The sequence below is a fragment of the Salipiger sp. PrR002 genome (assembly GCF_010500775.1).
GTDB lineage: Bacteria > Pseudomonadota > Alphaproteobacteria > Rhodobacterales > Rhodobacteraceae > Salipiger.
This window is the reverse complement of record NZ_JAAGOU010000008.1, coordinates 1-111,874: the sequence shown is the minus strand read 5'-3', so window position 1 is coordinate 111,874 and position 111,874 is coordinate 1. Positions and strand designations below refer to the sequence as shown.

Genomic DNA, 111,874 nt, shown 5'->3' with positions numbered 1-111,874 from the left:
GATCACCTGTGCGGCGATCTGGTTGAACGCCCCTTGGAAGCGCTCCGCCCCCGCCCCCGTCGGCACGAAGATCCCCGCGGGCCGCGCCAGCGGGCTGATGAAATCCCCGACCTGCAGCGCCAGTTGCTCGATCCGCCCGTCGACCCCGGCAGAGATCAGCGTTTTGTCAAACTCAGCCTTGGCCAGCGCCAGTTGCGCCCGCGCGCTTTCGAGCTTGGCGGGCAGCACCTCGTCGATCTGCTGCTGCGCGCTTTCCTTCTGCAGTTCGGCCGCCCGCAGCTGCGCCTCGCGCTGATCGACGATATTCTCGTAGCGCTCGATCTCGACCAGCCGCACCGCGCTGGAGCCCTGATCGCGCAACTGCTCATTGCGCGCCAATTCTTCCTGCGCCTGAACCAAGGCCGCGCGCGCCTGCGCGATGCCCGCGTCGGCCTGCGCCAGATCGGTCTGCGCCAGCTTCGCCGAAGCCTCGGTCTCGGCCAGCAGCGCCTGCGCCGCATCCACCTGCGCCTGCTGCGACAGCCCGTCGAGCCGCACCAGCGGATCGCCCGCCGACACCCTTTGATTGTTCTCGACGTAAATCTCCGACACCCGCCCGCTCACCTGCGGCAGGATCGTCACCGTGCGGAAGTAGGACGACACCGAGATGCTGGCGGGGTGATAGTAGAACAGCACGGTGATCAGCGAGACGGTGAGGAAAATCCACAGCGTCAGACCCCAGCGCAGCTCGTACCAGACCGAAAACAGCGTCAGTTCGTGCCCAAAGCGTTTGCCCTGCGCGTATCGGCGATAGAGGTAGTCCGGGACGAGCGAGACCAGCGAGCAAAGGATGGCTTCAAGCATGCTCAGCCCTCCCCGTCATGGTGGCGGAAGGCCGGCTGGGGGGCGTCGCCCTCTGGGACATTCTCGTCGATGGGGCGCCCGGCCAGCTTTGCCAAGGAGCGGGCGATGGACTGCAGCGGCGAGAGCATGTCCGGAAACTGAAAGCCCGCCACCAGAACCGCCGCGACCCAGAACAGGTTGTTGTGGGTGAACAGCGCCAGCAGGGCGAGAATACCGACGATCTGCAACTGCGGATGGCTCGACTTATGCGCCATGCGCTCGGGGATCGAATGGAGCGTCAGATAAAGAACACCAAGGCCGATGATCAGCACGATCCCGAAGATCGCCATCGCCGTGAACAATACATCACTGCCATCCGCGCCGGCCACATATCCTGGAATGTGCTCCGGAGCCAATGGGTGGATCGCTTGTGACTCCACCGCCAACTCCATGAAAATTAATCAATTGCCTCACGATAGGCAGATTCGCGCGCCTGTCGTTAGCTTTTTCGGACCGGCGTGGAGAATGCCGAGAGTGAAGGCTCTGGCAGAGCAAGCGGCGCGCTGGCACGACCCCAGAGAAGGGGAACTCTCGGGCGGATCGTGGCGCAAAGGTCCAGACGCACCCTGGCGAGCAAACTAGGCGCTGCCGCGCTGATATAAGGTCAAAGGTCCGGATGTGCGCGCCAAAATGCGCAACGCCTCGGCTGCCTATGGACAAAAGCCGATGCAAAACAATGCTTTGGGAGTGATCAGTGGTACCCGCGGCCGGACTCGAACCGGCACGCCATAAAGGCTAGGGATTTTAAGTCCCCTGTGTCTACCATTCCACCACGCGGGCCCGCGCCCTCTGTGCCGGATTTCGGCACGCTTGGCCAGAGGGCGCGACGCAGCAGATCAGCGCGTCGCGGTCGCTCTCGTGACGTCATCGGCAATCAGCTGAAGCTCTCCTTCCGGGCCGAAGCGCAGGTCGGACAGCGCGCCCATGAACGCCAGAAACGCATCTTCCTGCGCCATCACGCCGGGCTCGCAGGCCTTCCGCGTGGTGGCAAGTGGGCCGATCTCCAGCATGCCTTCTTCCGTCGCCCAAGTGCCGGTGAACGTGTTGCACCCGGCACTGCCGCTCAGGGTGCCATCCTCGCCAAAGCTGATTTCGGGCGCCGGATCGGTGACCGGCGCGCCATCAAGCGTGGCCAAGGTCCAAGGGGTGCCGGTCACCTCCGATGTCGCGGCGACCGTGCAATTGCTCATGTCCTGCCCGACGATGCGCATCATCGCGTCCTCGCCCTTGGTCCAGACGAAGGTTTCCGGGTCGTCGATCGACTCCAACTTCACGCCAGAGGCCGCCTGCACCCGCGCCATGGGCATTTCCGCGCCACTAAAGTGCAGCGTGCCGCTTTCGCCCTGCAGGGTCAGCGACGCCGCCCCTTCGTCGCAGGACAGGTCCACATGCACCGGAAGCTCCTGCGCCGCCAGCGGCCCCGCCACAAGGCACAGCGCCATGATCGTCAAACCTCGCATCGGACGTCCTCCTTTGCCGCTATGGGCCGCCGCTCAGCCAGAGATTTCGGCCAGCCCGTCTTCTTTGACCGCTTGCATCGCAACATAGGTCGATGTGGTCGAGACATGCGGCAGGGTCGAAAGCTTTTCGGCCAGAACCCGCCGGTAGCTGCGCATATCCGAGGTGCGGACCTTGAGAAGATAGTCAAAATTTCCTGCAATCAGATGGACCTGCTCGATCTCGGGAATCGCCGCCACCGCCGCGTTGAATGCGTCGAGGGAGCTTTCGCGCGTGTCGGACATGCGCACTTCGACGAAGGCCACATGATCAAGCCCAAGTTGGATCGGGTCGAGAATAGCGCGATACCCACGGATCACGCCAAGGTCCTCAAGCCGCCGGAGACGCGCCTGCGTCGGGCTTTTCGACAGTCCGATGCGCCGCGCCAGTTCGGTGATCGACAGCCGCCCCTCCTCGGCCAGCGTGGTGAGAATCGCCCGGTCGAACCTATCGAATTCGTCCGTGACGTTTTGCATCGTGACTTCCATCATTTTCGGATCACTCGCCCCCTAGAAATACCCTTTTAAGGAAATTCGCCTGCCAGACCTGCTGTATCTTAGAGCAAACGCCCGGAGAGAACCATGCCCTACGACACCCTGCACGACCTGCGCGCCGAAATGGATGCCGCCGCCTATGCCGATGAGGCTCTGACCATTGCCCGCCTGCGCGAGCTTGCCGCGCTGAGCGAAGCCGACCGCGCCAAGATCGGCGCCCGCGGCGCTGACCTCGTGCGCGCCATCCGTGGCAGCGCCAAGCCGGGGCTGATGGAGGTCTTCCTCGCCGAATACGGGCTTTCGACCGACGAAGGCATCGCGCTGATGTGCCTTGCCGAAGCGCTGCTGCGCGTGCCCGATGCCGAGACCATCGACGCGCTGATCGAGGACAAGATCGCCCCTTCGGACTGGGGCAAGCACATGGGCCGCTCGACCTCTCCGCTGGTCAATGCCTCGACCTGGGCACTGCTGCTCACCGGCAAGGTGCTCGATCCGAACCAGCGCCCCGGCCCCGTCGGCCACCTGCGCTCGGCCGTGCGCCGTCTGGGCGAGCCGGTGATCCGCAAGGCCGTGGGCCGCGCGATGAAGGAAATGGGCGCGCAATTCGTGCTGGGCGAAACCATTCAGGGCGCGATGAAGCGCGGCGCGCAGCAGGAGGCCAAGGGCTATACCTACAGCTACGACATGCTGGGCGAAGCCGCGCGCACCGAGCCCGACGCGCTGCGCTATTTCACCGCCTACGCCGACGCGATCCGCGCCATCGGCAAAGCCGCCAAGAAGGACGATCTGCGCGACAACCCCGGCATCTCGGTCAAGCTCTCGGCGCTCTACCCGCGCTATGAAGAGGCCAAGCATGACGACGTGATGCGCGTGCTGGTGCCGCGTCTGGTGGAACTGTGCGAAATGGCCGCCCAGTCGAAGATCGGCCTCAACATCGACGCCGAAGAGGCCGACCGCCTCGCCATCTCGCTCGACGTGATCGAGGCGGCGCTGGCCTCCCATAGCCTCGACGGCTGGGACGGTTTCGGCGTGGTGGTGCAGGCCTACGGCAAGCGCGCCAGCCAGACCCTCGACTGGCTCTATGCCACCGCCCAGCGGCTTGACCGCAAGATCATGGTCCGCCTCGTGAAAGGCGCCTATTGGGACATGGAGATCAAGCGCGCGCAGGTCATGGGCCTGACCGATTTCCCGGTGTTCACCGCCAAGCACAACACCGACATTTCCTACATCGCCAACGCCCGCAAGCTGCTGCGCATGACCGACCGCATTTACCCGCAGTTCGCCGGACACAACGCCCACACGGTGGCGGCGATCCTGCACATGGCTGGCGATGACCGCGACAGCTTTGAATTCCAGCGCCTGCACGGCATGGGCGAGCGGCTGCACGAGATCGTCCACGACAAGGAAAAGACCCGCTGCCGCATCTACGCGCCCGTCGGCGCGCACCGCGACCTGCTGGCCTACCTCGTCCGCCGCCTGCTGGAGAATGGCGCCAACAGTTCCTTCGTGAACCAGATCGTCGACGAGAGCGTCGCGCCCGAGACCGTGGCCGCCGATCCTTTCGCCGCCAAGGACGATCGCACCCTCGCCCGCGGTCCCGAGCTGTTCCAGCCCGAGCGCGCCAACTCCGAAGGCTTCGATCTCACCGACCGCCCGACCATCGCCCGTATCGAGGCGGCGCGCGCGCCCTTCGCAGGCCATTTCTGGCAGGCCGGCCCGCTGCTCGCCTGTGATGCGCCCGTGGGCGCCACCGAAGACGTGCTGAACCCCGCCACCCTGCAAAAGACCGGCGAGATCACATGGGCCACCCCCGAGACCGTCGCCGCCGCTGCGACCGCCGCGCAGCCGTGGAGCGCCTCGCCCATCGAGCGCGCCGCGGTGCTGAACAAGGCCGCCGATCTCTATGAAGCCAACTTCGGCGAGTTCTTCGCCGTGCTCGCCCGCGAGGCAGGCAAGACCCAGCTTGATGCAGTCGCCGAACTGCGCGAGGCGGTGGACTTCCTGCGCTACTACGCGGCCCGCACCGAAGGCGCCGCGCCGCAAGGCGTCTTTGCCTGCATCAGCCCGTGGAACTTCCCGCTGGCGATCTTCACCGGCCAGCTCAGCGCCGCGCTTGCGGCGGGCAACGCCGTGCTTGCCAAACCCGCCGAGCAGACGCCGCTCATCGCCTATCGCGCCATCCAGCTTCTGCACGAGGCCGGGGTGCCGAAAAGCGCGCTGCAACTGCTGCCCGGTGCCGGTGACGTGGGCGCGGCGCTCACCTCGAACCCGGCGGTGAACGGCGTCGCCTTCACCGGCTCCACCGAGACCGCGCAGATCATCCACAAATCCATCGCCAAGCATCTCGCCCCCGGCACGCCCTTCATCGCCGAGACCGGCGGGCTCAATGCGATGATCGTCGACAGCACCGCCCTGCCCGAGCAGGCCGTGCAGGCGATCGTCGAGTCGGCCTTCCAGTCGGCGGGCCAACGCTGCTCGGCGCTGCGCTGCCTCTATGTGCAGGAAGACATCGCGCCGCATTTCATCGAGATGCTGAAGGGCGCCATGGACGCGCTCAACCCGGCGGACCCGTGGCACCTCTCGACCGACCTCGGCCCGGTGATCGACGCCGAGGCGCAGGACGGCATCGACGCTCATGTGCAGGCCGCCCGGGCAGATGGTCGCCTGATCAAACAGATCAGCGTGCCCGGAACCGGGTATTTCGTGCCGCCGACGCTCATCAAGGTAAAGGGCATCGACGATCTGGAGCGTGAGATCTTCGGCCCGGTGCTGCATGTCGCCACGTTCCGTTCCGAAGAGCTCGACAAGGTGATCGACGCGATCAACGCGCGTGGCTACGGCCTCACCTTCGGGCTGCAGACGCGGATCGACGACCGGGTGCAGCATGTCACCGAGCGCGTGCACGCGGGCAATATCTACGTCAACCGCAACCAGATCGGCGCCATCGTCGGCAGCCAGCCCTTCGGCGGCGAGGGGCTCTCGGGCACCGGGCCAAAGGCGGGCGGGCCGCTCTATGTCGACCGCTTCCGCGCCCATCCCGCGCCCATGGCGGGCGGCACTTGGAGCACTGATGAGGTTGCCGCCCGGCTGGAGGAGGCGCTGAACACCGCCGGCTGCGCCCCCCAGCCCGAGCGCCGCGACCTGCCCGGCCCCACCGGTGAGGCGAACCAGTACATGACGCTGGCGCGCGAGCCGGTGCTCTGCATGGGCCCCGGTCAGGAGGCCGCCGAGGCGCAGGCCGAAGCGATCCGCGCGCTTGGCGGTGTGGCGATCACCGCGCACGGCAAGGTCGCGCCCGAGACGCTGGCCTCGCTGAGCGGCATCTCTGCGGCGCTCTGGTGGGGCGATGCCGGTGCGGCCAGCGCCTACCGGCAGGCGCTTGCCGGACGCGAAGGGCCGATCCTGACGCTGATCACCGGCGCCCCCGACAAGGGCCACGCCCGCGCCGAGCGTCACGTCTGCATCGACACCACCGCCTCGGGAGGCAATGCCGCGCTGCTCGGCGGCAATATGTAAAAGCAACGGGCCGGCCTTCGGGGCGGCCCTTTTCCCACGCACTCCGGTGCCAGCGACGATCCGCCCTTGAGATCCGCCCTTGACGCCGCCCGCCGCCGCGTCACTCTTTGCGCGATGTTTCCGATCCGCGATCACAACCCCTCGGGCCGCACGCCCTATGTCACCTACGGGCTGATCCTCGCCAATGTGGCGATCTTTCTCAGCTATTGGGGGCTCTTCGGCGATCCACGCGCGCTCAACGCCTTCTTCGACCGCTGGGCGCTGTTCCCGGCGCATATTGCCGAAGGCTACGGCTACAGCGGCATCCTCACGTCGATGTTCCTGCATGGCGGGGTGATGCACCTGCTGGGCAACATGCTGTTCCTTTTCATCTTCGGCGACAATATCGAGGACGCGCTGGGGCATGTGCGCTATCTGCTGTTCTATCTCGCGGCGGGCGTGGCGGCGGCGCTGCTGCAATTCGTCGCCGATCCGACCTCGACCGTGCCCACCGTCGGCGCCTCGGGCGCCATCGCCGGGGTGATGGGCGCCTATCTGCTGATGTTCCCCAAGGCGCGGGTCGATATCCTCATCATCCTGATCATCATCTTCAAGGTGCTGCCCGTGCCCGCGTGGCTGCTGCTGGCGGTGTGGTTCGGCATGCAGATCTTCAGCGGCATCGGCAGCGCCGGGGCCGAGGGCGGCGTCGCCTATTGGGCGCATGTGGGCGGTTTCCTCGCGGGTATCGCGATGATCGCGCCGGTCTGGCTGGCGCGCGGCGGCCCGGCCTTCTGGAGCCGCACCCACGGCACCCCTCCCCACCCCGAGGCACGCTATGTTATGAGCCGGACGCATGTCCCGCGCGCCGGGCGCCGGAACAATGGAAGCGGAAGGAAGGGCCCATGGTCACGTCACTGAACGATCCCGCATTCAAAGGCGGCCCCGTGAAGCTCACCTGCCACTGCGGCGCCTGCGAGCTGTCGGTGACGCTGGTCGATGGGCTGAGCACCGCCCGCCGCTGCGACTGCTCCTTCTGCCGCCGCCGCGGCGCGCCCGCGGTCTCGGCCCCGCTGGATGGCGTCGAGGTGGTGAAAGGCGCGGACAGGCTGACGCTCTACCAATTCGGCACCAACACCGCGCAACACTATTTCTGCTCGGTCTGCGGCATCTACATGTATCACCGCCGCCGCTCGAACCCCAATGAGTATGGGGTCAATATGGGCGCAATCGACGGCGTGAACCCATCGCAATACGAGATCCCCTGGACCGATGGGGTCAACCATCCGTCCGACCGCTGAGCGGGCGGCCGACGCCGGACCGCCTCCGGCGGGCGTATTTGGAAAGAGAAGAAGCGCAAAGAAAAAGGGAAGCCGCGCGGCTCCCCTTTCATTGTTCCGATAAATACGCGGCGCGGCGTCAGATCTCGCGGATCACCTTGGCAAAGGGATCGAAGATGTTGTTGCTGGCGCAGAGGATCGAGCCGGTTTCCAGCGGGTCCTGATCTTCGCGCACGCCCTCGACCATCGCCCCGGCTTCAAGCGCGATGAGCGAGCCCGCGGCGATGTCCCAGATGTTCAGCTCGCGCTCCCAGTAGCCGTCGTAGCGGCCCGCGGCCACATAGGCCAGATCGAGCGCCGCCGAGCCCCAACGCCGTACACCGGCGCATTCGGGCATCAGGCGGGCAAAGTCCTTCAGCGTGGCGGGCAGGGTCTTCTTGGCGGCGAAGGGCACGCCGGTGGCGAAGATCGCCTCGATCATCCGGTGACGGCCCGAGACCCGCAGGCGGCGCGAGTCGTTGAGCCATGCGCCAGCGCCTTTCTCGGCGTAGAACATCTCGTCCTTAGCCGGGTCAAAGACCACACCCGCGACGATCTTGCCCTTGTGCTCGAGCGCGATGGAGATCGCCCAATGCGGCAGCCCGTGCAGGAAGTTGGTGGTGCCATCCAGCGGATCGACGATCCAGCGCCGGGTCGGATCCTCGCCGTCCTGACCGCCGCCCTCTTCACCCAGCCAGCCGTAGGTCGGGCGCGCGCCCAGAAGCTCTTCCTTGAGAATCTTCTCGGCGGCGATGTCGGCGCGGGACACGAAATCGCCCGCCCCTTTCATCGAGACCTGAAGGTTTTCGACCTCGCGAAAGTCCTTGACCAGCGAGCGGCCCGCCTTGCGCGCGGCCTTGATCATGATGTTGAGGTTGGCACTGCCCTGCATGGCGATGGTTCCCGGAATTGGTTCAAGCCGCGCGTATACGCGGCTCGCCGGAAAAAGCCAAGTCACTAAGGGCCTCTCCAGGGGTCCTATCTGTGGCTCTATCTGCGGCCCTCCCAGGTGCCGCCTCTTATTGGTAGGCGACGCCCTTCTCGCCGACCGGTGCATAGGCGCGCGGCAGGGGCACCGCAGCGGCGCGCGGCGCCACATAATTGGCCGGGTTGTAATAGGTGCCACCGGTGGGCACGTCGCACCAGATCTGCCCGCCCGCGATCACCGGCTGCTTGCCTTGGGTGCACATATTGGGGCCGGGATAGGCTTGGAGGAGCGGCTGGTCGCTGCCGCCGACGGCAAAGCCCGCCTGACCGGGAAGGTACATATCGCCCGGATAGCCCTGGCTGCCGGCCATAACCGCGCCCGCCGAAATCGTCACTGCCGCCAGTGCGGCACAAAGCTTGAGAACTCGCATCTTCTTCCTCACACACGGAAAATCCGGACTGCCTTAGGGTCAGGCTAGCATCGGCGGAGGGCAAGTCAAACTTTCGCCGCATTTTACCGAACAGCCCGCGCAGAGAGAAACAATCCGGTCAAAGTACGCTCGTTAGCCCCATTTTGCGGACATTCAGACAAAGCCAACGCGCGCAAAAGGAAACCGGCCGGCGCATCGCTGCACCGGCCGGCTCCCCATCGTGCCGCTCTGGATCACTCCGCGGGCGGCAGTTCAACAGTGACCGAAGGCACCCCGTGGCGGGCGCGCAGCCCGTCGCGGTAGATCGCCTTGAAGAGGCCAAAACACATCAGCAGCATCACCACCGAGAAGGGCAGCGCGCCGATGACCATGGCGGTCTGGATCGCGGTCAGCCCGCCGACCAGCAGCAGCGCCCCGACAACGACCCCCAGCGTGACGCCCCAGAAGATGATGTGGGGCCGCGCCTTCGGACCTTCGTCGCCCGCTGCGTTGATCGTGTTGACGATCAGCACCGCCGAGTCCGCCGAGGTGACGAGATAGGTCATCAGCAGGATCACGATGATCACCGCCATGCCCCAGCCCAGCACATCGCCCAGCATGATGCCGGTCATGGTGAAGATCTTGCCGCCATCGGTGGAGGCGAAGATCGCGCCATCCGCGAGGCCCGAAAGCTCCATGTCGATCGCCGTGCCGCCCGCGAAGGAGAACCAGACGAAGCACATGATCGACGGCACGATCATCGCACCCAGCACGAACTCGCGGATGGTGCGGCCGCGCGAGATGCGGGCGAGGAACAGACCCACGAAAGGCGCGAAGGCCACCCACCATGCCCAGTAGAACACCGTCCAGGCGCCCTGCCAGCCCGAGAGCGCGTCACCGGTCTCGGTGCCATCGGGGCGGTAGACGGTGAACAGCATCTTCGGCAGCGCGATGAGGTAATCGACCATGCCCATGAACAGCGCCTGCAGGCCGAACCACGTGGAGCCGAAGATCATCAGGAAGGCGAGCAGGAAGATCGACAGCGCCATGTTGAGGTTCGACAGCCATTTGATGCCCTTGCCCACGCCCGACAGCGCCGAGAGCGTCGAGGCCCCCATGATCACCACCAGTGCCACGACGATGCCCGCCGGAGAGGCGTTGCCCTCTTCGGTCACCAGCCAGTCACCAATGCCGATCTTGCTCATCCCCGCGACGAACTGCTCGACGCCAAAGCCAAGCGTCTGCGCCACGCCGAGGATGGTGGCGATCACCGCCACGATGTCGACGAGGTGGCCGAGCGGGCCGGAGAGCGCCTTGCCGAAGAGCGGCGTCAGCGACGAGCGGATGGTCAGCGGCAGCCCGCGGCGATAGGTGAAATACCCCAGCGCCAGCCCGGCGATGGCATAGGAGGACCACGCCGAGAAACCCCAGTGCAGATAGCTGTACTTATAGGCGTTCATGAAGTTGTTCATGCTCTCGCCCTCGGCCAGCCCTTGGATCACCTCGGGGTTGTTGCGGAAGTGGTAGATCGGCTCGGCCACCGCCCATGTCAGCATGCCGACGCCGATGCCCGCGCCGAACATCATCGAGAACCACGAGAAGTTGTCGAACTCCGGTGTCTCGTCGTCATGGCCCAGCTTCAGCTTGCCCGCCGCCGGCCATGCCGCCAGCGCGAGGCAGACGATCACGAAGAAGGCCATCACATAGATGTACCACGTGGCGAAGTTGGCGAGGATGAAGGTGTTGAGCCCGCCAAGCACGTTTCCGGCCTGATCGGGGAAGGCGACGGCCCAGAGCACCAGCCCGCCCACGGCGAGCTTGGAAGTCACGGTCACATCGAGCGAGAAGCCGTTGTAAAAGCCTTTGTCGGCGGTCTTGATCGGCAGGTCAGAAAGGGGAGGTTCAATCTTTGCCATCGGCATGTGTCCCTGTTGTGCGGGCTTTGATGTCTCCCGGTCGTGGCGCCCTTTGAACGTCCGGGTTGGGCGCGCGGGAGGGCCGCGCGCCGGTTTGTTCGCCGCGGCTTATTCGCCGCGCGGGAAACGCGCGTTTTCCTCCACCACGTTGAGGTCCATGTGGTTGCGCATGTAGCGCTCCGACGCCTTCTGCAGCGGCTGGAAATCCCAAGGGAAATAAGACCCGTTGCGCAGCGCCTCGTAGACGATCCAGCGTTGCGCCTGACTTTTGCGCACCTCTGCGTCGAAACAGTCGAGATCCCAGCGCGCATCGGCCATGGCGCTGAAATGCGCCAGCGTCTCGGCGTGCGCGGGATCGCCCGCGAGATTGGTCAGCTCATTCGGGTCGGCCTCGAGGTCGAACAGCTGATCGGGGTCGAGCGCGCAGCGGGTGTATTTCCAGCGCCCTTCGCGCAGGCAGACCAGTGGCGCGTAAGAGGCCTCGGCGGCATATTCCATCGCCACCGGCGTCTCGCGCGCCCGTCCCTGCCCCAGCGGCACAAGGCTTTCACCATCGGTCCACGGGGCGATCTCGTCCATCGGCACCCCGGCCAGATCGCAGAGCGTCGGGCAAACGTCGATATTGCTGACCGGCGTGTCGACCCGCCCCGGCATCATCTGCGGCGCGGCGATCATCATCGGCACCCGCGCCGAGCCCTCGAAGAACGACATCTTGAACCACAGTCCACGGTTGCCCAGCATGTCGCCGTGGTCCGAGACCAGCAGGATGATCGTGTTGTCTTCCTGCCGGGTGCCGCGCAGCGCCTCCATGACCTCGCCGATCTTGTCGTCGAGATAGGAGATATTGGCGAAATACGCCCGGCGCGAGCGACGCACATCCTCTTCGGTGATGTTAAAGCTGCGCCAGTCGTTGGCGTCGAAGATGCGCTTGGAATGCGGGTCGTGATCCTCATAGGCGATCGGCCCGACCTCGGGCATGAGGTGCTCGCAGTCCTCGTAGAGATCCCAATATTTGCGCCGCGCCACATAGGGATCATGCGGGTGGGTGAAGCTCACCGTCAGACACCACGGGCGGTCATCCTTGCCGCGGCCAAGGTCGTAAACCTTGCGCGTGGCGTTATAGGCGACCTCGTCGTCATACTCCATCTGGTTGGAGATCTCGGCGACGCCCGAGCCGGTGACCGAGCCCATGTTGTGATACCACCAGTCGATGCGCTCGCCCGGCTTGCGGTAGTCCGGCGTCCAGCCGAAATCGGGCGGGTAAATGTCGGTGGTCAGCCGCTCTTCGAAACCGTGCAACTGGTCGGGCCCCACAAAGTGCATCTTGCCTGACAGGCAGGTCTGATAGCCCGCGCGGCGCAGATGGTGCGCGTAGGTGGGGATCGACGAGGCGAACTCGGCGGCATTGTCATAGACCCCGGTGCGCGAGGGCAACTGGCCGGACATATAGCTCGCCCGTCCCGGCGCGCAGAGCGGCGAGGCGGTATAGGCATTGCGAAACCGGGTCGAGCGCGCGGCCAGCGCCTTGAGGTTCGGGGCGTGCAGCCAATCGGCGGGACCGTCGGGAAAGAAGGTGCCGTTCAGCTGGTCGACCATGAAGATCAGGATATTGGGGCGGCCTTGAGTGCTCATTCGGGGCGCAGTCCTTTCCGTGTCACGCGGCGACACCCGGCAAGAGATCAGACCGGCGGGTCCGTCATCGCCACAGATCGCCCCCGGTCCCGCATGGGCCAGGGTCGTGACGCGATTGCCTTTGGTGTCGTGATATAAGTTTCCGTGACAGTAGTTGACTTTTGGCCCGATGAACCGCGAAATCTGCTTATGTCAGATATTGGTAATCCTTATAGCACATTCAGCCGCTACAGCGCCGACCTCTGCCTCTTCCTTCTGGTTGCGCAAACTGGGCAGCTGTCGCGCGCAGCAGAGCTTGCCGGGCTGTCGCAGCCGCGGCTCAGCCAGCGCATGAAGGCGCTTGAGGAGTCCTTGGGCCAACCGCTGCTGCACCGCGAGCGGCGCGGCGTCAGCCTGACCCGCGCCGGGCAGGACATGCATGACGCCATCGCGCCGCATCTTGGCGAGGCGGCCGCCGCCTTTGCTCGGCTGCAACGCCCGGCGCGCCGCCGCACCGTGGTGATCGAGACCGATCTGGCCTTCGCAGGGCTGCGCTTTCTGCCGGTGTTCCCTTCGCTCTGCGCCGCCTTTCCCGATCTCGGGATCTCGCTGCTGACCCGGCAGCTGCCCGACAGCGCCCCCGGCCCCGAGGTCGATCTGATGGTGCGGATGGAGACCCGGCAGCAAGACACCGAGGCCCTGCGCTGCCTCTTTCCCGAGCGGGTGCAGGCGGTCTGCAGCCCCGCCTTTCTGGAGCAGCACCCCGATCTCGCGCGCCCCGACCAGCTGCGGGCGCTGCCGCTGATCGAGCTGACCGCCGCAGCCAACGCGCCGTGGTTTACGTGGAGCAGTTGGCTCTCGCAGCTTGACCCCGGCGGCGCGCAGACACGCGGCGAACGCATCAGCTTCAACAGCTACGATCACGTCATCCAATCGGCTGAACGCGGCCTCGGCATCGCGCTGGGATGGCGCGGCCTCACCGACAGCCGGATCGAGGCCGGCACGCTGGTCCCGGCCCTGCCGGTCGAGTTGCAGAGCCCGCGCGGCTATATGGTGAGGATGCTGTCGCGCGCGCCCTCCGGCGAGGTGCGCGAGGTGTTCGACTGGATTTGCGCGCAGTTCGGCGAGTAGCCAAGCCGCGGCACCGGCTCAGTCCTTCTGGGCCGCGCCTTTGAGGATCCGGTCCGCCCGCCGCCGCACCAGCACGCTGCGCAGGTCGTGCATCGCCAGCAGCAGCGCATCGGTCACCTCGTCGAGGTCATCATCGCTGGCCTTCGACTGCGCCCATTGCGCGGTGACGTTGAGCCCATCCACTGTGCGGTGAATGTCGTCGAGCGCCCGCCGCGCCAGAAGCGCCTGCCGCGCCTCCATCCACGCGGTGATCTCGGCGGTTTCCTCATCCGAGAGCACATGCTCGCCATGCGGCTTGATCTCGCCCTTGTTGAGATTGACCACGGCGATCTGGTCCATCTCGATGCGGCGCTGCCGGTTCTCGCCGTCCACGCGGAACACCATGGCCCCGTTGTCGCGAACCCGGTAGTAGAAGTCCGGCAGCGCCCCGTTCATCAGCTCAGCCCTTCGCAGAAGGCCGCGATGCGCTTGCACGCCTCGGTCAGCGCCTCATCCGAGGTGGCGTAAGAGATGCGGAACGCCGGCGACAGACCGAAGGCCGCGCCAAACACCACCGCGACGCCCTGCTCTTCGAGCAGCGCCTTGGCAAACGCCTCGTCGTTCTCGATCTTGGTGCCACCCGCCGAGGTCTTGCCCAGCAGACCGTCGATCGTCGGATAGACGTAGAACGCGCCTTCGGGGGTCGGGCATTCGATACCGTCCACCGCGTTGAGCGCGTTCACCACCAGATCGCGGCGGCGCTTGAAGACCTCGACCCATTCGCCAAGGAACTCCTGCGGCCCGTTCAGCGCCTCGACCGCCGCCCATTGGCTGATCGAGCAGGGGTTGGTGGTGCTCTGCGACTGGATCTTGCGCATCGCGGCAATCAGATGCTCCGGGCCGCCAGCATAGCCGATACGCCAGCCGGTCATCGCGTAGGCTTTCGACACACCGTTGACCGTCAGCGTGCGCTCGTAAAGCGCCGGCTCTACTTCTGCGGGGGTGCAGAACTCGAAGTCGTCATAGGCGAGGTGCTCATACATGTCGTCGGACAGCACCCAGACGTGCGGGTGCTTCATCAGCACGTCGGTCAGCGCCTTCAACTCGGCGCGCGCATAACCCGCGCCCGAGGGGTTGGACGGCGAGTTGAACAGGAACCACTTGGTCTTCGGCGTGATCGCCGCGTCAAGCTGCTCGGGGGTGATCTTGTAGCCGCGATCGGGCGCGCCGTCGATGAACACCGGCTCGCCCTGCCCCAGCTTGACCATATCCGGGTAGCTCACCCAATAGGGTGCCGGGATGATCACCTCATCGCCCGGGTTCAGCGTCGCCAGCAGCGCGTTGAACAGAACCTGCTTGCCGCCGGTGCTGACCGAGATCTGCGACGGCGTGTAGGTCAGACCGTTGTCGCGCTTGAACTTGGCACAGATCGCCTGCTTCAGCTCGATGATGCCATCGGGCGCGGTGTATTTCGTCTTGCCGGCGTCAAGCGCGGCGATGGCGGCGGCCTTGATGTGATCGGGCGTGTCGAAATCCGGCTCGCCCGAGCCAAGACCGATAACGTCCTTGCCCGCGGCCTTCAGCTCATTGGCAAGCTGGGTCACCGCCACGGTCGGCGAAGGTTTCACGCGAGAGAGAGTGTCGGAAAGAAAGGACATTATGCCACCGTTTGTATTGCTGCGCCTCATGTCATAGGCTGCGGCCCGACACCGTTCAAGCGACTTCCCCTAGGTCGCGACAGGAGATGTCATGGAAGACGAGAACGACTGGTACGGCCCTGAGGCCGCAACCTTTGGCGACCGCCTCGCCGCCGCCCGCGAAGCCGCCGGGATGGAGCAGGAGACGCTGGCCAAACGCCTCGGCGTGCGGCTCAAGACGTTGCAAGGATGGGAAAATGATCTCTCCGAGCCGCGCGCCAACCGGCTGCAGATGCTGGCCGGGCTGCTCAACGTGCCGATGGTCTGGCTGATCACCGGCGAAGGCGACGGGGTTTCGGCCCCGGGAGAGGAAGAGCCGCAGATTTCACCCGACCTTGATGAAACGCTGCTTGAACTCCGCACGCTGCGCGGCGAAATGCGCGCAGCGGGCGAACGTCTCGGCCGCCTCGAGAAGAAACTGCGCAAGCTCTTGAAGGAAGGGGCGTGAGATGACGGCTCAGACAACCGGGGAAACCCATGAGCATCGGCTCAAGCGGCTGCGGATGCGCTCGATGCGCCGCGGCACCAAGGAAATGGATATCCTGCTGGTGCGCTACTGCGACGCCAAGCTCGACGAGATGAACGCCGCAGAGCTCGACGCCTTCGAGGCGCTGCTGGAAGAATACGACCCCGATCTCTATCAGTGGATTTCCGGCCAGCGCCCCGCGCCCGAAGAGCTGCGCCCGCTGATCGCCGACATCGCGCGCGTCGCCTCGGCTGGCTGATCTGCAAGCGGATCGTGCCGGGCCGGAAAGCGCGACATTCGCGCTTTTCGGCACATCTGACTAGATTTAACGCATTCTTGGTCTTTTCCCGCCAGAACCATTGCTCATTCGGTACTGGCGGAGACGGTCATGAGCATTCACGCTTCCTTGGGCAACCGGCCGGTCACGGGCTTTGTGGCGGGCTATCTGGAAACCCTATCGCTGCTCGAGCGGCTGCACCGATTGCTGCTCGACGTGATCAAAGACGAGTTCGAGCGCGTCGGCATCCTAGAGATCAACGCAGTGCAGGCGCTGCTGCTGTTCAACATCGGCGACAATGAGGTCACTGCGGGCGAGCTGAAATCGCGCGGCTACTATCAGGGCTCGAACGTCAGCTACAATCTCAAGAAACTCGTCGAGATGGGCTATATGCACCACCAGCGGTGCGAGATTGACCGCCGCTCGGTGCGCGTGCGGCTCACAGATCAGGGCCGTCACATCCGCGATCTGGTGGACGAATTGTTCCGCCGCCACTCCGAAGGGCTGGAGGCGCGGCAGATCGTCGATCTCGAAGGGCTGGAGGATGTGAACACGGGCCTGCGCCGGCTCGAGCGGTTCTGGACCGACCAGATCCGCTACATCTACTAGGCGCGGTTATTAGGCTTGATGTACGGGGCCGGGCGTTCGGTCAGCTTGCGATCAGCTCCTGATCAACTCCCGATCAACTCCAGGGCCCCTCGTCGCGGCCGCGCCGTTTGCGCGGCACCGGGCGCGGACGCCCTGCAACGCTCGGGCGGCTCGGCTCCTCACCGTCGAACTCGTCACCCGCGCCGGACCAATCGGCCGATCCTGCCCCACGCGCGGCGCTGCTCTGCGGATGTGCGCTCTGACGAGATCCGCCCTGACCAAAACCACCCTGCGCCGCAAGGTCCTTCAGCGCAGCGATCCGGTTCTCGGTCGCCGGGTGCGTCGCAAAGAGGTTGTCGCGCTTGTGCATATGCAACGGGTTGATGATGAACATATGCGCCGTGGCCGGGTTCGCCTCGGCCCGCAGATTGTCGATCCGCGCCGCGCCGCGTTGGATTTGCCCCAGCGCCGAGGCCAGCCACAGCGGATTGCCGCAGATCTCGGCGCCCGCCTTGTCGGCGGCATATTCCCGCGTCCGGCTGATCGCCATCTGAACCAGCCCCGCCGCCATCGGCGCAAGGAACATCATCGCCAGCGTGCCGACCAGCCCCATGCGGTTCTCGTCGCGCGAGCCGCCAAAGAAAAAGGCGAAGTTGGCCAGCATCGAGATCGCCCCGGCAAAGGTCGCCGTCACCGTCATGATCGCCGTGTCGCGGTTGCGGATATGCGCCAGCTCATGCGCCACCACCCCGGCCAGTTCTTCGCGCGAGAGGCTGCGCATCAGCCCGGTGGTCACCGCCACCGCCGCATTCTGCGGGTTGCGCCCGGTGGCAAAGGCGTTGGGCTGCGGGTTGTCCATCAGATAAACCTTGGGCACCGGCAGCCCCGCATTGCGCGACAGCTGCGCCACCATCTCATGCAGGCCAAAGCGGTCGCCCGGTGCCAGCGGCTGCGCACCATGCATGCGCAGCACCATCTTGTCCGAGTTCCACCAAGAAAAGGCGTTCATCCCGCCAGCAAAGATCAGCGCGATCACCATGCCGGTGCTGCCGCCGATCAGATAGCCCAACCCCATGAACAGGGCGGTCATCGCGGCCATCAGCAGGGCCGTCTTTGCATATCCCATGGATCACACTCCGCGCAGATGCTCTTGCGCCCGATATAGGGTCGCGGCCCCTGCGCGCCAAGCGCGGCCTAGCGCAGTTCCGTCTCGACGGGACCCGGCAGCGCAGGCATGGGCACCAATTCGCCCACCATCATATCATTGAGCTCGCGAAACAGCTTGCGCGTCATCGCGCGAAGAAAATCCTCGTAGCCCGCGGCGATCTCGACAAAGGCACCCGGCCCGTGCCGGACTTCGCCTTCGAAATATTCCACCACGCGCGGGTCCGAGCCCATCACCGCCAGCCCGTTCACCGTCACCCCCTCAAAGGGGAAATGCGTGTAGGCCTGCTGCGGACGAAAGCCGTCATTGGTGATGCCATCGCCCGACACGTCGATCACCCGCCGCTCGCAAACCGGCGCGGTTTCCAGAATGCCAGCGCCGAAACCCAGCGCATAGCCCATCGCCGTGGGGTAGCGGTTGTAGCTGCGCGGTGCGCTCAGCAGCCGGACGACCGCGGCGTCGATCGACGCCTCATCGCTCAGCATCACCCAGTCCATCACAAGCTGCGACTGGTTGCGCCCGCTCCATTCATAGGCCGAGAGGGCGACGGTCCCGCCGCCCTCGAGGATCGCGCGCCGCACGTCGGGATCGCGCAGCGCGCCGGCCAATCCCTCTTTCTGCAGCCGGTACTCGCTGTCATCCACCGAAGAAGAGACATCGAGCGCCAAAAGCAGCGCCAGTCGGCAATGCGTCTGCTGCGCCAGAGCGCCGGTGCCAAAAAAGCCCAACCCGAGACTCAGCCCGAGGCTCAGCCCGACACTCAGAACGGCAGAGAGACGCACCCCCACCGGCTCGGCTCACCAGTGGCCGGTGTTGGGCATGCTCGCCCAAGGTTCGGCGGGGTCCTTCGCATCGCCCTGCTGCAGCAGCTCGATCGACACATTGTCGGGCGAGCGCACAAAGGCCATGTGGCCGTCGCGCGGCGGGCGGTTGATCGTCACGCCTGCGTCCATCAGCGTCTGGCAGGCGGCGTAGATATCGGGCACCGAATAGGCCAGGTGGCCGAAGTGGCGCGAATCCGACGGCAGCCCATCGTCGCCATCCCAATTGTAGGTCAGTTCGACATCGGCGGTGCCATCGTCCTGCTCGGGCGGGCAGAGGAAGACCAGCGTGAAGCGGCCCATCTCGTTCTCGATCCGGCGGCGCTCTTTCAGGCCGAGCAGTTCGTAGAAGGCGATGGATTTGTCGAGATCCTTCACGCGAACCATGGTGTGCAGATAGCGGATCGGCATTTCTTGCCCTTTCGTCTTAGTCGTATTGTCTTCGAGATCGTGTGGTCTTCAAGTCCGGCCATTGATCGTGGCCGCTGGCCTCTCAATGCGGCTGGCCCATCGCGGGACCAGCAAGGCGCATCCAGCACCCCGGCAGCCCGGCCCCCCGGCACAGCGCGCCGCGCCGCGGACCACCGGCCCGGACCCGAGCCCGGACCAATAGGCTAGCAGGCCCGGCCCGCTTGTCGAGACTTCACATTCAGAAGCGCGACTTGAAGCCGAGGCTGAAAGACAGGGTTTCCGTTTCGAACCGGCTCACATTGCTGTCCGAGCGCGCGCCGCTGATATTGAGCACCGGCATGAAGCCAGCATAATCGAGCTTGGTAAACGCGACGTCGACATCGGCGCGGAATGTCTTGTCTTCGCGCCCGCCCGGTACCGGCAGCAGAACACTGTAATCGGGATAGTGGCTTTTGTAGGCGGACAGCGACAGATCAAGCTCGACCGGCCCCAAAGCTTCGGCAGGGGCATAGGCCAGCTGCGCGCCGCGCGTGGTGCGGGCGATCTGGCCATTGTCCGACTCGGCCTCGCCGCCCATCAGCATCAGCGTCACCTTGCCAGGCGCGCCAAAATCATGGCTCAGGCCCAGCTGTGCGCCGCGGGTCTGAACGTCGTTGAACTCGGTGTCCGCGTCGCTCTGCCCCTGCCAAGACACCCCGGCGATCAGCGCGCTGCGCGTGCCCACGGGCTGGATCAGGCTGAACGCCGCACGGCGATAATCATAAGCGCGCTCGCCGCCCTGCCATGCGCGGCCAAGCGTGGCGCTCGCGCCCAGCACCGGACCCTTGTCGCCGAGCCTTCGCCGGTGCTGCACGCCGAACTCCAGCGCCGAGGACCCGAAATCACCATTGTCCACATCCGGCGCCTTGTCCTGCGCCTCGGGGGTGAGCCAGACCCGCCGGGCCGAGCTGAAGCCGCGCAGCCAGGTTTCGGACCGCGCATCGCGCTGGATCGCGTAGCTCAGCGCCAGTTCGCCCTGCGCCTCGGTGCCCGCAAGCGCCTGCGCCGAGGGCGAGAGGATGCCGACCACCGGCAGCCCGTCCACCGTGCTGATCTCTTCCGAAGCGCCGCCATTGACGTTCGACGAAGGCGCGATGCCCAGATTGGCCGACAGCCGCAGCCGGGACGCGCCGCGCAGCGCCTGAAACTCGCGCCCTGCCCGCGCCTCAAGCGCCTCGCTCGGTGCCACCATCAGCGCCCGACGCATCCAGACTTGCGATAGGAAATACCGCTCGTCGCGCGCGTAGGCTGCCGCAATGACCCGCGCCGCCTCGTGTTTTTGCACATCTGTCTCGGCATAGCGCAGCGCCTGCCGCGCGGCGCGGCGGGCCTGCTTGGTATCCCCGCCCCGCAGTTCCGCCTGCGCGATGACGAAATGGCCATAGGCGTCCTCGGGATCGACCCGCAGCAGCAGCGCGCCAAGCTCTGCCGCCAGCGCGAAACGGCCCTGTTGCACGGCACGCAGCGCGGCAATCCGCAATTGCGCCGCCGACAATGTCATGACGGTGCCCTCGGACGGGGCGGCGGCCGAAGCGGCCTCGGGCGCGGCGGTCAACGGAACGGCCGGCGCGAGAAACGCACCGGCCAGACAGACGGCCGCAAGGACTTGGCGCGGCAGAGACATCGGCTGACCTTACGGATTGACCAGCGCGCAGATATCCTCGCGCGCACCGCTCTTGCCGCATTGGGTCAGAACGAACATGCCAACTTCTTCCATATCGTAAGTCTCGTCGCCGTCACCGAAGGGCGCGGTGAGAGACCATGTCAGATCGGTGGTGCCAGCCACATAGGCCGCGTCCTCGCCGCCGAAGATGCCGGCAAAACTGCCCATGCCACCCTCGTCCGGATCCTCTGCCGTGCCGCTGAACACGCCGTCGGCGTCAATCGTGCCCTCGGTCAGGATAACGTCGGTGATCCCGCTTTTCCCGGCCTCTGTCGCGCCACCATAGCCGCGGATGTCGATCAGCGAGCGGTTCATGATCTGCCCGTTCAACGCCGCATCGGCGAAGTTCACGTTCAGGAAAATCACCCCGGTGATCGGCAAGGGCTGGCCCGGAACGTCAAGATCCTCATACCCCTCGGGCAATGTGCCCACCGGCTGCAGGTCGACCCCAGCCTTGGTGATGAGGTTGGTGACGGCGGCATAATCGCCCGCATAGCTCACCTGCCCCTGTTCGGGGTTGGTCGCATCGTCGAAATCCGGCGGATCGAAATCGCCGTCGCGGCTGTAGTAGCCGTCTTGGAACACCTTGTTGAACTGGCCGCCATCGCCGACCGCCGCCGCCGAGACGCTGCCATCCGCGCTCATCCCGCCAAGCGCGAGAAAGAAACGGTCCAGCGGGTCTTCTTGGATCGAGAAGGCCACATAGTCGTCCATGTCGAGCACATCGGTGATGCGGTCATTGCGCTCATAGACGGCCTCCAGCGGCGTCGTGTCGAGCCCGTTGATCCGCACCGTGACGCTGCTCATGTCTTCGGCGAAGCTGAAGCTGGCCACCGTCGCATCGACATCATCCGGCGTCTCGGTGCTGTCGTCGTCGGTGGTCTCACACTCCTGCAGAGGGTTGTCGCGGATACAATCGTCATCCTCGCTGTCGCTGGTCGCTCCGCACCCAGCCAGTAACGCGGCAATTGCCGCAAGTGCCCAAATTCGCTCCATGAAACCCTCCCGCACGCCAATTACCTGCTCGATTGCAATCACACTGAGGTGAACTGCGCCGCGTTTTCAACGGCGCGATTTCCGCCCGGCGCGGGTTCTTAACAAAGTGAGGCAATTCTGCCGCCACAGCATCTCGGCCCGCAGACGCCCCTCACCCCCACATCTGGGGGATTTTTCGCCGCAACCGCCCTAAACCTGCTTTGCCTCCGCGCCGTGATCCGCTATCTCCGAAGGGCACCACGACCAGCCCGGAGGCCCCATGCGCCAGTATCTCGACGCCCTGCGCACCGTGCGCGATCTCGGCACCCGCTCGACCGACCGCACCGGCACCGGCACGATCTCGTATTTCGGGATGCAGTGCCGCTATCCGCTGTCCGAGGGCTTCCCGCTGGTCACCACCAAGAAGCTGCACCTGCGCTCGATCATCCACGAGCTGCTGTGGTTCCTCGCCGGCGACACCAACATCAAGTATCTCAAGGACAATGGCGTCTCGATCTGGGACGAATGGGCCGATGAGAACGGCGATCTCGGCCCGGTCTACGGCCACCAGTGGCGCCACTTCCCCACCATCCGCGAAGAGATGGGCGACGATGGCGCAAGCCGCGTGCTGCTGGGCGAGGTCGACCAGATCGCGCAGCTGGTCGAGATGATCAAGACCACGCCCGACAGCCGCCGCCTCATCGTCTCGGCGTGGAACCCCGGCGAGATCGGCGAGATGGCCCTGCCCCCCTGCCACACGCTCTGGCAGGTGCGGGTGATCGGCGGCAAGCTGCATCTGCAGCTTTATCAGCGCTCGGCGGATATGTTCCTTGGGGTGCCGTTCAACATCGCCTCTTATGCGCTGCTCACGGTGATGCTGGCGCATGTCACCGGCTATGAGCCCGGCGATTTCATCCATTCGATCGGCGACGCGCATATCTACCTCAACCACCTCGATCAGGTAGAGACGCAGCTCGCCCGCGATCCGCGCCCGCTGCCGACGCTGAAGCTCGCGCGCGACGTGCCCTCGCTCTTCGACTTCAAATTCGAGGATTTCATCTTCGAGAACTACGATCCCGCCCCGGCCATCAAGGCCCCGGTGGCTGTGTGAGGCCCGCCCATGCTGACCCTGATCGTCGCCCGCGCCCTCAATGGCGCCATTGGCCGTGACAATGACATCCCGTGGTTCAAGCCCGAGGATCTCAAGATGTTCCAGCGCGAGACCTCCGGCGGCGCGCTCATCATGGGCCGCCGCACATGGGAGAGCCTGCCGGTCAAGCCGCTGAAGAACCGTCTGAATATCGTCGTCTCACGCGACACATCGCTGACCGAGCACGTCGTCGCCTCGCTCGATGAGGCGCTGGATTTGGCAAAATCCGAAGGCTATTTCCGCGTCTACGGCATGGGCGGCACCTCGGTGTACGAGGGGCTGCTGCCCAAGGCCGACCGCCTGCTGGTCACCGAGGTCGATCTGGAGGTCGAGGGGGCCGATGCGTTCTTCCCGGCCTTCGACGAGGCAGCGTGGCGCGAGTTGGGGCGGAAGGAACTCGGCGGAGACGGACCGCAGTGTGTGGTGCGGGAATTGGTGCGCTCACCCTAAGCCAAGATCACAACCTGCGCCTGGAACTATTTCGCCTTCATGCTCGCGCCGCGAATTCAGAGCTGAACTCGAGCCACACCTCCGCTCGCAACGCTTTTTCGAAAAATCCCTAGCATGTCTCCATCACGAACCGTCGAAAATTTGACGCCATCATCGGTCATCCTAATTCGGATGAGAAGCAAATTATAGAAAACTGGCGCTCTACCTTCTACCGCCTGAATATCTATGGAAGCCGCGTCAGATATTGAAAACTTCAAGTTCCCCCAAAACTTCTTTATCGCCGATTCGAATTTTCCGCCCGCAGCTGCTTTCTGATCTACCTGTATACGCAACCGGCTCGCTAGCGTCTGCTCGTAGACCATCGCAACATACAATGGAGCGCCATCCTCCGGCCAACCACGATCGGAGATACCGAGCTCATTTAGCCAAAGATCCGGCCTCTTCCGCCAATCATTTATAAGCAAGGTAATCAAGCCATCGTCGGCGAGGCTCTGCGTAATAGCGTCTTCAAGACTTGCGGATGTGCGGGCCGAAACCTCGGCAACGAGATTCGCTTTCTCGGCTTCAGAGAGTTGCGCACCACCCGCGAACTCCACACCCGATTCCAAGCTCATTTTCAGGTTAGCAGGGGCGTTGTGAATTTTATTCACGCCACTGACCGAGGCCAAAGCAAGTAGTTCACCTCCTTGCGGAAGCCAATGGAAAACTTGACCCAAGGAGGGATCATTCTTAGCGACAAAGCCCCGCTCAGTTAATGCGTTGCCCACCCTCATTTTAGCCGTACACCCGCAGACCAAAACTGATGCGGCCATCAATAGCACCAAAATCCTCATCGTATACTCCGCTTTTTGACGCAGTACATTTGGCGAATTGTTTCTTAAATTATTATTAATGAGAGCCAATTGAAATCGAGGGGCTATCATCCAGCCCCCTCACCCCTTAAAATGCCGCGTCGGGTCCGGAGCCACCTCGGTTCGCACGATATCATTCTGCGTGTCGCCCCAGCGGGTCCGCTCTTTGCGGGCCTGCTCCTCGACCAGTTCCGGGCGCATGATGAAGTCCGATGTATCCGGCCCGTCGAGCACTTTGGCCAGCCGGTAGTGCATGAAGGCGCGCAGCACCCGGTTGATGCGGCTCTGATAGCCCGGGCCCAGCGCCTTGAAGAATTTCACCACATCCGCATCCAGCGCGATGGTGCAGCGCGTGCGCCGCAGATCCCGCCGGTCGGTCTCGCGGCAGATCGCGTGCCAATCGGGCGGACAGCCGCGGCGATCCCACATTCGGTCGAGCAGATCGCGCTCGACCATCTCCATCGCGTCCACCGCGTACTGAAAGTGCATCCGCTCGGTCTTGGTCATCTCGGTCAGCTTGCGTCGCATGGGGGGCTCCTGCGTGGATGTCTGCCTTCGACTGTTGCGCTGGATGGTTAACGCCAGCCCATCGCGCCGTGCGCATGGAATGTGCATGCGCTGTGCATCACTTGTGCCCCCCTCACACGCGGCCCTCTGAATCTGTCCGGCTGAGTCTTTCCGGCGCGGATTTCCCACGCGTCACCCACTCACCAAAGGGTTCCGAAATCTTTCAAACGTAAGCCAAAAATTGCCATCCCCCGCTCACGCGGCGGCTGCATTTGGCCGAGACCCCATCCCGCTGGCGATTTTCGTGGTGGTTCCGCCACAGCACGTTCATGTGACCAACATGTGTGGATCAATCCGACCGAAAGTTTGGTTGTACCCTCAGTCACACGCTCCAGAGCGAGCTTGGACAACACATGATGAACCATAAAGAATATATGGAGCAGACCCGATGAAATTCGCAAAAATCGCCCTCCCGGCAGTCCTCGCCAGCGCAGTCGCAGTCCCCGCGTTCGCCGGCAGCCTCGAGCCGACCGTCGTCGAGCCCGTCGTGACCCCGGCCCCCGTGCCCGTCGCACCGGCACGTGACTGGACCGGCTTCTCCGGCGGTATCCAGCTGGGCTACGGCTCGTTCGACACCGATGGCACGCCCGACGACTACGAAGAGGCGATGACCTACGGCCTGAAGTCCTACTATGACTACGATTTCGGCACCTGGGTGCTGGGTGGTGGCGTCCAGTACGACTGGAGCGACGCTGACCTCGGCGCGGCTGGCGATCTCGACGGCATCCTGCGCGTTGGCGCACGTGCCGGCTACGACATGGGCAACACCATGGTCTACGGCACCGGCGGTTACGCCCGCGCTTACACCAGCGGCGGCGAGATCGACGGCGGCGACTCCGACGGTTACTTCGCAGGGATCGGCACCGAGACCTTCCTGACCGACAACTGGACCGTCGGCACCGAGCTCACCTACAACGAGTTCACCGACTTCGACGCAGACGACATGGAACTGAAGAACACCCAGTTCAACGTCTCGCTGAACTACCGCTTCTGATCGCGGACGTCCGAAGCTGCCAAGCTTTGGACGCGCGCCCGGCCTCTTTCCGAGGCCGGGCGTTTTCTTTTGCGCGCGGCCTCCGCGCCGTTAGGGAATTTGTCATGAAGGCGTTACACTCTTTTGTATGTGGCGCATGTTCTCGATTCCCCGCCGGGACGCCTGCATCCCGGCAGCTTTAGGCCTCGCACTCTGCGGCCTCATGCTGTGCGGGTTTTGCCTGAGCGGCCAGCCTGCAGCGGCCGCCTCGCCCATCGCCGACGCGCTGTGCGAGCCCTCGGCGCATATGACCAAGCGCTTGAAACGCCAGCAGGGTGCGTCCCTCGCCTCCACCGGCCTGCGCAGCCCCGACGAGGTTGTCGAGCTCTGGCTCGATGCGCGCGACAACTGGACCATGGTCATCAGCTACGCCTCTGGCACGTCGTGCATCGTCGCCATGGGCGCCCATTGGTCCAGCATCAAACCACAAGATCCGGCCTGATTCACAGCGTCATCCCCATGATGATGGGGTGCGGGGCTTTTCCCGCCCACTTCGCTCTGCCATACTCGGGTCCAATCAGAATCCGGGAACGAGCAGCAACCACATGGCAGACGATCTTCTCGCCGCGACCGAAGCCACCTCTTACGACGCCTCCTCGATCGAGGTTCTCGAAGGGCTTGAACCGGTGCGCAAGCGCCCCGGCATGTATATCGGCGGCACCGATGAGCGCGCGCTGCACCACATGGTGGCGGAGATCCTCGACAACTCCATGGACGAGGCGGTGGCCGGTCACGCCAACCGCATCGAGGTGGAGTTGCTGGCGGATTATTCGATCACCATCCGCGACAACGGTCGCGGCATCCCGATCGACCCGCACCCCAAGTTTCCCGGCAAATCCGCGCTCGAGGTCATCCTCTGCACGCTGCACGCGGGCGGCAAGTTCTCGGGCGACGCCTATGAGACCTCGGGCGGCCTGCACGGCGTGGGCGCCTCGGTGGTGAACGCGCTGTCGGATTCGATGGTCGTGCAGGTGGCGCGCAACAAGGAGCTGTTCGAGCAACGCTTCTCGCGCGGCATCCCGCAGGGCCCGGCTGAAAAGATCGGCGCCGCCCCCAACCGCCGCGGCACCACCGTCACCTTCCATGCCGACGAAGAAATCTTCGGCCACCACCGCTTCAAGCCTTCGCGCCTGCTCAAGATGGTGCGCTCCAAGGCCTATCTCTTCTCGGGCGTCGAGATCCGCTGGAAGTCCGCCATCGAGGATGGCGACACGCCGATGGAGGCGACCTTCCACTTCCCCGGCGGTCTGGCCGATTACCTGACCGAGACGCTGGGCACGGCGAGCACCTACGCCGACAAACCCTTCTCGGGCACCGTCGACTTCCGCGAGAAGTTCAACGCGCCGGGCAAGGTGGAATGGGCGATCAACTGGACCCCGTCGCGCGACGGTTTCATCCAGTCCTACTGTAACACCGTCCCCACCCCCGAGGGCGGCACCCATGAGGCGGGCTTCTGGTCGGCGATCCTCAAGGGCATCCGCGCCTATGGCGAGCTGGTGAACAACAAGAAGGCGGGCCAGATCACCCGCGATGACCTGATGACCGGCGGCTGCGCGCTGGTGTCCTGCTTCATCCGCGAGCCGGAATTCGTTGGCCAGACCAAGGACCGCCTCGCCACCACCGAAGCGCAGCGCCTCGTCGAAGGCGCGGTGCGCGACCACTTCGACAACTGGCTGGCCTCCGACACCAAATCGGCGGGCGCGATCCTCGATTTCCTCGTGCTGCGCGCCGAAGAGCGTCTGCGCCGCCGTCAGGAAAAAGAGACCGCGCGCAAATCGGCCACCAAGAAGCTGCGCCTGCCGGGCAAGCTGACCGATTGTACCGCCAAGAGCCGCGAGGGCACCGAGCTGTTCATCGTCGAGGGCGACTCGGCGGGTGGGTCGGCCAAGGGCGCGCGCTTCCGCGAGACGCAGGCGCTGCTGCCGCTGAAGGGTAAGATTCTCAACGTGCTGGGCGCGGCCTCCAACAAGCTCAGCTCGAACGCCGAGATTCGCGATCTTTGCGAAGCGCTTGGCGTCGGCCTCGGCACCAAGTTCAACATCGACGATCTGCGTTACGAGAAGATCATCATCATGACCGACGCCGACGTCGACGGCGCGCATATCGCATCGCTGCTGATGACCTTCTTCTTCACGCAGATGCGCCCGCTGATCGACGGCGGTCACCTCTATCTCGCCTGTCCGCCGCTCTACCGGCTGACGCAGGGCGCGCGCCGCATCTATGTGGCCGACGACGCCGAGAAAGAGGTGATGATGGCCAAGGGTCTGGGCGGCAAGGGCAAGATCGACGTGCAGCGCTTCAAGGGTCTGGGCGAAATGGACGCCAAGGACTTGAAAGAGACGACGATGGATCCGGCAACCCGCAAGCTGATCCGCGTCACCATCGACGAGGACGAGCCCGGCGAAACCGGCGATCTGGTCGAGCGTCTGATGGGCAAAAAGCCCGAACTGCGCTTCCAGTACATCCAAGAGAATGCCCGTTTCGTCGAAGAACTGGACGTGTAAGCGGGGAATGTGCCTCGCCGCGTCCGCGACGCTGCGAAATGTGAGTGTAAATCTGTTGTTTTCCGAAGACGGATGTCTCACCCTATGGGTGTAGACCTCAGACACGACCGGCGAGCCATGACCAAAACGATGCTTCTGCGCTTACAGATCACCAGCTTTGTGCTGGTGCATATCCCGCTGATTGCCGTTGCACTCTACGCCCTGAAAGACGGGGTGAGCGGCCGGCTGGACCTGCTGCTCGTGGCGCTTCTGGCGACCGTGGTCGCGGCGATTGCGATCTGGATGACCCTTGGCCGTGCCCTCGGCGACACGTCCCAGCCCGCTCAGAAGAGCGCGTAAACCAGCAGGGCGATCACGCCCAGCTTCACCGCGACGGCAAGGATCAGCCAGCCGCGGTTCTCCGGAGCGAGCATTTCCTGCCAGAAGCTGCGCGGTTCTTCCTCGGCGAAAAGCCGGTTTTGAATGGCGTTGAACACCCGCGGCGGCGGGGCGACCTCATCGACGGGTCCAGCAAAGCCGATCAGACGGCTCTCCCAGAAATCCATCTCGGCGCTGAGTTCGGGGTCACCGGCAGCAGCACGCATCCCCTCGTCCTGCTCCTGCGGCGGCAGGAGCCCGAGGGCAAGTTCAGCAGCAAGTAACGACTTCTCCGAGATAGCCACGAAGTGACCCCCCTAGTGCTGCGGCAGCGTACGCATCCCCTCTGACGTGCCATCGACTGTCCGTCGACTCTGACGCATCCTGAGCCGCAGCGCAATCATAGCGTTACCGCCCGTAGGCCACGTCAGGCTAGGCAGAGCGGATGCAAGATGGCACCCTGTCACGATCCCTGCCTCTACATGGAGATGCCTGTGCGTTCTCTTGTGTTGATCGTAGCTTTCGTGACCTGCCTTTCCATCCCGGCGCATGCGCAGGACACGGACCTTGAACTTGTGCTCTTGGCGGATGCCTCCGGGTCCATCTCTGCGGAGGAACTGCAGTTCCAGCGCGAAGGCTACGCTGCCGCGATCACCGATCCCGAGGTTTTGACGGTCATCGCCGGAACAGCTTACGGCCACATCGCGGTGACCTATGTGGAATGGGCCGCCAATCAGGCGCGGGTGGTGGATTGGACGCTGATCGACAGCCCCGAGGCCGCCCAAGGATTTGCCGCCGCCCTGCTGGACGAGCCGCGTCTGGCCTTCGGGCGCAACGCCATCGGTGCGGCGCTGCTGGAAGGGCTGCGGCAGATGGAGGAGAATGACATCGAGGGTTGGCGGCGGGTCATAGATTTCTCCGGCGACAGCGCCAACAACTGGGCAGGCCCCCCGATCGCCGAGGCCCGCGCCAAAGTGCTCGAGGCTGGCGTCACCATCAACGCCCTGCCGATCCTCAGCCCTGATGACCCCGGCCGCGCGCATGGCGGGCTCGAGGCACTTTATGAAGAGCAGATCATCGGCGGCATTGGTGCCTTTGTGGTCACCGCCGAGACGCGGGGCAGTTTCGCCGAGGCGGTGAAGAAGAAACTCATCCTCGAGATCTCGGGCCTGCCTCCGGGCAATTTCGCCATTGCGCGCCAAACCCCTTGAACACTTGCCGAAAAGCGGCTCAGTCTTTGGTCATGCGCCGCCTCACACAGTCCCTTCTCTGCCTCATCCTGCTGCTGGGTCTCGCCGCCTGCGGCCGCCCCCTGACACCCAATGAGGTGGCCTTCCTGCAGGCCATGCAGGGCCCGCAGATCAATACGGGCAAGGTTCGCTTTCATGACGGTCTCGCCTCGAAAGCGGTCACCTTCGAGCGGCCCGTGCGTCCGCGCCTGACCTGTATGGAGCGCATCTGGCCGCCGTCGAAAGGTGGAACCGTCACCGTCTCTCCGGCGGCGCTGACGCTGTTCAATCACATCTTCTACCGCGAGGATGTCTACCTCGACGACTATATGGCCAGCTACCCCGAGCGCCTGAACCTCTACGGCGCGATGCTGTTTGCCCATGAGATGACCCACGTCTGGCAATGGCAGAACCGCGCCCGTACCGGCTACACGCCGCTGAAGGCGGCCACCGAGCATCAGGTCTCAGCCGATCCGTATCTCTTCGATCCCGAGGGCAACGCGAGCTTCCTCAGCCACGGCTACGAGCAGCAGGGCGCCATCGTCGAGGAATATGTCTGCTGCCAAGTGCTTGACCCCAGCGCCCCGCGCACCTCGCGACTGCGCGCGATGATCTCTAAGGAGATGCCAATCGGCGGGCTCGACGAGATACTCGACAAGGCCGATGTGATCATCCCGTGGAAAGGCGCCGAGACGCGCAACATCTGCCACTGAGCGCCCCCCAAAAACCTCCTGCCCGCGCAGCAAAAAGCGGGACCGAATGGGCCCCGCCGATCGTCGTTTACGCTGCGGTCAGAGGTTGTTCTGCCACTCCGAGACCTGCTTTTCGGCCTCTTCTTTGGCGATCCCGTATTTCTTCTGGATCAGCCCGGCAAGCTGCTCACGGTTGCCTTTGGCCTGCTGCACCTCGTCATCGGTCAGCTCGCCCCATTGCGCGCGTGCCTTGCCTTTGAATTCCGTCCAATTGCCTTCGATCTGGTCCCAGTTCATAACCGGTCCTCCTGAGGTTGCTTATGGGAAAGAAACCCGCGGGAAGAGTGTGCGGTTCCTGCATCCGCTGACGAAGTTTTCGTGACGGCAGGTGAGCGCCTATTCCGCGCGCTGCAGGCTGGTGAGATAGGCCACGAGGTCGGCAACCGGCTGCGTCGTCGCCAGATCATCCTCCAGCTTCACCTCATCCGTGCGATAGCTGAAGAACTCTCCATAGACCGGCATTGGGGACCCGTGGCTGACCAGAGGGTCGCGCCCGTCGATGCGTTTCACCACGCGCTCGAGCGGAAAGCTTCCGCCATTGGCGGCGCTCAATTCGCTCAGGTTCACCGGCTTGATCATCAGCACCCCCGCCATCGGCCCATCGCCGCGCCCTTCGAGGCCGTGGCAGGTGGCGCAATGCTTGGCGTAAAGCGCCTGCCCCGCGTCTGCGTCCTGCGGTCCGGCGGCAACCGCACCCGCCATCAACAGCAGGGCGGCGGCGATCAGCGGCAGCGTCATGGCAAAGGGATGGATCGGCGAACGGCTGCGCGCAACCGCGCGGCTCGCTGCTCTGGGTCTGGCGATGAACATGGCGACCTCCTGTGACTGAGGTCAGACTGCCCCGCCCAGAAGGTCGCCACCTTGATCGGCATCAAGCCGGGCTCAGATCACCGCCAGATGCGCATCGGGACGATCCGCCACCAACGGGAAGCGCGCCGGGCGCCCGTCACGGCGCAACGCCACCTCCGGCGCACCCAAGCGGCCGATGTGGCTTTCGATCCGCAGCGGCTTGCCGTCGAAGTTGGTCAGATCCATCGAGGCCCGTTGCGGCAGTTGCGCCAGCCAGCCGCGCAGCACCTGCAGGGCCAGCGCCTCGCCGATGCGCAGGTTCTGATGGCTCTCGGCCTGAAACTGCGCTCCGCTCGCGGCGGCAGACAGCGCGACATCGGCAGCCAGTTGATCCGCTTCCACTGCCAGATCGAACCCGGGCGCGGGATCGGTCGCCATACGCAGGTGCGGCGCCGGGCGGGTGTTGAAGAGCGCCTTGAACAGCGTCGAGAGCGCCCCGGCCACCACCACCTGCAGCGCGGCGTCGGAGGGATGCCGCCGCAGGCCGCCCACCTCAAGCTCGGACAGCATGTAGGGCGCATTGGCCCGGCGCGTGCGTCCACGCGCGGCGTTCCAGCGGCTCACCCAGTGCAGCAGGTTCGGCGCATAGGTCTGCAGATCTTCTGCCGCGCCGCGCAACTCGGGCGCGGTGCCTGCCGGAATCTCGTCGCGGCCAAGGATCGCCGCCAGCCGCGCCGCCGTCGTAGCGGGCGGGCTGCTGCGATCATCGCGGCCCCGGAGCCGCATCGCCGCCTCGAACGCCCGTTCGGCTCCCTCCGCCATGAGCGACAGAAGCCGCTGGGCGCTCACCGGGTCCTCGCTCCCCTGTGGCTCGAGCCCCGGATCGAACTCGCTGCCCCGGGCAAGAAGCATCAGCGCGGCATTGTAATAGACGCGGCAAGGATGGCTGTCCTGCATGCGGAACGCCAGATCGCGCGGCGTCACCAGCGGCGACATCGCCGAAGGCTCGGCAGTTGCCAGAGCAAGCGCCGCCCCTGATTGCGCGCCGATCCAGTCGACCCACGCCGACATCGGAGCCTCTGCATCCGGCGCGGCGCAGGGCTCTGCCAGAAGGTCCGGCGCACAGCGATCGATCCAGTGGAACAGCGACAGCGGCTGCCCGCCGGGAGCCGCCGGCGCGAGCGTTCCGCGATACATGCTGGCAAGCGTCAGCTGGCCTTCCCGGTTCAGCCGAAGCTGACGCCGCCGCACGCCCGGCTCACCGGGAGTGGCCGTGCGCCGCTCATGATCGTACCAGCTGAGGCTGCGCATCTCGCACAGAAGCTCATGCAGGGTGAACCGGGTGCGGCCATCGATCCAGATCGCGTGATGCGGGTCGGTCATCGCCGAGAAGGGCGTGTCCCGCAGCAGCATCATGGCGTAAAGCTCGGCCATCTCCGCCGCCAGTTCCGCCGAACCCATCTGCGGCGGCGGTGGCAGTTGCACGCAGGGTGGCACCGCGCCCTTGGGGCCGCGACCGCCCTCAATGACCTTGAACCGCTCTTTGTCGGTGTCGATTCGCCCAATCATCGCAAATCCCCCTTCTTCGGTGCTCCGCCGTGCAGGCGTCCGCGCTTTACGATACGTAAACTAAACTTGCCGACACAGCGTGAAGCAGGCGTGATTGGCACAAGATTTCGCAGTGAAGCTGTCGTGAAATATTAATTTTTGTTTCATCTCCCTAGGTGTCAGGGCGTGAAAACAGCACAAATTCCAGAAAGCCTATGAGTTCAGGGCGGGTTGGCCCGCCCCTGTCGGTCCCTCTTTCCACGGGCGCAGTTATCCTGCGGCCACGGCCATCAGGAGTCCGAGTGCGTTGAAACGGTAGAGGACAGCCACCCGGATCTGGGCCGCCGCCACTTGGCGGTCGAGAGCACGGGACTGCAGCTGCTGGCCGAGGAGCTTCGCGCAGTTTGGTTTTGTCTCGACCCTGCTGCGCCGGTGGTACCCGCTCCAGGCACTACGGCCACGCCGCCCGGCATCTAATGGACTGTGGCGCTGCGGATGCCGAAATCCGCGATTCCGGCATCCATCTGTCGCACGCGGATTACCTTCAGAAACCACGCACGACAATCGGCCGTTTAGGAGTGCCTCTAGGACGTGCAAGTCCCCGCGCCTCGGCTCAACCGGCGGCAACAGTGATTGGGCGAGCGCGGCCCTCGCTCAGCCTTCGATGAAGGCTTGGTAGAGATCAGTCATCTTGGCCGTTTTCGGTCCGGGCTTGCCCGCGCCAATGGGACGACCGTCGATGCTTGCAACTGGCGTGATGCCGCCAAGGGTGCCGGTCACGAAAGCCTCATCCGCTGAGTAGACCTCGGAGAGCGTGAAAGGAGCCTCGCGCACGGTGAAGCCCGCATCCTTCCAGACCTTGATCGCCTTTTTGCGTGTGATGCCGTTGAAACAGGTCAGACCATCCGAGGTCCAGAGTTCGTCTCCCCGGAAGATAAAGAAGTTCGTCGAATTGCAGGAGGCCACAAAACCGCGATCATCGAGCATAAGCGCCTCATCGGCCCCCATGTTGATCGCCTGGATCAGCGCCTGGATGAAATTGAGGCGGCTGTGCGAGTTGAGGCGAAGATCAAAGACGTCGGGCGTCGAGCACCGGATGGTCGATGTCATTAGTTTGAGACCTGTAGCCTTCAGTTCGGGGTTCGGCTGCTTCCATTCGGCGACGATCACGATGGTGGCGCCGCCGACGATGAAGCGCGGGTCTTGGTTCGGCGTGGACTTGAGCCCGCGCGAGATCATCATGCGGATGTGGACGCCGTCTTCCATTTTGTTGTGGCGCAGGCACTTCCAGATTTCCGCGACCAGCCCTTCCTTGTCGAAGCCGATATCAAGCTGAATGGAACGCGCGCCTTCGAAGAGCCGGTCGATGTGCTCGTCGATAGCGAGAAGCTTGCCCTTGATCAGGCGGATGCCTTCCCAGACGCCGTCGCCCAACACAAAGCCCGCGTCGAAGATCGAGACCTTGGCCTCCTCGCGCGGGAAGAACGCGCCATTCACATAGATTTCCACGCCGTCGTTGCGCGGGTCTTTGACGTAGCTCTGGGAAGAGGAACTGCTGAGAGGGGTCATGGTGTTACCTTCATTTCGGGGTGTTCAGGACGCGGCTTTGCCGACGTGCCGGATGAGGCTTTACGCCTGTGACGGACGGGCGGAGGGAGTGGCGTTCATTGCTTTGCGCTCTCGGAACCGGGGGTCGCGGCCTCCAGCGACGCGACAAAGGCCATGGTCTTGTCGAGGCCCCGGCGCATGTGGGCGCGGATCTCTTCTGTCATCCGCGCGCAGCTGTCCCCCAGAGCAAGGCGCACGTAATCGTCGTGGCTTTCCCGTTTGGGGCCAGTGATGCCATGGGCGCGATGGTGCTCCGCCCAATAGAGCTGCAATCGCGCACGGATGCCGCTCCAGCTGCTCAGCAAGATGCCGTTGCCGCAGGTTTCATACGCAAGCCCGTGCAGATCAAGCTCGGCGTCGATCGAGCGGATGTCATCTCCCGCATCGATGGCCGCGAGCAGCGTCGCGTGCCGCGCCCTGAGCGCGTCGCGGAAGCTATCATCCCGCCGGTCCCAGATCTGTTCGAAGGCAAAGACCTCCAGACAGATGCGCATGGAATAGATGTCGTCGATATCGCCCGAGGTAAGCCGCAGCACCCGTGTGCCGGTATAGGGGACGGTGACCAGCAGGCCCTCATCCATCAGGTGCCGCATCGCTTCGCGCATCGGCCCGCGGCTCACACCGAACCTTAAGGAGAGCGCGGTTTCTGTCACCGCCTCGCCAGGCTCGAACTCGCCCGAGAGGATCGCAGCCCGCAGCAGACTGCTCAGCTGGGCACCCATTGTTTCGCGCTTGATCATGCCGGTCATCAGACAGTCTCTGGAATCAATCACTAATGTAGATTGTCTACAATCTTAGCGCCCCCAAGCGGAAGCGGCTTTTGGTCGAGCGTTGTCTGCAATCCGGGGCCAAGCCTAACTTCGCTGATCTTTGGCCAATTTTGATGCGGTGCCGCCTGCGCGTGCACCCTGCCCCACCACACCACAAAAAAAAGGGCGGCCCCGCCGGAGCCGCCCTGTCGCATAAGGTCTCGAAGATCAGCGAGCGTCGCCGTTCTCCGCCTCCTCGATCATCCGCGCATCCTCGCGCAGTTCCAGCCACATCGCGTTCAGCACCGCAAAGAGCGCCGCCAGCGGCAGGCCGAGCATCCAGGCAAAATACCACATGGTCTTGTCTCCTTTCTCAGTAAGCGCTGTGCGAGCTGGTCACGTCGTCTTCGGTGACCTTGCCCCAGAGCACTTTGTAGACCCATGCCGTGTAGGCGAGGATCAGCGGCAGGAAGATCACCGTCGCCACCAGCATCACAAAGAGCGTCAGATGCGAGGACGAGCTGTCCCAGACCGTCAGCGAGCTGCGCGGGTCCACCGTCGACGGCAGGATGAAGGGGAACATGGTCAGCCCGACGCTGGCGATCACGCCGAAGATACCGAGCTTCGACCACAGCAGGGTCGAGACCTCCATCCCGTCGCGCAGCCCGCGCACCGCCATGAGAATGCCCGCGAAGCCGAGCAGCGGCGCGACGATGATCCACGGGCGCTCTACATAGGCCATCAGCCAAGAGCCCTCGTGCAGCACATCCTTGAAGAGCGGGTTGGACGGGCCGTCGGTCACGATCTGAGACGTGATGTGGAACCCGTCGATGCCAACGGCCAGCCAGAGCCCTGCCAGCGCGTAGCCTGCCGCGGCGATCAGCCCCGCGACGGTACCGATGCGCTGCGCGCGAAAGGCGATCATGCCTTGGGTCTTCACCGACAGCCACGCCGCGCCATGCATGATCAGCATGGACAGCGAGACCACCCCGCAGAGCAGCGCGAAGGGACGCAAAAGCCCGAGGAACTTGCCGTAGAAGGTGCCGTCATACATCGGCATCAGGTCTTCGGTCAGGTGGAAGGGCACGCCCAGAAGCACATTGCCCACCGCCACACCAAAGAGCAGCGCCGGAGCCGCACCGCCGACAAAGAGCGCCCAGTCCCAGCTGCTCCGCCATTTGGCGCTGTCGCGCTTGGAGCGGTACTTGAAGCCCACGGGGCGCAGGATCAGCGCCGCGAGGATCGCGAACATCGCAAGGTAGAACCCCGAGAAGCTGACCGCATAGAGCGGCGGCCATGCGGCGAAGATCGCGCCGCCGCCGAGGATGAACCAAACTTGGTTGCCCTCCCAGACCGGGCCGATGGTGTTGATCACCACGCGGCGCTCGGTGTCGGTCTGCCCGACGAAGGGCAGCAGCGCCCCGACGCCCATGTCGAACCCGTCGGTGAGGGCAAACCCGATCAGCAGCACGCCCAGAAGCGCCCACCAGATCAGCCGGAGGATTTCGAAGCTGATAAGCTCATGCAAAATCATGACAATTACTCCGCGGGCATTTCGGCAAAGGGACCCTTGCCGTCATGGGTGCGCAGACGGTGCTCGTGACGCGCCATCCATTTCTCGGTTTCTTCGACGTCTTCCTGCGGCCCCTTGCGGATGTATTTCAGCATCAAGCCCATCTCGACGATGAAGAGCACGGTGTAGAAGAGCGCAAAGCCCGCCAGCGTGAACAGCAGATCGCCGACGCTCAGGTGGGAGGCCGAGAGCGCGGTGGGCAGGATGCCGTCCACGGTCCACGGCTGACGGCCAAACTCGGCGACGATCCAGCCCATCTCTGCGGCGATCCACGGCATCGGGATCCACGCCACCGCGATCATCAGCGCCCAACGCGGGTAGGCGCCGCGCCGGAAGTTGCTGAGCACGAAGAAGAGGCCGGTCAGCGCGATGAAGGAGAAGCCGAGCGCGACCATGATACGGAACGACCAGAACAGCGGGAAGACGCCGGGCACCGTGTCATCTGCCGCCATCTTGATCTGCGCCTCGGTGGCCTCGCGCGGGTCATCCACATAGCGCTTGAGCAGCATCGCATAGCCAAGATCGGCGGAATGCGCCTCGAAGCTCGCACGCACATCCGCCGGGGTGGCGTCGCGCTGCTCGCGGATGGTCATCAGCTCGTCATAGGCGGTGATGCCCGAGCGGATGCGCACCTCGGATTCAGCCACCAACTCGTTGATACCGGGGATTTCCTGCGTCAGAGAGCGCGTGCCGATCAGCCCCATGACCCACGGGATATGCACCGCGTAATGGGTCTCGCGCGCTTCCTGATCCGGGAAGCCGATCAGGGTGAAGGGCGCGGGCGCGGGTTCGGTCTCCCACATGGCCTCGATCGCGGCGAGCTTCATCTTCTGGGTGTGGCTGGCCGAGTAGCCGGACTCGTCACCCAGCACGACTACCGACAGCGAGGCGGCAAGGCCAAAGGAGGCGGCGACCGAGATCGACCGGCGCGCCAATTCCACATGGCGGCCCTTCAGCATGTACCAGGCCGAAACACCCAGCACGAAGATCGACGCGGTGATGTAGCCTGCCGAGACGGTGTGCACGAATTTCGCCTGCGCCACTTCGTTGAAGACCACCTCGAAGAAATTGGTCATCTCCATGCGCATGGTCTCGGGGTTGAACTCCGCGCCCACCGGATTGACCATCCAGCCGTTGGCGATGAGGATCCACAGCGCCGAGAAGTTCGAGCCGATCGCCACCAGCCATGCCACAACACAGTGCGCGACGCGCGACAGCCGGTCCCAGCCGAAGAAGAAGAGGCCGACGAAAGTGGCCTCAAGGAAGAAGGCCATCAGCCCCTCGACCGCCAGCGGCGCGCCAAAGATGTCGCCCACGTAGTGGCTGTAATAGCTCCAGTTCATGCCGAACTGGAATTCCATGGTGATCCCCGTGGCCACGCCGAGAACAAAGTTGATCCCGAACAGCGTGCCCCAGAATTTCGTCATCTGCCGCCAGATCGGACGCCCTGTCATCACATAGACCGTCTCCATGATCGCCACGAGGATCGACAGACCCAGCGTCAGCGGCACGAAGAGGAAGTGATAGAGCGCCGTCATTGCAAATTGCAGGCGCGACAGCTCGACAACATCGAGCTCCATGTCAGTACTCCTCAGGTTTTGCGGCCGGGCGGCGTGTGATCACGCGTGTGGTCCCCTGCCTCTCGGCCTGCACATTAAAAATCGAGGTGGGCGGATACTCTTGACCAAGCGACACCTTTCCGGTGCCCTGCTACACCCGGCGATCGGGCCAGCGTTTTGATCTGCATCAAGTTCATCATATTTCTGGGATATATCTTTTCAGATCGATGACTTGATCAGCAGCTTCAAGCTCGGCAACGCGATGCGAAGCCGTGATGATCGCCGCATCCGGCAAAAATTCCCTTATGCCTGCAATGACTTGCCGCGCCACCTGCCCATCGAGCCCCTCGGTCGGTTCGTCCAGCAGCAGCAGCTTTGGGCGGCGCAGGAGTGCGCGCGCCAGCACCAGCCGCCGCGCCTGTCCACCCGACAAACCGGCCCCGCCCTCACCCAAAGGTGAACGCAAACCGCCCCGCGCGTCGATAGTTTCAGCAAGCTGCACAGCGCCGAGCGCGGCCATCGCCTCTGGCTCGGTCAGACCGGGACGCGCCAGCGCGAGGTTCTCCAGAACCGTGCCCGACACCAGCGCCGCGCGTTGCGGCACGAGGGTCATCACCTCGCGCAATTCCGGCTCCGCCCATGTCGCCAGCGGGCGCCCCAGCAGCAGCACATCCCCGGCGGTGACCGGCTCCAGTCCGGCGATCACGTCGAGCAAGGTGGATTTGCCCAATCCCGAGGCCCCGCGCAGCGCCAGCATCTCGCTGGGACGCAGCGCGAAGGAAAGATCATGCAGCAGCAGGCGGCTCCAGCCCGGCCGTGCGAGCGACAGATGCCGCAGGTCGAGCACCACATCCGCGGGCCCTTCTGCGGCGGCGGCACGGGCCGGGGCCGCGCGCTCGGGCGGCTCGGCCAGCACCCGCTCGGCGGCGTCGCGCATCCGGCCGATCTCGGCCATGCCGCGGCGCAGCGGCACGAGCGTCTCGCCAAGCGCCAGCGCCACGAAGACGCCGATCGCCGCCAGCGCCGGATCGAGATCGCTGGCGCTCACCAGCCAGCCGCCCAGCACGAAGGCCAGCGCCACCACCAGCGTCACGAGCGCCGACAGAACCATGCCGGCCCCGGTGTCGATGGCATCGAGCCGGTCCATCGCGGCCCGTGCCTCGGTCTCCGCCGCATTTAGCCCCGCCCGCCAGCGCGGCAGCGCGCCCTGCAGGATCGCCTCGCGCCGTCCCCGGAACAGGCCGATGGCGCGGCGGCGCAGGTCCTGCGAGGCGGTCTCGGCCCGCGCCGACAGACCCAGCGTCGCGCGCCCAACCCGCCAGAGCACCACGCCGCCGCCCAGCAGATAGCCCGCCGCCACCGAGATCGCGACCGCATGCGAGGTAAGCGCCCAGAGGCCGAGAAACACCGCCGCATGGGTGACCAGCGCCGCCGCCACAGGCAACGCCAACCGCAGCACCACGCCGTCGAGCGCGTCCACGTCTGCGGTGATCCGGGTCAGCGCGGAAGCCCCGCGCAGCCGCCGCAGGTCGGCCACCGGGAACCGTTCGAGCCGCTGCAGCAGCGTCACCCGCAGCGAGGCCAGCGCGCGCAGCGTGGCATCATGGGTCAGCAGCCGCTCGCCATAGCGCGCCGCCGCCCGGCCCAATGCGAGCCCGCGCACCCCGGCGCTCGGGCGGAAGACGTCAAAGGCGATGCCGATACCGGCGATGCCCGCCAGCCCGGTGGCGGTGATGAACCAGCCCGACAGCCCGAGCAGCGCCGCGCCCATCAGCAGTACTAGCACCGCCAGCAGCGCGCCGCGCCACATGGCAAAGGGATGCGCGCGCCACAGCAGGCGCAGAACCTTCCAGAGCTTCAGCATGCGCCCGACTCCAGATCAATGCGCTGCGCCATCGCCTCGGCCAGCACCGGGTCGTGCGTCGCGACAATCACCGTGCGGCCTTCGGCGGCCAGATCGCGCAGCACCTCGATGATCGCCGCCCCCGTCGCCGCGTCGAGATCGGCGGTAGGCTCGTCGGCAAGGATCACATCGGCACCGCGGATCAGCGCTCGCGCCAGCAGCAACCGCCGCGCCTCGCCCCCCGAAACCCCGGCACCGCTCTCGCCAAGCACCGTCTCGAGCCCGTCCGGCAGCGCCTCGACGATCCGCTCGGCCCTTGCCCGTCGCAGCGCCTCTGGCGGCACATCGCCCTCCGGCGCGCCGCTGAGAAAGCCGCGCAGGGTGGTGTCGGGGATATGCACCTGTTGCGGCACGTAGGCGAGCCGTGCGCGCCACGCGTCGGCGCACTCGCTGCTCAAGAGCTGGCCTGCGACCCGCACCTCGCCAGCACTTGGCACCAGCAGCCCGGCGATAAGGTCGAGCGCGGTGGATTTGCCCACCCCGCTTGGCCCGCAAAGCGCCAGCGAGGCCCCCGGACCGACCGCAATATCAGGCAGCGCGATCTCCTGCGCCCCGCGCTGCACGCGCACGCCTTGCAGCGCCACCGAGGCCGGGCCGGGAAGCGGCGCGGCGCTGCCTCCCTGCCCGAGCGCGGCAACGCCGGGCTCGGCCTCGACCTGCGCCAGTTCCTCCGCCACCGCCTCGGCGGCGGCCTTGTCGTGCCACGCCGCAGCCAGATCGCGCAGCGGCTGAAAGAAATCCGGGGCGAGCAGCAGCAGAAAGAGCCCCTGAAACAGCGTCAGCTGCGGCCCGAACAGCCCCCATGTGCCGATGGTGATCTCGCGAAGCAGCGAGAAGCCGACGTAGACCGCCACCATCGCCACCCCCAGCGCCGAGAAAAGCTCCAGCACCGTCGACGACAGGAAGGCCACCCGCAGCACCGCCATGGTCCGCTCGCGCAGCCCGTCGGCGCGGGCTTCGAACTCGGCGCGCGAGGCTTCGGCGGCGTTGAGCAACAGCAGATCGGGCAAGGCCGAGATGCGGTCGATCAGCAGCGTGTTCATCGCGCCCACCTCGACCATCTGCTTTTCGCTGGCGTCCTTGGCCGCCATCCCCACCAGCGCCATGAACAGCGGGATCAGCGGCCCGGCGACCAGCAGCACCAGCCCCGCCGCCCAAGAGATCGGCAGGATCACCGCCAGATACAGCAGCGGCAGCAGCCGCGCCCGCGCCATCGCGGGCCGGTAGCGGGTGATCCAAGGGCCCAGCACCGCCAGCTTCTCGGTCAGCAGCGCAGCCAGCGCAGCCGATGACGCGCCGCCGCTGCGCAGCGCCTCGCGATCCAGCAGTGCCTGACGCCGCGCATGGATGGTCTCGTCGGCGGCGGCATAGGCCAGCCGCGCCGCACGCCGCTCGATCCCCGCGCGGAGCACCCCAAAGAGCGCAAAGGCCAGAGCCGCCCAAAGCGTACGCGACAGCGGGGCCGCTTCGGCCCAGCCGGCAATGCCCCAAGACAGCGCCGCCGCCTGCGGCAGCCAGAGCGCCGCCGCAAAGGCCGAGAGCCGCGCCGCGCTGCGCAGGCGCCGCTGCGCCTCTGGCTCAAGCAGGTCTTCGGCCCGGGTCCGGTCGGTGTCGGGGGATTTTGCCATGACGGCTCCGCATCGAAATTCGCGTCGGCTCAATGAGATACATGCAGCGCATAGGTTTCAACCGCATTCGGCCCTGCGCGTCACTCTGCCGCCGCCCACAAGGTGCGAAGCGTTGCGCCCGTGGCACGGCCATGCGACTTTGGCCGCGCGCACCCCGCGCATCGCAGATTTTCGAAGGAGCCCGATCATGAGCGCATTGCAAGACGTCCTCGACGAGATCGACGCCGCGAACGCCAAGGATCCGACCCAGGAAGACGGGCGCCCGGCGGCGCAGATCTATGGCGAGCGGATGAGCTCGGAACTGGCGCGGCTGTTTCCCGATGCGTCGGAAGTGCTGCAGATCGCGGCGCGCGGCCAGCATGTGGAGCGTTGGCTTCTGCCCCGCGACAGCTTCCCGATGGACCGCCCCGGCTATTTCGCCTGGCGCAAGGAGCAGGGCCGCCGCCACGGCGCGCGGCTGGCGGGCATGATGTCCAAGGCGGGCTATCCAAGCGCCGAACAAGAGCGCATCGGCGTGCTGCTGCGCAAGGAAGGCATCAAGCGCGACGCCGAGGTGCAGGCGCTGGAGGACGTGATCTGTTTTACGTTCCTGAAGTGGTATTTCTCGCCCTTTGCCGAGGGACGCGACGCCGAAGGTCTGCAGCGCATCGTCGAGAAGACCGCGCTGAAGATGTCGCCCGAGGGCCGCGCCCGCGTGCTGGAGGAGTTCGATCTGCCCGAGCCTTTCGCAGGCGCCTTCCGCGACTAGGGGCCAAGCTCCTTCGAAGGGGCTTGCAAGAGTTTTCCAAAACTCTTGCGGCCCTATGTTCGGAGCCATCCGCAGCAGTGAAAAGACCGAGCCACATGACACGAACCGCGCTGATCGTCGCCCATGGCAGCCCCTCCGACCCCGACCCGCAGGAGGCGGCGCTGACCGAGCTTGCCGCCCGCGTCGCGGCCCGCCTACCCGGCTGGCGCATCGGCGGGGCGACGCTGGCAAAGGAAGGCGCTTTCGATGCGGCTGTGGCGGATCTCGGCGCGCCGTGGATCTACCCCTATTTCATGGCGCGCGGCTATTTCACCAAGAAGGTTCTGGCCGAGCGTGCCGCGCCTTTGGGCCTGCGGGTGCTCGAGCCGTTCGGCACCGAAGCCAGTCTGATTGCGAGCGCCGCGCAGGCGCTGCGCCGAACGCTCTCCGAGAAAGGCTGGGACGCCGCGCAGACCACGCTTCTGATCGCCGCCCATGGCAGCGCGGTCTCGCGCACCAGCGCCGAGAGCGCCCGTGATTTCGCCGCCGCGCTCAACGGCGTTCTGGGCTTTGCCGAGGCCCGCGCGGGCTATGTCGAAGAGCCGCCCTTTCTGCGCGATCAGGCCGAAGGACTGGGACAGGCGATCTGCCTGCCGCAGTTCGCGCTCAACGCCGGGCATATGCTCGAAGACGTGCCCGAGGCGCTGAGCGCGGCAGGCTTTGAGGGTCCGGTGCTGCCCGCCTTCATCGACTGGCCCGAAACGCCCGAGCTAATCGCCCGCAGCCTCGAGCAACAGGCGGCGCTGGCCTGAGGTTCAGCCGGTCTGCAGCAGCGCCTTGCGCAGCCGCCCGTGCACGCCCTTTTCCTGATTCACCGACTGGGTGATGGCGAAATCCGCCGCCAGAGAGCACAGCTGATAGGCCTCGGTCTCGCTGATCTCCACGCGCTCGCGGATCATCGCGATCATCTGGCGCAGCGCGATCTGCAGCGCCGTGTCGAGACTGGCGTGGAAGCCCATCGAAATCAGCTCGGTCGGGGTCTCGGCCCGCGGCAGGTCGATGCGCTCGCCGGCACCCTTGAGCAGATCGAAGCGGAAGGTGCCGGTCAGCGAGGTTTCCAGCGCGGTGATGCAGACTTCGCCATCGCCCTGACAGCCGTGGCCATCGCCGCAGGAAAAGAGCGCCCCCTCGGTGTGGATGGGCAGATAGAGCGTGGTGCCCTCGGTCAGCAATTTGAGGTCCATATTGCCCCCGTGCAGGCGCGGCTGGATCGAGGTAAGCTCGCCCCACTCACGCGGCGGCGCAACACCCATGACGCCAAAGAACGGCGCAAGCGGCAGGGTCGCCCCCCACGGCAGCTTGCCCGTGCGCGCCTTGCGGTCGATGGGGATGAGCGTGACGGTGGATTGCGAAACCGGGAACTCTCCCGGCAGCGTTCCCGACGCCGGGCGCACGGCGTTGAACCCCCAGTCGGCACCCAGCTCGATACGCTCGATCTCTACCTTCAGCACGTCGCCGGGCATGGCGCCCTCGATGGCCACCGGCCCGGTCAGCAGATGCGCCTGCCCCTTGATGTCGGCGGCGAGGATGTCGCGATGCGCGGGCGCCACGGTCAGTCCCGAGCCCTCTTTGGGCAGCACCTCTTGGCGGCCCGAAAAGGTCTCGATGGTCACCCGGTCGCCCGGCGCCACACACATCACCGGCGGCAGGTCGGACCAGAAGCGGCCCCAGTGGACGGTCTGCGGGGTGGCGGCAAGCGTGTGATCGGTCATGGAGACGGGCCTTATATTTGAGACGGGTGCAGCTTTGCGGGGCAAAGCCGGAAGGTAAAGTGACTTCGAAGGGTTCGGCTGCCGGTCACGGCGCAATGGGAGCCGGGCGATCGCTGGCCCGTGGGGTGGCGCTGCTACGTCCGAGGTAGACACTTTATGGCGTCAAATCCGGATCACATGCGATCATTGCGCAGAGTTGAAAAGCGCCAGCCCGTCGGGACGGGCCAGCGCTCGCCCGGCGGCTTCGCCTTGATTCTGGGCGGAGGGCGCAGCCGAAATGCAAAAGAGCGGACCCGAAGGCCCGCTCTCTTTGTCTCGCAGGATGCTGCGCTCAGCTTGCCATTTCGGCCCGCTTCGCGGCCAGTTCGCGCTCTTTCTTGCGACCGAAGACCTTCATCACCACGACGAAGAACAGCGGCACGAAGAGCACGCCCAGCACGGTGCCGGTGATGGTCCCGCCAAGCACCGCCGAGCCCACCGCCTGACGCCCGCCAGCGCCCGCGCCGCTGGAAAGCACCAGCGGCACCACGCCGAGGCTGAAGGCCAGCGAGGTCATGATGATCGGGCGGAAGCGCTGCCGCGCCGCCTCTTTCACCGCAACCAACAGTGGCTCGCCATGCTCTTCGTAGCGTTCGCGGGCGAACTCCACGATCAGAATGGCGTTCTTGCCGGTGAGGCCGATCACGGTCAGCAGGCCGACCTGGAAAAAGACGCCGTTTTCAAAGCCGAACCAATAGGCCGCGCCCATGGTGCCGAGCACGCCGATCGGCATGGCCAGCATCACCGAGAACGGAATGGTCCAGCTCTCGTAGAGCGCCGCAAGGCAGAGGAAGATCGCCGCCAGCGACAGCCCATAGAGCAGCGGGGCCGAGCCGCCGGAGTCGCGCTCTTCCAGCGACAGTCCGGTCCAGGCGATCTGGTAGCCCGGCGGCAGCTGGCTGGCGAGACGCTCGATCTCGGCCATCGCCTCACCGGTGGTCACACCGGGCGCGGGCGAGCCCTGAATCTGCATCGCCGGCACGCCGTTGTAGCGGTTGAGACCCTGCGGGCCATAGGTCCAGTCTTCGGTGGTGAAGTTGGCGAAGGGCACCAGATCACCGTTCGAGTTGCGCACCCGCCACTTCTCGAGGTCCGAGGGGGTGGCGCGGCTGTCGGCTTCGCCCTGCACGTAGACGCGCTTGATCCGCCCGTTGTCGTTGAAGTCGTTCACATACTGACCTGCCCACGCGATCGACAGCGTGTTGCCGACATTGGTCGGGGTGACGCCCATCGCACCGGCGGCACGCCAGTCGATGTCGAGATTGAACTGCGCCGCGTCTTCCAGACCCGAGGGACGGGCCGAGGCGATCAGATCGCTCTGCGCCGCCATGCCCAGCATCTGGTTACGCGCGTTGAGGAGCTGTTCGTGGGTCTGACCACCCTGCGCCTGCAGGAAGAAGTCAAAGCCCGAGACGTTGCCCAGTTCGATCACCGCCGGCGGCACGATCGGGAAGACCATGGCGTCGCGGATGCCCATGAACGCCGGGAAGGCCCGGCCCGCCACCGCCTGCACGCTCTGCGCGGGCGAGGGGCGGTCTTCCCAGTCCTTCAGCCGCACGAAGGTGAGGCCCATGTTCTGCCCCTGCCCCGCGAAGGAGAAACCGACCACGCCAAAGACCGACTCCACTGCTTCGGCCTCATTCTCGATGAAGTGGCTCTGCACCTGCTCGACCACATCAAGCGTGCGCTCGGCGGTGGCGCCGGTCGGCCCCTGAACAAGGGTCATCAGGATGCCCTGATCCTCATTCGGCAGAAAGCCCGTGGGCGTGCTGTTGAACAGGAACACCATGCCGTAGCCAAGCGCGCCATAGACCACCAGCATCCGCAGCGGGCGCTTGATGATATGCCCCACGGTGCCAGCGTAGCCGCCGGTCAGCTTGTCAAAGCCCTTGTTGAACCAGCCCAGAGGACCACGCGCGGTCCCATGTCCGTGCTTGGGCTTGAGGATGGTGGCGCAGAGCGCCGGGGTCAGCGTCAGCGCGACCAGCACCGAAAGGCCCATGGCCGAAACGATGGTGATCGAGAACTGCCGGTAGATGATCCCGGTGGAGCCGCCGAAGAAGGCCATCGGCACGAACACTGCCGACAGCACCAGCGCGATGCCGACAAGCGCGCCGGTGATCTGGCCCATCGACTTGCGGGTCGCCTCGCGCGGGCCAAGGCCCTCTTCTTCCATGATCCGCTCGACGTTCTCCACCACCACGATGGCGTCGTCGACGAGCAGGCCGATGGCCAGCACCATGGCCAGCATGGTCAGCGTGTTGATGGTGAAGCCCGCCATGGCGAGGATCGCAAACGTGCCGAGGATAACCACGGGCACCGCCAGCGTCGGAATGATCGTGGCGCGGATGTTCTGCAGGAACAGCAGCATCACGAAGAACACCAGCACGATGGCTTCCATCAGCGTCTTCTGCACCTCGTGGATCGAGATCTCGATGAACGGGGTGGTGTCATAGGGAATGACGTAGCTGACGCCCTCGGGGAAGAACTCGGAATATTCCTCGATCCGCTGTTTCACCCTCTCTGCCGTATCGAGCGCGTTGGCGCCCGACGCAAGCTGCAGCGCCATGCCCGAGGAGGGCTTGCCATTGTAGCGCGCGATGGTCGAGTAGTTCTCGGCACCGATTTCCACCCGCGCCACATCCTGCAGCAGCACGAGGCCGCCGTCGGTTTCCGAGCGCAGCACGATGTTGCGGAAATCCTCGGGGGTGCGCAGCAGCGACTGTGCGGTGATCGTGGCGTTGAGTTGCTGGCCCTCGGGCGCGGGCAGCGTGCCGAAAGCCCCCGCCGAGATCTGCGCGTTCTGCGCCGAGACGGCACTCACCACATCCGAGGGGGTCATCTCGAAGGCCGAGAGTTTCGACGGATCGAGCCAGATGCGCATCGCGTATTGCGCGCCAAAGACCTGCGCCCCGCCAACACCCTCGATGCGGCTGAATTCGTCCACGAGGTTGGAGTTCAGGTAGTCCGAGAGGTCGGCCTGATCCATCTTGCCGTCGTTGGAGATGAGGCCGATCACCATCATGAAGGACGACGAGGACTTCTCGACGGTGACGCCTTGCCGCTGCACCGTCTCGGGCAGCAACGACGTCGCCTGTGACAGCTTGTTCTGCACCTGCACCTGCGCCACGTCCGGATCGGTGCCCGACTCGAAGGTCAGGGTGATCGAGGCCGTGCCCGCCGAGGTCGACGAGGAGGTCATGTAGCGCATCCCGTCGAGGCCGGTCATCTGCTGCTCGACGATCTGCGTGACCGTATTAGCTACTGTCTCGGCCGAGGCACCGGGGTATTGCGCGCTGATGCGCACCGACGGCGGTGCGATCTCGGGATATTGCGCGATGGGAAGGTTGAGGATCGAGAGCACCCCGATCCCCATGATCAGGATCGAAATGACCCATGCAAAGACCGGACGGTCGATGAAGAAACGTGCCATCAGAAGGCTCCTTGTCCGGGGGTCACTCGGTCGCCGCGCCGGGGTCGGCGGCGGCGGTTTCGGTCGCGTCGCGCTCCTCGGGGGTCACGGTCTGGCCGGGGGCGATCTTTTGCAGGCCCGCGACGATCACACGATCTCCGGCGTCGAGCCCCTCGGTCACCACCCATGCGTTCTCGAGATCACGCTGGATGGTGATCTGGCGGCTTTCCACTTGGTTGTCGGCGTTCACCACCATGGCGACCGGGCGACCGCGGCGGTCGCGGGTCACGCCTTCCTGCGGCACAAGAACGGCATCGCTGACGCTGCCCTGCGGCAGTTCGACCTGCACATACATGCCGGGCAGCAGGAAATGATCGGGGTTGGGGAATTCCAGACGCAGCACGACAACGCCGGTCTGCTCGTTCACATGCGGCTCGGCGGCAGCCAGACGGCCGGTGTGCTCATAGACCTCGCCATCGGCAAGGCGCAGGCTGACCCGTGCCTCGCTCTCTTCGGCGGCAGCCTGCCCAGAGCGGCGCCAGCGCAGCATTTCGGCAGCCGATTGCGTCACGTCCACATTCACCGTGTCGAGCGCGCGGATGGTGGTCAGCGCGGTCGACTGACCAGCGGTGACAAGCGCGCCTTGTGTGGCGTCCGACAGGCCCACGACACCGGTCAGGGGCGCGCGGATCGTGGTGCGCTCAAGGTCGATGTTGGACGACAGAAGCTGCGCCTCGGCAACCTTCACCGCCGCTTCGGCAACGTCGCGCGCCGCCAGTGCGTCGTCCAGCGTCTGCTGGCTGGTGACCGAGCGGTCGCGCAGTTCCTGCTGACGCTTGAGCTCACGCTCGGCAGAGGCCGCCTGCGCCTGAGCCTGCGCGAGGCTGGCTTCCGCCGACGCCTTGGCCGCCTCGTAGCTCGCCGGGTCGATGCGATAGAGCGGGTCGCCGCGGCTGACGTCCGTGCCTTCGTCGAACAGGCGCTCGACGATGATGCCGCCCACCTGCGGGCGCACTTCGGCCTCGCCCGAGGCCTGCACGCGGCCCGGCAGTTTCGTGGTCAGCGTCACATCCTGCGCCTCGAGGGTCACCACGGTGACCGGCTGCGGCGGAGCCTCACCCTGCTGCTGCGCGGAAACGGCAGGCGCGACGAAAACTGCGCCAATCAGGGCAAGACGCCGCATCAGGCTGGAAGCGGGGCGGTTCGACATGGAAGGGCTCCGGAAACAAAAGAAGGCGCGTCTTGCGCGCAGGTCCTGAATCGCGATAAGGAAACGCATCCGTTTTGTAAAGCACCCACATGTGCCAGTGTTACGATTTAGAATGCCCTATGTGACCCAAGGACACCAATGACCGATTCCAGCACACCCGCCGACGACGAGTCTGCACCGCGCCGCCGTGGCCGCCCGGTCCAGATGGACCAGAAAACCCGCGAGGAACTGGTGCTGTCGACGGCGACGCAGATGATTGCCGAGCATGGGCTGGAAGACGTCTCGGTCGCCGCGATCGCGCGGCACGTGCATATGTCGAAACGGACGATCTACACGATGTTCGACAGTCGCGAAGAGCTTCTGGGGGCCTGTTTCGCGCGCATCGGGGCGCGGCTGTTCCGCAGCCGTGACAGCGAAAACGCCGGGGCTCCGCTGGAAGAACGCCTGCGCCACCTGCTGACGCTGAACGAAGAGCCCAGCCTCAACGAAGCGCCGCTGGAACTGCTGCGCGCGGTGATCACCTCGGCCCCGACCTACCCCAAGCTAGCCTGCAGCATCCTCGAGAGTGGCGCGCTGACGCTGCGCAGTCATATCGCCCGCGAATTGTCCGAGGCCGTGGACAAGGGCGAACTGGCGCTTGATCAGGCAGATTGCGAACCCGCTGCCGAGATACTGATGGACATGTGCCTCGGGAACGGCATCCACAAGCTGCTGGATCCGGAACGCTATTGCTCGACGCCCGAGGTTCGCGCCGCGCGCCGAGACCGCGCCATCACGCTATTTCTCGACGGAGCCCGGCCGCGCTGAGCCTCAGGGCAATGACGGGGTGAAGCGGGCGCTCAGGCGGTTGGCGGCGCCCGGATAAGTCAGCCGCACCTCGGTCACGGTCTCGCCCTGCCGCCAAGTCCGGCGCTCCATCACCAGACAGGGGCTGCCGGTCGACAGATCCAGCAGTTCCGCCACCCGCGCCGACGCGCCGACCGCGGCAATCGTATGCTCGGCCTCGCTCCACGGAATGTGCCGAAGCAGCCAGACACCGGGCGCCAGATCGGTGAAGCTCTCTGCCTCGGCATCCGGCGCCACTTCGAGATTGATCACCCGGTCCTCAAGGCAGAACGGTGCCTCATCGGCATAGTGCAGACAGGTCAGCGCCAGCACCTGCGTGCCGGGCTCGACCCCAAGCTCGTCGGCCTCGGTCGCCTTCGCCGCGCGCAGAACCCGCGCCACCACCTCGTGGCGGTAAGCGGCCCCCTGCGCGGTGACCTCGTCCTTGATGTCCTTGATCTCAAGAACCGCGTTCTGGCTCTGCTGCGGCATGACGATCGAGCCGGTCTTGCGCCGCCGCAGCACCAGCCCGGCGTTGGCGAGCTGGGTCATGACCTTGTTCACGGTCATCCGCGAACAGCCATACTCCAGCCGCAACTCCTGCTCGGTGGGCACACGGTGGCCCGGGGGCCACGCGCCGGAGAGGATCTTGCCCTCCAGATCGCTGCGAATGCGCTCGTGCAGCGATTGTCGGGAAGCGCCCTCCTTGATCATCCGCGCCCCTCCCTCAGACCAGCGTCGAGGCGCCGCGGTCGAGATAGGTGTCGAGGAACTGTTCAAGACGCGGGTGGCGCGGCTTGGCGAACGCTTTCGACGGCGCATCGGTGAACAGCAGCTTGCCCTGATCGAGGAAGCTGATCTGGTTGCCCACGGTGGCGGCAAAGCCGATCTCATGGGTCACCACGACCATGGTCATCCCCTCGGCGGCAAGGCTGCGCATCACGTTCAGCACTTCGCCGGTAAGCTCGGGGTCGAGCGCCGAGGTGGGCTCGTCGAACAGCATGATCTTCGGCTCCAGCGCCAGCGAGCGGGCGATGGCCACGCGCTGCTGCTGGCCGCCGGAAAGCTGGCTGGGGTAGTGCCCGGCACGGTTTTCCAGCCCCACCTTGCGCAGTTGCACCATGGCCTTCTCTTCGGCCTCGGCCTTGCTCATCTTGCGCACCCGGCGCAGCGCGGCGGAGACATTGCCGAGCGCGGTCATATGCGGCCAGAGGTTGAACTGCTGGAACACCATGCCGATCTGCGAGCGCACCTTACGCAGCTCGTTGGCGCTCTGACGCTGGCGCTTGCCCGCACCGTCGTAGACGAAGCCGAGCGGGCTGCCTTCGATGAAGATCGAGCCGTCGGTGGCCTCTTCAAGGAACGCCATGCAGCGCAGCAGCGTCGACTTGCCCGAGCCCGAGGGACCGATCAGGCAGGACACCTGCCCGCGCGGAATTTCCAGCGAGATGTCGTCGAGCACGGTCGTCGTGCCGAAGCGTTTCACCAGATGCTGAACGGAGATCGCGTTGTCGCTCATGCCTTGGCCAGCCTGTATCTTGAGAGTTTCTTTTCCGCGAGCCGCCCGAGCAGGCCCGCCAGTTCGACCAGCACCCAATAGACGAGCGCGATCAGTACCATTGCCTCGACGAAGGCATATTCCTGCGAGCCGATGGCACTGGCGGTCATCGTCATCTCGGGAACCGTGATGAGCGACAGCAGCGCCGTTTCCTTCAGCAGGATGATCGCCATGTTCACCGAGGGCGGGATCACCAGCAGCGCCATCTCGGGCAGCAGGATGTTGCGGATCACCTGCATCCGCGTGAAGCCAAGGCACTCCGCCGCCTCCACATGGCCCGGCGGCACCGACTGGTAACCGGCGCGGAAGATCTCGGCGAAATAGGCCGAGCCGTAGATGCTCAGCGCGATCAGACCCGCGGGCAGCGCGTCGAGCGACAGGCCGATGTAGGGACCGCCGAAATAGAGCAGGAAGAGCTGCACGAGGAAGGGCGTGCCGCGGATCACTTCGATCGGCACGGTCAGCGCCTTGTCGATCAGCGTGCCGCCGTAGCGCCGCGCCGTGGCGATGATGAAACCCAGCAGCGCACCGGCCAGCGTGCCGACGACCCAGACGAAGACCGTCATCGCGATGCCGGAGATCAGCGCGTCCTGTTTCGACAGGATGACGTTGAAATCAAAACCCATCACTTGCCTCCCACGCCCGGAAGGCGACGTTCGAGCTGGCGGCCAGCGGTGGCGACCACGAGGTTGATGACGAGGTAGATGAGGCCTGCACTGGCGTAAATCTCAAGCGGCATGAAGGTCGATGCCACGAGGTTCTGCGCCATGCGGGTCAGTTCGATCAGACCGACCACCGAGACCAGCGACGACGCCTTGAGGATCAGAATCGCCTCGTTGATCAGCGCGGGCAGGGTCAGCCGCAGCGCGATCGGCACGCGGATGTGCCAGAAGGTCTGGCTCTTGGTGAAGCCCGCCATGTCGGCGCTTTCGACCAGACCGGTGGGCACGCCCTCGAAACCGCCGCGCAGGTTCTCGGCCTGATAGGCGGCGGTACAGATCGACAGGCCGATCACCGCGGTCACCATCGAGGGTATCTGAACCCCGATCACCGGCAGCAGGTTATAAAGCAGCAGCAGCTGCACCAGCAGCGGCGTGCCGCGGAAGAAGGAAATGAAGAATTTCGCGAACCATTGCAGCGGGCGGATGCCCGAGAGGTTCGCTGCCGACAGCAGGATCGCCAGCGCAAGGCCGATTGCGATCGACAGCGCACTGACCCAGATGGTCATCAGCGAGGCTTCGAGCAGCAGGTTGAAGAGTTTCCAGCTCATTGTCCGGGAAGGGCCTCGGGCTTGGCGTCAGGTGCGGGTGAAGAAAACCGGCTGAAAAGACCGGCTGAAAAAGACCGGCGGTGGTCGGATGACCCTCCGCCGGTCAGGCCGAAAGGGCCGGCCCGCGTAGCACGGACCGGCAGGGAAAGCCTTAGATGTTGGGCTCGGTCACCGCGTCGGGCGTTTCGAAGGTCTGGCCGAACCACTTCTGCTGCATCTCGCCGAGACGGCCGTCGGCCTTCATCTTCAGCAGAGCTGCGTCGATGGCGTCCATCAGCGAAGCGTGGTCGTCGTCCTTCAGGCCCGGGAAGCCGAAGTAGGTCTTGGTGCCGAAGGGCGCGACCACTTCAAAGACCTCGGGACGCTGCTGCGCCACGAAGGCGATGTTCGGCAGCGAGTTGGCGACACCGGCGATACGGCCAGCGGCGAGGTCGGCATAGGCCTCGTTGAACGAGACGTAGTCCTTGGTTTCCGGTGCCGGGTCGAGCGTCGCGCCGAACTCTTCGAGCTGGGCGAGCTGCGCGGTGGCGTGGCCGGAACCGATGGTCTTGCCAGCGATGTCCTCGGGCTTGCTGATCGAATCATCCTTGGCCGATTTCAGCAGGGCGACGGTGGCCTCGGCGATCGGCGGAGTGAAGCGGTAGCGCTCCATACGTGCCTTGGTGATGGTTGCGGGGCCCGCGACCACATCGAACTGACCCGCTTCGAGACCCGGCAGAACGCCAGCCCAGTCGAGGGTGATCCATTCGATCTCGACGCCCAGTTCTTCACCGATTGCGGCGAAAACGTCCATGTTCAGGCCCACGTGGTCGCCCGCGTCGATGTAATCGAAGGGGGCAAAGGCAGTCTCGGTGCCGACCTTCATGACGCCAGCTTCCTTGATGCGAGCCAGCGCGTCCTGCGCTTGGGCCGCGACGGCCCCACCCATCAGAAGCGCGGCACCCGCCAGTGCGGAGATGACTTTGTTGCGCATATCCAGTAGTCTCCCTGTTGTCGGTCCCGGCCAGTTTTGGGGCTGGGTTCCGATTTTGACTAGACAAAAGGGACCACGCTGAGCCCCTGTGTCAATCCCTGCCGTTGGCCCTTCTCACGAGGGTTTGTGACAGGCAAGAGCAAGCGCCCAAAAATCAGGCACCTGCCCTTTGGTTACCGGGCCTCAAAGATCGAAGATCTTGCCCGGGTTCATCAGATTGGCCGGATCCACCGCGCGCTTGAGCGTTTTCATCAACGCCAGCGCCGCACCGTGTTCGGCCTCCATATAGCTTTTCTTGCCCAGCCCGACGCCATGTTCGCCGGTGGCGGTGCCGCCCAGCTCGATGGCACGCGCGACCAGTTGGCCGTGCACCTTTTGCACCCGCGCCTTCTCTTCCGCGCTCTCGGGATCGAACAGCATCACGAGGTGGAAATTGCCGTCACCCACATGGCCGTGCATCGGCGCGACGATCCCCTCATCCTGCAGCACCGCCTCGATCTCCGTCAGGATGCGCGGCAGTTCGGAAACCGGCACGCAGACATCCGTCGACAGCGAACTGCAGCCGGGCCGCAGACCACGCGCGGCGTAAAGCGCCGAATGCCGCAGCGCCCAGGCCTTGGCGTATTGCTCGGGCGTGTCCACCGGATGCACCTCGGCACCGTTCTCACCGGCCAGCGCATCGAAGGTGTCGCGGTCGGCCTCCACTTGGCCTTGCGACCCGGCAAGATCGACCAGCAGAGTCGGCTGCTCGGGCAGCGAGACCTTGTTGTAGGCGTTGATCGCCTTGACCTGCAGCGTGTCCATCAGCTCGATCCGGTTTAGGCACAGGCCGAACTGCAGCGCCTCAACCACGGTCTGCGTCGCCGCCTCGATCGAAGCAAAACTGTAGAGCCCGGCCTTCGACGCCTCGGGGATGCCGGTCAGGCGCAGGGTGAGCTCGGTGATGATCCCAAGCGTGCCCTCTGCCCCGATGAAGAGATGCGTCAGATCATAGCCCGACGAGGATTTCCGCGCCCGCCCGCCGGTGCGGACGATCTGCCCGTCGGGCAGCACCACGGTCAGCCCCATCACCAGATCGGCCATAGTGCCATGGCGCACCGTCATCGTTCCCGACGCGCGGGTTGAGGCCATGCCGCCAAGCGTGGCATGGGCACCGATGTCGATGGGCAGGAAAAGGCCCGTTGCCCGAAGGTCTTCGTTCAGGCGCTGCCGGGTGAGCCCCGCCTGCACGCTGCAATCCATGTCCTCGGGGCTGACGCGCAGCACCTTGTCCATCGACGACAGGTCGATGCAGAGCCCGCCTTGGGTGGCGTTCACCTGCCCCTCAATGCAGCTGCCCGCGCCGAAGGGCACGATCGGGCAGCCATGGGCGGCGCAGATCTTGACCGCCTGCGCCACCTCTTCCGTGCTCTGCGCCATGAACACCGCGTCGGGCAAGGCCGCCGGATGCCAGCTGTCCCCTGCCCCGTGCTGCACGCGGACCGCCTCGCTGCGTTCGATCCGGCCCGGAAAGGCTGTGTCTAGTTCGGCGAAGGCGGTCTCGTGCTGTGTCACCCCAGGATCCCCGGCAGGTTGAGTTGATGCTCGCGGGCGCAGTCGAGAGCGATCTCATAGCCCGCATCCGCATGTCGCATAACGCCTGTCGCAGGGTCATTCCAGAGCACCCGCGCCAGACGCTTGTCCGCCGCCTCGGTGCCGTCGCAGCAGATCACCATGCCGGAGTGCTGCGAGAAGCCCATGCCGACGCCGCCGCCGTGGTGCAGCGACACCCATGTCGCGCCCGAGGCGGTGTTGAGCAGCGCGTTGAGCAGCGGCCAGTCAGACACAGCGTCCGAGCCGTCCTTCATCGCCTCGGTCTCGCGGTTCGGCGAAGCCACCGAGCCGCTGTCGAGGTGGTCGCGGCCAATGACGATCGGCGCCTTCAGCTCGCCGTTGCGGACCATCTCGTTGAACGCGAGGCCCAGCTTGTGGCGCAGCCCGAGGCCGACCCAGCAGATGCGCGCCGGCAGGCCCTGGAACGCGATGCGCTCGCGCGCCATGTCGAGCCAGTTGTGCAGATGCGGATCGTCGATCAGCTCTTTCACCTTCTGGTCGGTCTTGTAGATGTCCTCGGGATCACCCGAGAGCGCCGCCCAGCGGAACGGGCCGACGCCGCGGCAGAACAGCGGGCGGATGTAGGCAGGCACGAAGCCGGGGAAGGCAAAGGCATTCTCCAGCCCCTCTTCCAGCGCCATCTGGCGGATGTTGTTGCCATAATCGAGCGTCGGCACACCGGCGTTCCAGAAATCCACCATCGCCGCGACATGGTCGCGCATCGAGGCTTTGGCGGCCTTGGCCACGCCCTTGGGATCGCTTTCCTGCTTCTGGCGCCATTCGGCAACGCTCCAGCCCTTGGGCAGGTAGCCGTGCACTGGGTCATGCGCCGAAGTCTGGTCGGTCACGATATCGGGGCGGCCATTGGGCATCGGCTCGCCCGCCTGCATGCGGCGCACCAGTTCGGGGAAGACATCGGCGGCGTTGGCGATCAGCGCGACCGACTTGGCCTCGCCTGCCTTGGTCCAGCGGTCGATCATCTCGAGCGCCTCGTCCAGCGAATGGGTCTTCTCGTCGCAATAGCGGGTGCGGATGCGGAAGTCGGCGCGGGTCTCGTCGCATTCCACCGCAAGGCAGCAGGCCCCGGCCATCACCGCCGCCAGCGGCTGCGCGCCGCCCATGCCGCCAAGGCCGCCGGTCAGGATCCATTTGCCCTTGAGGTTGCCGTCGTAGTGCTGGCGGCCCGCTTCGACGAAGGTCTCATAGGTGCCCTGCACGATGCCCTGCGCGCCGATGTAGATCCACGAGCCCGCGGTCATCTGGCCGTACATCGCCAGACCCTTCTTATCGAGCTCGTTGAAGTGATCCCAGTTGGCCCAATGCGGCACGAGGTTGGAGTTGGCGATCAGCACGCGCGGCGCGTCGGGATGGGTGCGGAACACGCCCACGGGCTTGCCCGATTGCACCAGCAGCGTCTCGTCCTCTTCGAGCTTCTGCAGCGACGCGACGATCTGATCGAAGTCATCCCATGTGCGGGCGGCGCGGCCAATGCCGCCATAGACCACCAGTTCGTGCGGGTTCTCGGCCACATCGGGGTGCAGGTTGTTCATCAGCATGCGCATCGGCGCTTCGGTCAGCCAGCTTTTCGCGGTGATCTCGGTGCCGGTGGCGGGATAGACGTCGCGCTGGTTGTGACGGGGGTTGGTCATGTCAGTGTCCTCTAATCGGCCGGATTACTTGGCAAGCGAAGGCGCCAGCGCCTCGATCCGGAGCAGCAGGTCGGAAAGCGGGGCGCGCAGCCGCGCCGCCTTGGTCTCGTCATAGGCATAAGGGGCCACCTCGCTCTCGAGATGCGTGTCCTGCGCCAGTTCCATCTGGATGGCGTGGAACCCCTCTTCGGGGCGGCCGTAGTTGCGCGTCGTCCAGCCGCCTTTAAAGCGGCCATTGAGCGTGAAGGTGTAGCCCTCGGCAGCGGCGCAGACCTCGGCCACCGCCGCCTCGATGGCGGGATCGCAGGTGGTGCCCCCGGCGGTGCCGATGTTGAAATCGGGCAGCTTGCCGTCGAACAGGAACGGGATGTGCGAGCGGATCGAGTGGCAGTCGTAGAGGATCGCCACGCCATGCTTCGCCCGCACCCGCTCCATCTCGGCCATCAGCGCCGCATGATAGGGCGCGTGGAAGGCGTCGCGCCGGGCGGCAATCTCGGCCTCATCCGGCTCTTCAAGCCAGATCGGCGTGCCGTCGAAATCGGTCAGCGGCACCAGCCCGGTGGTGTTCTGGCCGGGATAGAGGCTGGCGCCATCCGGCGGGCGGTTGGCGTCGATCACATAGCGGTGGAAGGTGGCACGCACCATGGTCGCGCCGGGCAGCAGCCCGTCGTAAAGCGTGTGGATGTGCCAGTCGGTATCGCTCAGTTCCTGCCCGCGTGGGGTGAGCTTGCGGAAGATCTCGTCGGGCAGATAGGTGCCGGTGTGCGGCAGGCCGAGGACGATGGGACTGTCGCCGCGACTGACAGTAACGGGCTCGTTTCTCACAGCGCTTCCTCCAGCTCAGCGGCCGCCAGCAACGCGCCCGAGCGCACCAGCGCGGCCCCTTCTTCGAGGTCGGGCGCGAGGTAGCGGTCATTCTCCAGCGGCGCGACGCGCGTGCGGATCTTCGCGACCACCCGCGCCAGACGGTGCGAGGTCTTGAGCGGCGCGCGGAAATCCACGCCCTGCGCGGCACAAAGCGCCTCGACCCCAAGGATCACCGACAGGTTTCGGTTCATCAGACCAAGGCGGCGCGCGCCATGGGCGGCCATCGACACATGGTCCTCCTGGTTGGCAGAGGTCGGCGTGCTGTCGGTCGAGCAGGGATTCGCGAGATGCTTGTTCTCGGACATCAGCGCGGCGGTGGTCACCTCGGCGATCATATAGCCCGAGTTCAGCCCCGGCGCGGGCGTCAGGAAGGGCGGCAGGTCGTGGTTCATCGCCGGGTCGACCATCAGCGCGACGCGGCGCTGCGCGATGGCCCCGATCTCCGAGAGCGCCAGCGCGATCTGGTCGGCGGCGAAGGCCACCGGCTCGGCGTGGAAATTGCCGCCCGAGACGATGTTGCCCGGCCCCAGCACCAGCGGGTTGTCGGTGACCGCGTTGGCCTCGATCTCCAGCGTCGTCGCGGCATAGCGCAGCAGGTCGATCGCCGCGCCCGCCACCTGCGGCTGACAGCGGATGCAATAGGGATCCTGCACGCGGGTATCGCCCTCGCGGTGGCTCTCGCGGATCTCCGAGCCCTCCATCAGCTCGCGGATGCCGGCGGCGACCTCGATCTGCCCGCGATGGCCGCGCAGCGTGTGGATCTCGGCACGGGTGGGCGCGGTGGAACCCATGATCGCGTCGGTGGTGAGGCTGGCGGTGACAATCGAGGTCTGCGCATTGCGCCAGCCTTCGAACAGCCCGACCAGCGCCAGCGCGGTGGAAAACTGCGTGCCGTTGATCAGCGCGAGGCCCTCTTTCGGCCCCAGAACCACCGGCTCCAGCCCGGCCTTGGCCAGCGCCTCGGCGCCGTGATGCACCTCACCCTCGAACTCCGCCTGCCCTGCCCCAAGCAGCACGGCGGTCATATGCGCCAGCGGCGCGAGATCGCCCGACGCGCCGACCGAGCCCTGACAGGGCACCACCGGGGTCACGCCCTTTTCGAGCATTGCCTCCAGCAGATCGACCGTCTGCACCTGCACACCCGACGCGCCGCGCCCAAGGCTGAGCAGCTTGAGCGCCATCATCAGGCGCGTGGTGGCGCGGGGCAGCGGCTCGCCGACGCCGCAGCAATGCGACAGGATCAGATTGCGCTGCAGCGTCGCCGTATCCTCGGGCGCGATCTTGATCGAGGCGAGCTTGCCGAAGCCGGTGTTGACGCCATAGATCGCCTCCGACCCGGCGGCGGCATCGGCGACGACCTTGGCCGAAGCGGCGATGGCCGGGCGCGCCGCGTCATCGAGACGGGCGGGCGCGTCGGTCCGCCAGAGCTGTTCGAGCTGCGCCAGCGTGGCGGCGCCGGGGGTGAGGATCATGCGTGGCCTCCAAAGATACGGGAATGAAGCGGGTTGAACCCGATGCGATAGGACAGCTCTGCGGGGCTGTCGGTGTTCCAGATACAAAGATCGGCGCGCTGACCGGCGGCAATGCGGCCCCGGTCACTAAAGCCAAGCGCCTTGGCCGCATTGACCGTCACCCCGCGCAGCGCCTCTTCCGGCGTCATGCGAAAGAGCGTGCAGCCCATGTTCATGGTCAGCAGCAGCGAGGTCAGCGGCGAAGTGCCGGGGTTTGCGTCGGTCGACAGCGCCATGGGCACATTGTGCTCGCGGAAGGCCGCGACGGGCGGTGCCTGCGTCTCGTGGATGGCGTAGAAAGCGCCGGGCAGCAGCACGGCGACCATTCCCGCCTCTGCCATCGCTGCGGCGTCGGCCTCGGTGGCGTATTCCACGTGATCGGCCGAGAGCGCGCCATATTTGGCCGCAAGCTGGATACCGCCCTGATGCGACAGCTGCTCGGCGTGCAGCTTGACCGGCAGGCCCAGCTCTTGCGCCTCGGCAAAGACCGGCTCCATCTCGGCGGCGGAAAAGGCAATGCCCTCGCAAAAACCGTCGACCGCATCCACCAGCCCCTCGGCATGCGCCGCGCGCAGGGTCGGCAGGCAGATCTGCGCGATATACTCGGCCTTGGTCCCTTGCCACTCGGGCGGCAGCGCGTGGGCACCAAGGAAAGTGGTCACCACATGCACCGGGCGCAGTTCGGCCAGCTTGCGCGCGACGCGCAACAGCCGCAGTTCGGTGTCGCGGTCAAGGCCGTAGCCTGACTTGATCTCCACCGTGGTCACGCCTTCGGCCAGCAGCGCGTCGAGCCGCGGCAGGGATTGCGCGATCAGCGCGCCCTCGTCCGCCTCGCGGGTGTGGCGCACGGTCGAGGCGATGCCGCCTCCGGCGCGGGCGATCTCTTCGTAGCTGGCGCCTTCGAGCCGCATCTCGAACTCGCGGGCGCGCGAGCCGCCGTAGACGAGGTGGGTGTGGCAGTCGGTGAGCGCGGGCGTCACCAGACGCCCTTCGAGGTCAGTCACCTGCCAAGCCGCATAGGCCTCGGGGAGGTCGGCCATAGGCCCGACCCAAGCGATGGTCTCGCCGTCGATGGCCACGGCGCCGCCCTCGAGCAGCCCATAGCCCTTCTCCCCTTCCAGCGTCACCAGAGTCCCGCCGCGCAGCACCTGTTGCTCTGTCATCTCGATTCTCCCGGTCGTTGCGCCTTTATGTCTATACAATAAGTCACCTGTCAATCGAGCCGTTGGGAAAACCCGCACCCACGCGCCAAGCTGCTCAACAACCAAGCACCACGCGGGACGGGCGGACAGGCGCCTCACTCACACCTCTTCACTTTAGAAAAACTAAACCAATGCGCAGCCCCACCCCGCTTGTCCAAAGCCCCGCCAAGCGACATTCTCGCTGCATCTTTCGCTTGCCAGAGGACTTCCCATGTCGCGCCCCGACCAGCTCAAACTCGGTACGTTCGTCTATACCTTCGGCTTCCACCCGGCGGCTTGGCTGCACCCGGGCAGCGACGTCCATGGCGCCAACGACCTGTCTCACCTGAAGAAGGTCGCGCAGATCTCTGAGGCGGCAAAACTGGACTTTATGTTCTTCGCCGACAGCCCTGCCGCGGCCATCGGCGATCCGGCCGCCCTCGCCCGGCAGCCCACCAAGATGAACCGCTTCGAGCCGATCACCGCGATCACCGCGCTGTCCCAGCACACCGAGAAGCTGGGCTTCGTTGCCACCGCCTCGACCTCTTACTATGAACCCTACAACATCGCGCGGCTCTACGCCTCGGCGGACCACATGTCGGGCGGGCGGATGTGCTGGAACGTGGTGACCTCGGACCATGACGAGACCGGCTACAACTACAACCGCGAGGGGCTGCCGCCGCATTCCGAGCGCTATGAGCGCTGCGAGGAATTCGTCGACGTGGTCTTCGGCCTGTGGGACAGCTACGAGCCCGATGCGCTGCTGCTCGACCGCGACAGCGGCATCTACCACGACCAGCACAAGCTCCACGAGCTGAACCACCACGGCAAGCACTTCCAGGTGCGCGGCCCGCTCAACATTGCCCGCACCCCGCAGGGCCGCCCGGTGATCGCGCAGGCGGGCGGGTCGGAGCCCGGCATGGAACTGGCCGCCCGCACCGCCGAGATGGTGTTCTCGCTGGCCTCCAACATCGACAAGAACCGCGCTTTCTATGCCAATGTGAAGGGCCGGATGGCGAAATACGGACGGCATGAGGACGATCTGAAGATCATGCCCGGCATCGTCATCAACGTCGGCGAGACCGAGGAAGAGGCCAAAGCCAAAGAGCAGCAACTGGTCGACCTGATGCACCCGGACGTCGGGCTGCTGATGCTGCAGGAATTCCTCGAGGCGGACCTGCACGGCGTCGATCTCGACAAGCCCTTCCCGATGGAGCGGATGCCGGAAAAGGCCAAGGGCTCGAAGGCGCTCTTCGACGAGTTGAAGGAGTTTGTCACCCAAGGCCACACGATGCGCGAGCTGATCACGCATTATGCCCGCCGCCACACCGGCAACGGGCTGACCGGCACGCCGACGCAGATCGCCGATTTCATGCAGGAATGGTTCGAGACCCGCGCCGCCGACGGTTTCATCCTGATGTTCCCCACGCTGCCCTCCTCGCTGGAGGATTTCACCCGGCTGGTGGTGCCCGAACTGCGCCGCCGCGGCCTCTTCCGGGACGAGTATGAAGCCAGCACCCTGCGCGGCAATCTCGGCATCTCGGAGCCCGCCAACCGCTACACGCTGGCCCGCGCGGCGGAGTGAGCCACAGACGGGGGACCGGGGCGCTGCCCCGGACCCCGAAGTATTTTGTGAAAGATGAAAGGATACCGCGCGGGGCGAGGAACCAAATCAGAGTCTCGCGGTTGAGGGGCATGATCCCATATTCGAGACCTTGCATTACATGAATCGCGCGCCCAGCCACGATCCCGTTCTCCGAGTCAGCGCAGCGATCCTCGCCGGTCTCGCCCTGCTCGTCGGCCTCAAACTCGCCGAAGACATCTTTGCACCGCTTCTGCTCGCCATCACCGTCGGCGTGATTTTCGCGCCGGTGGTGGACCGGCTCGCCAAGTTCGGCCTGCCGCGCGGCCTCGTGGCCATCGCGCTGATCGTGCTGATCTTCTTTGTCGTCATCGCGCTTGGCTTTCTGGTCGAACCCTATGTGACCTCGGCAATCGACCGCATCCCCACGGTGAAATACGAGATCCGCAAGTTCCTCTTCGAATATCGCGACCTCATTCGCGGCATAGACGAGGTGGAGCAGGCGCTTGGCGCGGCCAAGGAAAAGAGCGACGAGGCGGGAGGCATGCCCACGGTCAGCGATGCGCTCTACCTCGCGCCGGTCATCGTTGCGCAATCGCTGGTGTTCTTCGGCGGGCTGTTCTTTTTCCTGCTGACGCGCTGGAACATCTACAACTGGATGTCGCGCCGCATCGGCGACACCACCACGACGGCGGTGATGCTGGATCGCTTCTGTTCCGCCGAGAACGCGGTCTCGCGCTATTTCGCGACGATCACCGCGATCAACATCGGCCTCGGTTTCGCGGTCACCGGCGGGCTGATGGCCATCGGCATGTCCGGCGCGCCGATCTGGGGCATCGCCGCGGCGCTGCTGAACTTTGTGCTCTATGTCGGGCCGGCGGCGATGGCGGCGGGGCTGCTGCTCAACGGGCTGGTGGCCTTTGACGGGCTGATGAGCTTTGCACCCATGGCGATCTATCTCGCGCTCAACATGTGCGAGGCGCAGTTCGTCACCCCCGGCCTCGTCGGCAAGCACATCCAGATCAACCCCTTCATGATCTTCGTGTCGCTGGTGTTTTGGCTCTGGCTCTGGGGGCCCTTGGGCGGCATCGTCGCCATCCCGACCACGGTGATCGTGCTCAACCTCTTCAACATCCTCGGCGAAGGCCGCCGGACCCAGAGCGCACGGCGCACCCCAGACTGAGCGTCCCATTCTGAGACCGCCCGTGCTGGCGGCAGACAGGGGCTAGGTGCAAAGAATGCTTTGAGAAAAGCGCCGGATGAGTGATCATCATCCGGCGGAGGAGACGCGCCCCCGGCCGGAGGCCACCGTAGATCCTGCGTGGCCCCATTTATGTCGGGTGTATCCGGTGAGCATTGCAGCACATCCCATTCCGTTCTGGCTGGTCATCGTCATTCTTCTGTTGGCCCTGCCCGCCTGCGCCTACGCGGGCTTTCGCTTCGGCAGTTTCGAGTTGCGCCGCCACGCGCCGGGCGATGCCAGCGCTCCGCTCGCTGGCGAAGCCTCTCTTGGTGCGCTTCTGGCGCTGCTCGGCCTTCTGCTGGGCTTCACCTTCAGCGCCACATTGAACTGGCGCGAGGCCAGCACTGCCGCCGTGGTCGAGGAAGGCGCGGCACTCGGCACCGCCTTCCTGCGCGCCGATCTTCTGCCCGAGGGCGCGGGCCGGCCCTTGCAGGAGGCGCTGCTGGACTACGCCCGCACGCGGGTCATCCCGGCGGGCCACCGTGCCACCCGCGCGCAGATCGACGCTGTGCTTGCCCGCTCCGCCGAGGCACAGGCCAAACTCTGGCCCGCGGTCACCTCTGCGCTGACCCCGGACGTGCCCGGCCCCGTGCAGACCTTCGTCGCGGGCGGCGTGACCGAAGTGCTGGACGCGCACAGCCGCCGCGTGGCCGCCGCCTCAAAGTCGATCTCGGTCGGTATCTGGGGGCTTCTGGCCTTTGCGGCCGGGGCGGGTGTCTTCATCCTCGGCAACCGCACCGCGTTGCAGGGGCGCCGCCTGACGTGGCGCACCATGGTGTTCTCGTTGGTGCTGACCAGCGTTCTTGTCACCATCAACGATCTGTCCCGCGCGTCGGATGGGTTCACCACCGTGCGTCAGGACGCGATCCTCGCGACGATCGCCGATATGGAGGCCGCGCTTGGCGCCGCCGCCTTGGCCAGCGCCCGGCAGCCCTGAGAAACCGATAGCTCTGAGAAAACGGCTGGCGACAAGAGAAAAGGCTCCACCCGGGGAAGGTGGAGCCTTGGTAGGGCCCGGGCCACATGAGGGAAGTCGGGACAGGTGGCAGCCCGGGAACAGGGACAGGACTGATCGTGCGTCCTTGCATCCCCAACACCCCGGGAAAAGAAAGGTTCCGCAAAGAGTTCAGTTTTTTTCGGGAAGTGCGTCCGGCGTCTCGGGGGCGGCCTCTGCGCGCTTTTCGGCGGCGGCTTTTTCCGCTGCCTTGCGCGCCGTGAGCACCCGCAAAAGCTCGGTATTGAGCTGCGCGCCCAGCAAGGTCACCAGCGCGCTGATGTAGAACCACAGCAGCAGGGCGACCACCGCACCAAGCGAGCCATAGACCTCGTTCAGCCGGTCGAAATTGCGCAGGTAGCTGGCCAGCGCGAAAGACCCGAAGGCCCATGCGATCACCGCAATCGCCGCCCCCGGTGTCAGCCAGGGCATGCGCGAATGGCGCTTGTTGGGGCCAAAGCGATAGACCAGCGCCACGGCGAGATAGACCACGCACAAAAGCACGATCCATTTCGCCCCTTCCACCGCGATCTCGATCGAGGTGGGCAGCCCGACGAAGGCCAGCGCCACAGGGATCACCACCACCGCCGCGAAGGCCAGCAGCGCCACCAGCACCAGCAGCGCGGTCATCCCGTAGGCCACGACGACGCGGCGCACGGGGTTCATCCGATGCGGCGCCTCGGTCACCGTGTTCAGCCCGCGGATCAGCGCCGCAACCGAGGCCCGCGCCGACCAGATCGCCAGCACGATCGACAGGATCGAGGCCCATTGCAGCGTCGAGCGGTTGGTCGAGATAAGCTGGGTGATCTGCGTGTCGATCAGCTGATAGGCGACCTCGGGGATCATTTCCGTGAGCAGGTCCATCTGCTCGGAAATGGCGATCGGATCGGCCCAATAGCCCCAGATCGCGATCACCGCCGCCATCGCCGGAAAGATCGACAGGAAGGCGTAAAAGGCCACCCCGGCGGCGATCAGGCCGAGGTTGCGCTCGTCCATGCGCTGCCACGTGCGCCAGAGCGCGTGCAGCCAGCCGCGCAGACCGACAAAGCGCAGATGCAGTCGGTCCTCTTCGGAAGAAGCGCGCTTTTTCTGTGTGGAAGGGCTGGAGGAGGTGCTCTGCGTCATGCGGGCAACCTGCGCAGAAGCCGCCGCAACGTCAATCCGCGGCAAGCGCTTGGCGCGTAAGAAATGGGCAGCCGTGGCAGATAAACCGAACCTTAGGCCCTGACGGCTATCGCTGCGGCAATCTGCCAAAGCCGAGGCTGCCCTTGCCCATGTCACGCCCCTCCCTGCTACGCTGCCTTCTGGCCTCTCTGCTCTGCATCAGCGCGCCCTGCGCCGGTCTGCAGGCGGCGGACCAGACGCCGGATTTTGGCCCGGCCCTCGTGCTGCGGCGCGGTCCCGTGCTGCCCGCCCCTAGCGCCAGCGCCGCGCCGGACCCCCGCGTGGTGGTGCGCGACGATGCCGGTGGGCCGCTGCGCCCGCGACTGCGACAGGTGCAGCGGCTGCGCGCGCAAGGCGCGCGGGTCGAACTGCGCGGGCGCTTCTGCAACTCGGCCTGCACCCTTCTGCTTGGCGCGGGCAACGTCTGCGTCTCGCCGCAAACGCGGTTCGGCTTTCACGGCCCGCACTATCGTGCCGGAACGATGAGCGCCGATCGCTTCGAGCATTGGTCCACCCGCATGGCAGAGACCTACCCGCCCCCGCTGCGCGGCTGGTTCCTGTCGCGCGCGCGCTTTGCAGGCCCGGTCCCGCTCACCCTCACCGGGGCCGAGCTGATCGCCATGGGCATCGCGCCGTGCTGACCGGGGATCGCAGCGCCGCGGGAACCACGCCCAAGGCCGCCGCGTTGACCGGATGAACCCCGATGGAGGCTGCGCCGGTGCCGGAACAACGCAAGATCTGTGTGATTCTGAACGAACATTCCGGGGACCACCCCGACAAGCAAAGCCGCCGAAAGACGCTCAACGCGCTTTTCGAGCGCTACGGGCTGGAGGCTGAACTGATCGGCCTGACCCCCGAGAAATCCATTCTCGACACCGCGCGCAAGGCCGCGAACAGCGGCTGCGGCATCCTTGTGGCCGCAGGCGGCGACGGCACCATCGGCGCGGTCGCCACCGCCGCCCATGAGGCCGGTGTCACCATGGGGGTGATCCCGCAGGGCACGTTTAACTATTTCGCGCGGGGTCTCGACATCCCCGAGGAACCCGAAGGCGCCATCGCGGTGCTGGCCACGGGCCGCCTGCGCGAGATCAGCCTCGGCGAGGTGAACGGCGAGGTGTTCCTAAACAACGCCAGCCTTGGGATCTATCCGTTGATCCTGCGCACGCGCGAGGGTGTCTATCAGCGCTGGGGCCGGTCGCGCGTCGCCGCCTATTGGTCGGTGATCCTCGCGCTCGCGGGCTTCCGCCACCCGCTGCGCATGGAGGTCACCGTGGATGGCCGCAAGAGCCGCATCCGCACGCCGCTCGCCTTCGTGGCCAACAGCGCCTATCAGCTCGATCAGTTCAATCTCGACGGCGGCGATGCGATCCGCGACGGGGATTTCGTGCTCTTCACCTCCAAAGGCAGCAGCCGCTGGGACCTGATCCGCGCCTCGGTGCGCCTCGCCATGGGCAAGGCGCAGAAGGGCGAGGAGTTCGGCTTTGTCACCGGGCGCGACATCACGCTGCACACCGATCGCCCGCGCGCGCTGGTCGCCCGCGATGGCGAAAAAGAACTGATGGAGACCCCCATCCGCTTTTGCCGCCGCGACGCACCGCTGCGCGTCATGGTCCCGTCCGACAATACCCCCAATGAGAATACCCCGACCGAGCAAACTGCGGCATGACCCGACTGATCCACATCTCTGACCTGCATTTTGGCCGCGACGCGCCCGAGCTTCTTGATCCGCTGCTGCGCGCGGTCAACCGCGCCAAGCCAGACCTCGTTGCGGTGACCGGCGATTTCACCCAGCGCGCCCGTCGCAGCCAGTACCGCGAGGCCCGTGCCTTCCTGCGCAAGCTGAGCGCGCCCTGGATGGCGGTGCCGGGCAACCACGACGTCTCGCTCGACAATCTCTGGCTGCGCTTCGTCCGCCCCTATCGCCGCTACCGCCGGTTCATCACCGAAGACATGATGCCGGTGAAACAGCTGCCGGGGCTGACCGTCGTGGGCTTCAACACCGTCGACCGCTTCCGCTGGCAGCGTGGCAAAATCCGCTGGCTGCAGATGCGCAATGCCTGCCGCATCTTCTCGGAAAGCAAGGGGCTCAACGTGGTGCTGGCCCACCACCCGTTCGAGCAAGACGCGGATGTCGACAAATCGCTGATGCGTGACGCCGATCAGGCGATTGAACGGCTGTCGGAATGCGGCGCGCATCTGGTTCTGTCGGGCCATCTGCATCGCTGGCGGACAGAGCCGTTCCTGTCGCGCAAACACGGTACGCAGGTGCTTCAGGTGCATGTGGGCACGGGGCTGTCGACCCGGCGGCGCGGGCAGGAGAATGATTTCGCCATCCTCGATCTGCAAAGTCACAGCGCCGACATCCGCCGCATGGTCGCCCGCCATGGCCATTTCGACGAGGCCGAGCGGCGGCTCTACCACTTCGGCGACAAAGGCTGGTCCCGAGCCGAAGGCGCAACCGCGTCGTGATCTGTCACCGCGGAACCGCGCACGCGATCAAAGCGTTGATAAATAACTAAATAATGCAGCACCGCCACCGAAAGGATACCTCTGATGAGCGAAGCAAGCCAAGAGCGCACGCATCAGTATGACATCGCTCACCCGCGCGATCTAGGCACCATGCCCGGTGACGCGGGCGCTTGGGATCGTGCCGTTCCGCCACAAAGCGAGGGCGACCAAGGCAGCCGCGGGTGGCATTCGGTGGTTATGTTCTGCGGCCTCGCGCTGGTCGCACTGCTGATCATCAACGTCTTTGGTGCGGCCCCCTGACAGGCAGCCAGACAGGGCCGCCTCACAGAGCCGCCTGACAGAATCTCCGCACGCTTTAGATCACGCCCGCGACCATCAGCGGGACAAGAACCGCCGCCGCCAGCGTGACGCAGCCCACCGTCGCAAAGAGCCCATCCCGCACCAGCATCGCCGTGGCAAAGCACAGCACCGTCAGGCCAAGGATCGACGACGAGAAGGGCACCAGTTCCAGAAACGGCATCGCCAGACCGCAGAGCACGCAGATCAGCTGCAGCACTTTGCGCATCGGCCCCGAGGTCATCACCCGCAGCCGCCGTTTGGCATGCTTGTCGAGCCAGTCGCTCAGCACGCGCAGCTTGTCCATCGCCTTGCGGGCCTTCGCGCCGTCGAAACTGCGGCTCATCAGGAAATCGGGCAGCCACAGGTAGCGCCGCGAGATCAGCATCTGCCCCGCGATGAAGGCGATGAGCAGCCCGCAGAACGTCGAGAACAGCGGAATCCCCGACAATGGCGAGACCACCAGCAGCGCCGGCACCATCAGCGCCGGAAGGAACGAGCTTTCGCCGAAGCTCTCGACCAGATCGCGCAGCGAAACCTCATCGCCTGAGGCCGCGTCCCGCAGCCGGTCGACGATTTCGCCCACCGGTCGCGAGGATTGCTCGACGGGCGCATCCTGCACCGCGCTGCTGCTGCTCATGTTGCGCCGTCCTTTGTCGCTGGGTCCGGAATATCGTCACCCGGCAAACGCGAACGCCCGCACTGCGGTTCCCCGAAAGGTTCCGCGGCGCGAGCCCCGCAGAGCGCGCCCAGCACGCTCATTCCGCGGCGTCACGTCGCGGCAGCACCCAGTCGGGGCGCGGGAAGTGGCAGGTGTAGCCACCCGGATAGCGCACAAGGTAATCCTGATGCTCCGGCTCGGCTTCCCAGAAATCGCCCACCGGCTCGACCTCGGTCACCACCTTGCCCGGCCAGATGCCAGAGGCTTCGACGTCAGCGATGGTCTCCAGCGCCTCTGCCTTCTGCGCCTCATCGACGTAATAGATCGCCGAGCGATAACTCATCCCCAGATCATTGCCCTGACGGTTCAGCGTGGTCGGGTCATGGATCTGAAAGAAGAACTCCAGCAGGCGGCGATAGGAGGTCTTTTCGGGATCGAACCAGATCTCGATCCCTTCGGCATGGGTGCCGTGATTGCGGTAAGTGGCGTTGGGCACGTCGCCCCCGGTATAGCCGACGCGGGTTTCGGCCACCCCCGGCAGCTTGCGGATCAGATCCTGCATGCCCCAGAAACACCCACCTGCGAGAACAGCGCGCTGCAAGCTCATGCCACATCCTCCACCTGATCGAGGTAAGCGCCGTAGCCCTCGGCCTCCATGTCATCGCGGTGCACAAAGCGCAGCGAGGCCGAGTTGATGCAATAGCGCAGCCCGCCACGGTCCACCGGCCCGTCGGGGAACACATGCCCAAGGTGCGAGTCGCCATGGGTCGAGCGCACCTCGGTGCGGATCATCCCGTGGGTGGTGTCACGCAGTTCGGCCACATGCGCGGGCTCGATCGGCTTGGTGAAGCTCGGCCAGCCGCAGCCGCTTTCGTATTTGTCGGACGAGGCAAAGAGCGGCTCGCCAGAGACGACATCGACGTAGATGCCCGGCTCCTTGTTGTCGAGATACTTGCCGGTGCCCGGCCGTTCGGTGCCGTTTTCCTGCGTGATGCGATACTGCTCGGGATCGAGCGTCGCGATCACGTCGGGATTGCGTTCATAGGTCGCCATGGAATGTCTCCGCTCGTGGTCTTGCCTCTAAGATGGGGCCCATTGCCGCCAATGCAAAGCCCCCCGGAAAAAGCGCCTGCCCGCCCCTGCGCCCAGCCTTGACGGCGCCCATTGCCGTAAGGGCAGCCGGAACCGGCGCTCCGCCGCCGCCCCTGCCCCATGGGTTCCGGCAATCCCCCGCCGGTTGGCACCTGCGGTGCGGCCGCAGGGATCCGAACCCCGCCCTCGCGCATTATCTGCATGACCGGCGCCGTGAAACCCGCCATCGCAACCGACCAAAGGATGCTTAGGAGACCGCCATGACCCTGCGTTCCACCACGAAATTCGGCCTCGCCGTTCTCACCGCCGCCTCGCTCTCGGGCGCGGCCCTCGCGCAGTCTTCCGGCACCGAAGACCCCGCAACGCAAAGCGAGACGCCGCTCGCAAGCAACGAGATGACCGAAAGCACCGGCGCCAGCGGCTCGGGCGTGACCGACACCACGCCGACCGCGACCACCACCACCGCCGACCTCGACGCCGAGGTGCCGCAAAGCTACGGACAGGTGATCTCCTCGCTGCACAACGCCGATCTGGCGATGGCCGACCCAGAGACCGTGACCGAAGCCACGCGGCTCAACATCCACGCGCTGAGCGAACTCAAGGGGCAGGCCAACGAAAGCGCCGTGGCACTGGATGACGCGCTGGCCGAGGCCGGGCCGCAACTGCGGGCGTTGCGCGAGCTGATGTCGGGCAATGACGAGCTGACCGCGCAACTGGACGCCGAAGGCTATGACGTGGACGATGTGATCGGGGTCTACGCGGGCAGCGACAGCATCGAGCTGCTGGTCGACGACCGCGACTGATCAGCGCCGCAAAAATCCGCGCTTCGGCGCGGGCACCGGGACTTACCTCGAGAGCCCGGCGGCCCTCCATGCCCATGGCGTGGGGGGCCGGTTTTTGTGCGCGCGCGTGTTCCGGCACGTTTCAATCACCCTCTCCTCAAACACCCTCTGTCGCGATCCCGTGAGGCTCCTTGCGCCGTATCGCCCCGCTGCCCATTTTTCCCGGCAGGAGGCACGTACCAATCCTGTCAGAGCCTCCGGAACCAAGACCCTCGTGGGCGTCGGTGCCATCCCTCGGCACCGGCGCTTCCGGGTCGCTCAGAGCCCCTGCAACCGCATCGCTGCCCATCGCGCCGCGTCCCGCACGGTCTCGTCCGGATCGTCGCAAAGCGCCAGCGCAGAGCCCCGCAGATCCCCCCGCCCGGAATTGCCGATGGCATAAAGCACATTGCGCACGAAGCGGTCGCGCCCGATCCGCTTGATCGGCGAGCCGGAAAAGCGCGCCCGGAACCCCGCATCGTCCAGCGCCGCAAGCTCCGCCAGCGGCGGCGCCAGCAGGTCCTCGCGGGCGTGGTATTTCACCTCCGCCGCGCGCTCGGCGAATTTGTTCCACGGACAGGCCGCGAGGCAATCGTCGCAGCCGTAGATGCGGTTGCCCATGAGCGCGCGCAGGTCTTCATCCACCGGGCCGTGATGCTCGATGGTCAGGTAAGAGATGCAGCGCCGCGCGTCGATCTGGTAGGGCGCGGGAAAGGCTTGCGTCGGGCAGGCATCCAGACAGGCCCGGCACGAGCCGCAATGGTCGCGCTCGTCAGCGTCCGCCGGCAGATCCAGCGTGGTGAAGATCGAGCCCAGAAAGAACCACGAGCCCAACTCGCGGCTCACAAGGTTGGTGTGCTTGCCCTGCCAGCCCAAGCCCGCCGCCTGCCCCAGCGGCTTTTCCATCACCGGCGCGGTGTCGACAAAGACCTTGATCTGCGGCGCCTCGCCCTCGCGCCCCGCCGCGTCGATGAGCCAGCGCCCGAGCCGCTTCAGCCGCTTCTTCACCACGTCATGATAGTCGCGGTTCTGCGCATAGACCGAGATCGCCGCCTGCTCCGGGCACTCCAGCACCGCCCGCGGGTCATGCTCCGGCCCGTAGTTCTCGGCCAGCATGATCACCGACCGCGCCTCGGGCCAGAGCGCCGAGGGATCGCCGCGCCAATGGGTGCGCTCGGCCATCCAGCCCATCTGCCCGTGACGCCCCGCCTCGAGAAACTCCGCCAGCCGCCCGGCCGCCTCCGGCACATCCCACGGGCGGCAGATGCGGCAGGCGGCAAAGCCCACCTCCGCCGCCTCCGCCAGCAGCCGTGCCTTCAGATCATCCAAGCGTCCGCCCTTCCTCTTGGCGAAAATATCCCGGGGGTGAGGCGCGCCAGCGCCGAGGGGGCAGCGCCCCCTCCTCGACGCCCCCACCCCAACAAGCCTCGGTAATCCGGCCTCAGAAGTCGAGATCGGCGTAATGCGCGGGCTGCGGGAAGCCGGGGATCTGGTCGGCGAGGATCGAGCGGAAGGCCGGGCGCGACTTGATCTTGGCGTACCAATCCTTCACCGCCGCCGAGCGGTTCCAATCCACGTCCGAGATATAGTCGAGTGACGACAGATGCGCCGCGGCAGCGAAATCCGCCAGCGTCATCACGTCGCCCGCCAGCCAGCGCCGGTGGTCGAGCAGCCACGCCATGTAATCGAGGTGATATTTGATCGCCTTGGCCCCGGCCTTCACGTTCTTGCTGTCGGGAAAGCCGGTCTTCATGATCTTCTTGTTCACCCGCTCGTAGAGCAGCTTCGAAGTGACCTCATTGTGGAACTTGTCGTCGAACCAGCCGACGAGACGGCGCACCTCGTAGCGCGCATCGGGCGAACGCGGCAGCAGCGCGGGCTCGGGGTATTTCTCTTCAAGCCATTCGCAGATGGCGGCGCTTTCGGACATGGTCTTGCCGTCGATGCGCAGCACCGGGACCTTGGCCGCCGGGTTGCGGCGCAGGAAATCCGCGTCCTGCTCCCAGTAGCGTTCTTCGACCAGCTCACATTCGATCTTCTTTTCTGCGAGGCTCAGGCGGACCTTGCGGCAGAACGGCGAAAGCGGCACGTGGTAAAGCTTGGCCATATAAGACTGCGGCTCCGAATGCTGTGGGAAATCTCTCGCCTGTTTGCCGTGAAAGCGGCGGCGTTTCAACAGGGCATGAGGACACGGGCGGGTGATGGCCGGATGTGGCCCCGGTTGGGAGGCGGGTGGAGAAGGTTTCGGGGGCGCTGCCCCCGCCGCGCTCTGCGCGGCTCCCCCGGCGTATTTTTAAAGAGAAGAAGCCCGGGGCGGCAAAACCCGGCGCGGCTTATTCGAAACAGGCCGCGCGCCCGTCGCGGGCGATGGTGGCGGCGCCGTCGCGGATCTGCGCGGCGCGGCGCTGCACGAAGTTCGACGGGCGCGACGCCGAGCGGTCCTTGGGGTCGGGCAGGATCGCCGCCAGCCGGGCCGCCTGCGTCGAGCTGAGATCGGCTGGCGCGACGCCGAAGTAATGCCGCGCGGCGGCCTCGACCCCGAAGACGCCTTCGTCGAACTCGGCGACATTCATATAGACCTCGAGGATCCGGCGCTTCGGCCAGAGCGCCTCCATCAGCGGGGTGATCGAAGCCTCCAGCGCCTTGCGCGGCCAGCTGCGCCCCTGCCAGAGGAAGGCGTTCTTCACCACCTGCTGGCTGATCGTCGAGGCGCCGCGGTTGCCGCCCTCGGCGATGGCGGCGCGGATCGCCCGCATGTCAAAGCCCCAATGGGTGCAGAAATTCGCATCCTCGGCGGCGACCAGCGCGCGCATCATCACCGGCGCCACATCCTCGGCATCGACCCAATCATAGGCCACGGGCTGGCCGAGCCTGCGGCCCTCGCTCCACATGTAGAACGTGCCGGGCGGGTTGATGAAACGGTAGCTCAGCACCGCCAGCACGGTCAGCGCCACCAGCAGCAGCGCCGCCTGTACCGCGCGCCGCACCAGCCCGCCGAGGGGCTTTGACCGCGATGCGGCCCCGCCCGCCTTGGCGGGTTTGCCAGACTTGCCGGTCTTTCTCGATTTGCCTGCGGTGTTTTTTGCTGCGCGCGCCATGGCGCCAGACTTACACGTCGCGGCGGGCATGGAAAAGCATCTCGCGCATCCAGCAAAGGGAAACGCCCGGACCTATGGCCCGGGCGCTGCGATCTTTGCGATGGCGGTGGCGGTGGCGGATCACTCCGCCGGAACCGCCATGTCCTGCTCGATGCCCAGCGGGTGGGCGATCTTGTCGAGCATCTCGCGCGGGCAGACCTGCAGGAACTTCTCCTTCTCGGTCTCCCAGTTCTGCAGGATGTCCAGCGCCTTGCGGCTGCCGGTCTCTTGCGCATGGCGCTCGACCATGCCCTTGAGTTCCGCTTCCCAATGCTCTTCGGCCACCGGGCAGGTCACGAGGCTCTCCATGTTCATCAGGTCGGGCGCCAGCCCTTCCGGATCGTAGAGATAGGCCATGCCGCCGGTCATGCCCGCGCCGAAGTTGGCGCCGATCGGGCCAAGGATCACCGCAAGACCGCCGGTCATATACTCGCAGCCGTTGGTGCCGCAGCCCTCGACCACCACTTTCGCGCCGGAGTTGCGGACCGCGAAACGCTCGCCCGCCTTGCCCGCGGCGAAGAGGTAGCCGTCGGTCGCACCGTAGAGCACGGTGTTGCCGATGATCGTGTTCTCGGACGCGGTGAGCGGCGACATCATCGGCGGACGCACCACGATGGTGCCGCCCGACAGACCCTTGCCCACGTAGTCGTTGGCGTCGCCCGACACTTCCAGCTTCAGACCCGGAGCCGCGAAGGCGCCCAGCGACTGGCCGGCAGAGCCGGTGAGCTTCACGTGCAGGTGGTCGGGCTGCAGCGCGTTGCGCATGCCGAACTTGCTGACGATATGGCTCGAGGTGCGCGTGCCCACGGTGCGGTGCGTGTTCTGCACCGCGTAGGACAGCTGCATCTTCTCGCCGTCTTCGAGGAAGCGGCTGCCGTCGCGGACGATCTCGGCGTCAAGCGTGTCGGGCACCACATTGCGGCCCTTCGAGCGGTCGTAGACGATGTCATCGGCCCCATCCACGCGGATCAGCAGCGGGTTGAGGTCGAGATCGTCGAGATGCTCGGCACCCCGGCTGACCTGGCTCAGCAGGTCGGCACGGCCGATCACGTCGTTCAGCGACCGCGCACCGATGGAGGCGAGGATCTCGCGCACTTCGGTGGCGTAGAAGGTGATCAGGTTCACCACCTTCTCGGCGTTGCCGGTGAACTTGTCGCGCAGCTCCGGGTCCTGCGTACAGACGCCCACCGGGCAGGTGTTCGACTGGCACTGGCGGACCATGATGCAGCCCATGGCGATCAGCGCGGCGGTGCCGATGCCGAACTCCTCGGCGCCCAGCATCGCGGCCATGACGATGTCACGTCCGGTGCGCAGGCCACCGTCGGTGCGCAGCGTCACGCGGTCGCGCAGCTTGTTCATCGCCAGCACCTGATGCGCCTCGGTGAGGCCCATCTCCCACGGCAGACCCGCGTATTTGATCGAGGTCGCCGGCGAGGCGCCGGTGCCGCCGTTGTGGCCCGAGATCAGGATGACGTCGGCCTTGGCCTTCGCCACGCCCGCAGCGATCGTGCCGACGCCCGAAGAGGCCACCAGCTTCACCGTCACCTTGCAGCGCGGGTTGATCTGCTTGAGGTCGTAGATCAGCTGCGCCAGATCCTCGATCGAGTAGATGTCGTGGTGCGGCGGCGGCGAGATCAGCGTCACGCCCTTGGTCGAATGGCGCAGCTTGGCGATCAGGTCGGTGACCTTCATGCCGGGCAGCTGGCCACCCTCGCCGGGCTTGGCGCCCTGTGCGACCTTGATCTCAAGCTCTTCGCAGTGGTTCAGGTATTCGGCGGTGACGCCGAACCGGCCCGAAGCCACCTGCTTGATCTTCGCCGAGGGGTTGTCGCCGTTGGGCTCGGGCACGAAATGTGCCGGATCCTCGCCGCCCTCGCCGCTGTCGGACTTGGCGCCGATGCGGTTCATCGCGACGTTCAGCGTCTTATGCGCCTCGGGCGACAGAGCGCCGAGCGACATGCCGGGGGTTACGAAGCGCTTGCGGATCGAGGTGATGCTTTCCACCTCTTCCAGCGGGATCGCATTGCCCATCGGCTTGAAGTCCAGCAGGTCGCGCAGGTGGATCGGCGGGTTGGCCCGCATCGCCTTGGAGTAGGTCTTCCACAGCTCGTAGCTCGACTTGTTGCAGGCCGCCTGCATCAGGTGCATCGACTGCGCACCCCATGCGTGGGTCTCGCCCGACTTGCGCGCCTTGTAGAAGCCGCCGATCGGCAGCACGTCGCGGCCACCTTTGAAGCCAAGCGCGTGCACCTCTTCCGCCTTCTGCTGGATGCCGTGCACACCGATGCCCGAGATCCGCGACAGCATGCCGGGGAAATACTCGGCACACATGGCGCGCGATAGGCCCACGGCCTCGAAGTTGAGACCGCCGCGATAGGACGAGATCACCGAGATGCCCATCTTGGACATGATCTTCAGCAGGCCCTGATCGATCGCCTCGCGATAGCGCGCGACGTTCTCGGTCAGCGAGCCGTCGAGCAGGCCGCGCTCGATACGGTCGGCGATGCTGTCCTCGGCCAGATAGGGGTTCACGATGGTCGCGCCGCAGCCGACGAGAACCGCGAAGTAATGCGGGTCGATGCATTCCGCCGAGCGCACACCCAGCGAGCAGAACGTCCGCAGACCCTTCTTGGTCAGCCAGCTGTGCACCGCCGACGTGGCGAGGATCATCGGCATGGCGACCTTGCCTTCGCCCTGATGATGATCGGTCAGCACGATGTGGCCGCCGCCCGAGCGCACGGCATCCTCGGCCTCGGCCCGGATGCGGGCCAGACCGTCACGCAGCGCGCCCTCACCGGCACCGGCGGGGAAGGTGCAGTCGATCTCGACCAGCCCGGCGTTGAAGTGCTGGGTCAGCTCGTCGAATTGCGCATTGGCCACGAAGGGCGTGTCGAGAACGAGGATCTCGGTCTGCGCCGAGCTCTCGTCGAGCACGTTCTTGAGGTTGCCGAAGCGGGTCTTCAGCGACATCACGCGGAATTCGCGCAGGCTGTCGATCGGCGGGTTGGTCACCTGGCTGAAGTTCTGGCGGAAGAAGTGGCTCAGCGGCCGGTACTTCTTGGACAGAACCGCAGACGGCGTGTCATCGCCCATGGAGGCGAGCATTTCCTTGCCGTCCTCGGCCATCGCCGAAAGCGACTGCTCCAGTTCCTCGATGCTGTAGCCCGCCGCGATCTGACGCTTGCGCAGCTCACCACCGGTGAACAGCGGCTTCTCGGCGACTTTGCCAAGGCTCTCGTCCAGTTCGGTGATCTTGCCGACCCACTCGCCGAAAGGCTGGCTGGCGGCCAGACGGTCCTTGATCTCGGTGTCGTGGTAGAGCTTGCCCTCTTCCATGTCGACAGCGATCAGCTGGCCCGGGCCAAGCGCGCCCTTTTCGCGCACGGTCGACTCGTCGACCGGCACCATGCCCGCTTCGGAGCCCGCGATCAGCAGCCCGTCGCCGGTGACGACATAGCGCATCGGACGCAGGCCGTTGCGGTCGAGACCGCCGCAGACCCAGCGGCCATCGGTCATCGCCAGCGCGGCGGGGCCGTCCCACGGCTCCATCACCGAGTTGACGTAGGAATACATGTCGAGCCACGCCTGCGGCAGTTCCACCGCCTGCTTCGACCACGCCTCGGGGATCAGCATGGTCTTGGCCATCGGCGCGTTGCGCCCGGCGCGGACCAGCACTTCGAACACCGCATCCAGCGCGGCGGAGTCCGACGCCCCATGCGCGATGATCGGCTTGATGTCCTCGGCCATCTCTCCGAAGGTCGCCGAGGCCATGCGGATCTCATGCGACTTCATCCAGTTGGTGTTGCCCTTGATGGTGTTGATCTCGCCGTTGTGGGCAAGCATCCGGAAGGGCTGCGCCAGCCACCATTGCGGGAAGGTGTTGGTGGAATAACGCTGGTGGTAGATCGCGAAGGCAGACTCGAACCGCTCGTCCTGCAGGTCCGGGTAGAACACGGCGACCTGCTCGGCCAGCATCATGCCCTTGTAGATGATCGACCGGCACGACAGCGACGCGATATAAAGCCCGTTGATGCCCGCGGCAGCAGCCGCCTTCTCGATCCGGCGGCGGATGACATAAAGCTCACGCTCAAAGGTTTCCTCGTCCACGCCCTTGGCGTTGGAGATAAGGATCTGCTCGATCTCCGGGCGCGTCGCATTGGCCTTCTCGCCAAGGCACTCGACGCTCACCGGCACGTGGCGCCAGCCGTAGATGTAGTGACCCATGCGCAGCACTTCGGTCTCGACGATGGTCCGGCAGGTCTCTTGCGCGCCAAAGTCGGTGCGCGGCAGGAACACCTGACCCACGGCCATCAGCTCGCCCTTGCGCGGCGCGTGGCCGGTGCGCTCGATCTGATCGTAGAAGAAGCTGACGGGGATCTGCACGTGGATGCCTGCGCCGTCGCCGGTCTTGCCATCTGCGTCCACGGCGCCACGGTGCCAGATCGCCTTCAGCGCGGTGATGCCCGCCTCGACAACCTTGCGCGACGGCTTCCCGTCGATGGAGACAACAAGGCCGACACCGCAGGAAGAGTGTTCATGCTCTTCGCGGAACAGGCCGTTCTCCTCCATCCACTTGCGCTTGGCTTCCTCTGCGGCAACCCAGTTTGCGTCGAAAGTGGTCATGGCTTAGCACCTCCATGGAAGGCCGCGATGCGGCCGGGATACGTGGCTGGCGCGCGAGGCGCCGAATGAGATGGCGCGAGACCGCGCCGGAATGAAGTTGCGGCTCAAGCGCCGCTGACGTCCGAGCCGAATTTCTTCAGCGTCTCGACGCGGGTATAAGTCGGGTGGCCCCCGGAGAGCGCCCAGCTGTCCGGCTTTTCGTCCGAGAAGATTTCGCTCTTCATCTCGAACCCGTTGCCGTCATCCAGAAGCCCAAGGCAGACCTCGTAGCCCCCTGCCCCGTCGACCCCCTTGTCGTAGCGGTACCAGAGCACCGAGCCGCAGGTGCCGCAGAAGTGGCGCGAGGCCCAGCTCGAGCTGCGGAAGCTGCGGATCGCCTCGGCCCCCTCGATCTGCATCGCCGCCTCGGGCACGTTCACCGCGAACAGCGCGGATCCGGCCCAGCGGCGGCACTGCTCGCAATGGCAGACGCCGAAATTGCCGAACTCGGTCACGGTGAAGCGCACCGCGCCACAGAGGCAATGTCCGGTCTTCTGCGTCATGCTCCGATCCTTTTCTCGGCGAAGGTCGGCAGGGCTGACCTTTCTTTGCGGCTCTCTTCGGGGGCTGCACGCCCCATGCGCATGGATTGTGCATGGGATGTGCATCGGTTGTGCAGGGCTTACTCGGCGGCGATCGCCGCGAGCTTGTCGAAGTCCTTGAGCACGTGTTCGGCGCAATCGCGGCCGTCACGGATCGCCCAAACCACGAGGCTTGCGCCACGCACGATGTCACCCACCGCATAGACGCCCGGAAGACCGGTGCGGCCAGAGGTGAACTCGGCTTTGATGGTGCCCCAGCGGGTCACTTCCAGCTCGGGCGCGCCCCACAGCGTCGGCAGTTCTTCCGGCTCGAAGCCAAGCGCCTTGATCACCAGATCGGCGGGCTCTTCGTAGTCGGCACCCTCGATCACCTCGGGCGACTGGCGGCCCGTCGCATCCGGCAGGCCAAGGCGCATCTTCTGGACCATCACGGCCTCGACAGACGCGTCACCCTTGAAGCCCTTGGGCGCGGTCAGCCATTCGAACTGCACGCCTTCTTCCTCGGCGTTGGCGGTCTCGCGTTGCGAGCCGGGCATGTTGGCACGGTCACGGCGATAGAGGCATTTCACGCTTTCGGCGCCCTGACGGATCGCGGTGCGCAGGCAGTCCATGGCGGTGTCGCCGCCGCCGATGACCACGACCTTCTTGCCCTTGGCGTTCAGCTCGCCGCTTTCGAACTCGGGCACGGTGTCGCCGAAGTTGGCGGTGCGGTTCGAGGCGGTGAGATAGTCAATCGCCTTAACGATGCCCTTGGCACCGGCGCCCGGGCCGCGCAGGTCGCGCGACTTGTAGACGCCGGTGGCGATGATCACCGCGTCATGCTGATCGCGGATCTCGTCAAAGCTCATGTCCTCGCCGACGTTGCAGTTGTAGACGAAGCGCACGCCGCCGTCCTCAAGCTGCTTGATGCGGCGCATCACCACGTCTTTCTCGAGCTTGAAGCCCGGAATGCCGTAGGTCAGCAGGCCGCCGCCACGGTCGTAGCGGTCATAGACGGTGACCTGCACGCCTGCGCGGCGCAGCATGTCGGCCGCCGCAAGGCCGCCGGGGCCCGCGCCAATGATGCCAACGCTTTCGTCACGTTCCGAAACCGGCGCGGCGGGCTTCACCCAGCCCTGCTCCCACGCGGTGTCGGTGATGTATTTTTCGACAGAGCCGATGGTCACGGTTCCGTGACCAGACTGCTCGATCACGCAGTTGCCTTCGCACAGACGGTCCTGCGGGCAGATGCGACCGCAGATCTCGGGGAAGGTGTTGGTGGCCTGGCTGATCTCGTAGGCTTCTTCCAGACGGCCGGTCGCGGTGAGGCGCAGCCAGTCGGGAATGTTGTTGTGCAGAGGGCAGTGCGACTGGCAGTAGGGCACACCGCATTGGCTGCAGCGGCTCGCCTGCTCCTCGGCTTTGGCCTTTGCGAACTCAGCATAAATTTCGTCGAAGTCGTGGCTGCGGACACTGGCCTCCCGCTTCTCGGGCATGTCGCGCTCGATCTTCACGAATTTCAGCATGGGTTGCTTTGCCATGATGCCTTGTCTCCAAGCAAATCAATCGGTCGGGCTTCATTACAGAAGGTCGAAACCGAATAAAAGTCAGACATACTGACCTATATTGATAAAAATTTGGCTGAAGGCGTCCCGCGCACCCATTCTTGATCAAAAAATAGGTCCGAAACCGGACCAATTTCGCTCTTTCCCCCTGAAAACCAAGGGCCTATAGCGGAAGAGGTTATTTCAGCGGAGACCAGAGTATATGCCCCTGTCTCAACTTATTCTCCTCGCCCTGATCCAGGGCATTACCGAGTTTCTCCCCATTTCCTCCTCCGGTCACCTGATTCTTCTGCCGAATCTCACGGGCATGGACGATCAGGGGCAGGTCATCGACGTGGCGGTCCATGTGGGCACGCTTTTTGCTGTGGTGCTGTATTTCTGGTCAGACGTGAAAACCGGTCTCGCGGGTGTGCCGCGGATGCTCACCGGCAAGATCGACACTCCCGGCTCCAAGCTCGCCTTCCTGCTCGCGGTCGCCACTGTGCCGGTCATCCTGATCGGGCTGATCCTCAATCTCACCGGCCTTTCGGACATGCTGCGCTCGGTCGCGGTGATCGGCTGGACGATGCTGGTCTTTGGCATCGTGCTGTGGTGGGCCGACCAGAGGGGCCCGCAGGTGAAGACCGAAGAGGACTGGAACCTTGGCGACGCGATCAAGCTGGGCCTCTGGCAGGCCGTGGCGCTGATCCCCGGCACCTCGCGGTCGGGCATCACCATCACCGGCGCGCGGCAGATGGGCTACACGCGGCACGACGCCGCCAAGATCTCGATGCTGATGTCGATCCCCACGATCTTCGCCTCTGGCGTGCTGCTGGGCGCAGAGGTGATCGGCACCGCCGACGCGCAGGCCGCCAAGGATGGTGCCATTGCCGCCGCCTTCGCCTTCGTCTCGGCCCTGCTGGCGCTGACGCTGATGATGCGGCTGCTGCGGTCGGTCAGCTTCACCCCCTATGTGATCTACCGCGTGATCCTCGGGGTCATCCTGCTGGTCTACGCTTACAGCTGATCCCCTGCCCCTGATCCTCCCCCCCTAAATCCTCCCCCTGAAAATGGGGAGCCCCGGAGTTCGGGGAAACTCCGGGGCTGTTGACCTACCCGGGACCGGCGGGGGAGCCGGCAGGGACAGATAAAGGGCACGTCAACCTCGCTCGTCTTCACAGCTGCGCGACGGCGCGATAACTTGCAGCTAATTCAGGGTTTTCCGCCTTTGCAATGAAGCGGTTGTGTCCGCGCGGATTCCCGCGCAGCGAGAAGTGACGTTGCGGCGAGAAACCGCCGATGGCACGCATTCAGACGCGGTGATATGGGCTTCCAGCCAGAATCGAGGCTGCACGGTAGAGCTGTTCCGACAGCATCACCCGCACCAGCATATGCGGCCAGACCATCTGCCCGAAGGACAGCGCCATATCCGCCTCGGCCCGCAGCGACGGGTCAATCCCGTCCGCGCCGCCGATGACGAAGGCCAGATCCCCGACCCCCTGATCGCGGAAATCCGCGACCTGCCGGGAGAAATCGGGGGAGCTCATCAGCCTGCCGCGTTCATCCAGCACACACAATTTGGCCCCCGAAGGGATCGCCTTGCGCAGCAGCACGGCTTCGGCGGCCATACCGCCGCCCTTGCGGTCTTCGACTTCCGAAACGCTCACCGGGCCGAGGCCAAGCGCCCGCCCGGTGCGGTCGAACCGCTTGAGATAATCGTCAATAAGGTCGCGCTCGGGGCCAGACCGAAGCCGGCCCACGACGCAGAGATGCACGCGCATGAACGCTCCGGATCAGGTCGCGCTCTGGGTCACCTTGCCCAGCGGCATCCACATCTTCTCGAGCTGGTAGAACTCGCGCACTTCGGGGCGGAACACATGGACGATCACATCGCCCGAGTCGATCAGCACCCAGTCACCGGTCTCTTCGCCCTCGGTTTTGGCAAGGACGCCCAGCTCGTGTTTCAGATCCTCGGCAACCTTCTCGGCGATCGAAGCCACCTGCCGCGAGGAGCGCCCCGAGCAGATCACCATGTGATCGCAGACAGAGGTCTTGCCGCGCAGGTCGATCTGCACGACTTCCTCGGCCTTGTTGTCGTCGAGAGACTTGAGGACGGCGGCAAGGATCTGCTCGCTCGTGACCTCGGTATGGGGCAGTGCCGTCATGGGCATCCCCGCATCAGCGGCACCAGCCGCATCGGCAGTAACAGACAGGACAGTGTCCTCCTTGGTTGCGCGCGCCGAATGTAACCCCGGCGCAGGGCATGCTCTAAAGATAGCATCGCGGGGCCGTTTTCTCAACGCCGCGGCGAAAGACAGCCCTTTAGACAAGGCAGCCGCCTGAATCAACGATGAATCATCAGCGGAATTGGCGGGGCGCCATGCGCCCCACGCAAGCCGACTCAGCGCGCGTCATGCACCCCAGGGAATCCAGACGGTCTGCACCTCGGTCGCCGCCTCGAGGAAGGCCTCGCCCTCCCCCGCCGCCGCGGACCAGTCGCGCGCCTTGCCGTCGTTGACCCATGTGCGCTTGAGGTTGCCCGCAGCGCCCGCCTCGATGGCTTTCGACAGGTCCGACGAGGAAAAGCTCCACACCGCCTCTACATCCATGTGGCTGGCGAGCGTCGAGGCAAGGTCTTCATGCGGACCGGTCAGGACGTTGACCACCCCGCCCGGCAGATCCGACGTGTCGAGCACCTGATAAAAGTCCGTCGCCGCCAGCGGGAAGGGCTCGGAGGCGACCAGCACCACGCGGTTGCCCATGGCAATGGCGGGCGCCATGACCGACACCAGCCCCAGAAGCGGCGCCTCGTCCGGGCAGAAGGCACCGATCACACCGGTAGGCTTGCGCAGCGCCAGCGCGGTGCCGCGCAGCGGGACGGGCTTCACCGCGCCCTCGTATTTGTCGGCCCACGCCGCGTAGGTGAAGAGCCGGTCGACCGAGGCCTCGACCTCCGCCGCGCCTCCCTTGCCGCCAGTCATCGCGTCGATCCGCGCCGCGAACTCGCCCGCCCGCGCCTGCAGGTTCTCGGCGATAAAATAGATCACCTGCGCGCGGTTGTGTGCCGTGGCCGAAGACCAGCCCGCAGCCCCCCGCGCCGCCTCGACGGCATTGCGGATGTCCTTGCGCGACGAGATCGGCGCCTGCCCCAGCAGACGGCCCTTCTTGTCGTAGATGTTCTGCGCGTAGCCACCATCGGGCCTCGCCTGCTTGCCACCGATGTAGAGCTTGGCTGTGCGGTCCACGTCCTGCGGCTCGGCGCTCTCACCGGCGAAGGCTTCAACCTTCTTCAGTGCTTTCGCCTTGCCCGCGGGCCGCGTGTAGGCGCCAAGCCCTTCCCAGCCACCCTCGCGGCCAAAACCGCTCTCGCGCAGCCCGCCAAAGGGCGCCGCCGCGTCGAACATATTGCTGCCGTTGATCCAGACCACCCCGGCCTCGAGCTTCGGCGCCACGTCGAGCGCGGTGTTGATGTTTTCCGACCAGACCGAGGCCGCGAGGCCATAGCGCGTGTTGTTGGCGATCTGCACCGCCTCGGAGGGGGTGCGGAAGGTGGTCGAGACCAGCACCGGGCCGAAAATCTCTTCCTGCATCAGCACCGAAGCGGGCGACAGGCCGGTCACCAGCGTCGGCGCGATGAAGCAGCCGTCGGGCGCCGCGCAGCCGGTGTAAACCTCGCCCTCGTCGCTTGCCTTGGCCATCAGCGCCTCGATCCGGGCCTTCTGCTCGGGATCGACGATGGCGCCGATGTCGATGCATTTGTCGAGCGGATCCCCGATGCGCAGCTTGTCCATCCGCGCCTTGAGCTTCTCGTGGAAACGCTCGGCGATGCCCTCCTGCACCAGCAGGCGCGAGCCCGCGCAGCACACCTGCCCCTGATTGAACCAGATCGCATCCACCAGCCCCTCGACCGCGCTGTCGAGATCGGCGTCCTCGAACACCACATAGGCCGATTTGCCCCCCAGTTCGAGCGTCAGGGATTTGCCGCTGCCCGCGGTAGCGGTGCGGATCTTGCGGCCCACCTCGGTGGAGCCGGTGAAGGCGATCTTGTCGACCTCGGCGCCGACGATCATCTCGCCCACCGCGCCATCGCCGGTGACGATGTTCACGACGCCCTTCGGCAGCCCGGCCTGCTGGCACAGATCGGCAAAGCACAGCGCGGTCAGCGAGGTCCATTCGGCGGGCTTGAGCACCACCGTGTTGCCCATGGCCAGCGCCGGTGCCACTTTCCACGCCAGCATCAGCAGCGGGAAGTTCCACGGCACGATCTGCCCGCAGACGCCCAGAGGCTCCTGCCCCGGCATCTCCGCCTCCATCAGCTGCGCGCAGCCCGCGTGGTAATAAAAATGCCGCGCCGCCAGCGGGATATCGATATCCCGGCTCTCGCGGATCGGCTTGCCGTTGTCCAGCGTCTCCAGCACCGCCATCAGCCGCGCATGTTTCTGCAGAAGCCGCGCCAGCGCATAGAGGAAACGCGCGCGGCCCTTGCCGCCCAGCTTCGCCCAGCCCGGCTGCGCCGCGCGCGCGGCTTTCACCGCCGCGTCGACATCGCCCTGCGTGGCCTGCGTCACCTCGGCCAGCACCTCGCCGGTGGCGGGGTTGCGGCTCTCGAAGGTCGTGCCCGGCTTGGTGAAGCCGCCGTCGATATAGCAGCCAAAACGCGAGCCCTGATCGACAATCCAGGTCAGCGCATCCGCGGCGCTCTCGGGGGCCGGTCCGTAGTCCATGCTCTCGAAAATCTCTTTCACGCCCATGTCATTGTTCTCCAAATACGCAGACGCGCCATCAGCTCGTGGCGTGGCGCCAGGAGGCCGAGTAGGCCCCGGTCACGTGGTGTTCCAGCTGGCGCTCGATGTCGCCCAGCAGCGAGGAGGCCCCGAAGCGGTAAAGATCGGGCTGCAGCCAGCGGTCGCCGAGCTCTTCCTTGACCAGCGCGAGATAGGTCACCGCATCCTTGGCCTTTGAAATCCCGCCCGCAGGCTTGTAGCCGACGCGATAGCCGGTCTCTTCGAAATACTCGCGGATCGCCCGCATCATCACGAGGCTCACGGGCAGGGTCGCGTTGACGCTTTCCTTGCCGGTCGAGGTCTTGATGAAATCGGCGCCCGCCATCATGCAGACCATCGAGGCGCGCGCCACGTTCTGCAGCGTGCCCAGCTCGCCGGTGGCGAGGATCGCCTTCACATGCGCCTCGCCGCAGGCCTCGCGGAAGGCGCGCATCTCGTCATAGAGCGCCTGCCAGTCGCCGGTCAGCACGTGACGGCGCGAGATGACGATGTCGATCTCCCGCGCGCCCGCCTTCACGCTCTCGCTGATCTCGGCGACGCGCAGATGGAAGGGCGACAGCCCCGCCGGGAATCCGGTGGAGACCGCGGCCACGGGAATACCGGTGCCCTCCAGCGCCGCGACGGCGGGGGCGATCATGTCGTGATAAACGCAGACCGCGCCGGTGGTCAGCCCTTCCAGCCCCAGCGCCTCTAGGAGATCGGCCCGCACCGGCTGGCGCGCCTTGGCGCAGAGCCGCGCCACGCGGCCCGGTGTGTCGTCGCCCGACAGCGTGGTCAGGTCGATGCAGCTGATGGCGCGCGCGAGCCACGCGGCCTGATAGTCCTTCTTCACCGAGCGGCGGCCCGGCAGGGTCGCGGCGCGGCGCTCGATCGCCGAGCGATTGGCGGTGCAGCGCATGACCACATCCATATCGAGCGGCATGCCGGGATTGCGCGGCTCGTGGACCTGCGGCAGCAGGGGGGTCTCGTCTCGGGTCATCGTGTCAGACATGGATCACATCCTCCGGGATGAAGGGTCGCATGAGCCCCTCCTGCGGGCAAGCTGGCGCAGGAGCGGGCCGGGTCAGCGGATACGGTTGGACAGCCAGCGCAGAAAACCGTTCTTCTGCGGGCGCAAAAGTTCGAGGTGCAGGATGCGCGGTTTCGGCGCGTCGGACCAGATCAGTTCCGACGCCTCGAAGACGCGCTTGTTGAATTGCGGCGGCAGCACGTAGAAATTCACATCCGACTGCCACAGCGCCTCGCGGAAGGCGGGCTGGTCGATCTTCATCCCCGAGGCGAGATAGCGGCGCACCCAATCGTCAAAAAAGGCGTCGGTGCGCGGCGTCTTGCGATAGAGCAGCACGCCGCAGTTGATCTCGGGGAAGCTCTCGGGCAGGTCGAGTTCGATTTTCTTGAGGTGCCGTTTGCGGTGCCACAGGATCACCTGCGCGCCGCAGAGCTCATATTTGCGCAGCAGCCCGAACATCGGGCCAAGGTCGCTGCGGATGATCGTGTCGTTGTCGAGATAGAGGGTCTCGTCATAGGGCGACTGCGAGAGCAGCTCAATTTTCGGACGTTTCATCCCCTCTGGGATGATGAACCCGGCTTCGAAGCCCGAGGTATCGTCCCCCTCCTTGCACCAGATCGCCGTCTCGATTTCCGGGTTCCAGCGCTTGACGCTCGCCGCCGACCGCCGCGCGACATCGACATGCTCGCGGCCCCAGGCGGTATAGATCACTCCGCGGCGCGGCGCGGTCTCATTTTGCGTCATGCAAACCTCCGATACTGCTGGGGGACATAGGACTTTGGCAACGGTCTGTAAATCCGCCGCCCCGCACTGACCCTGCGGCAGTGCAGGGGCCACCACGCCGCGCCATTGCGTATTTGGAAAGAGAAGAAGCGGGAGACCGCCAAGCACCCGTCCCTTCTTCTCTTTGAAAATACGCATGGCGAAAGGCTGCCGCACCTGCGGTCGCTTGCCATTTCCCGGCGCCGCGGCGACACCTGCAGGCAAGGAGGACAAACCCATGATTGCCATCATCTTCGAGGTCATCCCCGCAGCGGGGCGCAAGGATGACTATCTCGACATCGCCGCCGCCATGCGCCCGATGGCCCAAGAGATCGAGGGGTTCATCTCGGTCGAGCGTTTCCAGAGCCTCACGAACCCCGGCAAGCTTCTGTCGATCAGCTTTTTCGAAGACGAGGCGGCGGTGGCGCGCTGGCGCAGCCTGGCCGCGCACCGCGGCGCGCAGAAGGCCGGGCGCGAGGGGATTTTCGCGGACTACCGGCTGCGGGTGTGCCATGTGCTGCGCGACTACGGCATGGAGGACCGGGCCGAGGCGCCGCAGGACAGTCTCGCCGCGCACGGCTGAGGCAGAAATGAAAACGCGGGCCCGAAGGCCCGCGTCTCGCTTTTCAGAGTACCCACGCTCAGACGCCGGATTTGATGATCGCCTCGGCGAGGATCGGCACGGTGGTCTCGTTCAGCCCCGCGATGTTCAGACGCGAGTCGCCCACCATGTAGACACCATGGTCGCGGCGCATGGTTTCGACCTGCTCGGGCGTGGCACCAAGGCGCGAGAACATGCCGCGGTGTTGAGCGATGAAGCCGAAGCGGTCCGAGCCCGACAGGCGCTGCAGTTCCGACGCCAGTTGCTCGCGCAGGCGCAGCATCGACAGGCGCACCGCTTCGAGTTCCGCCGCCCAATCGGAGCGCAGCTCGGGATCGGCCAGAACCATCGACACCAGACGCGCGCCGTGATCCGGCGGGAAGGAATAGTTCTGACGGTTGAGGTAGTTCAGCGTGCTCTGGTTCAGCTTCTGCGCGCCAGCGTCCTTGGCCACCGCCATCAGCAGGCCGGTGCGCTCGCGGTAGATGCCGAAGTTCTTCGAGCAGGAGGCGGCGATCAGGCACTCGGGCACCGAGGAGGCCACGAGACGCACGCCCGCCGCATCCTCTTCCAGCCCGTCGCCAAAGCCCTGATAGGCGATGTCGATCATCGGCGTGCCCTCTTTCTCGAGCAGCAGGTCGGTGACCGCCTTCCACTGCGCGAGGTTGAGGTTGGCGCCGGTGGGGTTGTGGCAGCAGCCGTGCAGCAGCACCACGTCGCCCGGCATCACCTGATGGAGGTCGGCGATCATGCCGACGAAATCGACGGCACGGGTCTCATTGTCGAAATAGCGATAGGGGACGATCTCGAGCCCCATGTGCTTGAGGATCGACAGGTGGTTCGGCCAGGTCGGGTCGGACACGAAGACGCGGGCCTTGGGGTTGGCCTGCTTGATCATGTCAAAGCCCTGACGCACCGCGCCGGTGCCGCCCGGCGTCGCCGCCGCGGCCACGGTCTCACGCGGGACGGCATCGCCGAGCACCAGCTCGATCATCGCGTTCGAGAAAGCCGGGTCGCCCGCCAGACCGGTATAGGCCTTGGTGGTCTCACTCTCCCAGAGCTGCTTTTCCGCGGCCTTGATGGCGTGCATGACGGGCGTGTTGCCGCTGGCGTCCTTGTAGACGCCGACCCCGAGGTCGATCTTCTGCTCCCGCGGGTCTTCGCGGAAGGCCTGCATCAGCATCAGGATCTTGTCGGCGGGTTGCTCTTTCAGAGTCTCGAACATCAGTCCTCTCCGGTGGCGACGGGCAGCGTGGGAAATTGCCCCCACTCGCTCCAGGACCCGTCATAAAGGGCATGGTCGGTCTTTCCCATGCGTGTCAGGGCAAGGCTCAGGATCGCCGCGGTGACGCCCGAGCCGCAGGTGGTGATCGCGGGTTTGCTCAGATCGACCCCGGCAGCCTCAAAGGCGGCGCGCAGCGCGTCGGGCGCCTTCAGCGTCTGATCGCCATTGAGCAGCACCGAGAAAGGCACGTTCTTCGAACCGGGGATGTGCCCCGCGCGCAGACCCGGCCGCGGCTCGGGCACAGCGCCACGAAAGCGCTCGGCGCCGCGGGCATCGATGATCTCGTGATCGCGCAGCTTGGCGGCGGCAGAGACCTGCGTGACATCCTTCACCAGATGGTTCTGGCGGCGCACCATCATGTGGCGGTCGCGGATGATCGGCGGCAGGTCCTCGATCTCGCGGCCCTCGGCCTGCCATTTCGGCAGACCGCCATCGAGCACGGCGATATCGTCATGGCCCATCAGCTTGAACAGCCACCAGACGCGGGCCGCGGAAAACAGGCCAGCGCCATCGTAGACCACGATCTGATGGCCATCGCCGACGCCGAGGGCGCGCATCCGGGACATGAATTTGTCCACCGGCGGCACCATATGCGGCAGCTCCGAGCGCAGGTCGGAAATCTCGTCGATGTCGAAGAAGCGCGCGCCGGGAATATGCGCGGCCTCATATTCGGCTTTCGGATCGCGGCCCGAGCCCGGCAGGTACCAGCTCGCATCGAGCAGGCGCAGGTCCGGGTCCTTCAGGTGGCGCGCCAGCCAGTCGGTCGACACCAGCGTCTTGGGATCGTCACTTGCCATCACCTCTCCCCGGGGCAGTCAGCATCGTGTCGTCTCTACGGTGCTCGCCGCGGACTGGCAAGACCGGCATAGCAAGACGGACATAGCGCGTCTCAGCCACGCTCCTTGAGCAGACGCTGCTTCTGGCGGTTCCAGTCGCGCTTGGCCTCGGTCTCGCGCTTGTCGTGGTTCTTCTTGCCCTTGGCGATGCCGATCTTCAGCTTCACCACGCCCTTGTGGTTGAAATACATGACCAGCGGCACGATCGTCATGCCCTTGCGCTGGGTCTCGTTCCACAGCCGCGCCAGCTCTTTCTTCGAGACCAGCAGCTTGCGGCGGCGGCGTTCCTCATGCGGGAACATGGCGCGGGTGTAGGGCGCGATATAAGAGTTCACCAGCCACAGCTCGCTCTCTTCCACCGCGGCATAGCTCTCGGCGATGTTGGAGCTGTTCTCGCGCAGGCTTTTGACCTCCGAGCCGGTGAGCACGATACCGCATTCGATATCGTCCTCGATCGCGTAATCGAAGCGCGCACGCCGGTTCTCGGCGATGATCTTGTAATTTGGGTCGGACTTCTGCTTGGCCATGATGGGTGCACATAGGGTCTGAGGGGCGCTCTGTCCATATGGTGCCGCGCTAAAGGGCCTCTGGCGGGGCTCTCTCGCGGTACCAAAGAGAGGGGGCGCTGCCCCCGAGCCGCTGCGCGCCTCTCCCCCGGGATATTTTTGCCAAGAGGAAGACCGCGCCGCTTCCTCTTGGCAAAAATATCCCCGCCGGAGGCTCCGGCGGCACCGCAGGCGCGGGGCCGGGCGATGGCGCCGCGGAGGCCGCAAGAACTTGCTCCTTTTTTCAGCGGTGCTAACAGAAGAGGCAAGACGCGCGTGGAGCGGGGCCGCTTTGCGGTTCCGCCCCGCCCGGCGCGCCAGTATCGACAGGAGAAAGACCCATGCCAGAGGACCGGCAGATGCAGCGCTATCCCCGCAATATGATTGGCCACGGCCCCGACCGCCCCGACGCGAAATGGCCCGGCGGCGCGAAAATCGCCGTGCAATTCGTGCTCAACTACGAAGAGGGTGGCGAGAACAACATCCTGCATGGCGATGCCGCCTCGGAAGCCTTCCTGTCGGACATCGCTGGCGCCGCCATGTGGCCCGGCCAGCGGCACTGGAACATGGAGTCGATCTATGAATACGGCGCCCGTGCAGGGTTCTGGCGGCTGCATCGCCTCTTCACCGGCTATGATATCCCGCTCACCATCTATGGCGTTGCCACGGCCCTCGCCCGCTCACCCGAGCAGGTCGAAGCGATGAAGGACGCGGGCTGGGAGATTGCCTCGCACGGGCTGAAGTGGGTCGAGCACAAGGACATGCCCGAGGAGGAAGAACGCGCCGCCATCGCCGAGGCGATCCGCCTGCACAGCGAGGTCGTCGGCGAGGCGCCGCGCGGTTGGTACACCGGGCGCTGCAGCGCCAATACCGTGCGTCTCGTCGCCGAGACCGGCCAGTTCGACTATGTGTCCGACACCTATGACGACGACCTGCCCTATTGGCTCGAGGTGGACGGCCGTGACCAGCTGATCATTCCCTACACGCTCGAGGCCAATGACATGCGCTTCGCCACCTCGCCCGGCTGGATCGAGGGCGAGATGTTCTACACCTACCTCAAGGACGCCTTTGACACGCTGATCGTCGAGGGCGAGGCGGGCAAGCCTGCGATGATGTCGGTGGGGCTGCACTGCCGGCTCATCGGGCGCCCGGGCAAGATGGCCGGGCTCAAGCGTTTCCTCGACTACATCGGCGGCTTCGAGGGGGTCTGGACCCCGACCCGGCTGGAAATCGCCGAGCACTGGGCCAAGACCCATCCGCCGAAGAAGGGCCCGCGCCCGTCGACCATGGACCGCGAGACCTTTGTCGGCACCTTCGGCGGCATCGTCGAGCATTCGCCCTGGGTCGCCGAGCGCGCCTTTGATCTGGAACTGGGCGCGGCGCATGACCGTCCGGCGGGGCTGGCCAATGCCCTCGCCCGCGTGCTGCGCACCGCCAGCCACGAAGAACGGCTGGGCGTGCTGCAGGCCCATCCCGACCTCGCAGGCAAGCTGGCCGAGGCCAAACGCCTGACCGAGGACAGCACCGCCGAACAGGCCAGCGCCGGGCTCGACGCGCTGACCGACGCCGAGCGGGCGCGGTTCACCGAGTTGAACACCGCGTATGTGGACAAGCACGGGTTTCCGTTCATCATCGCGGTGCGCGATCATGACAAGGCGGGCATCCTCGCCGCCTTCGAGCGCCGCATTGCCAATGACACCGAGACCGAGTTCGCCGAGGCCTGCCGACAGGTCGAGCGCATTGCGCGCCTGCGGCTGGAGGCGGTGCTGTGAGCGTGATGTCCCCGCCCCGAACCTACGCCTTTCCGCCCGCCGGAATGCCCCCGCGCGAGGATGACCCGCATGGTGCGGCGGTGTTCACCACCGCCTATGCCTTCATCCCGGCGGGCACCATGCGCGACATCGTCACCTCGCTGCTGCCCGGCTGGCAGCAGACCCGTGCGTGGATCATCGCAAAGCCGCTCTCGGGCTTTGCCGAGAGCTTCGCGCAATATGCGGTGGAAATGGCCCCGGGCGGCGGCAGCGACACCCCCGAGCCCGACCCGCAGGCACAGGCGGCGCTGCTGATCACCGACGGCACTGCGCGGCTGACTGTAGGAGGAGAGACCTTCGATCTGCGCGCGGGCCATGTGGTCTACCTGCCGCCGAGCTCGGGCTGGACGCTGTGGAACGCTGGCGAGACGCCCTGCAGGTTTCACTGGATCCGCAAGCGCTGGGAAGCGGCGCCCGGTGTGTCGGTGCCGCCGGTGATCGTCACCCATGACGATGAGGTGCCGGTCAACTGGATGAAGGGTTGCGAAGAGCTTTGGGGCACGCAGCGCTTCTTCGACCCCGAAGACATCCGCCACGACTTTCACGCCAATATCGTCACCTTCGGCAAGGGCGGGCGCATCCCCTTTGCCGAGACCCATGTGATGGAGCACGGGCTTTACGTGTTGGAGGGGCGCGCGCGTTACCTCCTCAATCAGGACTGGGTCGATGTCGGCCCGGGCGATTTCATGTGGCTGCGCGCCTTTTGCCCGCAGGCCTGCATCGTCGAGGACAGCGCGCGCTTTCGCTACCTGCTCTACAAGGACGTCAACCGCCACGTCTCGCTGGCCCCGGTGGGAGCGGCACGATGAAAGAGATCACCATCAAGCCGCTGACCGCCGAGGCCTTTGCCCCGTTTGGCGAGGTGCTCGAGATCAAGGGCGCGCCCGACAAGATCATCAATCAGGGTCTGTGCGGGCGGCATCACGACCGCGCCGAGATGGACTTCGGTCCCGGCGGACGTGCGGGCATCAGCCTTTTCGACGCCGAGCCGCGCGCCCTGCCCTACACGCTGGACCTGGTCGAGCGGCACCCCGAGGGCAGTCAGGCCTTCCTGCCCATGCATCAGAACGAATGGCTGGTGATCGTGGCCGAGCCCGGCGCGGACGGCAACGCGGCACCGGGGGCGATCCACGCCTTCCTCGCGGCGCCCGGACAGGGGATCAACTTCCACCGCGGCACATGGCACGGGGTGCTGACGCCGCTGCATGCGCCCGGGCTTTTCGCCGTGGTCGACCGGATCGGCGAGACGCCCAACCTTGAAGAACACTGGCTGGAGGAGCCGCTGCTTATCACCCGGGGCTGACGCGCCCCAACGCCCCGCGCAAACGCCCGGCAGAGGCGGCGGGTCATCTCATAACCTTGGAAAGAGGGAGACTATGGAATGACTGACGCAACCGCCGCCAAGGGCCACCCGATCGGCACGCCCGAACAGCTGAGCGACCCAAATTACATGCCGCCGCTCGGCAAGGCCGTGCCGCTGGGGCTGCAGCACGTGCTGGCGATGTTCGCCTCGAACGTCACCCCGGCGATCATCATCGCCGGGGCTGCGGGCTTCGGCTACGGCTCGAACAGCCCCGATTTCCCCAATATGATTTACATGATCCAGATGGTGATGCTGTTTGCCGGGATCGCCACGCTGTTCCAGTCCATCGGCTTCGGCCCGGTGGGCGCGCGGCTGCCGATCGTGCAGGGCACCTCTTTTGCCTTTCTGCCGGTGATGATCCCGGCGGTGGCGGGACAGGGTGTCGCCGGAATGGCCGGGCTGATGACCGGCATCGTGATCGGCGGGCTGTTCCACTTCTCGCTCGGCTTCATCGTCACCAAGATCCGCCACGCGCTGCCGCCGCTGGTCACCGGGCTTATCGTGCTGATGATCGGCCTCGCGCTGCTGAAGGTCGGCATCCAATATGCGGCGGGCGGTGTGCCGAAGCTGGGCACGCCGGAATTCGGCAGCCTCGCCATGTGGCTCCCGGCGCTGGTGGTGATCATTGTGACGCTCTGCGTGAAGTTCTTCACCCAAGGGCTGCTGTCGCTCTCCGCGGTGCTTGTGGGGCTGGTCGCGGGCTATCTCGTCGCCTTCTTCATGGGGCAGGTCAGCTTTGCCAGCGTCGGCAATGCGCCGGTGTTCGAGCTGCCCATGCCGTTCCGCTGGGGCATCGAGTTCAATGCCGCGATCATCATCGGCATGTGCTTCATGGCGATCATCTCGGCGATCGAGACCGTGGGCGACGTCTCGGGCATCACCAAGGGCGGCGCCGGGCGCGAAGCGACCGACCGTGAGGTTGGCGGCGCGACCTTCGCCGACGGGCTGGGCTCGGCGGTGGCGGGTGTTTTCGGCGGGCTGCCCAACACGTCCTTCAGCCAGAACGTCGGGCTCATTTCGATGACCGGGGTGATGAGCCGCCATGTGGTGACCATCGGCGCGCTCTTCCTGATCGTCTGCGGGCTGGTGCCCAAGGTCGGCGCCGCGGTCTCGACCGTGCCGATCAACGTGCTGGGCGGCGCGGTGATCGTGATGTTCGGCATGGTCTGCGCGGCGGGTGTCAATATGCTGTCGGAGGTGGTCTGGAACCGCCGCAACATGGTGATTTTCGCGATCTCGCTCTCGGTCGGCTTTGGGCTGCAGCTGGAGCCTTCGGCGCTGCAGCACCTGCCCCAGACGGCGCAAGTGCTGCTGACATCCGGCCTTCTGCCGGCGGCGGGCCTGTCGATTGTGCTGAACCTGCTGCTGCCGCAGGACATGCACTAAGACCTCGGCCCAGGCGGTGCGCTCAGTCGCGCCGCCCACCATGCTGCCCGTCGTGCCGCCAGTCCCGCTTCCAATCGCGGTTCCAGTCGCGGTTGCGGTCATGGTCGCGCACGGACCGAGCGCCAGCCACACGCCAGCCCGATGTCTCGAGGCATTGCACCGAGAAGGCGCGCTCGCGGTCATTGCCGACGCGCACATCGCTCTTGCAGCGATCCGGCAGCGCTTCGGTGCGCACCGCCGCGCTGCGCAGGCAAGAGCGCAGCATCACCTCGCCGCGCGCGCCACGAACCTCCCGCGCGCAGGTCCCGGGCAGCACGCCCCGAACCTGCGGCCTCTGCGGCTCGAACTGGTAAGGGCGCGGCAGATAGGGGGTGGGATCCGCGGCGTGGAACTGCGCCTGCTCTTTGTCGCGCTTCTTGCGGTCTTTCTCGCGCGCGTCGGCCCGCGCCTCGCTGACCGCCTTGCCGATCATGTAGACGACAGCGGCGGTGCCCAGCACTTTGGCCACGTCCTTTGCATCGGCGGCCCGGGCGGAGGCTGCGGAAAATCCTGTGACGACAAGCGAGCCGGCAAGAATGGCGGCGATGAACTTCCTGGACATGGGCTGTCTCCTTCGGGGATGAACCTGGGGGCTAGCACGGCAGGTGCCGCGATCGAGCCAACCCTCGGCCTCACCCGGCAAAACAGGCAATATCCCTCCGATGATATCGGATATCCGCCGCCTATCCGTCTGGGGCTATTGAATTGCCGCCGCGGCGCGCTCAGTCTTTGTGTATGAAAACGCCGCTCCTTGCCCTTGCTCTTCTCGCCTCGTTCGCCGCCTCGGCGGCGCAGGCCGACTGTTATGCCGAGTACAAGGCAAAACAGGACGACCCGCTGCGTCTGCAGTATGGGATCGCACTGCTCCCCACCCCCGAATGCCCGACGAAGAACACCGCGGCAGCGCAGCTTGAAATCCGGCTCGACCGGAACGGCTGGACGCTGCTGAGCATCGTCGGCCTGTCGGAACAGGAGCCCTCGGACAAGAAGAAGAAAAATGCCGGTGACTTCTACCTCCGCTACTGACGCGCGCCGCACCGGCGGGCGGATCGTCACCTTCGGGATCGTCGCCATCGTCGCATTGCTGACTTTTGCGGGCGGGCTCTTGATGCTCACCCTGCCCGACGGCAACGCCTTCAACGCCCGCGTCGAGCGCATCTTTGTCGAGCAGGACCTGACCGCGCAGGCCGAGGTCAAGCTGCTCGAGATCCTTGCCCAGTCGGGGACCGCCTTTGCCGACACGCTGGCGAGCTATCGCATGGTGATCTTCGTGCTGCTGATTTTCGCCGCGGCGATGCTGGTGGCGGCCTTGGTGTTCCTTGTCATGCTGGCGGGAATGAACCGCCGCATGGCGCAGATCGAGCGCTCGGGCATTCAGGTCAGCTCGCTGATCATCAGCCGCGAAGAGAATATGGTCTATCTCAACACCATGGGCTTCAAGTTGACGCCGGCGATGATCGAGACGCTGTCGGTGCTGGCCGAAGCCCGGATGGACGACGAGATGCTGACCGGCGCGCAGATCGAAGCGGTGATCTCGGGGCGCGATGCGAGCGACTGCGAAGAGGCGGCGGGCGCCACCCGCATCAAGCGGCTGCGCGACGGGCTGGGCAACCAGATGGTGAGCGAGCTTTTGGTGCGCAACATCGCGCGCAAGGGCTATCACTTGGCCATCGACAAGGACGTGATCGAGGTCGTCTAAGCCAGTCTGCCTCCACCCGCGGTCACCAAGGCAGGTCGGCGGAAAACCGACCACCGGCAGCCGTTTGATGGGCCAAAGCGCGGCGTAGCTAGATTGCACGTTTAGGTTGCGATACACTCCGTAGACCATCACCGATGGCTCACCCGCCTGCCCCCCGGATTGTCCGGCAGCGTTTCCGGCAGCGCGGATCATTTGAGACCCCTGCGGGCCGGTTTTGGAGCCCGCGCCACGCCCGACCACGGCCCGACCGTGGCGCGCGACTTTGCAACTGAGCGGAGGCTCTCATGGCACTCAAGGAAAAATTCACCGAAACCGACTGGGCTGCGGTTCTCGAGGCACCGATGCTGGCGGGTCTCGCGATCACCGCTGCCGATCCCGGCGGGCTCATTGGCGCGGTACAGGAAAGCGCGGCCATGGCTGGCTCGCTGAAGGATGCCTCGACCGAGGATGGCACCGGCACGCTCGCCGCAGAGGTGGCCGAGGCTTACAAGACCTCGGAAGGCCGCTCGGCGGCGATGGACGGGGTCAAGGCGCTGGTGAAGGGCAAGAAGCCGCCCGAGATCACCGATGCCGCCGTCGCGCGGCTGAGCGAGATCCTCGGATTGGTCAAGACGAGCGCCCCCGAAGAGGCGCCCGCCTTTGCCGACTTCCTTGTCGAGACCGCCACCCGCACCGCCGAAGCGGCGAAGGAAGGCGGCTTTCTCGGCTTCGGCGGCGAGGCGGTGTCGGAGGCCGAGAAGAAGACCTTGGGCGACATCAAAGCCGCGCTTACGGGCGGCACCGCAACCGTCTGACGCAAGGGTCTGAGCCCGGATGGGCGGCGTGGATCACCCGCGCCGCAGCCGGGCGAGCAGCGCCTGCGAGGGCTCGCCCGTCACCGGCAGCCCATTGCGCGCCTGATAGCCTTGGATCGCCGTCTCCGTCTTGCTTCCCAGCACCCCATCGGGCGTGCCCGCATCGAAACCCGCGCCGGTGAGCCGCCGCTGCAACTCACGGCGGTCGTCGATTGTCAGACCATAGCGGTCGGGCGGGAAGCCGCCGCGCAGCGGACCCGCGCCCAGCAGACGGTCCGACAGATGGCCCACGCCGATCCCGTATTTCTGCGCGTTGTTGTAGCGCAGGATGACGTTGAAATTGCGATAGACGAGGAACGCCGGACCCGCCGCGCCCTCGGGCAGCAAGAGCTTTCCCGAGCCAGACGGGATCGAGCCTCCCGAAGCGGGACGCACGCCCGCCGAAGTCCAGCCCGCGCCGCTACGCGTGCCGCCCGCCATCGAGGCACCGCCCGCAGGCAGCACCACTTCCAGCCCCCAAGGCTCGCCACGCCGCCAGCCGCTGCGCGACAAGTAGTTGGCGGTGGAGGCCAGCCCGTCCGTCGGATCGTCGGACCAGATGTCGCGCCGCCCGTCGCCACGGAAATCCACCGCGTAGCTCTGGTAGGTGGTGGGGATGAACTGCGTATGGCCCATGGCCCCCGCCCAACTGCCGGTCAGCTGCGAGGGGCTGGTGTCGCCGCGCTGCAGGATGCGCAGGGCAGCCAGCGTCTGCGCCTCGAAGAACGCGCCGCGCCGCCCCTCGTAGGCCAGCGTCGAACAGGCCGAGATCACCGGGATATTGCCGCGCCGGGTGCCATAGCTGCTTTCCATGCCCCAGACCGCGCAGACCACATGCGGCGGAACACCGTAGCGCGCCTCGATTTCGCGCAGCACGCCCATGTTACCGCGCAGCTCGGCCCGGCCCTGCGAGACCTTCTGCTCGCTTGCGGTGATTGCGAGGTAATCCTCGAGCGTGCGGGTGAACTCTGTCTGGCTGCGGTCGCGCTCGATCACGCCGGGCAGGAAGCCCGCAGAGCGGAAGGCCGCATCGAAAGTGCCGCCAGAGATGCCCTGCGATTGCGCACGCCCGCGGAAGGCGGCGACCCACGCATCCCAGCCGGGATTGGGCTGGGGCAGCAGCATCGGATCAAGCGGCGCATCGGCACTGGTGTAGCCGCCTCCGCCGCCACCACAGCCCGCGAGCAGCGCCATCGCGCCGCCGGTGAAAAGAAAATTCCGTCTGGTACTGCCCATCTGCCCGCTCCGCCTCTTGTGTGCTTTACGTGAAGAGTGGCGCGCGCCACCCCATCCGGCAAGGGGCGGCGCAAGATTTCGGCAAGGCCCTGCCGTCAGCTGCCCGCGACCAGCGCCTGCAGCTTGCCGAGCGCCCGGTCGTATTCCTCTTGATAGTTGATCAGCCCGGCGTAATCGCCGCGCGCATCGAACAGAAGCACCATGGCCGAATGATCCATCGTGTAGCCACCATCGTCGAGCGGCACGCGCCGGGCGTAGATCCGGAACGCCTTGAGCGCCTTGTCGATATCCGCGCGAGACCCCGAGACCCCGCGCACCTCGGGCACCCATGACACATAGTCCCGAAGCTGCTCGACCGTATCGCGCTCGGGGTCGACGGTGACGAAGAAGACGCGCAGCGCAGCGGCGTCACTGCCCAGCCCCTCTTCCCATGTGGCGATGTCGCCCAAGGTCGTCGGGCAGACCTCTGGGCAATGGGTGAAGCCGAAGAACACCGCCGAAGGTGCGCCCTTCAGGCTGTCTTCGGTAAAGGCGCTGCCGTCGGTAGCGGTCAGTTCGTAGTCGCCCCGCCCGAGCGAGGCGGTGACGTCCTGCTCGAGCCGCGGCGCAATCACGCGGAACCACAGCAGCACGATGAGGGCCAGCAGCACCAGCCCCCAGAGCGCCAGACGGATCGCGGAAATCCCTGATTTTGTCATGCCGTGGCCCTCACCCGCCGTGCTTCATCTGGCCTTGGCCGACCGGGCTGCCGTGGCCCATGCCGCCCTTGGCGTTGGGCGCGCCGATCGCCAGCGGCACCTCGATGCTGCCCGCCTTTTCGAAGGTCAGCGTCACCGTCACGGTCTCGCCCTCGACCAGCGGCTGCTTCAGCCCCATGAGCATCAGATGGTAGCCGCCGGGCTTGAGCTGCACCGTCTCACCCGCGGGGATGGGCAGACCTTTGGGCAATTCGCGCATCTTCATCACCTGCCCGTCCATCGCCATCTCGTGGATTTCCATATGATCCGCCATTTCCGGGGCGGCGTTCGCGGCGATCAGCCGGTCATCCTCGGTGCCGGTGTTGGTGACAGTGAAAAACCCTCCGCCAACCGGCTGATTGGGCAGAGATGCGCGCGAGAACGGGTTCTCGATCACCAGCGCACCAAGCTCGAAACGCGCCTCCGCAGGGGCGGTGGCGGACATCTCGCGCTGTTTCGTCTGGTGGGTCATCTGGCCCTCGGCACGGGCGGCACCGGTTGCGAGAACGGCAAGGCCAAGGGCGGCAATCAAAGTGGTCTTCATCTTCGGTCTCCTTGCGCGCGCGGACGCACCGCTGCCTGCGCATGATCAGGGGCGAGGGCATGCCTCGCAAAATCAGGGAAATCTGGCTCAGCGCGCGGCCCGAACGGGCGGCGCGCGATCAGATGAAGACCGGGGGTGCTCGGGGTGAGCGATGCGGATCGCCGCGCTGCGGGCGTGTCGCCAGATCGCGCAGGACACGCGCGCTGAACGCGCGGGCGATCCTCTGCGCCGGGCGATCCGACGCGATGCACGGTGCCTCGGGCAGCAGATGGCAGACCGGGCAATGATGCGCGTGGTGATGGGCGCCTTCGCCATCGCAGATCTCGTCCAGCGACCCGCCCATGGCGAGATAGCTCTCAAGCGAGGCTTCCTGCACACCCTCGGGCGCCATGCGGGCCGCGAAGACGACGCTCGCCAAGGCCACCGTCAACACGGTGGCGAACAGCATGAGACGATGGGCGAGCGCGCGGGTCATGGCGACATGTAACGGGGTTTCTTCGCGCTTGGAAAGGGACGTGGCGTCGCATATGCAGGCAACCACAAGCGCAACGGCCCTCACCCTGCGATAACCCCGATTCACCTTACGTTATCTTTTGTCCGACTATCTGGCTTCGTGTAAGCTTTGTTTTAACGGTGCTGCCGCGTGTCTGCAGCGCCCGCCATCAGGAGCGCGCCCTGCCGCGGCTGTAACCCGCCCGGCCTTGAGGGCGTTGACCCGACCATGACCACCGAAACGCCCGCGCGCCGGACCAAACACCCGGCAGAAAAACCCTCGCCCCGGACATTGGGCCGGATGATGGGCGTGGTGCGCAAGGACCGCATCGCGCAGGTGATCCGCGAAAAGGGCTTCATGTCCTCTGCCGATCTCGCCGAGATGTTCGGCGTCTCCGAGATGACCGTGCGCCGCGACCTCAGCGATCTGGAAGAACGCGGCGATCTGCGCCGCACCCACGGCGGCGCCATCCTCAGCGAAACCTGCCCGCCAGAGCCTGCGCCCGCGCCCTTCTTCAGCGACCGGCAGCGCGAGAATGCCGAGGCCAAGGCCCGCATCGCCCGCAAAGCCCTGTCGCTGGCCCGCCCGCAAGAGATGGTGGCCCTCGATATCGGCACGACGGTGCTGGAACTGGCGCGTCTGATGGTTGGCGATCCGGCGCGGCGCATCTTCAGCAACAACCTGCGCGTCGCGGCGCTGGAGACGCGCGCCGAGGTTTACATGCTGGGCGGCAAGATGCGGCCCGCCGCCATGTCGCTGGTCGGGCCGGTGACCATGGAGCAGGCGGGCAAACTGTGGTTCGACGTGGCGTTTCTGGGCGTGTCCTCGATCACCGAGGGCGGCATCTTCGACTTCTGCATCGAGGATGCCGAGATCAAGCGGGTCTATACCGCGCGCGCCTCGCGCTGCGTGGTGCTGGCCGATCAGAGCAAGTTCGGCGTCAACGCGCTGGTGCAGGTGGCCGGGCTTGAACGGATCGACACGCTGGTCACCGATGCGGCCCCGACCGGCGCGCTGGCCGAGGCCCTGCGGGCCGCCGACGTCGAGGTGATCGTCGCCGGCTGAGCGCTTCGGAAGATCAGTCGCGGAAGCCCGGCGAGGTGACGTCAAGCTGACGTTTGATGCTCTCAAGATGCATCCGCGCGCTTTCGGGATCGCCCTCGCGCATCAGCTTCGCGGTTTTCTCCGCAAGCTCCTCCGAGACCGGGATCAGCGGGCGGCCCGAACTCATCGCCTTCAGCTGCACCTCGGCGGCACGTTCGAGGTAGTAAAGATCGTCCCACGCCTCGGCGATATTGGGCGCGCAGACCATGACGCCATGGTTGCGCATAAAGACGACGTCGGCCTCCCCCATGGCCTCGGCGATGCGGTCGCCCTCGTCATTGTCGAGCGCGAGCCCGTTGTAATCCTCGTCCACCACAGTGCGGCCATAGAATTTCAGCGCGGTTTGACCTGCCCAGACCAGTGGCTCGCCCTCGATCATCGTCAGCGCGGTGGCATTGGGCATATGGGTGTGAAAGGCGGCACCGACGCGGGGATGCCGCTTGTGCAGCCGGGCGTGAATGTAAAAAGCCGTCGCCTCCGGCTCCCCCTCCCCCTGCAGAACATGCCCGTCGAAGTCGCAGATCAGCAGGCTCGAGGCCTTGGCCTCGGCAAAGGCATCGCCGAGCCGGTTGACCAGAAAGAGGTCGGGGTGGCCCGGAACCACAGCCGAAAAGTGATTGCAGATCCCTTCTTCGAGCCCGTAGTGCGCCGCCATGCGCAACGTGGCGGCCAGATCGACGCGTGCCTGCTGGATCTCATCGGTGTCGAGATTCACGTTGCGCAGCGGTGCCGGGGCAGAAGGTTTCAGCATCTCATGGGCCATGGGGGCAGTCCTTTCCTGAAAGTCAGGCGGAAGGTGAGCGGCACCTTCGGGTTTGTCCAGCGAGGGTACAGCTGTTCCGCCCGGATCGGGGAGATGAAACGCCCGAACGCGCTAAATTTTCGGCATTCGGGCACACTGCTCGCAGCCAAGGCCATGGCGAGCGCAGAAAGGAAAAACGCCAGCCCGTGCGCACGGGCTGGCGTGATCCATGCAGAGACGTTGCGCGGCAATGACGGTTCAGATCACTCCGCCGTCAGGAAGGGCAGCACCTCGGCCTCGAACGCATCGCGCTTGGTCAGGTTCATGGCGTGGCCGCCTTGCGTGAAGATCACCAGCTTGGACCCCGGGAGGCGCTCGGCGAGCCGTTCGGACTGCGCCACATCCACCAGCGCATCATCCTTGCTGGCGACCAGCAGAATGCCCTTGCCGTCGAGCTTTTCGGGCAGGCGGAAATCGCGCAGCGCGCCGATGCGGTGGGTGATATTGGCGGCGCCTTGGAAATGCGCCACGGCATGGGCCTCTTCGGCGGCGATTTTTTCGGGATGTGCGGCGATCCAGAACGGCGGGTAGAGGAAATTCATCTGCAATGCGGCAAAGGCCTCGAGCCCCTGCCCCGCCAGCGTCGCCAACCGGATGTCGAAGCAACGCGCGGTATGGGCGTCGATCTCGGGCCAAGCGTTGATCGCCACCACCCGCTCGACGCGGCGTTGCGCGCGCGCGGCCAGATCGAAGCCAACCAGCCCGCCAAGCGCGTGCCCCATGAGATCGAAGCGATTGACCCCGGCCGCGTCGCAGACCTCGAGCACGTCGTCGGCCATATCCGCGATACTGGTCGGTCCAAGACCGCAGGCATTCGCGCCGGTGCCGCGCTGATCATAAAGGATAAGATCGAACTGCGGCTTCAGTGCATCGAGATGCGGCGCCCAATAGCCCTGCGCCCCGCCGAGCCCCGAACACAAAACAAGCGTGCGGGCGCCCTCGCGCCCGCACCGAAGATGGGTGAATTCCATTACTTGATGACCGCGACCGTGGCGATCTCGACCAGCGCGTCGGGCTTCACAAGGCCGCACTGGATACAGTAGCGCGCCGGTTTGTCGCCCGGGAAATAGGTGGCATAGACCTCGTTCACCGCCGCGTAGTTGGCCCAGTCGGTGACGAAGATATGGTTCATCACCACATCGTCCATCGTGCCACCCGCCTTTTCGATGACGGACTTGATGGTCTCGAGCACATGCTTGGTCTGCGCCGCCGCGTCGCCGACGTGTACGACGTTGTTCTCCTTGTCGAAGGGCAATGTGCCCGACACATAGACCACCCCGTCGGCCAGCACGCCCGGCAGATAGGGTGCGAGCGGCTTGCCGGTGCCTTCGGGGATCACGGGAGTCTTAGGCATTCGAGAGTTCCTTTTCTTCCTTGGAGATAAGCGCGGCGCAGAAGTCGTCGGTCTTGGCGACCCAGCCGAAGAAGGTGGCGACGTTGTAGACCGAGGCCTTCTGGATGAAGTCCGGGCCGAGGTGGTTGGTCGCATCCTCGAGCATCAGGCAGTGGTACTCGAGATGGAAGGCATCGCGCAGCGAGCTTTCCACGCAGACATTGGTGGCGATGCCGGTGAAGACCAGCGTCTTGATCCCGCGCGAGCGCAGCGCGCTGTCGAGGTAGGAGTTGAAAAAGCCCGAATAGCGCGGCTTGGGGATCAGCAGATCGCCCTCCTGCGGATCAAGCTCGTCGATGATGTCATAGTCCCAGCCGCCCTTCGCCAGAAGCTGGCCCCAAAGCTCGGGGCGCTTCTTCATGGTCTTGATGGCGTTGGATTTCTTGACGTTGGGCGAGTCCGGGCCACCGGCCTCGACATAGGCCGGGTCCCAGCCGTTCTGCAGGAAGGTGACCAGCACGCCCGCGTCGCGGCAGGCCTTGGTGACCTTGCAGATGTTCTCGATGCACGAGCGCGCGCCCGACACGTCGAAACCGGCAAGGTCGACGTAGCCGCCCTTCGTGGCATAGGCGTTCTGCATGTCCACCACGATCAGCGCGGTGGTCTCGGGATCGAAGGGGAAATTTTCGGGTTGGGCTGTAACGTCCATTTTCTGCCTCATGCGGGTTCGGAGACCTGAACCGACTTGCGGCAGGCCATGAGCGGCTGGATCTTGGAGCCGAAATCCTCGACGCCCTGCACAAAATCGTCGAATGTCAGCAGAACGCCGCCAGTGCCGGGCACTTCTGCCACTTCGTCGAGCATCTTGGCGACGGTTTCATAGGACCCCACCAGCGTGCCCATGTTGATGTTCACCGCCGAGACGGGGTCGGACATCTGCCGCACATTGGTGTCGGCACCCGATTTCGTGTCGGCCGCGCTCTGCAGGCCAAGCCACGCCAGCGCCTCTTCGTCGGCGCCTTCCTTGTAGAGATCCCATTTGGCGCGGGCCTTCTCGTCGGTCTCATCGGCGATGATCATGAAGAGCGCATAGGTCGACACCTCGCGCCCGGTCTTGGCGGTGGCTTCCTTCAGGCGCTCGGCATTGGGCGCGAAGGCCTGCGGGGTGTTCACCCCCTTGCCGAAGCAGAAGTTGTAGTCGGCGTATTGCGCCGAGAAGGCCATGCCCGCATCGGACGAGCCGGCGCAGATCACCTTCATGTCGGCCTGCGGCTGCGGGCTGAGGCGGCAGTCGTCCATCTGGAAGAACTCGCCCTTGAGATCGCTTTTGCCGGTCTCCCACAGATCGCGCAGCACCTGCGCGTATTCCGCCAGATACTTATAGCGCGTGCCGAAGAACTCGTCGCCCGGCCACATGCCCATCTGGCTGTACTCGGGCTTTTGCCAGCCGGTCACGAGGTTCACCCCGAAGCGCCCGCCCGAGATCGAGTCGATGGTCGAGGCCATGCGCGCGACGATCGCCGGCGGCATCACCAGCGAGGCGGCGGTGGCATAGAGCTTGATCTTGCTGGTGCAGGCGGCGAGCCCGGCCATCAGCGTGAAGCTCTCAAGGTTGTGGTCCCAGAACTCGGTCTTGCCGCCAAAGCCGCGCAGCTTGATCATGGTGAGCACGAAATCGAGCCCGTATTTCTCGGCGCTCAGCGTGATCTCCTTGTTCAGCTCGAAGCTCGGCTTGTACTGCGGCGCGGTCTCGGAGATGAGCCAGCCGTTGTTGCCGATGGGAAGAAATACCCCGATTTCCATGCGTGCCTCCATGTGCGGACAGATGTGGGCCGGCTTGCGCGCCGGGCTGTCACTATGAAGAATTTTTTGACCAAACGGTAAAATTAAAATTCGCGCATTTCCCACCCGCATGCATGAATGCGCTCAAGATACAGGCAGTTTCGGCGCCAGACGCCAAAAGCTGATCATAATATGTATCGCGGAAGCGGGTTTCTTTGCGCGCCCAACGCGCAGGGTTCGCGGGGCGACAGCCACACCAAAACCGCCGCGAGAGCGACGCTTTGTGGTGTCAAAAACTGTAGGGGGGTGTTTGGAGGCGAGTACCGGACTCGCAACCATTTTTCTAACCCATTGAGAGGCCGAAAAAATCGAGTGCAAGGTTGCATTGTGTGTCGCACTTTGTGTCACACTTATGCTGCCTGAGGCATGTGGCTGTCAATTGCCCCGGTGTGCCATAGAACGAGCCGCTGTGGACGCTATGCCGCTGAGATAGCTAAACCAAGCCGCGTCTTCCCGCAGGTTTCATCATCGAGTTCCGAACGAGGTGAGTGTCTGTCCGCATAAGAAGGGTGCGGGGCAAACTGACGCTCGCAGATGAATGTATCCGGGCACGAAAAAATGTAGCAAATTTCTCAAGTCGAGTTGTCATAGTTGCTCTGGCTGCGCGAACTGAATTTGGTTGGTCATCCTTGACCCGGTTGAGTGTGCCGCGCGGAACATAGCAGTGTGCAACTCTGTGTCCTTACCTGTCAGAAGTTCGCGTACGGCCCAGAGCCGCCGCTCGCTCGTCACTTCTGATGCTACGATGCGGCCCCTCATTCCAGACTTTCGATTCGGCTTATCCACCTATTGTAGGACGAGCGGCAAACCTGAGGCATCTAACACATACTCTCTTGGCAGATAGATAATGTTATCACTCTCTCCATTTGCAATCTATTTGCTCTGAGGAGCACCACCTCGTACGGTTCTGTTATGTTGAGATTACTTTTGAGAGCGCTGTTCAAGCCGACATACCGGCGTAAAGCAACGCCAAGCAGGAAACCTGATCGAGAAACGCTTGCCTATAAGGCTGCCCGCGGCATTACCGTTTCGTCCGCGCAACCAGAAAAAGCGCAGGCGACTGCAGCAGACAGGGATGAGACCTTTGATGCAGAGACCGCTCACTCAGTCACGCTGCCGCGCGTGCTGGAAGGGCCAGCGTACGTAACGGACGGTGACACGATTACGATCCAAAAAACCCAAGTGCGCCTCTACGGAATAGACGCGCCAGAACTCCATCATCCTTACGGCAAGAAGGCCAAATGGGCCATGGTGCGTCTGTGCAAGGGGCATATTATACGGGCCGAAATTACCGCTGAAGACGAATATGGCCGCACTGTTGCAAAGTGCTTCCTTCCTGATGGACGTGATCTATCCGAGGAAATAGTCAAGCAAGGCCTCGCTATCGACTGGCCCAAGTTCTCGGGTGGTAAATACAGAAATCTTGAGGTCGCCGGCGTCCGGAGGAAACTCTGGCTAGCCGATGCTCGCCAGAAGGGTCGCATGAATGTTTGGGAAAGATTCGATGCGTCAAAGAATGGAAAAGATTAGATAAATGTGAATAGCACCCCAAAGCGGACCTCGACGACCTTAGACGGTGCTGTAATGCAACGCCCTATAGCTTCCATTGAAGAATATCATAGCCGCGTGCTTGGCAAGAGGGAAAGTAGGCGTATGATTGATTTGAAAGTCTAATTGGCGAGAGAACTATGCCGAATACAATTTGCAGTCTTGCAAAGACACTTCCACTCTTAATAGGGCAGCTGCTTGACCGGGAAGAGAAACTCAAGAGGGGAAGGTTCCGTGAAGAAACGATGACTGACATTTTCACTGGAGCGCTTGCGGCATTTTCAGGCCCCGAACTAGTAATTCAGTACCCGATTGAGGCCGAGACGGGCGGCGACTTGGATCTGCGTTTCTGGCATGTAAAAAGCGGCCGAAGTTTATATTTGAGAGTTCAGGCAAAGCGCCTGAACGCCGCTCAAACCGGTACGAAAGAAGTGAAAATTTCCAACCGTTCTTACCATGAGTTGTTGCACAAACCTCCGAAAGCTTCCGATTATCAGTTCCAAACCCTCGTGAATGCGCCAACACCTTGGGTTCCGCTCTACATGTTCTACAACCATCAATCAGTAGCGAGCGATGCGTATTTTTCTGGCTCGGGTCCGACTGTAAGCGGTGTGAACCTCGCCTTCGCCACTGACGTCGCTGTCGAGTTAACGTCAAAACTAATTGCGGCCAAAAACATCCCGAAGTCAATCAAGCATCACAAGCGCTTGAGCCATCTCCGTAAGCATTTCTTCGGACTGGAAGCGATTCTCTGCCCACACGGAAGTTGGGCAGGCGCAAGCGTACCTACCCCGGATTTGGTGGCCACTTCTCTTAGTGAGCAATGGAATAAACAAGGTGAGCGTTCGTCACGTAAAGACGATGAGGCTATCGTTATGAGGAAACTGTCAGAACCAGACCAACTTCTAAGTTCAGAGACTGGAGAGCGCATTCCAGACGGCCCAGCCATTCGGATCAACCAGAACTTGAAGCGTCCATTGATCAGTTTCATTTCCGGGCGAACTGATGACGACCGCACACCATCTATTGGACCAAGTATTGAGGTGCTACAATAGCGGTGAGCGGCCCAAAGCGGGCATTGGAAAGCCAAACCGTGCTGCAAAGCGGCAATCGCGATTGCCCCCTTAGGGCTAGCCAAATTGCCTAAGTGAATAATAGGCGAGTCTACCCAAGCCGATTCCGCCTCACCGATTACCCTTTGCGCGATTATGCGTCTTGCAAAGCATTTCGCAATTCGATGCAGCGGTTGCACCGCCTTTGCTCCACGCGGACACGTGATCGGCTTCCATCTCTTTGATGGCCCAAATTGTCGTTTTGTTCGAGTTATGACCTACTGCGCACAAGGAACAATTGGACACCCCTTTGGCGTTCGCCGTCTTGGTCTGTGCTGCGTAAACGGACTTTTTCGTCGCCTCATCAAAGACCCGGATGTCCAGCAGTCGAGGGTCGGTCGATCCTCCCAGCACATACTCAAAGATCCCCCGCCTGTTCTTTACAAAGGGGTCGCCATACAGCTTTTGCACCTCAGTGGACACGGCGGTGGGGTTGTAGGATGTCTTGTGATGGGTTTCGTACAACCTTCCCCATTCCAAGCCCTGCATTTCCTTTTCAACGTCGGTAAAGACGCTCGACACCCAATCAATAACGCTTTCGAAGTAGTTCTTTAGTTCGGTGATGTTCTTTTCGGTCCTGTGCTGGCTCATGTAGGCACCGATATCGCCCTTGCTGACCCAATCCAGCGCCCGTTCAAGGTAATCCTGCCGGTTCGCGCTGCCTCTAATGTATGCGCTCCACTTTTGGATGTTTGCGTTCTGGCTGTTACTGAACTCAGCTTTTGCTAGCGTAACGAACGGTCCTGAATAAATGGCGTTCAAAAGCTCTTGAGGCTTAAGCGGAACACCCGCGATGTTGATGGTCTCGAACCACTGCTTGATTTCGGTCTCCGTGCCTGCGCAGATGTAGATGAGCATCTTCGAGGCAAGGATTAAGTCTTGCTGATCCTTTGGAAGGCTGTCGAATGTCTTGGGGTTGCCACCATCCAAGATTGCGAACTTGTTCGTGACGAATCGCCCAATGCTTGTGATTCGCTGTTGGCCGTCCAAAACCTCGAATTCATCTTTGCCTACTTGGTTGAAGTAGAACAATCCCAAAGGATAGCCCTTCAAAAGTGATACAATAACAGCCTGCTCCCGTTTGCCGTTATCTTCCGCGTAGATGTAGTTGCGTTGATACTCTGGCTGAATCGTGAGCTTTCCGGCCCAGCCAAACAAGCCCTTGCCTTCAAGCTGATTATAAACGAACCCTTTGCAGAGCTTTGCGACGGTCACTTCGGTTTCGAGGGTTGTTTTCAATTAACTGTCTTTCTTTGTCTTAGCGGCGGTGCTTGATTAGTATTCTTTTGTAGACCTTGGCGTCGTTAATAACTCCAGACATATTTAGAGGAATATTTCCTGATTTTCCAAAGCGCCGAAAGTAAGCGTCCTTTTGATCTTGCGAAGAGTACCATCTTGTTCTGTAGGGGTTGTCCGGATCGCTAGAGTCCAGGGTGCCCAATATGTCGAACTGATCTGGATTATATTTATCCAAGAAAGTGATCGGAACCCCCATAACGTCATCGTAGTCACTGGGAATCGCATCAGTGAATGGAACCTCAATGGCGTCATAATTATCGTATCGCTTATACGCCGGCTTTCCACTCAACTTTTTGTTGAATCTCAAATTGTCCTTCATTGTCATAAGGGGAAGAGCTTGATGGCGGCGACCATGGTCCAAATTGGTATACCAGCGAACCCCTTTCACCCTAATGTACTTATTCCCATCTTCGTCGGTTCTATATCCGGACGCGTTCAGTGGATAGTCATCTGGAACACGGAACTCACGGTCGCCACTATGGATTGTCACACCCATCCAGAGCTTGTCTGCTTTAATTAACGGGAAAATCGCTTTATATGTGAGTGCTTGCAGGTTCCCAATGACAAGAAATTTCTTTTCGTACTTTGCCAGTAGCACCATGAACTCTTTGAAAAGCGAAAAAGGTGGGTTGGTCACTACGATATCAGCCTCTTGCAAGAGCTCAATGCAATCTTGGCTGCGAAAGTCCCCACCACCATCAAGCGGCCTGTGAGAGTGTGGGTTGTTCTGAAGGAAGAGCTTTACGTCATCGATACCAATCGCACCATTGCCGTCAAGGTCCGTGACTTCTTCGATTTCAATACAAGTAGCTCTAGGTTTCTCGCGTTCACCATTGCCCGCAGAGTATTCTTCAAACGTGATCTGCGCTCCGGCGATTGATGAACCGTCGTAGCTGGTGGCGATCAGCTTACGGAGCCCCAAGCGATTGAAGTTGGCTGCAAAATACTTGAAAAAATTGCTCTCGAATGGATCGTCACAATTACAGTAGACGATTTTATTCCGAAAGGTGTCTTGGTCAAATTCTAGATATGCTTCGACTTCTTTCTGAATATCAACGTACTGAGTATAAAACTCGTCTTTCTTGGCTTCCCTTGCGGCGGTCGAGCCAAGGTTCTTAGAGTTTACTTCTGACGCCATAATAGTCCCAACTTTTGTGTACACACTTGTTATAGGCTAGCCACCGAGCCTGGACAATGCGATCGGGATCGATAGTTTGTGGGTGCCGTAGGCTGACGCAATCGCCACCGCAGCGAACGACCGCTGTCCGCCCTTCGCGTTGACCATGGTAGTCAAGTCACGCTGCACATTCCTTACATGTGTGGAAGTGCTGGTGTCAGCTATACCGCCGCACATGACGCGAACGTCGGCACTTTGGGTGCAGCCGACCGTTCTAAACCCGAGCTGCGTTTGCTAGGCCCAGCAGGTAGCCCGACCTTGAGAAAACAGATAGATTCGTGACCGTGAAGTCTCGCCCATTCGATCCTCATTGGACAACAGATCAGCCTTCACTGGTGGCGTATCTGGATAGTCTTTGCCGAACGATTGGTGAAGCCGAAACGCGCGGAAGGAGCCGCAAGGTCGAAGCGCAAGCCAACTTTGAAGCCGCGATCAAAGCCATCGTGCTTGACCTGTCCCGTGCACACGTGAGTGACCCTTCCCTACACGTCGGTATCGGGCTGCGCAGGAACACGCTACAAAATCTTAGCAAGTCCCAATATGGATCAACGATCTACACGCCGACCTCCTTTGAGCAAGCAGTGAAAGCCTTGTTGGAAGGTGGCTACATTGAACAGACGGCCAACTTTTGGCATGACCGATCCGGCAAGCATAGCCGGACAAGGCGATACCAAGCTACTCCCTCTTTAGTCTGCGGGTTTCGTAATGCGGGCGGGTCAGCAGTCGCCTTGGTCCGGGAGCAGGGCGCCGATGGGATACGCCTGAAGGATGCAGAAAAGCAGCTTGTCGAGTACGGCGAAGTACCATTCGCCAAGGAAGATAGTGCCCCCGCGCGTGGTGTAGGAGCGTCGACCTTCGGAGAGGTCCGGGT

General features: G+C 64.8%; 112 protein-coding genes, 1 tRNA gene and 1 pseudogene (1 of these 114 cut by a window edge). 40 read left to right on the top strand and 74 right to left on the bottom strand.

From position 1 onward, the window contains the following. The 5 genes from G0A00_RS10615 to G0A00_RS10595 form a co-directional block, all read right to left on the bottom strand. Positions 1–843: the 5' portion of an HlyD family secretion protein gene (locus tag G0A00_RS10615; RefSeq protein WP_164181040.1), read on the bottom strand. The gene continues 393 nt to the left of window position 1, outside the view; only the first 843 of its 1,236 coding nucleotides appear in the window; its start codon is at positions 841–843; its stop codon lies off the left edge, out of view. Positions 844–845: 2 nt separating this feature from the next. Then, the gene (locus tag G0A00_RS10610; RefSeq protein ID WP_368667688.1) at positions 846–1,184 is read right to left on the bottom strand and encodes a hypothetical protein; all 339 of its coding nucleotides are present in this window, start codon (positions 1,182–1,184) and stop codon (positions 846–848) included. Positions 1,185–1,577: 393 nt separating this feature from the next. Next, positions 1,578–1,662, bottom strand: a tRNA-Leu gene (locus G0A00_RS10605). 56 nt (positions 1,663–1,718) lie between these two features. Next, complete coding sequence (locus G0A00_RS10600; protein ID WP_164181044.1) at positions 1,719–2,342, bottom strand: META domain-containing protein; 624 nt, start codon at positions 2,340–2,342, stop codon at positions 1,719–1,721. Positions 2,343–2,375: 33 nt separating this feature from the next. Beyond that, positions 2,376–2,855, bottom strand: coding sequence for an Lrp/AsnC family transcriptional regulator (locus tag G0A00_RS10595; protein ID WP_066106673.1), 480 nt, complete (start codon positions 2,853–2,855; stop codon positions 2,376–2,378). A gap of 105 nt (positions 2,856–2,960) precedes the next feature. Between G0A00_RS10595 and putA the strand changes: the two genes are divergently transcribed. The 3 genes from putA (at position 2,961) to G0A00_RS10580 (ending at position 7,666) form a co-directional block, all read left to right on the top strand. Next, positions 2,961–6,389 (top strand): bifunctional proline dehydrogenase/L-glutamate gamma-semialdehyde dehydrogenase PutA, encoded by a 3,429-nt coding sequence (gene putA / locus G0A00_RS10590; protein WP_164181046.1) that lies wholly within the window; start codon positions 2,961–2,963, stop codon positions 6,387–6,389. A 114-nt stretch (positions 6,390–6,503) separates the two neighbouring features. Then, a complete protein-coding gene (locus G0A00_RS10585) occupies positions 6,504–7,286 on the top strand; it encodes a rhomboid family intramembrane serine protease (RefSeq protein WP_164181206.1) in 783 nt (260 codons plus the stop codon). Further along, positions 7,271–7,666 (top strand): GFA family protein, encoded by a 396-nt coding sequence (locus G0A00_RS10580; RefSeq protein ID WP_164181048.1) that lies wholly within the window; start codon positions 7,271–7,273, stop codon positions 7,664–7,666. The genes G0A00_RS10585 and G0A00_RS10580 overlap by 16 nt, the downstream gene beginning before the upstream one ends. A gap of 118 nt (positions 7,667–7,784) precedes the next feature. Here G0A00_RS10580 and G0A00_RS10575 read toward each other — a convergent pair whose 3' ends face one another. From G0A00_RS10575 to betC, 4 genes are all read right to left on the bottom strand, one after another. Next, positions 7,785–8,576 carry an inositol monophosphatase family protein gene (locus G0A00_RS10575; RefSeq protein ID WP_164181050.1) on the bottom strand — a complete coding sequence of 264 codons (792 nt, stop codon included), beginning with the start codon at positions 8,574–8,576 and terminating at the stop codon, positions 7,785–7,787. A gap of 127 nt (positions 8,577–8,703) precedes the next feature. After that, a complete protein-coding gene (locus G0A00_RS10570; protein ID WP_164181052.1) occupies positions 8,704–9,042 on the bottom strand; it encodes a hypothetical protein in 339 nt (112 codons plus the stop codon). A 233-nt stretch (positions 9,043–9,275) separates the two neighbouring features. Beyond that, complete coding sequence (locus G0A00_RS10565) at positions 9,276–10,943, bottom strand: BCCT family transporter (RefSeq protein WP_164181054.1); 1,668 nt, start codon at positions 10,941–10,943, stop codon at positions 9,276–9,278. 102 nt (positions 10,944–11,045) lie between these two features. Next, positions 11,046–12,569 (bottom strand): choline-sulfatase, encoded by a 1,524-nt coding sequence (gene betC / locus G0A00_RS10560; RefSeq protein WP_164181056.1) that lies wholly within the window; start codon positions 12,567–12,569, stop codon positions 11,046–11,048. 189 nt (positions 12,570–12,758) lie between these two features. On the opposite strand from betC, the gene G0A00_RS10555 reads away from it, so the two are divergent. Beyond that, entirely contained in the window at positions 12,759–13,679 is a 921-nt protein-coding gene (locus G0A00_RS10555; RefSeq protein WP_164181058.1) for a LysR family transcriptional regulator, read from the top strand. A gap of 18 nt (positions 13,680–13,697) precedes the next feature. Here G0A00_RS10555 and G0A00_RS10550 read toward each other — a convergent pair whose 3' ends face one another. Together G0A00_RS10550 and G0A00_RS10545 are read right to left on the bottom strand one after the other, a co-directional pair. After that, positions 13,698–14,114 carry a hypothetical protein gene (locus G0A00_RS10550; RefSeq protein ID WP_066102082.1) on the bottom strand — a complete coding sequence of 139 codons (417 nt, stop codon included), beginning with the start codon at positions 14,112–14,114 and terminating at the stop codon, positions 13,698–13,700. Further along, positions 14,114–15,316: a pyridoxal phosphate-dependent aminotransferase gene (locus tag G0A00_RS10545; RefSeq protein WP_164181060.1), complete on the bottom strand. Its 1,203-nt coding sequence runs from the start codon at positions 15,314–15,316 to the stop codon at positions 14,114–14,116. The genes G0A00_RS10550 and G0A00_RS10545 overlap by 1 nt, the downstream gene beginning before the upstream one ends. A gap of 91 nt (positions 15,317–15,407) precedes the next feature. Here G0A00_RS10545 and G0A00_RS10540 point away from each other — a divergent pair, with 91 nt between their 5' ends. From G0A00_RS10540 to G0A00_RS10530, 3 genes are all read left to right on the top strand, one after another. Continuing rightward, complete coding sequence (locus G0A00_RS10540) at positions 15,408–15,803, top strand: helix-turn-helix transcriptional regulator (protein ID WP_066102088.1); 396 nt, start codon at positions 15,408–15,410, stop codon at positions 15,801–15,803. 1 nt (position 15,804) lies between these two features. Then, the gene (locus G0A00_RS10535; RefSeq protein WP_164181062.1) at positions 15,805–16,080 is read left to right on the top strand and encodes a succinate dehydrogenase assembly factor 2; all 276 of its coding nucleotides are present in this window, start codon (positions 15,805–15,807) and stop codon (positions 16,078–16,080) included. Positions 16,081–16,209: 129 nt separating this feature from the next. After that, positions 16,210–16,707, top strand: a complete 498-nt coding sequence (locus G0A00_RS10530) for a MarR family winged helix-turn-helix transcriptional regulator (protein WP_066102094.1) — start codon at positions 16,210–16,212, stop codon at positions 16,705–16,707. A 73-nt stretch (positions 16,708–16,780) separates the two neighbouring features. On the opposite strand, the gene htpX is transcribed toward G0A00_RS10530, so the two are convergent. From htpX to G0A00_RS10505, 5 genes are all read right to left on the bottom strand, one after another. Further along, positions 16,781–17,812: a zinc metalloprotease HtpX gene (gene htpX, locus G0A00_RS10525; protein ID WP_164181064.1), complete on the bottom strand. Its 1,032-nt coding sequence runs from the start codon at positions 17,810–17,812 to the stop codon at positions 16,781–16,783. Between the two features lie 68 nt (positions 17,813–17,880). Beyond that, complete coding sequence (locus G0A00_RS10520) at positions 17,881–18,591, bottom strand: DUF1194 domain-containing protein (protein ID WP_235953021.1); 711 nt, start codon at positions 18,589–18,591, stop codon at positions 17,881–17,883. A gap of 57 nt (positions 18,592–18,648) precedes the next feature. Beyond that, positions 18,649–19,083 carry a VOC family protein gene (locus tag G0A00_RS10515; protein ID WP_164181066.1) on the bottom strand — a complete coding sequence of 145 codons (435 nt, stop codon included), beginning with the start codon at positions 19,081–19,083 and terminating at the stop codon, positions 18,649–18,651. Positions 19,084–19,321: 238 nt separating this feature from the next. After that, positions 19,322–20,746, bottom strand: coding sequence for a hypothetical protein (locus tag G0A00_RS10510; protein WP_164181068.1), 1,425 nt, complete (start codon positions 20,744–20,746; stop codon positions 19,322–19,324). A 9-nt stretch (positions 20,747–20,755) separates the two neighbouring features. Beyond that, the gene (locus G0A00_RS10505; RefSeq protein ID WP_164181070.1) at positions 20,756–21,781 is read right to left on the bottom strand and encodes a hypothetical protein; all 1,026 of its coding nucleotides are present in this window, start codon (positions 21,779–21,781) and stop codon (positions 20,756–20,758) included. Positions 21,782–22,040: 259 nt separating this feature from the next. Here G0A00_RS10505 and G0A00_RS10500 point away from each other — a divergent pair, with 259 nt between their 5' ends. After that, entirely contained in the window at positions 22,041–22,871 is an 831-nt protein-coding gene (locus G0A00_RS10500; RefSeq protein ID WP_066102107.1) for a thymidylate synthase, read from the top strand. 9 nt (positions 22,872–22,880) lie between these two features. Further along, positions 22,881–23,360, top strand: coding sequence for a dihydrofolate reductase (locus tag G0A00_RS10495; RefSeq protein WP_164181072.1), 480 nt, complete (start codon positions 22,881–22,883; stop codon positions 23,358–23,360). A 56-nt stretch (positions 23,361–23,416) separates the two neighbouring features. Here the strand turns inward: G0A00_RS10495 and G0A00_RS10490 are convergent, their stop codons facing one another. Together G0A00_RS10490 and G0A00_RS10485 are read right to left on the bottom strand one after the other, a co-directional pair. Beyond that, positions 23,417–24,193, bottom strand: a complete 777-nt coding sequence (locus G0A00_RS10490) for a hypothetical protein (RefSeq protein ID WP_164181074.1) — start codon at positions 24,191–24,193, stop codon at positions 23,417–23,419. A 99-nt stretch (positions 24,194–24,292) separates the two neighbouring features. After that, positions 24,293–24,739, bottom strand: coding sequence for a BrnA antitoxin family protein (locus tag G0A00_RS10485; RefSeq protein ID WP_235953006.1), 447 nt, complete (start codon positions 24,737–24,739; stop codon positions 24,293–24,295). Positions 24,740–25,265: 526 nt separating this feature from the next. Between G0A00_RS10485 and G0A00_RS10480 the strand changes: the two genes are divergently transcribed. The 4 genes from G0A00_RS10480 to G0A00_RS10465 all read left to right on the top strand — a co-directional run bounded on the left by G0A00_RS10480 (position 25,266) and on the right by G0A00_RS10465 (position 28,654). Then, a complete protein-coding gene (locus G0A00_RS10480; RefSeq protein WP_368667687.1) occupies positions 25,266–25,772 on the top strand; it encodes an outer membrane protein in 507 nt (168 codons plus the stop codon). Positions 25,773–25,908: 136 nt separating this feature from the next. After that, positions 25,909–26,253, top strand: a complete 345-nt coding sequence (locus G0A00_RS10475; RefSeq protein ID WP_224898749.1) for a hypothetical protein — start codon at positions 25,909–25,911, stop codon at positions 26,251–26,253. Positions 26,254–26,356: 103 nt separating this feature from the next. After that, a complete protein-coding gene (gene parE, locus G0A00_RS10470) occupies positions 26,357–28,315 on the top strand; it encodes a DNA topoisomerase IV subunit B (RefSeq protein WP_164181078.1) in 1,959 nt (652 codons plus the stop codon). Between the two features lie 117 nt (positions 28,316–28,432). Beyond that, positions 28,433–28,654, top strand: a complete 222-nt coding sequence (locus tag G0A00_RS10465; protein ID WP_066102126.1) for a hypothetical protein — start codon at positions 28,433–28,435, stop codon at positions 28,652–28,654. On the opposite strand, the gene G0A00_RS10460 is transcribed toward G0A00_RS10465, so the two are convergent. Continuing rightward, positions 28,639–28,977 (bottom strand): hypothetical protein, encoded by a 339-nt coding sequence (locus G0A00_RS10460; RefSeq protein ID WP_164181080.1) that lies wholly within the window; start codon positions 28,975–28,977, stop codon positions 28,639–28,641. The genes G0A00_RS10465 and G0A00_RS10460 overlap by 16 nt on opposite strands. Positions 28,978–29,160: 183 nt before the next feature. Between G0A00_RS10460 and G0A00_RS10455 the strand changes: the two genes are divergently transcribed. Both G0A00_RS10455 and G0A00_RS10450 read left to right on the top strand, forming a co-directional pair. Continuing rightward, positions 29,161–29,883, top strand: a complete 723-nt coding sequence (locus G0A00_RS10455; RefSeq protein ID WP_164181082.1) for a DUF1194 domain-containing protein — start codon at positions 29,161–29,163, stop codon at positions 29,881–29,883. A gap of 32 nt (positions 29,884–29,915) precedes the next feature. Continuing rightward, complete coding sequence (locus tag G0A00_RS10450; protein WP_164181084.1) at positions 29,916–30,614, top strand: hypothetical protein; 699 nt, start codon at positions 29,916–29,918, stop codon at positions 30,612–30,614. A 78-nt stretch (positions 30,615–30,692) separates the two neighbouring features. Here G0A00_RS10450 and G0A00_RS10445 read toward each other — a convergent pair whose 3' ends face one another. From G0A00_RS10445 to G0A00_RS10430, 4 genes and pseudogenes are all read right to left on the bottom strand, one after another. Next, a complete protein-coding gene (locus tag G0A00_RS10445) occupies positions 30,693–30,890 on the bottom strand; it encodes a CsbD family protein (protein WP_066102137.1) in 198 nt (65 codons plus the stop codon). Positions 30,891–30,989: 99 nt separating this feature from the next. Beyond that, a complete protein-coding gene (locus G0A00_RS10440) occupies positions 30,990–31,355 on the bottom strand; it encodes a cytochrome c (protein ID WP_235953022.1) in 366 nt (121 codons plus the stop codon). Between the two features lie 180 nt (positions 31,356–31,535). Continuing rightward, positions 31,536–33,011: a bromoperoxidase gene (locus G0A00_RS10435; protein ID WP_235953008.1), complete on the bottom strand. Its 1,476-nt coding sequence runs from the start codon at positions 33,009–33,011 to the stop codon at positions 31,536–31,538. Between the two features lie 249 nt (positions 33,012–33,260). After that, positions 33,261–33,437: pseudogene (locus G0A00_RS10430) on the bottom strand (IS5/IS1182 family transposase); the annotation flags it as partial. Positions 33,438–33,466: 29 nt separating this feature from the next. Between G0A00_RS10430 and G0A00_RS26860 the strand changes: the two are divergent. Next, positions 33,467–33,658, top strand: coding sequence for a hypothetical protein (locus G0A00_RS26860; protein WP_368667686.1), 192 nt, complete (start codon positions 33,467–33,469; stop codon positions 33,656–33,658). Here G0A00_RS26860 and G0A00_RS10425 read toward each other — a convergent pair. The 7 genes from G0A00_RS10425 to cydD all read right to left on the bottom strand — a co-directional run bounded on the left by G0A00_RS10425 (position 33,645) and on the right by cydD (position 42,010). Beyond that, entirely contained in the window at positions 33,645–34,559 is a 915-nt protein-coding gene (locus tag G0A00_RS10425) for an aminotransferase class IV (RefSeq protein ID WP_164181086.1), read from the bottom strand. The genes G0A00_RS26860 and G0A00_RS10425 overlap by 14 nt on opposite strands. 95 nt (positions 34,560–34,654) lie before the next feature. Next, complete coding sequence (locus tag G0A00_RS10420) at positions 34,655–35,347, bottom strand: GntR family transcriptional regulator (protein ID WP_164181088.1); 693 nt, start codon at positions 35,345–35,347, stop codon at positions 34,655–34,657. Positions 35,348–35,575: 228 nt separating this feature from the next. Beyond that, complete coding sequence (gene cydX, locus G0A00_RS10415; RefSeq protein ID WP_164181090.1) at positions 35,576–35,704, bottom strand: cytochrome bd-I oxidase subunit CydX; 129 nt, start codon at positions 35,702–35,704, stop codon at positions 35,576–35,578. Positions 35,705–35,720: 16 nt separating this feature from the next. Continuing rightward, a complete protein-coding gene (cydB, locus tag G0A00_RS10410) occupies positions 35,721–36,881 on the bottom strand; it encodes a cytochrome d ubiquinol oxidase subunit II (protein ID WP_066102185.1) in 1,161 nt (386 codons plus the stop codon). 5 nt (positions 36,882–36,886) lie between these two features. After that, positions 36,887–38,500 carry a cytochrome ubiquinol oxidase subunit I gene (locus G0A00_RS10405; protein ID WP_164181092.1) on the bottom strand — a complete coding sequence of 538 codons (1,614 nt, stop codon included), beginning with the start codon at positions 38,498–38,500 and terminating at the stop codon, positions 36,887–36,889. A gap of 175 nt (positions 38,501–38,675) precedes the next feature. After that, positions 38,676–40,343 carry an amino acid ABC transporter ATP-binding/permease protein gene (locus tag G0A00_RS10400; RefSeq protein ID WP_164181094.1) on the bottom strand — a complete coding sequence of 556 codons (1,668 nt, stop codon included), beginning with the start codon at positions 40,341–40,343 and terminating at the stop codon, positions 38,676–38,678. Next, positions 40,337–42,010 carry a thiol reductant ABC exporter subunit CydD gene (gene cydD / locus G0A00_RS10395; RefSeq protein WP_164181096.1) on the bottom strand — a complete coding sequence of 558 codons (1,674 nt, stop codon included), beginning with the start codon at positions 42,008–42,010 and terminating at the stop codon, positions 40,337–40,339. The genes G0A00_RS10400 and cydD overlap by 7 nt, the downstream gene beginning before the upstream one ends. A gap of 187 nt (positions 42,011–42,197) precedes the next feature. On the opposite strand from cydD, the gene G0A00_RS10390 reads away from it, so the two are divergent. Together G0A00_RS10390 and G0A00_RS10385 are read left to right on the top strand one after the other, a co-directional pair. Next, on the top strand, positions 42,198–42,758 hold the full coding sequence (locus tag G0A00_RS10390; RefSeq protein WP_164181098.1) for a DUF4202 domain-containing protein: 561 nt from the start codon (positions 42,198–42,200) through the stop codon (positions 42,756–42,758). A gap of 95 nt (positions 42,759–42,853) precedes the next feature. After that, positions 42,854–43,549: a cobalamin biosynthesis protein CbiX gene (locus G0A00_RS10385; RefSeq protein ID WP_164181100.1), complete on the top strand. Its 696-nt coding sequence runs from the start codon at positions 42,854–42,856 to the stop codon at positions 43,547–43,549. A 3-nt stretch (positions 43,550–43,552) separates the two neighbouring features. On the opposite strand, the gene G0A00_RS10380 is transcribed toward G0A00_RS10385, so the two are convergent. From G0A00_RS10380 to G0A00_RS10370, 3 genes are all read right to left on the bottom strand, one after another. Further along, positions 43,553–44,509, bottom strand: a complete 957-nt coding sequence (locus G0A00_RS10380; RefSeq protein WP_164181102.1) for an acetamidase/formamidase family protein — start codon at positions 44,507–44,509, stop codon at positions 43,553–43,555. Positions 44,510–44,840: 331 nt separating this feature from the next. Next, positions 44,841–47,981, bottom strand: a complete 3,141-nt coding sequence (locus G0A00_RS10375) for an efflux RND transporter permease subunit (protein ID WP_164181104.1) — start codon at positions 47,979–47,981, stop codon at positions 44,841–44,843. A gap of 22 nt (positions 47,982–48,003) precedes the next feature. Beyond that, complete coding sequence (locus tag G0A00_RS10370) at positions 48,004–49,143, bottom strand: efflux RND transporter periplasmic adaptor subunit (protein WP_164181218.1); 1,140 nt, start codon at positions 49,141–49,143, stop codon at positions 48,004–48,006. 165 nt (positions 49,144–49,308) lie between these two features. Here G0A00_RS10370 and G0A00_RS10365 point away from each other — a divergent pair, with 165 nt between their 5' ends. Continuing rightward, the gene (locus tag G0A00_RS10365) at positions 49,309–49,977 is read left to right on the top strand and encodes a TetR/AcrR family transcriptional regulator (protein ID WP_164181106.1); all 669 of its coding nucleotides are present in this window, start codon (positions 49,309–49,311) and stop codon (positions 49,975–49,977) included. A 3-nt stretch (positions 49,978–49,980) separates the two neighbouring features. Here G0A00_RS10365 and hutC read toward each other — a convergent pair whose 3' ends face one another. The 10 genes from hutC to hutI all read right to left on the bottom strand — a co-directional run bounded on the left by hutC (position 49,981) and on the right by hutI (position 60,579). Next, complete coding sequence (hutC, locus tag G0A00_RS10360) at positions 49,981–50,709, bottom strand: histidine utilization repressor (RefSeq protein WP_066102208.1); 729 nt, start codon at positions 50,707–50,709, stop codon at positions 49,981–49,983. A 13-nt stretch (positions 50,710–50,722) separates the two neighbouring features. Further along, entirely contained in the window at positions 50,723–51,514 is a 792-nt protein-coding gene (locus G0A00_RS10355; protein ID WP_066102210.1) for an amino acid ABC transporter ATP-binding protein, read from the bottom strand. Further along, the gene (locus G0A00_RS10350; RefSeq protein ID WP_066102212.1) at positions 51,511–52,179 is read right to left on the bottom strand and encodes an amino acid ABC transporter permease; all 669 of its coding nucleotides are present in this window, start codon (positions 52,177–52,179) and stop codon (positions 51,511–51,513) included. Before G0A00_RS10350 ends, G0A00_RS10355 begins: the two co-directional genes overlap by 4 nt. Beyond that, positions 52,179–52,823, bottom strand: a complete 645-nt coding sequence (locus tag G0A00_RS10345) for an amino acid ABC transporter permease (protein WP_066102215.1) — start codon at positions 52,821–52,823, stop codon at positions 52,179–52,181. Before G0A00_RS10345 ends, G0A00_RS10350 begins: the two co-directional genes overlap by 1 nt. 151 nt (positions 52,824–52,974) lie before the next feature. Beyond that, positions 52,975–53,796, bottom strand: coding sequence for a transporter substrate-binding domain-containing protein (locus G0A00_RS10340; protein ID WP_164181108.1), 822 nt, complete (start codon positions 53,794–53,796; stop codon positions 52,975–52,977). 183 nt (positions 53,797–53,979) lie between these two features. After that, the gene (locus G0A00_RS10335) at positions 53,980–55,350 is read right to left on the bottom strand and encodes an FAD-binding oxidoreductase (RefSeq protein ID WP_368667685.1); all 1,371 of its coding nucleotides are present in this window, start codon (positions 55,348–55,350) and stop codon (positions 53,980–53,982) included. Further along, a complete protein-coding gene (gene hutU, locus G0A00_RS10330) occupies positions 55,347–57,038 on the bottom strand; it encodes a urocanate hydratase (RefSeq protein ID WP_164181110.1) in 1,692 nt (563 codons plus the stop codon). The genes G0A00_RS10335 and hutU overlap by 4 nt, the downstream gene beginning before the upstream one ends. Positions 57,039–57,062: 24 nt before the next feature. Continuing rightward, positions 57,063–57,863, bottom strand: coding sequence for an N-formylglutamate deformylase (hutG, locus tag G0A00_RS10325; protein WP_164181112.1), 801 nt, complete (start codon positions 57,861–57,863; stop codon positions 57,063–57,065). Continuing rightward, complete coding sequence (hutH, locus tag G0A00_RS10320) at positions 57,860–59,377, bottom strand: histidine ammonia-lyase (RefSeq protein ID WP_164181114.1); 1,518 nt, start codon at positions 59,375–59,377, stop codon at positions 57,860–57,862. The genes hutG and hutH overlap by 4 nt, the downstream gene beginning before the upstream one ends. Beyond that, positions 59,374–60,579, bottom strand: coding sequence for an imidazolonepropionase (hutI, locus tag G0A00_RS10315; protein ID WP_164181116.1), 1,206 nt, complete (start codon positions 60,577–60,579; stop codon positions 59,374–59,376). Before hutI ends, hutH begins: the two co-directional genes overlap by 4 nt. Before the next feature lie 250 nt (positions 60,580–60,829). Between hutI and G0A00_RS10310 the strand changes: the two genes are divergently transcribed. The 3 genes from G0A00_RS10310 (at position 60,830) to G0A00_RS10300 (ending at position 64,359) form a co-directional block, all read left to right on the top strand. Beyond that, the gene (locus tag G0A00_RS10310) at positions 60,830–62,182 is read left to right on the top strand and encodes an LLM class flavin-dependent oxidoreductase (RefSeq protein WP_164181118.1); all 1,353 of its coding nucleotides are present in this window, start codon (positions 60,830–60,832) and stop codon (positions 62,180–62,182) included. Between the two features lie 139 nt (positions 62,183–62,321). Beyond that, entirely contained in the window at positions 62,322–63,362 is a 1,041-nt protein-coding gene (locus G0A00_RS10305) for an AI-2E family transporter (RefSeq protein ID WP_066102239.1), read from the top strand. Positions 63,363–63,528: 166 nt separating this feature from the next. After that, on the top strand, positions 63,529–64,359 hold the full coding sequence (locus G0A00_RS10300; RefSeq protein WP_164181120.1) for a hypothetical protein: 831 nt from the start codon (positions 63,529–63,531) through the stop codon (positions 64,357–64,359). A gap of 189 nt (positions 64,360–64,548) precedes the next feature. Here the strand turns inward: G0A00_RS10300 and G0A00_RS10295 are convergent, their stop codons facing one another. Further along, positions 64,549–65,541, bottom strand: a complete 993-nt coding sequence (locus tag G0A00_RS10295; RefSeq protein ID WP_083191156.1) for a YihY/virulence factor BrkB family protein — start codon at positions 65,539–65,541, stop codon at positions 64,549–64,551. 149 nt (positions 65,542–65,690) lie between these two features. Between G0A00_RS10295 and G0A00_RS10290 the strand changes: the two genes are divergently transcribed. The 4 genes from G0A00_RS10290 (at position 65,691) to G0A00_RS10275 (ending at position 68,349) form a co-directional block, all read left to right on the top strand. Further along, positions 65,691–66,221, top strand: coding sequence for a hypothetical protein (locus G0A00_RS10290; protein WP_164181122.1), 531 nt, complete (start codon positions 65,691–65,693; stop codon positions 66,219–66,221). Positions 66,222–66,322: 101 nt separating this feature from the next. After that, the gene (locus tag G0A00_RS10285) at positions 66,323–67,246 is read left to right on the top strand and encodes a diacylglycerol kinase family protein (RefSeq protein ID WP_368667684.1); all 924 of its coding nucleotides are present in this window, start codon (positions 66,323–66,325) and stop codon (positions 67,244–67,246) included. Beyond that, positions 67,243–68,049 carry a metallophosphoesterase gene (locus tag G0A00_RS10280; protein WP_164181126.1) on the top strand — a complete coding sequence of 269 codons (807 nt, stop codon included), beginning with the start codon at positions 67,243–67,245 and terminating at the stop codon, positions 68,047–68,049. The genes G0A00_RS10285 and G0A00_RS10280 overlap by 4 nt, the downstream gene beginning before the upstream one ends. Positions 68,050–68,133: 84 nt before the next feature. Then, complete coding sequence (locus G0A00_RS10275) at positions 68,134–68,349, top strand: hypothetical protein (RefSeq protein WP_164181127.1); 216 nt, start codon at positions 68,134–68,136, stop codon at positions 68,347–68,349. A 55-nt stretch (positions 68,350–68,404) separates the two neighbouring features. Here the strand turns inward: G0A00_RS10275 and G0A00_RS10270 are convergent, their stop codons facing one another. From G0A00_RS10270 to msrB, 3 genes are all read right to left on the bottom strand, one after another. Next, complete coding sequence (locus G0A00_RS10270; RefSeq protein WP_164181129.1) at positions 68,405–69,025, bottom strand: exopolysaccharide biosynthesis protein; 621 nt, start codon at positions 69,023–69,025, stop codon at positions 68,405–68,407. A gap of 118 nt (positions 69,026–69,143) precedes the next feature. Continuing rightward, a complete protein-coding gene (gene msrA, locus G0A00_RS10265; protein WP_164181131.1) occupies positions 69,144–69,653 on the bottom strand; it encodes a peptide-methionine (S)-S-oxide reductase MsrA in 510 nt (169 codons plus the stop codon). Further along, complete coding sequence (gene msrB / locus G0A00_RS10260; RefSeq protein ID WP_164181133.1) at positions 69,650–70,099, bottom strand: peptide-methionine (R)-S-oxide reductase MsrB; 450 nt, start codon at positions 70,097–70,099, stop codon at positions 69,650–69,652. Before msrB ends, msrA begins: the two co-directional genes overlap by 4 nt. 299 nt (positions 70,100–70,398) lie before the next feature. Between msrB and G0A00_RS10255 the strand changes: the two genes are divergently transcribed. After that, positions 70,399–70,941 carry a hypothetical protein gene (locus G0A00_RS10255; protein ID WP_066102271.1) on the top strand — a complete coding sequence of 181 codons (543 nt, stop codon included), beginning with the start codon at positions 70,399–70,401 and terminating at the stop codon, positions 70,939–70,941. 297 nt (positions 70,942–71,238) lie between these two features. Here the strand turns inward: G0A00_RS10255 and queG are convergent, their stop codons facing one another. From queG to G0A00_RS10225, 6 genes are all read right to left on the bottom strand, one after another. Further along, a complete protein-coding gene (gene queG / locus G0A00_RS10250; protein WP_164181135.1) occupies positions 71,239–72,288 on the bottom strand; it encodes a tRNA epoxyqueuosine(34) reductase QueG in 1,050 nt (349 codons plus the stop codon). Between the two features lie 112 nt (positions 72,289–72,400). Continuing rightward, positions 72,401–73,066 carry a glutathione S-transferase family protein gene (locus G0A00_RS10245; protein WP_066102277.1) on the bottom strand — a complete coding sequence of 222 codons (666 nt, stop codon included), beginning with the start codon at positions 73,064–73,066 and terminating at the stop codon, positions 72,401–72,403. A gap of 226 nt (positions 73,067–73,292) precedes the next feature. Then, positions 73,293–74,057, bottom strand: a complete 765-nt coding sequence (mtgA, locus tag G0A00_RS10240; protein WP_164181137.1) for a monofunctional biosynthetic peptidoglycan transglycosylase — start codon at positions 74,055–74,057, stop codon at positions 73,293–73,295. Between the two features lie 120 nt (positions 74,058–74,177). Beyond that, complete coding sequence (gene gltB, locus G0A00_RS10235) at positions 74,178–78,719, bottom strand: glutamate synthase large subunit (protein WP_164181139.1); 4,542 nt, start codon at positions 78,717–78,719, stop codon at positions 74,178–74,180. Between the two features lie 104 nt (positions 78,720–78,823). After that, entirely contained in the window at positions 78,824–79,261 is a 438-nt protein-coding gene (locus G0A00_RS10230) for a GFA family protein (protein ID WP_164181142.1), read from the bottom strand. Positions 79,262–79,380: 119 nt separating this feature from the next. Further along, complete coding sequence (locus tag G0A00_RS10225) at positions 79,381–80,820, bottom strand: NAD(P)-dependent oxidoreductase (RefSeq protein ID WP_066102289.1); 1,440 nt, start codon at positions 80,818–80,820, stop codon at positions 79,381–79,383. A 226-nt stretch (positions 80,821–81,046) separates the two neighbouring features. On the opposite strand from G0A00_RS10225, the gene G0A00_RS10220 reads away from it, so the two are divergent. Continuing rightward, positions 81,047–81,850, top strand: coding sequence for an undecaprenyl-diphosphate phosphatase (locus G0A00_RS10220; RefSeq protein WP_164181143.1), 804 nt, complete (start codon positions 81,047–81,049; stop codon positions 81,848–81,850). Between the two features lie 148 nt (positions 81,851–81,998). Here G0A00_RS10220 and G0A00_RS26735 read toward each other — a convergent pair whose 3' ends face one another. From G0A00_RS26735 to G0A00_RS10195, 6 genes are all read right to left on the bottom strand, one after another. Beyond that, positions 81,999–82,133, bottom strand: coding sequence for a hypothetical protein (locus tag G0A00_RS26735; RefSeq protein WP_255455343.1), 135 nt, complete (start codon positions 82,131–82,133; stop codon positions 81,999–82,001). Next, on the bottom strand, positions 82,134–82,604 hold the full coding sequence (gene rlmH / locus G0A00_RS10215; RefSeq protein WP_066102296.1) for a 23S rRNA (pseudouridine(1915)-N(3))-methyltransferase RlmH: 471 nt from the start codon (positions 82,602–82,604) through the stop codon (positions 82,134–82,136). It abuts the gene before it with no gap. 12 nt (positions 82,605–82,616) lie between these two features. Beyond that, positions 82,617–82,988: a ribosome silencing factor gene (gene rsfS / locus G0A00_RS10210; protein WP_164181145.1), complete on the bottom strand. Its 372-nt coding sequence runs from the start codon at positions 82,986–82,988 to the stop codon at positions 82,617–82,619. A 246-nt stretch (positions 82,989–83,234) separates the two neighbouring features. Then, positions 83,235–85,574, bottom strand: a complete 2,340-nt coding sequence (locus G0A00_RS10205; RefSeq protein WP_164181147.1) for an aldehyde dehydrogenase family protein — start codon at positions 85,572–85,574, stop codon at positions 83,235–83,237. Positions 85,575–85,605: 31 nt separating this feature from the next. Beyond that, on the bottom strand, positions 85,606–86,598 hold the full coding sequence (gene deoC / locus G0A00_RS10200) for a deoxyribose-phosphate aldolase (protein ID WP_235953010.1): 993 nt from the start codon (positions 86,596–86,598) through the stop codon (positions 85,606–85,608). A gap of 72 nt (positions 86,599–86,670) precedes the next feature. Then, positions 86,671–87,360 (bottom strand): putative nucleotide-diphospho-sugar transferase, encoded by a 690-nt coding sequence (locus G0A00_RS10195; RefSeq protein WP_164181149.1) that lies wholly within the window; start codon positions 87,358–87,360, stop codon positions 86,671–86,673. Between the two features lie 256 nt (positions 87,361–87,616). Here G0A00_RS10195 and G0A00_RS10190 point away from each other — a divergent pair, with 256 nt between their 5' ends. Then, positions 87,617–87,961, top strand: a complete 345-nt coding sequence (locus G0A00_RS10190; protein ID WP_164181152.1) for an antibiotic biosynthesis monooxygenase — start codon at positions 87,617–87,619, stop codon at positions 87,959–87,961. Between the two features lie 58 nt (positions 87,962–88,019). On the opposite strand, the gene G0A00_RS10185 is transcribed toward G0A00_RS10190, so the two are convergent. The 3 genes from G0A00_RS10185 to smpB all read right to left on the bottom strand — a co-directional run bounded on the left by G0A00_RS10185 (position 88,020) and on the right by smpB (position 90,627). Further along, positions 88,020–89,204 carry an amino acid aminotransferase gene (locus G0A00_RS10185; protein WP_164181154.1) on the bottom strand — a complete coding sequence of 395 codons (1,185 nt, stop codon included), beginning with the start codon at positions 89,202–89,204 and terminating at the stop codon, positions 88,020–88,022. Further along, positions 89,204–90,061, bottom strand: coding sequence for a 3-mercaptopyruvate sulfurtransferase (sseA, locus tag G0A00_RS10180; RefSeq protein WP_066102313.1), 858 nt, complete (start codon positions 90,059–90,061; stop codon positions 89,204–89,206). The genes G0A00_RS10185 and sseA overlap by 1 nt, the downstream gene beginning before the upstream one ends. 92 nt (positions 90,062–90,153) lie before the next feature. Beyond that, the gene (smpB, locus tag G0A00_RS10175) at positions 90,154–90,627 is read right to left on the bottom strand and encodes an SsrA-binding protein SmpB (protein ID WP_066102316.1); all 474 of its coding nucleotides are present in this window, start codon (positions 90,625–90,627) and stop codon (positions 90,154–90,156) included. A 377-nt stretch (positions 90,628–91,004) separates the two neighbouring features. Between smpB and puuE the strand changes: the two genes are divergently transcribed. The 4 genes from puuE (at position 91,005) to G0A00_RS10155 (ending at position 95,205) form a co-directional block, all read left to right on the top strand. After that, entirely contained in the window at positions 91,005–92,417 is a 1,413-nt protein-coding gene (gene puuE / locus G0A00_RS10170) for an allantoinase PuuE (RefSeq protein WP_164181156.1), read from the top strand. A gap of 5 nt (positions 92,418–92,422) precedes the next feature. Next, a complete protein-coding gene (locus G0A00_RS10165) occupies positions 92,423–93,265 on the top strand; it encodes a bifunctional allantoicase/(S)-ureidoglycine aminohydrolase (RefSeq protein ID WP_164181224.1) in 843 nt (280 codons plus the stop codon). After that, complete coding sequence (locus G0A00_RS10160) at positions 93,262–93,759, top strand: ureidoglycolate lyase (RefSeq protein WP_164181158.1); 498 nt, start codon at positions 93,262–93,264, stop codon at positions 93,757–93,759. Before G0A00_RS10165 ends, G0A00_RS10160 begins: the two co-directional genes overlap by 4 nt. A 78-nt stretch (positions 93,760–93,837) precedes the next feature. Beyond that, entirely contained in the window at positions 93,838–95,205 is a 1,368-nt protein-coding gene (locus G0A00_RS10155; RefSeq protein WP_164181160.1) for a uracil-xanthine permease family protein, read from the top strand. A 22-nt stretch (positions 95,206–95,227) separates the two neighbouring features. Here G0A00_RS10155 and G0A00_RS10150 read toward each other — a convergent pair whose 3' ends face one another. Then, positions 95,228–95,806, bottom strand: coding sequence for a hypothetical protein (locus G0A00_RS10150; RefSeq protein ID WP_164181163.1), 579 nt, complete (start codon positions 95,804–95,806; stop codon positions 95,228–95,230). A 173-nt stretch (positions 95,807–95,979) separates the two neighbouring features. Here G0A00_RS10150 and G0A00_RS10145 point away from each other — a divergent pair, with 173 nt between their 5' ends. The 3 genes from G0A00_RS10145 (at position 95,980) to G0A00_RS10135 (ending at position 97,737) form a co-directional block, all read left to right on the top strand. Continuing rightward, positions 95,980–96,270, top strand: a complete 291-nt coding sequence (locus G0A00_RS10145; RefSeq protein ID WP_066102329.1) for a hypothetical protein — start codon at positions 95,980–95,982, stop codon at positions 96,268–96,270. After that, entirely contained in the window at positions 96,242–96,943 is a 702-nt protein-coding gene (locus G0A00_RS10140) for a hypothetical protein (RefSeq protein ID WP_164181165.1), read from the top strand. The genes G0A00_RS10145 and G0A00_RS10140 overlap by 29 nt, the downstream gene beginning before the upstream one ends. A 284-nt stretch (positions 96,944–97,227) precedes the next feature. After that, positions 97,228–97,737: a hypothetical protein gene (locus G0A00_RS10135; protein WP_164181167.1), complete on the top strand. Its 510-nt coding sequence runs from the start codon at positions 97,228–97,230 to the stop codon at positions 97,735–97,737. A gap of 33 nt (positions 97,738–97,770) precedes the next feature. Here the strand turns inward: G0A00_RS10135 and G0A00_RS10130 are convergent, their stop codons facing one another. From G0A00_RS10130 to G0A00_RS10115, 4 genes are all read right to left on the bottom strand, one after another. Next, complete coding sequence (locus G0A00_RS10130) at positions 97,771–99,012, bottom strand: lytic murein transglycosylase (protein ID WP_164181169.1); 1,242 nt, start codon at positions 99,010–99,012, stop codon at positions 97,771–97,773. Positions 99,013–99,107: 95 nt separating this feature from the next. After that, positions 99,108–99,710, bottom strand: coding sequence for an SCO family protein (locus G0A00_RS10125; RefSeq protein WP_164181171.1), 603 nt, complete (start codon positions 99,708–99,710; stop codon positions 99,108–99,110). Positions 99,711–99,720: 10 nt separating this feature from the next. After that, positions 99,721–100,293 carry a copper chaperone PCu(A)C gene (locus G0A00_RS10120; RefSeq protein ID WP_164181173.1) on the bottom strand — a complete coding sequence of 191 codons (573 nt, stop codon included), beginning with the start codon at positions 100,291–100,293 and terminating at the stop codon, positions 99,721–99,723. Positions 100,294–100,411: 118 nt separating this feature from the next. Continuing rightward, entirely contained in the window at positions 100,412–100,768 is a 357-nt protein-coding gene (locus G0A00_RS10115) for a DUF2946 family protein (protein ID WP_164181175.1), read from the bottom strand. Positions 100,769–101,014: 246 nt separating this feature from the next. Here G0A00_RS10115 and G0A00_RS10110 point away from each other — a divergent pair, with 246 nt between their 5' ends. Then, entirely contained in the window at positions 101,015–101,851 is an 837-nt protein-coding gene (locus G0A00_RS10110) for a DeoR/GlpR family DNA-binding transcription regulator (RefSeq protein ID WP_164181177.1), read from the top strand. Positions 101,852–101,864: 13 nt separating this feature from the next. Here the strand turns inward: G0A00_RS10110 and G0A00_RS10105 are convergent, their stop codons facing one another. From G0A00_RS10105 to rutA, 5 genes are all read right to left on the bottom strand, one after another. Continuing rightward, positions 101,865–102,653: an aldolase gene (locus G0A00_RS10105; RefSeq protein WP_164181179.1), complete on the bottom strand. Its 789-nt coding sequence runs from the start codon at positions 102,651–102,653 to the stop codon at positions 101,865–101,867. A gap of 242 nt (positions 102,654–102,895) precedes the next feature. Further along, entirely contained in the window at positions 102,896–103,663 is a 768-nt protein-coding gene (gene rutD / locus G0A00_RS10100) for a pyrimidine utilization protein D (protein WP_164181181.1), read from the bottom strand. Beyond that, on the bottom strand, positions 103,663–104,046 hold the full coding sequence (rutC, locus tag G0A00_RS10095) for a pyrimidine utilization protein C (RefSeq protein WP_164181183.1): 384 nt from the start codon (positions 104,044–104,046) through the stop codon (positions 103,663–103,665). Before rutC ends, rutD begins: the two co-directional genes overlap by 1 nt. Then, positions 104,039–104,734, bottom strand: coding sequence for an isochorismatase family protein (locus G0A00_RS10090; RefSeq protein WP_157373977.1), 696 nt, complete (start codon positions 104,732–104,734; stop codon positions 104,039–104,041). Before G0A00_RS10090 ends, rutC begins: the two co-directional genes overlap by 8 nt. Before the next feature lie 8 nt (positions 104,735–104,742). Beyond that, a complete protein-coding gene (gene rutA, locus G0A00_RS10085) occupies positions 104,743–105,828 on the bottom strand; it encodes a pyrimidine utilization protein A (protein WP_164181185.1) in 1,086 nt (361 codons plus the stop codon). A gap of 966 nt (positions 105,829–106,794) precedes the next feature. Between rutA and G0A00_RS26515 the strand changes: the two genes are divergently transcribed. Together G0A00_RS26515 and G0A00_RS10075 are read left to right on the top strand one after the other, a co-directional pair. Further along, on the top strand, positions 106,795–107,397 hold the full coding sequence (locus G0A00_RS26515) for a thermonuclease family protein (protein WP_235953012.1): 603 nt from the start codon (positions 106,795–106,797) through the stop codon (positions 107,395–107,397). A 158-nt stretch (positions 107,398–107,555) separates the two neighbouring features. Beyond that, positions 107,556–108,470, top strand: a complete 915-nt coding sequence (locus G0A00_RS10075) for a DUF6615 family protein (protein WP_368667683.1) — start codon at positions 107,556–107,558, stop codon at positions 108,468–108,470. Positions 108,471–108,599: 129 nt separating this feature from the next. Here G0A00_RS10075 and G0A00_RS10070 read toward each other — a convergent pair whose 3' ends face one another. Both G0A00_RS10070 and G0A00_RS10065 read right to left on the bottom strand, forming a co-directional pair. Beyond that, positions 108,600–109,766, bottom strand: a complete 1,167-nt coding sequence (locus G0A00_RS10070) for a DUF262 domain-containing protein (protein ID WP_164181189.1) — start codon at positions 109,764–109,766, stop codon at positions 108,600–108,602. A 19-nt stretch (positions 109,767–109,785) separates the two neighbouring features. Beyond that, positions 109,786–110,964 (bottom strand): adenine-specific methyltransferase EcoRI family protein, encoded by a 1,179-nt coding sequence (locus G0A00_RS10065; RefSeq protein ID WP_164181192.1) that lies wholly within the window; start codon positions 110,962–110,964, stop codon positions 109,786–109,788. Between the two features lie 317 nt (positions 110,965–111,281). Here G0A00_RS10065 and G0A00_RS10060 point away from each other — a divergent pair. After that, positions 111,282–111,874 (top strand): hypothetical protein (locus G0A00_RS10060; protein ID WP_164181194.1); only part of this gene is annotated, 593 nt, incomplete at its 3' end.

Bases quoted from the DNA above. Each gene is read 5' to 3' on its own strand.
- G0A00_RS10220 (WP_164181143.1), top strand. From the start codon at position 81,047: ATGCCCCTGTCTCAACTTATTCTCCTCGCCCTGATCCAGGGCATTACC.
- G0A00_RS10295 (WP_083191156.1), bottom strand. From the start codon at position 65,541: ATGACGCAGAGCACCTCCTCCAGCCCTTCCACACAGAAAAAGCGCGCT.
- G0A00_RS10400 (WP_164181094.1), bottom strand. From the start codon at position 40,343: ATGCTGAAGCTCTGGAAGGTTCTGCGCCTGCTGTGGCGCGCGCATCCC.
- deoC (WP_235953010.1), bottom strand. From the start codon at position 86,598: ATGTCTGACACGATGACCCGAGACGAGACCCCCCTGCTGCCGCAGGTC.
- G0A00_RS10555 (WP_164181058.1), top strand. From the start codon at position 12,759: ATGTCAGATATTGGTAATCCTTATAGCACATTCAGCCGCTACAGCGCC.
- G0A00_RS10445 (WP_066102137.1), bottom strand. From the start codon at position 30,890: ATGAACTGGGACCAGATCGAAGGCAATTGGACGGAATTCAAAGGCAAG.
- G0A00_RS10565 (WP_164181054.1), bottom strand. From the start codon at position 10,943: ATGCCGATGGCAAAGATTGAACCTCCCCTTTCTGACCTGCCGATCAAG.
- msrA (WP_164181131.1), bottom strand. From the start codon at position 69,653: ATGAGCTTGCAGCGCGCTGTTCTCGCAGGTGGGTGTTTCTGGGGCATG.
- cydD (WP_164181096.1), bottom strand. From the start codon at position 42,010: ATGGCAAAATCCCCCGACACCGACCGGACCCGGGCCGAAGACCTGCTT.
- htpX (WP_164181064.1), bottom strand. From the start codon at position 17,812: ATGGGATATGCAAAGACGGCCCTGCTGATGGCCGCGATGACCGCCCTG.
- G0A00_RS10280 (WP_164181126.1), top strand. From the start codon at position 67,243: ATGACCCGACTGATCCACATCTCTGACCTGCATTTTGGCCGCGACGCG.
- G0A00_RS10365 (WP_164181106.1), top strand. From the start codon at position 49,309: ATGACCGATTCCAGCACACCCGCCGACGACGAGTCTGCACCGCGCCGC.
- G0A00_RS10155 (WP_164181160.1), top strand. From the start codon at position 93,838: ATGACTGACGCAACCGCCGCCAAGGGCCACCCGATCGGCACGCCCGAA.
- G0A00_RS10550 (WP_066102082.1), bottom strand. From the start codon at position 14,114: ATGAACGGGGCGCTGCCGGACTTCTACTACCGGGTTCGCGACAACGGG.
- rutC (WP_164181183.1), bottom strand. From the start codon at position 104,046: ATGCCTAAGACTCCCGTGATCCCCGAAGGCACCGGCAAGCCGCTCGCA.
- hutH (WP_164181114.1), bottom strand. From the start codon at position 59,377: ATGATCCTCACCCCCGGCGCCGCCACGCTGGCGCAGCTCGAACAGCTC.
- G0A00_RS10255 (WP_066102271.1), top strand. From the start codon at position 70,399: ATGACCCTGCGTTCCACCACGAAATTCGGCCTCGCCGTTCTCACCGCC.
- G0A00_RS10385 (WP_164181100.1), top strand. From the start codon at position 42,854: ATGACACGAACCGCGCTGATCGTCGCCCATGGCAGCCCCTCCGACCCC.
- G0A00_RS10420 (WP_164181088.1), bottom strand. From the start codon at position 35,347: ATGACCGGCATGATCAAGCGCGAAACAATGGGTGCCCAGCTGAGCAGT.
- G0A00_RS10145 (WP_066102329.1), top strand. From the start codon at position 95,980: ATGAAAACGCCGCTCCTTGCCCTTGCTCTTCTCGCCTCGTTCGCCGCC.
- G0A00_RS10495 (WP_164181072.1), top strand. From the start codon at position 22,881: ATGCTGACCCTGATCGTCGCCCGCGCCCTCAATGGCGCCATTGGCCGT.
- G0A00_RS10270 (WP_164181129.1), bottom strand. From the start codon at position 69,025: ATGAGCAGCAGCAGCGCGGTGCAGGATGCGCCCGTCGAGCAATCCTCG.
- G0A00_RS10090 (WP_157373977.1), bottom strand. From the start codon at position 104,734: ATGGACGTTACAGCCCAACCCGAAAATTTCCCCTTCGATCCCGAGACC.
- puuE (WP_164181156.1), top strand. From the start codon at position 91,005: ATGCAGCGCTATCCCCGCAATATGATTGGCCACGGCCCCGACCGCCCC.
- G0A00_RS10535 (WP_164181062.1), top strand. From the start codon at position 15,805: ATGACGGCTCAGACAACCGGGGAAACCCATGAGCATCGGCTCAAGCGG.
- G0A00_RS10065 (WP_164181192.1), bottom strand. From the start codon at position 110,964: ATGGCGTCAGAAGTAAACTCTAAGAACCTTGGCTCGACCGCCGCAAGG.
- G0A00_RS10585 (WP_164181206.1), top strand. From the start codon at position 6,504: ATGTTTCCGATCCGCGATCACAACCCCTCGGGCCGCACGCCCTATGTC.
- G0A00_RS10275 (WP_164181127.1), top strand. From the start codon at position 68,134: ATGAGCGAAGCAAGCCAAGAGCGCACGCATCAGTATGACATCGCTCAC.
- G0A00_RS10510 (WP_164181068.1), bottom strand. From the start codon at position 20,746: ATGTCTCTGCCGCGCCAAGTCCTTGCGGCCGTCTGTCTGGCCGGTGCG.
- G0A00_RS10345 (WP_066102215.1), bottom strand. From the start codon at position 52,823: ATGAGCTGGAAACTCTTCAACCTGCTGCTCGAAGCCTCGCTGATGACC.
- G0A00_RS10140 (WP_164181165.1), top strand. From the start codon at position 96,242: ATGCCGGTGACTTCTACCTCCGCTACTGACGCGCGCCGCACCGGCGGG.
- G0A00_RS10135 (WP_164181167.1), top strand. From the start codon at position 97,228: ATGGCACTCAAGGAAAAATTCACCGAAACCGACTGGGCTGCGGTTCTC.
- smpB (WP_066102316.1), bottom strand. From the start codon at position 90,627: ATGGCCAAGCAGAAGTCCGACCCAAATTACAAGATCATCGCCGAGAAC.
- gltB (WP_164181139.1), bottom strand. From the start codon at position 78,719: ATGACCACTTTCGACGCAAACTGGGTTGCCGCAGAGGAAGCCAAGCGC.
- G0A00_RS26860 (WP_368667686.1), top strand. From the start codon at position 33,467: ATGGACTGTGGCGCTGCGGATGCCGAAATCCGCGATTCCGGCATCCAT.
- G0A00_RS10110 (WP_164181177.1), top strand. From the start codon at position 101,015: ATGACCACCGAAACGCCCGCGCGCCGGACCAAACACCCGGCAGAAAAA.
- rutD (WP_164181181.1), bottom strand. From the start codon at position 103,663: ATGGAATTCACCCATCTTCGGTGCGGGCGCGAGGGCGCCCGCACGCTT.
- G0A00_RS10125 (WP_164181171.1), bottom strand. From the start codon at position 99,710: ATGACAAAATCAGGGATTTCCGCGATCCGTCTGGCGCTCTGGGGGCTG.
- hutU (WP_164181110.1), bottom strand. From the start codon at position 57,038: ATGACCAACCCCCGTCACAACCAGCGCGACGTCTATCCCGCCACCGGC.
- msrB (WP_164181133.1), bottom strand. From the start codon at position 70,099: ATGGCGACCTATGAACGCAATCCCGACGTGATCGCGACGCTCGATCCC.
- sseA (WP_066102313.1), bottom strand. From the start codon at position 90,061: ATGGCAAGTGACGATCCCAAGACGCTGGTGTCGACCGACTGGCTGGCG.
- G0A00_RS10505 (WP_164181070.1), bottom strand. From the start codon at position 21,781: ATGGAGCGAATTTGGGCACTTGCGGCAATTGCCGCGTTACTGGCTGGG.
- G0A00_RS10245 (WP_066102277.1), bottom strand. From the start codon at position 73,066: ATGGCCAAGCTTTACCACGTGCCGCTTTCGCCGTTCTGCCGCAAGGTC.
- G0A00_RS10450 (WP_164181084.1), top strand. From the start codon at position 29,916: ATGCGCCGCCTCACACAGTCCCTTCTCTGCCTCATCCTGCTGCTGGGT.
- betC (WP_164181056.1), bottom strand. From the start codon at position 12,569: ATGAGCACTCAAGGCCGCCCCAATATCCTGATCTTCATGGTCGACCAG.
- G0A00_RS10455 (WP_164181082.1), top strand. From the start codon at position 29,161: ATGCCTGTGCGTTCTCTTGTGTTGATCGTAGCTTTCGTGACCTGCCTT.
- G0A00_RS10370 (WP_164181218.1), bottom strand. From the start codon at position 49,143: ATGCGGCGTCTTGCCCTGATTGGCGCAGTTTTCGTCGCGCCTGCCGTT.
- G0A00_RS10150 (WP_164181163.1), bottom strand. From the start codon at position 95,806: ATGTCCAGGAAGTTCATCGCCGCCATTCTTGCCGGCTCGCTTGTCGTC.
- G0A00_RS10340 (WP_164181108.1), bottom strand. From the start codon at position 53,796: ATGCGCAACAAAGTCATCTCCGCACTGGCGGGTGCCGCGCTTCTGATG.
- rutA (WP_164181185.1), bottom strand. From the start codon at position 105,828: ATGGAAATCGGGGTATTTCTTCCCATCGGCAACAACGGCTGGCTCATC.
- G0A00_RS10350 (WP_066102212.1), bottom strand. From the start codon at position 52,179: ATGGGTTTTGATTTCAACGTCATCCTGTCGAAACAGGACGCGCTGATC.
- G0A00_RS10390 (WP_164181098.1), top strand. From the start codon at position 42,198: ATGAGCGCATTGCAAGACGTCCTCGACGAGATCGACGCCGCGAACGCC.
- G0A00_RS10435 (WP_235953008.1), bottom strand. From the start codon at position 33,011: ATGATTGGGCGAATCGACACCGACAAAGAGCGGTTCAAGGTCATTGAG.
- G0A00_RS10160 (WP_164181158.1), top strand. From the start codon at position 93,262: ATGAAAGAGATCACCATCAAGCCGCTGACCGCCGAGGCCTTTGCCCCG.
- putA (WP_164181046.1), top strand. From the start codon at position 2,961: ATGCCCTACGACACCCTGCACGACCTGCGCGCCGAAATGGATGCCGCC.
- G0A00_RS10165 (WP_164181224.1), top strand. From the start codon at position 92,423: ATGTCCCCGCCCCGAACCTACGCCTTTCCGCCCGCCGGAATGCCCCCG.
- G0A00_RS10120 (WP_164181173.1), bottom strand. From the start codon at position 100,293: ATGAAGACCACTTTGATTGCCGCCCTTGGCCTTGCCGTTCTCGCAACC.
- G0A00_RS10075 (WP_368667683.1), top strand. From the start codon at position 107,556: ATGCCGAATACAATTTGCAGTCTTGCAAAGACACTTCCACTCTTAATA.
- G0A00_RS10225 (WP_066102289.1), bottom strand. From the start codon at position 80,820: ATGGCAAAGCAACCCATGCTGAAATTCGTGAAGATCGAGCGCGACATG.
- G0A00_RS10440 (WP_235953022.1), bottom strand. From the start codon at position 31,355: ATGGCGGGTGCGGTTGCCGCCGGACCGCAGGACGCAGACGCGGGGCAG.
- G0A00_RS10465 (WP_066102126.1), top strand. From the start codon at position 28,433: ATGACCAAAACGATGCTTCTGCGCTTACAGATCACCAGCTTTGTGCTG.
- rlmH (WP_066102296.1), bottom strand. From the start codon at position 82,604: ATGCGCGTGCATCTCTGCGTCGTGGGCCGGCTTCGGTCTGGCCCCGAG.
- G0A00_RS10185 (WP_164181154.1), bottom strand. From the start codon at position 89,204: ATGTTCGAGACTCTGAAAGAGCAACCCGCCGACAAGATCCTGATGCTG.
- G0A00_RS10375 (WP_164181104.1), bottom strand. From the start codon at position 47,981: ATGGCACGTTTCTTCATCGACCGTCCGGTCTTTGCATGGGTCATTTCG.
- G0A00_RS10380 (WP_164181102.1), bottom strand. From the start codon at position 44,509: ATGACCGATCACACGCTTGCCGCCACCCCGCAGACCGTCCACTGGGGC.
- G0A00_RS10310 (WP_164181118.1), top strand. From the start codon at position 60,830: ATGTCGCGCCCCGACCAGCTCAAACTCGGTACGTTCGTCTATACCTTC.
- G0A00_RS10130 (WP_164181169.1), bottom strand. From the start codon at position 99,012: ATGGGCAGTACCAGACGGAATTTTCTTTTCACCGGCGGCGCGATGGCG.
- G0A00_RS10305 (WP_066102239.1), top strand. From the start codon at position 62,322: ATGAATCGCGCGCCCAGCCACGATCCCGTTCTCCGAGTCAGCGCAGCG.
- hutI (WP_164181116.1), bottom strand. From the start codon at position 60,579: ATGACAGAGCAACAGGTGCTGCGCGGCGGGACTCTGGTGACGCTGGAA.
- hutC (WP_066102208.1), bottom strand. From the start codon at position 50,709: ATGATCAAGGAGGGCGCTTCCCGACAATCGCTGCACGAGCGCATTCGC.
- G0A00_RS10500 (WP_066102107.1), top strand. From the start codon at position 22,041: ATGCGCCAGTATCTCGACGCCCTGCGCACCGTGCGCGATCTCGGCACC.
- G0A00_RS10490 (WP_164181074.1), bottom strand. From the start codon at position 24,193: ATGAGGATTTTGGTGCTATTGATGGCCGCATCAGTTTTGGTCTGCGGG.
- G0A00_RS10540 (WP_066102088.1), top strand. From the start codon at position 15,408: ATGGAAGACGAGAACGACTGGTACGGCCCTGAGGCCGCAACCTTTGGC.
- G0A00_RS10425 (WP_164181086.1), bottom strand. From the start codon at position 34,559: ATGACCCCTCTCAGCAGTTCCTCTTCCCAGAGCTACGTCAAAGACCCG.
- G0A00_RS10580 (WP_164181048.1), top strand. From the start codon at position 7,271: ATGGTCACGTCACTGAACGATCCCGCATTCAAAGGCGGCCCCGTGAAG.
- G0A00_RS10530 (WP_066102094.1), top strand. From the start codon at position 16,210: ATGAGCATTCACGCTTCCTTGGGCAACCGGCCGGTCACGGGCTTTGTG.
- rsfS (WP_164181145.1), bottom strand. From the start codon at position 82,988: ATGACGGCACTGCCCCATACCGAGGTCACGAGCGAGCAGATCCTTGCC.
- G0A00_RS10600 (WP_164181044.1), bottom strand. From the start codon at position 2,342: ATGCGAGGTTTGACGATCATGGCGCTGTGCCTTGTGGCGGGGCCGCTG.
- G0A00_RS10115 (WP_164181175.1), bottom strand. From the start codon at position 100,768: ATGACCCGCGCGCTCGCCCATCGTCTCATGCTGTTCGCCACCGTGTTG.
- G0A00_RS10190 (WP_164181152.1), top strand. From the start codon at position 87,617: ATGATTGCCATCATCTTCGAGGTCATCCCCGCAGCGGGGCGCAAGGAT.
- G0A00_RS10485 (WP_235953006.1), bottom strand. From the start codon at position 24,739: ATGCGACGCAAGCTGACCGAGATGACCAAGACCGAGCGGATGCACTTT.
- cydX (WP_164181090.1), bottom strand. From the start codon at position 35,704: ATGTGGTATTTTGCCTGGATGCTCGGCCTGCCGCTGGCGGCGCTCTTT.
- G0A00_RS10595 (WP_066106673.1), bottom strand. From the start codon at position 2,855: ATGCAAAACGTCACGGACGAATTCGATAGGTTCGACCGGGCGATTCTC.
- G0A00_RS10205 (WP_164181147.1), bottom strand. From the start codon at position 85,574: ATGGGCGTGAAAGAGATTTTCGAGAGCATGGACTACGGACCGGCCCCC.
- G0A00_RS10570 (WP_164181052.1), bottom strand. From the start codon at position 9,042: ATGCGAGTTCTCAAGCTTTGTGCCGCACTGGCGGCAGTGACGATTTCG.
- G0A00_RS10195 (WP_164181149.1), bottom strand. From the start codon at position 87,360: ATGACGCAAAATGAGACCGCGCCGCGCCGCGGAGTGATCTATACCGCC.
- cydB (WP_066102185.1), bottom strand. From the start codon at position 36,881: ATGATTTTGCATGAGCTTATCAGCTTCGAAATCCTCCGGCTGATCTGG.
- G0A00_RS10575 (WP_164181050.1), bottom strand. From the start codon at position 8,576: ATGCAGGGCAGTGCCAACCTCAACATCATGATCAAGGCCGCGCGCAAG.
- G0A00_RS10355 (WP_066102210.1), bottom strand. From the start codon at position 51,514: ATGAGCGACAACGCGATCTCCGTTCAGCATCTGGTGAAACGCTTCGGC.
- parE (WP_164181078.1), top strand. From the start codon at position 26,357: ATGGCAGACGATCTTCTCGCCGCGACCGAAGCCACCTCTTACGACGCC.
- G0A00_RS10230 (WP_164181142.1), bottom strand. From the start codon at position 79,261: ATGACGCAGAAGACCGGACATTGCCTCTGTGGCGCGGTGCGCTTCACC.
- mtgA (WP_164181137.1), bottom strand. From the start codon at position 74,057: ATGGCGCGCGCAGCAAAAAACACCGCAGGCAAATCGAGAAAGACCGGC.
- G0A00_RS10515 (WP_164181066.1), bottom strand. From the start codon at position 19,083: ATGCCGATCCGCTATCTGCACACCATGGTTCGCGTGAAGGATCTCGAC.
- G0A00_RS26735 (WP_255455343.1), bottom strand. From the start codon at position 82,133: ATGCGTGCCATCGGCGGTTTCTCGCCGCAACGTCACTTCTCGCTGCGC.
- G0A00_RS10405 (WP_164181092.1), bottom strand. From the start codon at position 38,500: ATGGAGCTCGATGTTGTCGAGCTGTCGCGCCTGCAATTTGCAATGACG.
- G0A00_RS10545 (WP_164181060.1), bottom strand. From the start codon at position 15,316: ATGTCCTTTCTTTCCGACACTCTCTCTCGCGTGAAACCTTCGCCGACC.
- G0A00_RS10105 (WP_164181179.1), bottom strand. From the start codon at position 102,653: ATGGCCCATGAGATGCTGAAACCTTCTGCCCCGGCACCGCTGCGCAAC.
- G0A00_RS10290 (WP_164181122.1), top strand. From the start codon at position 65,691: ATGTCACGCCCCTCCCTGCTACGCTGCCTTCTGGCCTCTCTGCTCTGC.
- G0A00_RS10475 (WP_224898749.1), top strand. From the start codon at position 25,909: ATGTTCTCGATTCCCCGCCGGGACGCCTGCATCCCGGCAGCTTTAGGC.